This is a genomic window from Lentzea chajnantorensis, assembly GCF_054300775.1.
On the sequence record NZ_JBSDZT010000002.1, the window covers coordinates 1,244,791 to 1,354,967 of the forward strand.

The 110,177-nt window shown below is 70.3% G+C and carries 122 protein-coding genes, 1 tRNA gene, 2 pseudogenes and 1 riboswitch (2 of these 126 only partly in view); of the genes and pseudogenes, 83 read left to right on the plus strand and 42 right to left on the minus strand.

What is annotated here, in order from left to right:
- A protein-coding gene (locus ACVDFE_RS06710; RefSeq protein WP_360394057.1) for an SCP2 sterol-binding domain-containing protein crosses the window boundary here: on the minus strand, positions 1–238 show its beginning. 392 nt of this gene lie to the left of the window's left edge; the window shows 238 of its 630 coding nt (coding positions 1–238); its start codon is at positions 236–238; its stop codon lies beyond the left edge, outside the window.
- A 101-nt stretch (positions 239–339) separates the two neighbouring features.
- On the opposite strand from ACVDFE_RS06710, the gene ACVDFE_RS06715 reads away from it, so the two are divergent.
- Positions 340–975 carry a TetR/AcrR family transcriptional regulator gene (locus ACVDFE_RS06715; protein WP_360394060.1) on the plus strand — a complete coding sequence of 212 codons (636 nt, stop codon included), beginning with the start codon at positions 340–342 and terminating at the stop codon, positions 973–975.
- On the opposite strand, the gene ACVDFE_RS06720 is transcribed toward ACVDFE_RS06715, so the two are convergent.
- Both ACVDFE_RS06720 and ACVDFE_RS06725 read right to left on the minus strand, forming a co-directional pair.
- Positions 964–1,725: a MaoC family dehydratase gene (locus ACVDFE_RS06720; protein ID WP_458434280.1), complete on the minus strand. Its 762-nt coding sequence runs from the start codon at positions 1,723–1,725 to the stop codon at positions 964–966. The two genes, ACVDFE_RS06715 and ACVDFE_RS06720, sit on opposite strands and share 12 nt — an antisense overlap.
- Entirely contained in the window at positions 1,725–2,960 is a 1,236-nt protein-coding gene (locus ACVDFE_RS06725) for a 3-oxoacyl-ACP reductase (protein WP_458429898.1), read from the minus strand. Before ACVDFE_RS06725 ends, ACVDFE_RS06720 begins: the two co-directional genes overlap by 1 nt.
- 53 nt (positions 2,961–3,013) lie before the next feature.
- Between ACVDFE_RS06725 and ACVDFE_RS06730 the strand changes: the two genes are divergently transcribed.
- Together ACVDFE_RS06730 and ACVDFE_RS06735 are read left to right on the plus strand one after the other, a co-directional pair.
- Positions 3,014–4,219 (plus strand): acetyl-CoA C-acetyltransferase, encoded by a 1,206-nt coding sequence (locus tag ACVDFE_RS06730; RefSeq protein WP_458429899.1) that lies wholly within the window; start codon positions 3,014–3,016, stop codon positions 4,217–4,219.
- Positions 4,220–4,277: 58 nt separating this feature from the next.
- On the plus strand, positions 4,278–5,249 hold the full coding sequence (locus ACVDFE_RS06735) for a serine hydrolase domain-containing protein (RefSeq protein WP_458429900.1): 972 nt from the start codon (positions 4,278–4,280) through the stop codon (positions 5,247–5,249).
- A 57-nt stretch (positions 5,250–5,306) separates the two neighbouring features.
- On the opposite strand, the gene ACVDFE_RS06740 is transcribed toward ACVDFE_RS06735, so the two are convergent.
- Positions 5,307–5,915 (minus strand): SIMPL domain-containing protein, encoded by a 609-nt coding sequence (locus ACVDFE_RS06740; RefSeq protein ID WP_458429901.1) that lies wholly within the window; start codon positions 5,913–5,915, stop codon positions 5,307–5,309.
- Positions 5,916–6,274: 359 nt separating this feature from the next.
- Between ACVDFE_RS06740 and ACVDFE_RS06745 the strand changes: the two genes are divergently transcribed.
- Positions 6,275–6,421 carry a hypothetical protein gene (locus tag ACVDFE_RS06745; RefSeq protein WP_167969512.1) on the plus strand — a complete coding sequence of 49 codons (147 nt, stop codon included), beginning with the start codon at positions 6,275–6,277 and terminating at the stop codon, positions 6,419–6,421.
- 229 nt (positions 6,422–6,650) lie between these two features.
- On the plus strand, positions 6,651–7,505 hold the full coding sequence (locus ACVDFE_RS06750; protein ID WP_458429902.1) for an NAD(P)-dependent oxidoreductase: 855 nt from the start codon (positions 6,651–6,653) through the stop codon (positions 7,503–7,505).
- Here ACVDFE_RS06750 and ACVDFE_RS06755 read toward each other — a convergent pair.
- Positions 7,502–8,638, minus strand: a complete 1,137-nt coding sequence (locus ACVDFE_RS06755; RefSeq protein ID WP_458429905.1) for an LGFP repeat-containing protein — start codon at positions 8,636–8,638, stop codon at positions 7,502–7,504. The two genes, ACVDFE_RS06750 and ACVDFE_RS06755, sit on opposite strands and share 4 nt — an antisense overlap.
- Positions 8,639–8,643: 5 nt before the next feature.
- The gene (locus ACVDFE_RS06760; protein ID WP_458429906.1) at positions 8,644–9,825 is read right to left on the minus strand and encodes an LGFP repeat-containing protein; all 1,182 of its coding nucleotides are present in this window, start codon (positions 9,823–9,825) and stop codon (positions 8,644–8,646) included.
- Positions 9,826–9,960: 135 nt separating this feature from the next.
- Here ACVDFE_RS06760 and ACVDFE_RS06765 point away from each other — a divergent pair, with 135 nt between their 5' ends.
- Together ACVDFE_RS06765 and ACVDFE_RS06770 are read left to right on the plus strand one after the other, a co-directional pair.
- On the plus strand, positions 9,961–11,334 hold the full coding sequence (locus tag ACVDFE_RS06765; protein WP_360394081.1) for a S28 family serine protease: 1,374 nt from the start codon (positions 9,961–9,963) through the stop codon (positions 11,332–11,334).
- 15 nt (positions 11,335–11,349) lie between these two features.
- The gene (locus ACVDFE_RS06770) at positions 11,350–11,694 is read left to right on the plus strand and encodes an NTP pyrophosphohydrolase (protein WP_360394084.1); all 345 of its coding nucleotides are present in this window, start codon (positions 11,350–11,352) and stop codon (positions 11,692–11,694) included.
- 3 nt (positions 11,695–11,697) lie between these two features.
- Here ACVDFE_RS06770 and ACVDFE_RS06775 read toward each other — a convergent pair whose 3' ends face one another.
- Positions 11,698–12,471 carry an HAD family hydrolase gene (locus tag ACVDFE_RS06775; protein WP_360394087.1) on the minus strand — a complete coding sequence of 258 codons (774 nt, stop codon included), beginning with the start codon at positions 12,469–12,471 and terminating at the stop codon, positions 11,698–11,700.
- A 97-nt stretch (positions 12,472–12,568) separates the two neighbouring features.
- Here ACVDFE_RS06775 and ACVDFE_RS06780 point away from each other — a divergent pair, with 97 nt between their 5' ends.
- From ACVDFE_RS06780 to ACVDFE_RS06790, 3 genes are all read left to right on the plus strand, one after another.
- Entirely contained in the window at positions 12,569–13,240 is a 672-nt protein-coding gene (locus tag ACVDFE_RS06780) for a dienelactone hydrolase family protein (protein ID WP_360394090.1), read from the plus strand.
- A 166-nt stretch (positions 13,241–13,406) separates the two neighbouring features.
- The gene (locus ACVDFE_RS06785) at positions 13,407–14,480 is read left to right on the plus strand and encodes a helix-turn-helix domain-containing protein (RefSeq protein ID WP_360394093.1); all 1,074 of its coding nucleotides are present in this window, start codon (positions 13,407–13,409) and stop codon (positions 14,478–14,480) included.
- 135 nt (positions 14,481–14,615) lie between these two features.
- Complete coding sequence (locus ACVDFE_RS06790; RefSeq protein ID WP_360394095.1) at positions 14,616–15,209, plus strand: DUF6801 domain-containing protein; 594 nt, start codon at positions 14,616–14,618, stop codon at positions 15,207–15,209.
- Positions 15,210–15,215: 6 nt separating this feature from the next.
- Here ACVDFE_RS06790 and ACVDFE_RS06795 read toward each other — a convergent pair whose 3' ends face one another.
- Positions 15,216–16,259 carry an NAD(P)-binding domain-containing protein gene (locus ACVDFE_RS06795; protein ID WP_360394098.1) on the minus strand — a complete coding sequence of 348 codons (1,044 nt, stop codon included), beginning with the start codon at positions 16,257–16,259 and terminating at the stop codon, positions 15,216–15,218.
- 174 nt (positions 16,260–16,433) lie between these two features.
- Here ACVDFE_RS06795 and ACVDFE_RS06800 point away from each other — a divergent pair, with 174 nt between their 5' ends.
- The 5 genes from ACVDFE_RS06800 (at position 16,434) to ACVDFE_RS06820 (ending at position 21,955) form a co-directional block, all read left to right on the plus strand.
- Positions 16,434–16,835, plus strand: a complete 402-nt coding sequence (locus ACVDFE_RS06800; protein ID WP_458429907.1) for a DUF4259 domain-containing protein — start codon at positions 16,434–16,436, stop codon at positions 16,833–16,835.
- Positions 16,835–18,700 (plus strand): NHL domain-containing thioredoxin family protein, encoded by a 1,866-nt coding sequence (locus ACVDFE_RS06805; RefSeq protein WP_458429908.1) that lies wholly within the window; start codon positions 16,835–16,837, stop codon positions 18,698–18,700. Before ACVDFE_RS06800 ends, ACVDFE_RS06805 begins: the two co-directional genes overlap by 1 nt.
- A gap of 36 nt (positions 18,701–18,736) precedes the next feature.
- Positions 18,737–19,030: a GroES family chaperonin gene (locus ACVDFE_RS06810; protein ID WP_360394817.1), complete on the plus strand. Its 294-nt coding sequence runs from the start codon at positions 18,737–18,739 to the stop codon at positions 19,028–19,030.
- A gap of 289 nt (positions 19,031–19,319) precedes the next feature.
- Complete coding sequence (locus ACVDFE_RS06815; RefSeq protein ID WP_458434281.1) at positions 19,320–21,116, plus strand: VanW family protein; 1,797 nt, start codon at positions 19,320–19,322, stop codon at positions 21,114–21,116.
- A gap of 110 nt (positions 21,117–21,226) precedes the next feature.
- The gene (locus ACVDFE_RS06820) at positions 21,227–21,955 is read left to right on the plus strand and encodes a DUF1206 domain-containing protein (RefSeq protein WP_458434282.1); all 729 of its coding nucleotides are present in this window, start codon (positions 21,227–21,229) and stop codon (positions 21,953–21,955) included.
- 85 nt (positions 21,956–22,040) lie between these two features.
- Here ACVDFE_RS06820 and ACVDFE_RS06825 read toward each other — a convergent pair whose 3' ends face one another.
- Complete coding sequence (locus tag ACVDFE_RS06825; protein ID WP_458429910.1) at positions 22,041–23,876, minus strand: acyl-CoA dehydrogenase; 1,836 nt, start codon at positions 23,874–23,876, stop codon at positions 22,041–22,043.
- A 163-nt stretch (positions 23,877–24,039) separates the two neighbouring features.
- Entirely contained in the window at positions 24,040–24,603 is a 564-nt protein-coding gene (locus ACVDFE_RS06830) for an FAD-dependent oxidoreductase (protein ID WP_458429912.1), read from the minus strand.
- A 72-nt stretch (positions 24,604–24,675) separates the two neighbouring features.
- On the opposite strand from ACVDFE_RS06830, the gene ACVDFE_RS06835 reads away from it, so the two are divergent.
- A complete protein-coding gene (locus ACVDFE_RS06835; protein ID WP_458429913.1) occupies positions 24,676–24,987 on the plus strand; it encodes a hypothetical protein in 312 nt (103 codons plus the stop codon).
- Between the two features lie 13 nt (positions 24,988–25,000).
- Here the strand turns inward: ACVDFE_RS06835 and ACVDFE_RS06840 are convergent.
- A pseudogene (locus ACVDFE_RS06840) lies at positions 25,001–25,075 on the minus strand (hypothetical protein); the annotation flags it as partial.
- A gap of 82 nt (positions 25,076–25,157) precedes the next feature.
- Here ACVDFE_RS06840 and ACVDFE_RS06845 point away from each other — a divergent pair.
- Complete coding sequence (locus ACVDFE_RS06845) at positions 25,158–25,736, plus strand: TetR/AcrR family transcriptional regulator (protein ID WP_458429914.1); 579 nt, start codon at positions 25,158–25,160, stop codon at positions 25,734–25,736.
- Here the strand turns inward: ACVDFE_RS06845 and ACVDFE_RS06850 are convergent.
- Positions 25,698–26,336: a response regulator transcription factor gene (locus ACVDFE_RS06850; protein ID WP_360394112.1), complete on the minus strand. Its 639-nt coding sequence runs from the start codon at positions 26,334–26,336 to the stop codon at positions 25,698–25,700. The two genes, ACVDFE_RS06845 and ACVDFE_RS06850, sit on opposite strands and share 39 nt — an antisense overlap.
- Positions 26,337–26,579: 243 nt before the next feature.
- Between ACVDFE_RS06850 and ACVDFE_RS06855 the strand changes: the two genes are divergently transcribed.
- The 4 genes from ACVDFE_RS06855 (at position 26,580) to ACVDFE_RS06870 (ending at position 30,606) form a co-directional block, all read left to right on the plus strand.
- On the plus strand, positions 26,580–28,082 hold the full coding sequence (locus tag ACVDFE_RS06855; RefSeq protein ID WP_360394115.1) for a sodium:solute symporter family protein: 1,503 nt from the start codon (positions 26,580–26,582) through the stop codon (positions 28,080–28,082).
- 122 nt (positions 28,083–28,204) lie between these two features.
- A complete protein-coding gene (locus ACVDFE_RS06860; protein WP_458429915.1) occupies positions 28,205–28,621 on the plus strand; it encodes a hypothetical protein in 417 nt (138 codons plus the stop codon).
- A 123-nt stretch (positions 28,622–28,744) separates the two neighbouring features.
- Positions 28,745–29,938, plus strand: coding sequence for a helix-turn-helix domain-containing protein (locus ACVDFE_RS06865; protein WP_458429916.1), 1,194 nt, complete (start codon positions 28,745–28,747; stop codon positions 29,936–29,938).
- Between the two features lie 506 nt (positions 29,939–30,444).
- Positions 30,445–30,606 carry a hypothetical protein gene (locus ACVDFE_RS06870; RefSeq protein WP_458429917.1) on the plus strand — a complete coding sequence of 54 codons (162 nt, stop codon included), beginning with the start codon at positions 30,445–30,447 and terminating at the stop codon, positions 30,604–30,606.
- A 50-nt stretch (positions 30,607–30,656) separates the two neighbouring features.
- Here ACVDFE_RS06870 and ACVDFE_RS06875 read toward each other — a convergent pair.
- Positions 30,657–30,730, minus strand: a tRNA-Gly gene (locus tag ACVDFE_RS06875).
- Positions 30,731–30,824: 94 nt separating this feature from the next.
- On the opposite strand from ACVDFE_RS06875, the gene dcd reads away from it, so the two are divergent.
- Positions 30,825–31,406, plus strand: coding sequence for a dCTP deaminase (gene dcd, locus ACVDFE_RS06880; RefSeq protein WP_360394139.1), 582 nt, complete (start codon positions 30,825–30,827; stop codon positions 31,404–31,406).
- Here the strand turns inward: dcd and ACVDFE_RS06885 are convergent.
- A complete protein-coding gene (locus ACVDFE_RS06885) occupies positions 31,403–32,377 on the minus strand; it encodes a cation diffusion facilitator family transporter (RefSeq protein ID WP_360394141.1) in 975 nt (324 codons plus the stop codon). The two genes, dcd and ACVDFE_RS06885, sit on opposite strands and share 4 nt — an antisense overlap.
- A gap of 311 nt (positions 32,378–32,688) precedes the next feature.
- Here ACVDFE_RS06885 and ACVDFE_RS06890 point away from each other — a divergent pair, with 311 nt between their 5' ends.
- Positions 32,689–33,069, plus strand: coding sequence for a phage holin family protein (locus tag ACVDFE_RS06890; RefSeq protein WP_360394144.1), 381 nt, complete (start codon positions 32,689–32,691; stop codon positions 33,067–33,069).
- 59 nt (positions 33,070–33,128) lie between these two features.
- Here ACVDFE_RS06890 and ACVDFE_RS06895 read toward each other — a convergent pair whose 3' ends face one another.
- Positions 33,129–35,390 carry a (Fe-S)-binding protein gene (locus ACVDFE_RS06895; protein WP_458429919.1) on the minus strand — a complete coding sequence of 754 codons (2,262 nt, stop codon included), beginning with the start codon at positions 35,388–35,390 and terminating at the stop codon, positions 33,129–33,131.
- 144 nt (positions 35,391–35,534) lie between these two features.
- On the opposite strand from ACVDFE_RS06895, the gene ACVDFE_RS06900 reads away from it, so the two are divergent.
- From ACVDFE_RS06900 to ACVDFE_RS06935, 8 genes are all read left to right on the plus strand, one after another.
- Entirely contained in the window at positions 35,535–35,858 is a 324-nt protein-coding gene (locus tag ACVDFE_RS06900; RefSeq protein WP_458429921.1) for a DMT family transporter, read from the plus strand.
- Positions 35,855–36,430, plus strand: a complete 576-nt coding sequence (locus tag ACVDFE_RS06905; RefSeq protein WP_360394826.1) for a TetR/AcrR family transcriptional regulator — start codon at positions 35,855–35,857, stop codon at positions 36,428–36,430. The genes ACVDFE_RS06900 and ACVDFE_RS06905 overlap by 4 nt, the downstream gene beginning before the upstream one ends.
- Before the next feature lie 5 nt (positions 36,431–36,435).
- Positions 36,436–36,990 carry a hypothetical protein gene (locus ACVDFE_RS06910; protein ID WP_360394153.1) on the plus strand — a complete coding sequence of 185 codons (555 nt, stop codon included), beginning with the start codon at positions 36,436–36,438 and terminating at the stop codon, positions 36,988–36,990.
- An 83-nt stretch (positions 36,991–37,073) separates the two neighbouring features.
- Positions 37,074–37,910 carry a DUF4097 family beta strand repeat-containing protein gene (locus tag ACVDFE_RS06915; RefSeq protein WP_458429923.1) on the plus strand — a complete coding sequence of 279 codons (837 nt, stop codon included), beginning with the start codon at positions 37,074–37,076 and terminating at the stop codon, positions 37,908–37,910.
- A 188-nt stretch (positions 37,911–38,098) separates the two neighbouring features.
- On the plus strand, positions 38,099–39,967 hold the full coding sequence (gene dnaK / locus ACVDFE_RS06920) for a molecular chaperone DnaK (RefSeq protein WP_360394159.1): 1,869 nt from the start codon (positions 38,099–38,101) through the stop codon (positions 39,965–39,967).
- Entirely contained in the window at positions 39,964–40,590 is a 627-nt protein-coding gene (grpE, locus tag ACVDFE_RS06925) for a nucleotide exchange factor GrpE (RefSeq protein ID WP_360394161.1), read from the plus strand. The genes dnaK and grpE overlap by 4 nt, the downstream gene beginning before the upstream one ends.
- A 17-nt stretch (positions 40,591–40,607) precedes the next feature.
- Positions 40,608–41,774 carry a molecular chaperone DnaJ gene (gene dnaJ / locus ACVDFE_RS06930; RefSeq protein WP_360394164.1) on the plus strand — a complete coding sequence of 389 codons (1,167 nt, stop codon included), beginning with the start codon at positions 40,608–40,610 and terminating at the stop codon, positions 41,772–41,774.
- 6 nt (positions 41,775–41,780) lie between these two features.
- A complete protein-coding gene (locus ACVDFE_RS06935) occupies positions 41,781–42,209 on the plus strand; it encodes a heat shock protein transcriptional repressor HspR (protein WP_360394166.1) in 429 nt (142 codons plus the stop codon).
- Between the two features lies 1 nt (position 42,210).
- Here ACVDFE_RS06935 and ACVDFE_RS06940 read toward each other — a convergent pair whose 3' ends face one another.
- Positions 42,211–43,107, minus strand: a complete 897-nt coding sequence (locus tag ACVDFE_RS06940; protein ID WP_458429926.1) for an SDR family oxidoreductase — start codon at positions 43,105–43,107, stop codon at positions 42,211–42,213.
- 83 nt (positions 43,108–43,190) lie between these two features.
- Between ACVDFE_RS06940 and ACVDFE_RS06945 the strand changes: the two genes are divergently transcribed.
- Entirely contained in the window at positions 43,191–43,757 is a 567-nt protein-coding gene (locus tag ACVDFE_RS06945; protein ID WP_458429928.1) for a TetR/AcrR family transcriptional regulator, read from the plus strand.
- A gap of 4 nt (positions 43,758–43,761) precedes the next feature.
- Here ACVDFE_RS06945 and ACVDFE_RS06950 read toward each other — a convergent pair whose 3' ends face one another.
- Positions 43,762–44,232, minus strand: coding sequence for a pyridoxamine 5'-phosphate oxidase family protein (locus ACVDFE_RS06950; protein ID WP_458429929.1), 471 nt, complete (start codon positions 44,230–44,232; stop codon positions 43,762–43,764).
- 456 nt (positions 44,233–44,688) lie between these two features.
- Between ACVDFE_RS06950 and ACVDFE_RS06955 the strand changes: the two genes are divergently transcribed.
- The 3 genes from ACVDFE_RS06955 to ACVDFE_RS06965 all read left to right on the plus strand — a co-directional run bounded on the left by ACVDFE_RS06955 (position 44,689) and on the right by ACVDFE_RS06965 (position 49,110).
- Positions 44,689–45,792, plus strand: a complete 1,104-nt coding sequence (locus ACVDFE_RS06955; RefSeq protein ID WP_360394178.1) for an FAD-binding oxidoreductase — start codon at positions 44,689–44,691, stop codon at positions 45,790–45,792.
- 6 nt (positions 45,793–45,798) lie between these two features.
- A riboswitch (ZMP/ZTP riboswitch) is annotated at positions 45,799–45,883 on the plus strand.
- Positions 45,884–45,897: 14 nt separating this feature from the next.
- The gene (locus tag ACVDFE_RS06960; RefSeq protein WP_458429930.1) at positions 45,898–47,115 is read left to right on the plus strand and encodes a serine hydroxymethyltransferase; all 1,218 of its coding nucleotides are present in this window, start codon (positions 45,898–45,900) and stop codon (positions 47,113–47,115) included.
- Positions 47,116–47,439: 324 nt separating this feature from the next.
- Entirely contained in the window at positions 47,440–49,110 is a 1,671-nt protein-coding gene (locus tag ACVDFE_RS06965; RefSeq protein ID WP_458429931.1) for an MDR family MFS transporter, read from the plus strand.
- On the opposite strand, the gene ACVDFE_RS06970 is transcribed toward ACVDFE_RS06965, so the two are convergent.
- Positions 49,008–49,391 carry a VOC family protein gene (locus ACVDFE_RS06970; RefSeq protein WP_360394183.1) on the minus strand — a complete coding sequence of 128 codons (384 nt, stop codon included), beginning with the start codon at positions 49,389–49,391 and terminating at the stop codon, positions 49,008–49,010. The genes ACVDFE_RS06965 and ACVDFE_RS06970 overlap by 103 nt on opposite strands.
- A 147-nt stretch (positions 49,392–49,538) precedes the next feature.
- On the opposite strand from ACVDFE_RS06970, the gene clpB reads away from it, so the two are divergent.
- From clpB to ACVDFE_RS07000, 6 genes are all read left to right on the plus strand, one after another.
- A complete protein-coding gene (gene clpB / locus ACVDFE_RS06975; RefSeq protein ID WP_458429932.1) occupies positions 49,539–52,124 on the plus strand; it encodes an ATP-dependent chaperone ClpB in 2,586 nt (861 codons plus the stop codon).
- Between the two features lie 102 nt (positions 52,125–52,226).
- Positions 52,227–52,610: a hypothetical protein gene (locus tag ACVDFE_RS06980; protein ID WP_360394189.1), complete on the plus strand. Its 384-nt coding sequence runs from the start codon at positions 52,227–52,229 to the stop codon at positions 52,608–52,610.
- A gap of 108 nt (positions 52,611–52,718) precedes the next feature.
- A complete protein-coding gene (locus tag ACVDFE_RS06985) occupies positions 52,719–53,435 on the plus strand; it encodes a type III secretion system chaperone family protein (RefSeq protein ID WP_360394832.1) in 717 nt (238 codons plus the stop codon).
- An 88-nt stretch (positions 53,436–53,523) separates the two neighbouring features.
- The gene (locus ACVDFE_RS06990; protein WP_458429933.1) at positions 53,524–54,297 is read left to right on the plus strand and encodes an SDR family NAD(P)-dependent oxidoreductase; all 774 of its coding nucleotides are present in this window, start codon (positions 53,524–53,526) and stop codon (positions 54,295–54,297) included.
- Between the two features lie 37 nt (positions 54,298–54,334).
- Complete coding sequence (locus tag ACVDFE_RS06995; RefSeq protein WP_360394194.1) at positions 54,335–54,685, plus strand: hypothetical protein; 351 nt, start codon at positions 54,335–54,337, stop codon at positions 54,683–54,685.
- The gene (locus tag ACVDFE_RS07000; protein WP_360394196.1) at positions 54,685–55,632 is read left to right on the plus strand and encodes a WXG100 family type VII secretion target; all 948 of its coding nucleotides are present in this window, start codon (positions 54,685–54,687) and stop codon (positions 55,630–55,632) included. Before ACVDFE_RS06995 ends, ACVDFE_RS07000 begins: the two co-directional genes overlap by 1 nt.
- 7 nt (positions 55,633–55,639) lie before the next feature.
- On the opposite strand, the gene ACVDFE_RS07005 is transcribed toward ACVDFE_RS07000, so the two are convergent.
- Complete coding sequence (locus ACVDFE_RS07005; protein WP_458429935.1) at positions 55,640–55,816, minus strand: hypothetical protein; 177 nt, start codon at positions 55,814–55,816, stop codon at positions 55,640–55,642.
- A gap of 77 nt (positions 55,817–55,893) precedes the next feature.
- Between ACVDFE_RS07005 and ACVDFE_RS07010 the strand changes: the two genes are divergently transcribed.
- A complete protein-coding gene (locus tag ACVDFE_RS07010) occupies positions 55,894–56,076 on the plus strand; it encodes a hypothetical protein (RefSeq protein WP_458429936.1) in 183 nt (60 codons plus the stop codon).
- Between the two features lie 4 nt (positions 56,077–56,080).
- Here ACVDFE_RS07010 and ACVDFE_RS07015 read toward each other — a convergent pair whose 3' ends face one another.
- Complete coding sequence (locus tag ACVDFE_RS07015) at positions 56,081–56,656, minus strand: hypothetical protein (RefSeq protein WP_458429937.1); 576 nt, start codon at positions 56,654–56,656, stop codon at positions 56,081–56,083.
- A 71-nt stretch (positions 56,657–56,727) separates the two neighbouring features.
- Here ACVDFE_RS07015 and pyrE point away from each other — a divergent pair, with 71 nt between their 5' ends.
- Genes pyrE through ACVDFE_RS07035 form a run of 4 tightly spaced genes read left to right on the plus strand, consistent with a single transcriptional unit; the run spans position 56,728 to position 59,487 of the window.
- Entirely contained in the window at positions 56,728–57,276 is a 549-nt protein-coding gene (gene pyrE, locus ACVDFE_RS07020; RefSeq protein WP_360394835.1) for an orotate phosphoribosyltransferase, read from the plus strand.
- 58 nt (positions 57,277–57,334) lie between these two features.
- Complete coding sequence (locus ACVDFE_RS07025; protein WP_458429938.1) at positions 57,335–57,703, plus strand: DUF2784 domain-containing protein; 369 nt, start codon at positions 57,335–57,337, stop codon at positions 57,701–57,703.
- A 10-nt stretch (positions 57,704–57,713) separates the two neighbouring features.
- Positions 57,714–58,379: a TrmH family RNA methyltransferase gene (locus tag ACVDFE_RS07030; protein ID WP_458429939.1), complete on the plus strand. Its 666-nt coding sequence runs from the start codon at positions 57,714–57,716 to the stop codon at positions 58,377–58,379.
- A 25-nt stretch (positions 58,380–58,404) separates the two neighbouring features.
- Entirely contained in the window at positions 58,405–59,487 is a 1,083-nt protein-coding gene (locus ACVDFE_RS07035) for a glycoside hydrolase family 76 protein (RefSeq protein ID WP_360394210.1), read from the plus strand.
- On the opposite strand, the gene ACVDFE_RS07040 is transcribed toward ACVDFE_RS07035, so the two are convergent.
- Together ACVDFE_RS07040 and ACVDFE_RS07045 are read right to left on the minus strand one after the other, a co-directional pair.
- Positions 59,469–60,203 carry a sugar phosphate isomerase/epimerase family protein gene (locus ACVDFE_RS07040; RefSeq protein WP_458429940.1) on the minus strand — a complete coding sequence of 245 codons (735 nt, stop codon included), beginning with the start codon at positions 60,201–60,203 and terminating at the stop codon, positions 59,469–59,471. The two genes, ACVDFE_RS07035 and ACVDFE_RS07040, sit on opposite strands and share 19 nt — an antisense overlap.
- Entirely contained in the window at positions 60,197–61,171 is a 975-nt protein-coding gene (locus tag ACVDFE_RS07045) for a LacI family DNA-binding transcriptional regulator (protein WP_360394215.1), read from the minus strand. Before ACVDFE_RS07045 ends, ACVDFE_RS07040 begins: the two co-directional genes overlap by 7 nt.
- 33 nt (positions 61,172–61,204) lie before the next feature.
- On the opposite strand from ACVDFE_RS07045, the gene ACVDFE_RS07050 reads away from it, so the two are divergent.
- Positions 61,205–62,050 (plus strand): PfkB family carbohydrate kinase, encoded by an 846-nt coding sequence (locus ACVDFE_RS07050; RefSeq protein WP_458429941.1) that lies wholly within the window; start codon positions 61,205–61,207, stop codon positions 62,048–62,050.
- A 23-nt stretch (positions 62,051–62,073) separates the two neighbouring features.
- Entirely contained in the window at positions 62,074–62,649 is a 576-nt protein-coding gene (locus tag ACVDFE_RS07055) for a nucleoside/nucleotide kinase family protein (RefSeq protein WP_458434285.1), read from the plus strand.
- A 21-nt stretch (positions 62,650–62,670) separates the two neighbouring features.
- Here ACVDFE_RS07055 and ACVDFE_RS07060 read toward each other — a convergent pair whose 3' ends face one another.
- Positions 62,671–63,330 (minus strand): DedA family protein, encoded by a 660-nt coding sequence (locus tag ACVDFE_RS07060; protein WP_360394220.1) that lies wholly within the window; start codon positions 63,328–63,330, stop codon positions 62,671–62,673.
- Positions 63,331–63,483: 153 nt separating this feature from the next.
- Between ACVDFE_RS07060 and ACVDFE_RS07065 the strand changes: the two genes are divergently transcribed.
- Positions 63,484–64,860 carry an FAD-binding oxidoreductase gene (locus ACVDFE_RS07065; protein ID WP_458429942.1) on the plus strand — a complete coding sequence of 459 codons (1,377 nt, stop codon included), beginning with the start codon at positions 63,484–63,486 and terminating at the stop codon, positions 64,858–64,860.
- Positions 64,861–64,939: 79 nt separating this feature from the next.
- Here the strand turns inward: ACVDFE_RS07065 and ACVDFE_RS07070 are convergent, their stop codons facing one another.
- The 5 genes and pseudogenes from ACVDFE_RS07070 to ACVDFE_RS07090 all read right to left on the minus strand — a co-directional run bounded on the left by ACVDFE_RS07070 (position 64,940) and on the right by ACVDFE_RS07090 (position 68,644).
- Positions 64,940–65,611 carry a DedA family protein gene (locus ACVDFE_RS07070; RefSeq protein ID WP_458434286.1) on the minus strand — a complete coding sequence of 224 codons (672 nt, stop codon included), beginning with the start codon at positions 65,609–65,611 and terminating at the stop codon, positions 64,940–64,942.
- Between the two features lie 68 nt (positions 65,612–65,679).
- Positions 65,680–65,850 carry a hypothetical protein gene (locus tag ACVDFE_RS07075; protein ID WP_458429943.1) on the minus strand — a complete coding sequence of 57 codons (171 nt, stop codon included), beginning with the start codon at positions 65,848–65,850 and terminating at the stop codon, positions 65,680–65,682.
- A 38-nt stretch (positions 65,851–65,888) separates the two neighbouring features.
- Positions 65,889–67,041: pseudogene (nagA, locus tag ACVDFE_RS07080) on the minus strand (N-acetylglucosamine-6-phosphate deacetylase).
- Positions 67,041–67,949, minus strand: a complete 909-nt coding sequence (locus ACVDFE_RS07085) for an ROK family protein (protein WP_458429944.1) — start codon at positions 67,947–67,949, stop codon at positions 67,041–67,043. Before ACVDFE_RS07085 ends, nagA begins: the two are co-directional and overlap by 1 nt.
- Positions 67,950–68,077: 128 nt before the next feature.
- The gene (locus ACVDFE_RS07090) at positions 68,078–68,644 is read right to left on the minus strand and encodes a SigE family RNA polymerase sigma factor (protein WP_065915671.1); all 567 of its coding nucleotides are present in this window, start codon (positions 68,642–68,644) and stop codon (positions 68,078–68,080) included.
- A 63-nt stretch (positions 68,645–68,707) separates the two neighbouring features.
- Between ACVDFE_RS07090 and ACVDFE_RS07095 the strand changes: the two genes are divergently transcribed.
- Positions 68,708–68,968, plus strand: a complete 261-nt coding sequence (locus tag ACVDFE_RS07095; protein WP_458429945.1) for a YciI family protein — start codon at positions 68,708–68,710, stop codon at positions 68,966–68,968.
- On the opposite strand, the gene ACVDFE_RS07100 is transcribed toward ACVDFE_RS07095, so the two are convergent.
- The 3 genes from ACVDFE_RS07100 to ACVDFE_RS07110 all read right to left on the minus strand — a co-directional run bounded on the left by ACVDFE_RS07100 (position 68,958) and on the right by ACVDFE_RS07110 (position 71,137).
- On the minus strand, positions 68,958–69,809 hold the full coding sequence (locus ACVDFE_RS07100) for an SDR family oxidoreductase (RefSeq protein ID WP_458429946.1): 852 nt from the start codon (positions 69,807–69,809) through the stop codon (positions 68,958–68,960). The two genes, ACVDFE_RS07095 and ACVDFE_RS07100, sit on opposite strands and share 11 nt — an antisense overlap.
- Positions 69,810–69,854: 45 nt before the next feature.
- Positions 69,855–70,781 (minus strand): aldo/keto reductase, encoded by a 927-nt coding sequence (locus tag ACVDFE_RS07105; protein WP_458429947.1) that lies wholly within the window; start codon positions 70,779–70,781, stop codon positions 69,855–69,857.
- A 71-nt stretch (positions 70,782–70,852) separates the two neighbouring features.
- Positions 70,853–71,137 carry a DUF427 domain-containing protein gene (locus ACVDFE_RS07110; protein WP_360394242.1) on the minus strand — a complete coding sequence of 95 codons (285 nt, stop codon included), beginning with the start codon at positions 71,135–71,137 and terminating at the stop codon, positions 70,853–70,855.
- Between the two features lie 10 nt (positions 71,138–71,147).
- Here ACVDFE_RS07110 and ACVDFE_RS07115 point away from each other — a divergent pair, with 10 nt between their 5' ends.
- On the plus strand, positions 71,148–71,945 hold the full coding sequence (locus tag ACVDFE_RS07115) for an LLM class F420-dependent oxidoreductase (protein WP_458429948.1): 798 nt from the start codon (positions 71,148–71,150) through the stop codon (positions 71,943–71,945).
- A gap of 57 nt (positions 71,946–72,002) precedes the next feature.
- Positions 72,003–73,037 (plus strand): class II fructose-bisphosphate aldolase, encoded by a 1,035-nt coding sequence (gene fbaA, locus ACVDFE_RS07120; protein WP_360394248.1) that lies wholly within the window; start codon positions 72,003–72,005, stop codon positions 73,035–73,037.
- 68 nt (positions 73,038–73,105) lie between these two features.
- Here the strand turns inward: fbaA and ACVDFE_RS07125 are convergent, their stop codons facing one another.
- Positions 73,106–73,945 carry an SDR family oxidoreductase gene (locus ACVDFE_RS07125; protein ID WP_458429949.1) on the minus strand — a complete coding sequence of 280 codons (840 nt, stop codon included), beginning with the start codon at positions 73,943–73,945 and terminating at the stop codon, positions 73,106–73,108.
- Positions 73,946–74,029: 84 nt separating this feature from the next.
- On the opposite strand from ACVDFE_RS07125, the gene ACVDFE_RS07130 reads away from it, so the two are divergent.
- On the plus strand, positions 74,030–74,419 hold the full coding sequence (locus ACVDFE_RS07130; protein WP_458429950.1) for a winged helix-turn-helix transcriptional regulator: 390 nt from the start codon (positions 74,030–74,032) through the stop codon (positions 74,417–74,419).
- Here the strand turns inward: ACVDFE_RS07130 and ACVDFE_RS07135 are convergent.
- Positions 74,412–75,527: a hypothetical protein gene (locus tag ACVDFE_RS07135; protein ID WP_458429951.1), complete on the minus strand. Its 1,116-nt coding sequence runs from the start codon at positions 75,525–75,527 to the stop codon at positions 74,412–74,414. The genes ACVDFE_RS07130 and ACVDFE_RS07135 overlap by 8 nt on opposite strands.
- A gap of 250 nt (positions 75,528–75,777) precedes the next feature.
- Between ACVDFE_RS07135 and ACVDFE_RS07140 the strand changes: the two genes are divergently transcribed.
- Together ACVDFE_RS07140 and ACVDFE_RS07145 are read left to right on the plus strand one after the other, a co-directional pair.
- Positions 75,778–76,185, plus strand: coding sequence for a DUF3151 domain-containing protein (locus tag ACVDFE_RS07140; protein ID WP_360394259.1), 408 nt, complete (start codon positions 75,778–75,780; stop codon positions 76,183–76,185).
- A 170-nt stretch (positions 76,186–76,355) separates the two neighbouring features.
- A complete protein-coding gene (locus ACVDFE_RS07145) occupies positions 76,356–77,567 on the plus strand; it encodes an FUSC family protein (protein ID WP_458429952.1) in 1,212 nt (403 codons plus the stop codon).
- A 159-nt stretch (positions 77,568–77,726) separates the two neighbouring features.
- Here the strand turns inward: ACVDFE_RS07145 and ACVDFE_RS07150 are convergent, their stop codons facing one another.
- Together ACVDFE_RS07150 and ACVDFE_RS07155 are read right to left on the minus strand one after the other, a co-directional pair.
- Positions 77,727–78,356, minus strand: coding sequence for a GmrSD restriction endonuclease domain-containing protein (locus ACVDFE_RS07150; protein WP_458429953.1), 630 nt, complete (start codon positions 78,354–78,356; stop codon positions 77,727–77,729).
- A 115-nt stretch (positions 78,357–78,471) separates the two neighbouring features.
- Positions 78,472–79,080: a hypothetical protein gene (locus ACVDFE_RS07155; RefSeq protein WP_458429955.1), complete on the minus strand. Its 609-nt coding sequence runs from the start codon at positions 79,078–79,080 to the stop codon at positions 78,472–78,474.
- A gap of 110 nt (positions 79,081–79,190) precedes the next feature.
- Here ACVDFE_RS07155 and ACVDFE_RS07160 point away from each other — a divergent pair, with 110 nt between their 5' ends.
- From ACVDFE_RS07160 to ACVDFE_RS07180, 5 genes are all read left to right on the plus strand, one after another.
- Positions 79,191–80,480, plus strand: coding sequence for an adenylosuccinate synthase (locus ACVDFE_RS07160; RefSeq protein ID WP_360394269.1), 1,290 nt, complete (start codon positions 79,191–79,193; stop codon positions 80,478–80,480).
- Positions 80,481–80,563: 83 nt separating this feature from the next.
- Complete coding sequence (locus ACVDFE_RS07165) at positions 80,564–81,331, plus strand: ABC transporter permease (protein ID WP_360394271.1); 768 nt, start codon at positions 80,564–80,566, stop codon at positions 81,329–81,331.
- A complete protein-coding gene (locus ACVDFE_RS07170) occupies positions 81,316–82,017 on the plus strand; it encodes an ABC transporter ATP-binding protein (protein WP_458429956.1) in 702 nt (233 codons plus the stop codon). The genes ACVDFE_RS07165 and ACVDFE_RS07170 overlap by 16 nt, the downstream gene beginning before the upstream one ends.
- Positions 81,998–82,966, plus strand: a complete 969-nt coding sequence (locus tag ACVDFE_RS07175; protein WP_360394275.1) for an ABC transporter substrate-binding protein — start codon at positions 81,998–82,000, stop codon at positions 82,964–82,966. The genes ACVDFE_RS07170 and ACVDFE_RS07175 overlap by 20 nt, the downstream gene beginning before the upstream one ends.
- Positions 82,963–84,087, plus strand: a complete 1,125-nt coding sequence (locus ACVDFE_RS07180) for an LLM class flavin-dependent oxidoreductase (protein ID WP_360394278.1) — start codon at positions 82,963–82,965, stop codon at positions 84,085–84,087. Before ACVDFE_RS07175 ends, ACVDFE_RS07180 begins: the two co-directional genes overlap by 4 nt.
- Here ACVDFE_RS07180 and ACVDFE_RS07185 read toward each other — a convergent pair.
- Positions 84,077–85,174, minus strand: a complete 1,098-nt coding sequence (locus ACVDFE_RS07185; protein WP_360394281.1) for a glycerophosphodiester phosphodiesterase — start codon at positions 85,172–85,174, stop codon at positions 84,077–84,079. The genes ACVDFE_RS07180 and ACVDFE_RS07185 overlap by 11 nt on opposite strands.
- 66 nt (positions 85,175–85,240) lie before the next feature.
- Positions 85,241–86,788, minus strand: a complete 1,548-nt coding sequence (locus ACVDFE_RS07190; RefSeq protein ID WP_360394284.1) for a Na+/H+ antiporter — start codon at positions 86,786–86,788, stop codon at positions 85,241–85,243.
- 175 nt (positions 86,789–86,963) lie between these two features.
- Between ACVDFE_RS07190 and ACVDFE_RS07195 the strand changes: the two genes are divergently transcribed.
- From ACVDFE_RS07195 to ACVDFE_RS07210, 4 genes are read left to right on the plus strand one after another with little or no spacing between them, the layout of a single operon-like run.
- Complete coding sequence (locus tag ACVDFE_RS07195; RefSeq protein ID WP_360394843.1) at positions 86,964–88,853, plus strand: TRAP transporter permease; 1,890 nt, start codon at positions 86,964–86,966, stop codon at positions 88,851–88,853.
- Entirely contained in the window at positions 88,843–89,820 is a 978-nt protein-coding gene (locus ACVDFE_RS07200) for a TAXI family TRAP transporter solute-binding subunit (protein ID WP_458429957.1), read from the plus strand. Before ACVDFE_RS07195 ends, ACVDFE_RS07200 begins: the two co-directional genes overlap by 11 nt.
- A 16-nt stretch (positions 89,821–89,836) precedes the next feature.
- Positions 89,837–91,093, plus strand: a complete 1,257-nt coding sequence (purD, locus tag ACVDFE_RS07205) for a phosphoribosylamine--glycine ligase (protein WP_458429958.1) — start codon at positions 89,837–89,839, stop codon at positions 91,091–91,093.
- The gene (locus ACVDFE_RS07210; protein ID WP_458429960.1) at positions 91,090–91,998 is read left to right on the plus strand and encodes an ADP-ribosylglycohydrolase family protein; all 909 of its coding nucleotides are present in this window, start codon (positions 91,090–91,092) and stop codon (positions 91,996–91,998) included. Before purD ends, ACVDFE_RS07210 begins: the two co-directional genes overlap by 4 nt.
- On the opposite strand, the gene ACVDFE_RS07215 is transcribed toward ACVDFE_RS07210, so the two are convergent.
- A complete protein-coding gene (locus ACVDFE_RS07215) occupies positions 91,988–92,836 on the minus strand; it encodes an AraC family transcriptional regulator (protein ID WP_360394295.1) in 849 nt (282 codons plus the stop codon). The two genes, ACVDFE_RS07210 and ACVDFE_RS07215, sit on opposite strands and share 11 nt — an antisense overlap.
- Before the next feature lie 218 nt (positions 92,837–93,054).
- Between ACVDFE_RS07215 and ACVDFE_RS07220 the strand changes: the two genes are divergently transcribed.
- From ACVDFE_RS07220 to ACVDFE_RS07265, 10 genes are all read left to right on the plus strand, one after another.
- The gene (locus tag ACVDFE_RS07220; RefSeq protein WP_360394298.1) at positions 93,055–93,510 is read left to right on the plus strand and encodes a hypothetical protein; all 456 of its coding nucleotides are present in this window, start codon (positions 93,055–93,057) and stop codon (positions 93,508–93,510) included.
- Positions 93,507–94,100, plus strand: coding sequence for a DUF3558 domain-containing protein (locus ACVDFE_RS07225; protein WP_360394300.1), 594 nt, complete (start codon positions 93,507–93,509; stop codon positions 94,098–94,100). The genes ACVDFE_RS07220 and ACVDFE_RS07225 overlap by 4 nt, the downstream gene beginning before the upstream one ends.
- Positions 94,101–94,110: 10 nt before the next feature.
- Positions 94,111–95,418: a WXG100 family type VII secretion target gene (locus tag ACVDFE_RS07230; RefSeq protein ID WP_360394301.1), complete on the plus strand. Its 1,308-nt coding sequence runs from the start codon at positions 94,111–94,113 to the stop codon at positions 95,416–95,418.
- A 23-nt stretch (positions 95,419–95,441) separates the two neighbouring features.
- Entirely contained in the window at positions 95,442–96,179 is a 738-nt protein-coding gene (locus ACVDFE_RS07235) for an ESX secretion-associated protein EspG (RefSeq protein WP_360394303.1), read from the plus strand.
- A gap of 93 nt (positions 96,180–96,272) precedes the next feature.
- Positions 96,273–96,734 carry an ESX secretion-associated protein EspG gene (locus ACVDFE_RS07240; RefSeq protein ID WP_360394306.1) on the plus strand — a complete coding sequence of 154 codons (462 nt, stop codon included), beginning with the start codon at positions 96,273–96,275 and terminating at the stop codon, positions 96,732–96,734.
- Positions 96,735–96,755: 21 nt separating this feature from the next.
- Complete coding sequence (locus tag ACVDFE_RS07245) at positions 96,756–97,061, plus strand: hypothetical protein (protein ID WP_458429963.1); 306 nt, start codon at positions 96,756–96,758, stop codon at positions 97,059–97,061.
- A gap of 1 nt (position 97,062) precedes the next feature.
- Positions 97,063–98,235 (plus strand): transglycosylase SLT domain-containing protein, encoded by a 1,173-nt coding sequence (locus tag ACVDFE_RS07250; protein WP_458429964.1) that lies wholly within the window; start codon positions 97,063–97,065, stop codon positions 98,233–98,235.
- Positions 98,236–98,646: 411 nt separating this feature from the next.
- On the plus strand, positions 98,647–99,792 hold the full coding sequence (locus ACVDFE_RS07255) for a pyridoxal phosphate-dependent aminotransferase (protein ID WP_458429966.1): 1,146 nt from the start codon (positions 98,647–98,649) through the stop codon (positions 99,790–99,792).
- 29 nt (positions 99,793–99,821) lie between these two features.
- Positions 99,822–99,971 carry a hypothetical protein gene (locus ACVDFE_RS07260; protein ID WP_360394313.1) on the plus strand — a complete coding sequence of 50 codons (150 nt, stop codon included), beginning with the start codon at positions 99,822–99,824 and terminating at the stop codon, positions 99,969–99,971.
- A gap of 39 nt (positions 99,972–100,010) precedes the next feature.
- Positions 100,011–100,736 (plus strand): potassium channel family protein, encoded by a 726-nt coding sequence (locus ACVDFE_RS07265; protein ID WP_458429968.1) that lies wholly within the window; start codon positions 100,011–100,013, stop codon positions 100,734–100,736.
- On the opposite strand, the gene ACVDFE_RS07270 is transcribed toward ACVDFE_RS07265, so the two are convergent.
- A complete protein-coding gene (locus tag ACVDFE_RS07270) occupies positions 100,680–101,267 on the minus strand; it encodes an HAD family hydrolase (RefSeq protein ID WP_360394319.1) in 588 nt (195 codons plus the stop codon). The genes ACVDFE_RS07265 and ACVDFE_RS07270 overlap by 57 nt on opposite strands.
- Position 101,268: 1 nt before the next feature.
- Positions 101,269–102,210, minus strand: coding sequence for a threonine aldolase family protein (locus ACVDFE_RS07275; RefSeq protein ID WP_458434287.1), 942 nt, complete (start codon positions 102,208–102,210; stop codon positions 101,269–101,271).
- Between the two features lie 183 nt (positions 102,211–102,393).
- Here ACVDFE_RS07275 and ACVDFE_RS07280 point away from each other — a divergent pair, with 183 nt between their 5' ends.
- Genes ACVDFE_RS07280 through ACVDFE_RS07310 form a run of 7 tightly spaced genes read left to right on the plus strand, consistent with a single transcriptional unit; the run spans position 102,394 to position 107,853 of the window.
- Positions 102,394–102,912 carry a SigE family RNA polymerase sigma factor gene (locus tag ACVDFE_RS07280; RefSeq protein ID WP_458429971.1) on the plus strand — a complete coding sequence of 173 codons (519 nt, stop codon included), beginning with the start codon at positions 102,394–102,396 and terminating at the stop codon, positions 102,910–102,912.
- A 26-nt stretch (positions 102,913–102,938) separates the two neighbouring features.
- Complete coding sequence (locus ACVDFE_RS07285) at positions 102,939–103,625, plus strand: hypothetical protein (RefSeq protein WP_360394324.1); 687 nt, start codon at positions 102,939–102,941, stop codon at positions 103,623–103,625.
- 38 nt (positions 103,626–103,663) lie between these two features.
- Complete coding sequence (locus ACVDFE_RS07290) at positions 103,664–104,248, plus strand: TetR/AcrR family transcriptional regulator (protein ID WP_360394327.1); 585 nt, start codon at positions 103,664–103,666, stop codon at positions 104,246–104,248.
- A 57-nt stretch (positions 104,249–104,305) separates the two neighbouring features.
- A complete protein-coding gene (locus ACVDFE_RS07295) occupies positions 104,306–104,839 on the plus strand; it encodes an RNA polymerase sigma factor (protein ID WP_360394330.1) in 534 nt (177 codons plus the stop codon).
- Positions 104,836–105,600, plus strand: coding sequence for a hypothetical protein (locus tag ACVDFE_RS07300; protein ID WP_360394332.1), 765 nt, complete (start codon positions 104,836–104,838; stop codon positions 105,598–105,600). The genes ACVDFE_RS07295 and ACVDFE_RS07300 overlap by 4 nt, the downstream gene beginning before the upstream one ends.
- Before the next feature lie 25 nt (positions 105,601–105,625).
- On the plus strand, positions 105,626–107,044 hold the full coding sequence (gene purB, locus ACVDFE_RS07305; RefSeq protein ID WP_360394335.1) for an adenylosuccinate lyase: 1,419 nt from the start codon (positions 105,626–105,628) through the stop codon (positions 107,042–107,044).
- 2 nt (positions 107,045–107,046) lie between these two features.
- Positions 107,047–107,853, plus strand: coding sequence for an MOSC domain-containing protein (locus ACVDFE_RS07310; RefSeq protein ID WP_458429973.1), 807 nt, complete (start codon positions 107,047–107,049; stop codon positions 107,851–107,853).
- On the opposite strand, the gene ACVDFE_RS07315 is transcribed toward ACVDFE_RS07310, so the two are convergent.
- Complete coding sequence (locus tag ACVDFE_RS07315; RefSeq protein ID WP_360394340.1) at positions 107,850–108,287, minus strand: hypothetical protein; 438 nt, start codon at positions 108,285–108,287, stop codon at positions 107,850–107,852. The genes ACVDFE_RS07310 and ACVDFE_RS07315 overlap by 4 nt on opposite strands.
- 86 nt (positions 108,288–108,373) lie before the next feature.
- On the opposite strand from ACVDFE_RS07315, the gene ACVDFE_RS07320 reads away from it, so the two are divergent.
- Positions 108,374–109,249: a phosphoribosylaminoimidazolesuccinocarboxamide synthase gene (locus ACVDFE_RS07320; RefSeq protein WP_360394343.1), complete on the plus strand. Its 876-nt coding sequence runs from the start codon at positions 108,374–108,376 to the stop codon at positions 109,247–109,249.
- A gap of 50 nt (positions 109,250–109,299) precedes the next feature.
- Complete coding sequence (locus tag ACVDFE_RS07325) at positions 109,300–109,950, plus strand: DUF2334 domain-containing protein (protein WP_458429975.1); 651 nt, start codon at positions 109,300–109,302, stop codon at positions 109,948–109,950.
- Here ACVDFE_RS07325 and ACVDFE_RS07330 read toward each other — a convergent pair.
- Positions 109,913–110,177 carry the end of an MBL fold metallo-hydrolase gene (locus tag ACVDFE_RS07330; protein ID WP_458429976.1) on the minus strand. The gene runs 359 nt beyond the window's last position, so only the last 265 of its 624 coding nucleotides appear in the window; the start codon falls outside the window, past its right edge; its stop codon occupies positions 109,913–109,915. The genes ACVDFE_RS07325 and ACVDFE_RS07330 overlap by 38 nt on opposite strands.

Consider the following 110,177-nt stretch of genomic DNA (forward strand, 5'->3'; position numbering starts at 1 on the left):
TCGACGGGTCCATCTTCGAGAGGTCGAGGTCCGCGCCGCCGTCGGCCAGGGCGCCGAGGGCGTTCAGCAGGGCGGCGAAGTCGTCCTTGCCGAGCTTCTTCGGGTCGATGCCGCGTGCGATGACGTCGATGTCGACGTCCTTCAGCGCGGGGTCGTCCGGCGAGATCTGCTGCAACGTGCTGATCAGCTCGGCGGGGCTGAGCTTCGCGATCGCCTCGGTCGTGAGGTCGTGCGTCATCGAGACACCTCCTGGTACCTACTCGCGAGTAAGACTACTGGCGAGTAGATAGAGCGGCAAGCCGATCGGATAATCTTGCACCTCCGAACCGAGGGGTAGTGATGCGCACAGAAGGTCGAGCCAAGCGCTTGCCGCGCGCCGTGCGGGAGCGGCAGATCATGGATGCCGCCGTCGACGTGTTCTCGCGGCTCGGCTTCCACGCGGCGTCGATGGACGAGATCTCCGACGTCGCGGGCATCTCCAAGCCGATGCTCTACGCCTACCTCGGGTCGAAGGAGGAGCTGTTCGCGACCTGCATCCGGCGCGAGGCCACCAGGATGATCGAGGCCATCGCGACCGGCGTCGAGCCCGACCAGGAACCGGACGTGCAGCTGTGGAGCGGGCTGCGGGCGTTCTTCGGGTTCGTCGGGGAGAACCGGGCGAGCTGGCAGGTGCTGCACCGGCAGGCGTCCTCGCAGGGCGGGCCGTTCGCGGCCGAGCTCGCGGACATGCGCGGGCGCGCGGTGTCGCTGGTCGCGGCGCTGCTCACCCAGTCGACGAAGGCGCCGGCGACCACGCTGGAGGCCGAGTCGCTGGCGGCCGCGCTCGTCGGTGCCGGCGAGTCGCTCGCGGACTGGTGGCTCGACCACCCCGAGGAACCGGCCGGCGTGGTCGCCGCCCGGCTCATGAACCTCGTGTGGATGGGCTTCGGCGACCTCGTCGACGGCAACGTCTGGCACCCACCGTCACGTCGCTGAGCCGAGCAGGTGGGGTCCCTTGCCCCAGACGGCGAACCCCCAGCCGTTCTCGTTCTCACGCGCGGAAAACTCCACGCGGCCGGGAATCAGCAACGGCTTCTTGAACCTCACGTCCACCGTCACGGCCTCGGGCAACCGGCCTTCCAGCGCCGCGAGGCACCGCGCCTTGGTCCACATCCCGTGCGCGATCGCCCGCGGGAACCCGAACAGCTTGGCGCTCAACGGGTGCAGGTGGATCGGGTTGCGGTCGCCGGACACCGCGTTGTAACGCCGCCCGATGTCCGCGGGCACCCGCCACTGCGCCGACCCGGCCGGCCGCCGCAGCTCCTCACCGGAGGACGAGCCGGAACCGGTGCGCCGCAGGTAGGTCGACACCCCTTCCCAGACACCGGACACCGCCGTCACCACGTCGAGCTGGCTGCCCTGCGGGTGCGGGCGCAGGTCGCGCGCCGACACCGTGACCTCCAGCGGTTCGTCCAGGCGCAACGGCCGCGACTGCGTGATCCGGTTCGCGACGTGCACCAGACCGGGCAGCGGGAACGGGAAACCGGCCCCCGTCATCAGCTCCAGCTGCAACGGGAAACCCAGCACGTGCGGATAGGTCAACGGCAACGCGTCGCGCAGCCCGAACCCGCACACCTCGTTGTACGCCGCCAGGTGCTTGAGCGAGACGTCGTAGGTGGCCGAAACCGGTTGTGCGGCAAGGGAGTCACCGCGCCGGAACGCCGTGAGCGCCGCCTTCAGCAACATCACGCCCCCAGCAGCATCTGGCCGCACACCCGCACGACGTTCCCGTTGACACCACCGGATCCGGGCGCGGCGAACCACGCGACGGTCTCCGCGACGTCAGAGGGCAGCCCGCCCTGCGACAGGCTGTTCATCCGCCGCCCGACCTCGCGGGTCAGGAGCGGCACGGCCGCGGTCATCTTCGTCTCGATGAAACCGGGTGCGACGGCGTTGATGGTGGCGCCGCGCTCGGCGAGCACCGGTGCCAGCGACGTGACCATCCCGATCACGCCGGCCTTCGAGGTGGCGTAGTTGGTCTGCCCGACGTTGCCCGCGATCCCGGCGATCGACGACACCCCGACGATCCGCCCGCCGGTCCGCAGCACGTCGCCGTCCAGCAGGGCCGCGTTGATCCGCTCCTGGCAGGCCAGGTTGACCTCCAGCACGGCGTCCCACTTGTCGGAGTCCATGCGCGCCAACGTCTTGTCACGGGTGATGCCCGCGTTGTGCACGACGACGTCCACGCCGCCGTGCCGTTCCATCAGGTACGAGGTCAACCGAGCCGGGTCGCCGGTGATGTCGAGCTGCAACGCCGACCCGCCGACCGCGTTCGCGACCCTCGACAGGTCCTCGCCGGCCGCCGGGACGTCCAGGCACACCACGTGCGCGCCGTCGCGGGCCAGCATCGTGGCGATCGCCTCGCCGATCCCGCGCGAGGCACCCGTGACCAGCGCGACCTTGTCCTCCAGCGTGCCGGTCGACGCGGCTCCCGACACGTGGACGACCTGGCCGGACACGTACGCGGACCGCCCGGACAGCAGGAACCGCAGCGTCGACTCGGCACCGTCCTCGGCGCCGTCGGCCACGTACACCAGGTTCGCCGTGCCGCCGCGGCGCAGCTCCTTGCCGACCGAGCGCACGAACCCTTCGAGGGCCCGCTGCGCCACCGAGTCCGGCGACCGCCCGATGACGACCACCCGCCCGCACGGGCCGAGCTGCGTGATCACCGGGTGGAAGAAGTCGTGCAGCTGCCGCAGGTCGGCCACGGTCTCGATGCCGGAGGCGTCGAACACCAGCGCGCCGTAGGGCGCCGAGCCGGTTTCGAGCGTCTTGAGGAAGGGCAGCCGGGGGGTGCCACCGACCAGGACCGGTGTCGCCAGTGCGGCGTCGCGGCGGAGCGGATGCGGGTTCGGCAGGCCGAGCCTGCGCACGAGCTGGCGGCCGAGTCCCGACGAGGCGAACTTCTGGTACCTGTCCACGTCACACAACCTACTCGCTAGTAAGTCTACCCGCTAGTAGGTAGTATGGCAGCATGCGAGTAGCGATCATCGGCGGCAACCGCATCCCGTTCGCCCGCTCGAACGGCCCGTACGCCACCGCGTCGAACCAGGACATGTTCACGGCGGTGCTGGACGGCCTGGTGAGCCGCTTCGGGTTGCAGGGCGAACGCCTCGGCGAGGTGGTCGCCGGCGCCGTGCTCAAGCACTCGCGCGACTTCAACCTCGTCCGCGAGTCGGTGCTGGGCAGCAGGCTCAGCCCGCAGACACCCGCGTACGACCTCCAGCAGGCGTGCGGCACCGGCCTGCAGGCGATCATCGCGGTGGCCAACAAGATCGCGCTCGGCCAGATCGAGTCCGGCATCGCGGGCGGCGTCGACACCACCAGCGACGCGCCGATCGGCGTGAACGAGGACTTCCGCAAGCTGCTGCTGGAGTTCAACCGCACCCGCAAGGTCGGTCTGCTGGCCAAGCTGCGGCCCGGCCACGTCGTCCCGCACCTGCCGCGCAACGGCGAACCGCGCACCGGCAGGTCGATGGGCGAGCACGCCGCGCTGACCGCCGCCGAGTACGGCATCACCCGCGAGGACCAGGACGAGCTGACCGCGCGCAGCCACCGCAACCTCGCCCGCGCCTACGACGAGGGCTTCTTCGACGACCTCGTCACGCCCTACCTCGGCCTCACCCGCGACCAGAACCTGCGCCCGGACAGCAGCGTCGAGAAGCTCGCCAAGCTCAAGCCGGTCTTCGGCGACACCATGACCGCGGGCAACTCCACCCCGTTGTCCGACGGCGCCTCCGCGGTGCTGCTCGCCACCGAGGAGTGGGCGGCGGCCCGCAACCTCCCGGTGCTCGCGTACCTGACGTTCGCCGAGACCGCCGCCGTCGACTACGTGCACGGCGGCGAAGGCCTGCTCATGGCCCCGGTGCACGCCGCACCGCGGATGCTCGACAAGGCCGGGCTCAAGCTGCAGGAGTTCGACTTCTACGAGGTGCACGAGGCGTTCGCGTCCCAGGTCCTCGCGACGCTGAAGGCCTGGGAGACCGACCTCGGCGAGATCGACCGCGCCAAGCTCAACGTCAACGGCTCGTCGCTCGCCGCGGGGCACCCGTTCGCGGCGACCGGTGCGCGGATCGTGGCGACGCTCGCGAAGCTGCTGCACCAGAAGGGCAGCGGGCGCGGGTTCGTGTCGATCTGCGCGGCCGGCGGCCAGGGGATCACGGCGATCCTGGAGCGATGAGTTCCGCGCGGTCCCGAGGGCAGCACATCCGACCCGTTCACGGAGAAGGATGACGACCATGACCTTGCAGGACGTGCTGGAGAAGCACCGCGGGACCACCCCGAACGCCGTGGCGCTCGTCGCCTGCGGTGACGACGTGGAGGTCGCGGCGGTCGGCGGCGAGACCCGCGACTCGGCGTTCGCGGTCGCGTCGGTGACCAAGCCGGTCGTCGCGTACGCCGCGCAGCTGCTGGTGAACGACGGCCGGATCGCGCCGGACGACCCGGTCGCGCGGTGGCTGCCGGAACTGGCCGAGCCGAAGGTCGTCCGCACGCCGCAGGGGCCTGCCGACGACGTGGTGCCCGCGACGACGCCGATCACCGTCCGGCACCTGCTGACCTCGCGGTCCGGCTGGGGCTTCACGGCGGACTTCTCGTTGCCCGCCACGCGGCTGCTGTTCGAGAAGGCGCACCTGCACAGCGTGCCGGAGCTGCCCACGCCGGACGAGTGGCTGCCGCGCCTCGCCGAGGTGCCGCTGCTGCACCAGCCGGGCACCGGGTGGACCTACAACACCTCCTACGACGTGCTCGGCGTGCTGCTCGACCGCGTCACCGGCTCGTTGCCCGACTTCCTCGCCGAACGCGTCTTCGCGCCGTTCGGCATGACCGCCACGGGCTTCGTGAGCCCCGTCTTCCCGTCCGGCGCCGGTGGCCTGAGCTCCACGGCGGACGACCTGCTGGCGTTCGGCCGCGGTCTGCTCGCGAGCGAGCTGCTGCCGGTGCTCGCGACCGACACGACCTCGGCGGCCGAGCGGGCGGCCGCGCGGATCTTCCTGGAGGGGCAGGGCTGGGGCTGCGGCGGCCGCGTCGACATCGCGGACGTCGACCCGTGGAACGTCCCCGGCCGCTACGGCTGGGTCGGCGGGTCGGGCACGGCGCTGCACGTCGTCCCGGCGCAGCGGAAGGTGACCGTGCTGCTCACGCGCACGGCCATGACGAATCCCGAGCCGGCGCCGGTCATGCGCGACTTCTGGGAACTCGCTGCCGGATAGCACCCTCCGTCGAGCACACTTCCCCACGGCCGCCCTGGAGCACTGGGCGGGCCGGACCTAGTCGAGCAACGCCCAGGCCGCGGTGCAGGTCGCGGTGACCGTGATCTGCTGCGCCTTGAGGTTCAGCTGGTCGACCATCCCGGCCGGGCCGGCCATCTCGAACGACGCGCTGCGCATCATCTTCGGCGAGTAGCCGCCGCCGTCCGTGTCGCCGATGCGCAGCAACGGCCCGAGCCGCCGCCCCAGCGCGTTCGCGTAGCCCTCGGCGCGGCGCAACGCGTCGGCCACGGCCTCCTTCTGCGCCTCGCGGACCGCCTCGGTGTCGTCGACGAGCGTCCACGACGGTCCGTTGACCCACGACGGCTCGGCCTGCACCAGCTCGGCGAGCAGGCCGTCGAGCTTGTCGAGGTCGGACACCCAGATCACGTACTGCTGGGTGGCGCGGCTGCCGATGCGCTGGTTGTTGTCCCAGTTGTCGTGCACGGACAGCTGGCGCGACCGCACCTCGAAGTCCGCCAGCAGCGGTTCCACGGCGGAGATGCGCTGGTTGAGCGTGCTCACCGCCTCGGACCGTTCGGCGCCGAGCGCCTCGAACGTCACGTCCACCTGGGCGCGGTCGGCGGTCCGCTCGACCTCGCCGGTCCCCTTCGTCACCACTTCAGCCACACCACCCACCCAACCGCCACCCCACTCCATCCGCAACCACTACCTCTTGCAGCTCTCCCACCAGCACCCCCAATCCTCACTTCGCGAGTGCACGCGGGGAGCTTTCGTACCCTCCTGGGGCACGCGGGGTCCCCGCGTGCCCCTCGGAGCGGGCCTGGAGCGGGGCGCCGGGGCGTACGTCGGCCGGTCTCTGCCTGGGCGTGAGGGATGACCGGTGTTGTCCGGTCGTTCACGTTGTCCACCGGCGATTCATCGGCGTGTGCCCCACCTCACCGGATAATCGCGTGCTTTCGGCGGGCTCAGGGTGCATACTTGAGTCACCAGCCCAACAGATCTCCGAGAGGGAAGTGCAGACCGAGATGAACTTCGCAGCGAAGCTCCGCGCCCGTCGTGCCGAGGCGCGCAACCGGAAGGCCGTGGCTCGCGCGATCGACATGGCCACCACCCCGGCCATGCGTCACGAGCTGATGGCCATCGCCCAGGCTCAGGTCACCACCCTGCGCTGACACTCGAGAACCCGGCACTCGCACGGCGCCCCGGCGCGAGTGCCTCCCCAACGGGAACCCCTGGAGCACCTCCCGCGCTCCAGGGGTTTCATTCTGTTAAACGTGATCCACGCCACAGTATGCTGGCCGTGTAACAGAGCGCATCGGTCCGCCGATGTCACGGATGACCTCGCGGTGCTGTCGGACCCCCGACCTGGCAGCACCGCGAGGTTTCTTGTTTGCTGGGGGCATGAAGATCGCCGTGCTCGGCACCGGCCTCATGGGTGCCCCGATCGCAGCCAACCTCGCCGCCGCCGGACACGACGTCCGGGTCTGGAACCGCACCCGCGCCAAGGCCGAACCGCTGGCCGCGCAGGGCGTCACCGTCGTGGACACGCCCGCGGGGGCCGTCGACGGCGTCGAGGTCGTGCTGACGATGCTCAACGACGGCCCCGCCGTCACCACGACCATGCAGGACGCGGCCCCCTCGCTGCCGCACGACGCGGTGTGGGTCCAGGCCTCCACGGTCGGCATCGAGTCGACCGAGGACCACATCGCGCTCGCCCGGTCGCTCGGGCTGGAGTTCGTGGACGCCCCGGTCCTCGGCAGCACCAAACCGGCCCAGGACGGCACCCTCGTCGTGCTCGCCGCGGGTGTCGAGGAGCTGCGCGAACGGGTGCAGCCGGTGTTCGACGTGATCGGCGCCCGCACGATGTGGGTCGGCGAGGCGGGTGCGGCGACGCGGTTGAAGCTCGTCGCGAACAGCTGGGTCCTCTCGCTGACCGCCGCGGTCGGTGAGGCCGTGGCGCTGGCCGAGTCCTCCGGCCTCGACCCGAGGCTGTTCCTGGAGGCCGTCTCCGGTGGCCCGCTGGACTGCGCGTACCTGCAGACGAAGGGCAACGCGATCATCGAACGCTCCTTCCCGCCGGCGTTCACCGTGCAGAACGCCCTCAAGGACGCGCTGCTCGTGAACGAGGCAGCCACGCGGGCCGGGGTGCAGCTGGACGTGGCGCAGGCCTCGGGCGCCCGCCTGAACCGCGCGGTCACCCGAGGCCACGGCGACGAGGACCTGGCCGCCGCCTACTACGCCAGCTTCAAGAACTAGTTCCGCACCGACCAGGCACCCTTGGCGGGCGTCCAGTAGAAGGTCGAGCCCTCGAAGACCTGCATCCGGCCGCCTGCCTCGCCGGCCCAGTCCTTCTCGGCCTCCCTCGGGTAGCCGTGGGTGTGCTCGTCCCCGGTGCTCATGAACTTCGAGAGGATGTCGCCGTACACCGGGTACGCGCTGGTGCGCGCGCTCCAGTACCAGATGCCGTTCTGGAACTTCTGGTAGCGGCCGCCGTTCGCCCCCGGTGCCTCCTCCATGAGCGGGTAGCCCCAGCGGTGCTCGTCACCGGCGTTCATGAAGTTGGTGAGGATCTCGCCGTAGACGGGGAACGCCCCGGTGGCCGCGGTCCAGTAGAAGTGCGCGGTCTGGAACTGCTGCCATCGGCCGCCGTGCGCGCCCGGTGACTCGTCGTTGACCGGGTAGCCCCAGCGGTGCTCGTCGCCGGTGTCCATGAACCGGGTCAGGATGTCGCCGTACACGGGGTGGGCGTTGAGCGCGGGCGTCCAGTAGATGTTGCCGCGCTGGAAGCCCTGCCACCGACCGCCGGGAGCGCCGTCCTGCTCGTTGTTCACAGGCGCGCCGACGACGCTGTTCTCCGCGCCCATCGCACGCCACTTGACGCCGATGTCGCCGCCGACCGCGATCCTGACCTCGTCGAGCATCTGCCGCGCCTTGGCCTCGGCCTGGTCGTAGCGGGCGGGACAGCACGAGCGCTGCACCTTGTCCGCGAGCAGACCCGCGGTGAGGTTCGGGTACTTCGGTTCCACCCGCTGCGCCTCGGCGAAGAAGCGGTCGGCGGCGTACGCGACGTTCATGATCTGCTCCGGCGTGCCCCAGCCCTGCGAAGGCCGTTGCTGGAACACGCCGAGCGAGTCGCGGTCGCCGCAGCCCAGGTTGTTCATGTGCGACTCGACCCAGCCCGCCTCGAACCCGGCGAGCATCACCTTCGCCGACACCCCGCGGCGGACGCCGACGTCGTGCACGGTCCGGGTGACGTTGATGTCGCGGTTGGCCGGCACCGCGCACGCCGCCTGCATCTCGGCGTTGGAGATGTGCGCGGGTTCGGCCTGGGCGACACCCGCCAGCGGGAGCAGGGACAGCGTTGCGAGAGCGAGAACTGCCTTCCTCATCGCCGTCACCCGTTCCGGACGGACCAGGCGCCCTTGGCGGGGGTCCAGTAGAAGGTGGAGTTCTCGAACGTCTGCATGCGACCGCCCGTCTCGCCGGCCCAGTCCTTCTCGGCCTCCTTCGGGTAGCCGTGGGTGTGCTCGTCGCCGGTCGACAGGAACTTGGTCAGGATGTCGCCGTAGACGGGGTACGCGCTGGTGCGCGCGCTCCAGTACCAGATGCCGTTCTGGAACTTCTGGTAACGACCGCCGTTGGCGCCGGCCGCCTCCTCCATGAGCGGGTAACCCCAGCGGTGCTCGTCGCCCGCGTTCATGAAGTTGGTCAGGATCTCGCCGTACACGGGGAAGGCGCCGGTCGCCGCGGTCCAGTAGAAGTGCGCGGTCTGGAACTGCTGCCACCGCCCACCGTGCGCGCCGGGCGACTCGTCGTTGACCGGGTAGCCCCAGCGGTGCTCGTCACCGGTGTCCATGAACCGGGTCAGGATGTCGCCGTAGACCGGGTGGGCGTTGAGCGCCGGGGTCCAGTAGATGTTGCCGTGCTGGAAGCCCTGCCAGCGACCGCCGGGAGCGCCGTCCTGCTCGTTGTTGACCGGGGCGCCCACGACGCTGTTCTCCGCGCCCATCGCACGCCACTTCGTGCCGATGTCGCCGGCGACGTTGTACGAGACGATGTTGTTGTAGCGGATCGGCGTGTACTTGGCGGCCGTCGCGGCTGACCAGTTGCGCTCCACCGTGGGCGAGCCGTTCGGACCGGCCTGCTCGCGCACCCGCGGCATCGTCCGCGCGGCGTCGGCCCAGCCGAGGAACAACGCGGTGTGCTGGCCCGGCCAGTTCAGCGCGTCACCCGGCTGCAGGTCGGCCCGGTTGATCGTGTGCGACACCTGGTGCAGCGTCGACGTGGTGTAGGAGTGGGCCAGCCCCCAGATCATCGACAGGTAGCCGCTGCAGTCGGTGCGGTACGAGCCGAACTGGTTGTTGTGGCAGGCGCTCTGGCTGTACGGCACCCGCGCCTGGAGCCACGTCGTCGACCTGGCCAGCGCCTCGTCCCTCGCGGTCTGCTTGCCCGCGGGGTAGTTGCCGCAGTTGAACATCACGCCGATCTCGTCGGCGGTGGCCACGTTCGCGTTCGCCGTCCCCATGACGAGCGCGACGGCCACGGCTGTCGTGCCGAGCAATTCTCGAACCTTCATGTCAGTCCCCCTCTTCGGACGTGGACCCAGGTTCGGGGGCCGGTCTGCAAGGCGTCTCCAAGTCCGCTGCAAGCCACCTGCAGTCCCGCCGATCGGCCGGTCCGCCGCCCGCCCGCCGCTGGCTAGCGTCGGAGCGTGAACAGACTCGTACGCTCCCTGCTGGCGTTCGGCCTGGTATCAGCGCAGGTCACGGCCACAGCGGCGGTCGCGACCGCCGCCACCGACATCAAGGACCGCATCGCCGCCATCCCCGGTGTGCGGATCATCAGCGAGGGCACGTCCGGCACCGCCAGGACGTTCGTGCTCGGCATCCAGCAGCCCGCGGACCACCGCAAGCCGCGCGGCCAGCGGTTCGAGCAGCGGTTCTCGTTGCTGCACAAGGACGTCTCCCGCCCGATGGTGCTGCACACCACGGGTTACAACCTGCCCGGCACGATCGGCGCCTCCGAACCGGCCCGGCTCGTCGACGGCAACCAGCTCAGCGTCGAACAGCGGTTCTTCGCGCCCTCGCGCCCGTCACCGGCCGACTGGGACGACCTGACCATCTGGCAGGCGGCCAACGACCACCACCGGATCGTCACGGCGTTCAAGGAGCTCTACGGCGCGAAGTGGCTGTCGACCGGTGCCAGCAAGGGCGGCATGACGTCGATCTACCACCGGCGGTTCTTCCCGCGCGACGTCGACGCCACCATCGCCTACGTCACGCCGAACGACGTGGTGAACGACCGCGACACCTACGGCGAGTTCATCCGCGAGGTCGGCACCGACCCGTCCTGCAACCGCCGGCTCGAAGGCGTGCAGCGGCAGCTCTTGCAGCACCGCGACGAGATCGTGGCCAGGCTGACCGCGCGGGGCTACACGTTCCAGCAGTTCGGCGGCGGGCACCGGGCGCTGGAGGTGCTGGTGCTCGACACGCCGTTCACGTTCTGGCAGTACGGCACCCAGGAGCAGTGCGCGCTGGTTCCGGGCGCCGGTGCGTCCGTGGACGACCTCTGGACGTTCATCGACAAGACCGTCGGCTGGGACTTCTACAACGACGCGGGCGTCGCGCCCTACGCGGCGTACTACTACCAGGCTGGCACGCAGCTCGGCTGGCCGGAGGCGGACGAGTCGGCGGTGGCGGACCTGCTGCGCCACCCCGGCGTCTCGGTGCCGCGCACGATGGTGTCCCCCGACATCAGGTTCCCGCGCTTCGACCGGCACGCCATGAAGGACGTCGACCGCTGGGTGCGCCACCAGGGCAACCGCCTGCTGTTCGTGTACGGGCAGAACGACCCGTGGAGCGCGGAACCGTTCCGGCTCGGGCCCGGCACCCGTGACTCGCTGTCGTTCGAGGTGCCCGCCGGCAACCACGGCGCGAACATCGCGAAGCTGCCGGAGGACCGGCGCGCGGCGGCCACGGCGGCGGTGCTGCGGTGGGCCGGCGTGTCCTCCCCGGTCTCGGCCGCGCTGTCCGACACCGGCCCCGACCCGGACTCGCTGGACGCGCTGCGGGCCCGCCGCGGCTGAGGCAGGCTGACGGGCGTGAAGCCGTTGCTCGTGGTCGACGCCGCCAACGTCGTGGGTTCGGTGCCCGACGGGTGGTGGCGCGACCGCGCGGGCGCGGCCGAACGCCTGCGCGACGCGTTGCGCGGCCGGGACGAGGAGGTCGTCCTGGTCGTGGAAGGCAAGGCGCGCACCGTGTCCAGCGTCGACGACGTGCGGGTCGTCGCCGCGGAGCACTCCGGTGACGACACCGTCGTCGAGGTCGTGCGCACCGAGGGCGCCGGCCGCGCGGTGACGGTCGTGACCGCTGACCGCGAGCTGCGGCGGCGGGTGGCGGAGCTCGGTGCCGAGGTGGCCGGACCCACCTCGGTGCCGCGCCGTTAGGCCCTAGAGGCGGAAGAGCCGTTCGAGGACCTGTGCGACGCCGTCCTCCGTGTTCGGCGGCGCGTGGTTCGCACAGGCCTGCTTCACGAGCGGGTGCGCGTTGCCCATCGCGTACGCCGTGCCCGCCCAGCCGAGCACCGACAGGTCGTTGGGCATGTCCCCGAACGCGACGACCTCGTGCTGACCGATGCCGCGCGTCGCGCAGAGGGCTTCGAGCGTGGCGGCCTTCGACACCCCCGGCGGGCTGATCTCCAGCAGCCCGAGCCCGCCCGAGTGCGTGACCGAGACGTGCTGGCCGACCGCCTCCCTGGCGATCTCCATCATGTGGTCGGACTCGCTGTCCGGCGCCCACGCGAGCATCTGCACTACCTGGTGCGCCTCGTCGAGGACGTGGTCGAGCAGCTCCAGCGTCCGGTGCGGGTTGTTGGCGCTGAACCCGCGGAAAGCGGGCTCGCACAACACCTCCAGGCCGGTCTCGACCGCGATGCCGACGTTCGGGATGACGTTCGCGAGCGCCTCCGACACCGTCCGCACGACGTCCAGCGGCACCGTCTGCGCGTGCGTGACGCTCTGGCCGGCCAGGTCGTAGACGATCGCCCCGTTGGAGCAGACCGCGGTCCCGGTGAACCCGAGGTCCGCCACGAACCGCGGCGGCCGGGCGGTCACCACGACGACGTCCGCGTCGACGGCCTCCAGCGTGGCGCGCGTGCGGTCGCTGAGCACACCGCCCGGCTGCAGCAGGGTGCCGTCGAGGTCGGTGGCGATCAGCCTGATCATCGGCCGATTATCGGGCACCGGCCGCGCGTGCGGGACGGGTTTTCCCGTCGCACGGGCGGGCGTGGGCGCGAAGTCGACCTTCCGGCAGGATCACCCCATGACTCACCGCGTGAACGACATCCCGCTCCCGGTCTGGTTGCCGGAGAGCGGAACCGGCCCCGGCATCGTGCTGATCCAGGAGATCTTCGGGCTGGACTCCTACCTGCAGGGGGTCGCCGCCGACCTCGCCGCGCGCGGGTACGTCGTGGCGATCCCCGAGCTCTTCCACCGCTTCCAGCCGGGCTGGGTCGGCGAGCACGACGAGGCCGGCGTCGCGCGGTCCATGGAGGTCGTGCAGGGCCTGGACTTCCCGCAGGCCGTGCAGGACGTGGTCGCGTCGGTGCAGTACCTGCGCTCGCTGCCCGAGGTCTCCGGCGGGGTCGGCGTGTTCGGCTTCTGCCTGGGCGGGACGCTCGCGTTCAACGCCGCCGCGGTCTCCGACCCGGACACCGCCGTGTCGTTCTACGGCTCGGGCGTGCCGGACCAGGTCGCGCTGCTGGACCAGGTGTCCTGCCCGATCATCTTCCACTTCGGCACCGAGGACGACTTCATCCCCGGCTACCAGAAGGTGGTCGACGCGTCCGACTCGCACGAGGGCGCCGAGGTGCACCTGCAGCCGGCCGGGCACGCGTTCCACAACCACCTCGGCCACTTCCACGACAAGGCCGCCGCCGACCGCGCGTGGGACCTGACGACGGCGTTCCTGGACCGCACCCTGCCCGTGGCGTAGTGCGGTCGTCCCGACTGCGGCTTCGTCCGGTTGGCTGACGACGTCCTTTCACCTGCCCCGTACGCTCCGGGCAGTGGGAGGGTGAATGAGCCAACCGGACGATCCACGCAGTTCGGTGCCCCGCGAACTCGCGCCACTTCTGCGTCGGGAGATACCGCCGCTCGCCGTGAGCATCTTCGAGGCGATCGAGAAATCGATTCCGGAGTACCAGCATTTCCGGGAAAACGTCATCGAAGGCATTCAGCAGGCGCTGGACAAGTTCGTCGACCACATCGCGGCACCCGATGCGCTGGTCTACCCGCACGACATCCACCGCAAGCTCGGCGCCTGGGAGTTCAAGTCCGGCCGCAGCCTGGACAGCCTGCAGGCGGCCTACCGGATCGGCGCTCGGGTGGCGTGGCGGCACGTGTGCGCGTTCGCGGAGCGGCGGACGCTGTCGCTGCACCTGATGAGCGTGCTCGGCGAGGCGATGATCGCGCACGTCGACGAGCTGGTGAGCCTGTCGGTCGACGGGTACGCCGCGGCTCAGGCCAGTGCCGCCGGCACGCTGGAGCGCAAGCGCCGGCGGCTGACGGAGCTGCTGGTCGGTGACCCGCCGGTGCCGTGGCAGTCGGTCGTCGACGCGGCGGACGTGGCGGCGTGGCCGATGCCGGACTCGCTGTGCGCGGTGGCGCTGGAGCCGTCGTCCGGGCACGTCGACGAGCTGCTGCTGCCGCAGGACGTGCTGGTCAACCTCGAAGACGCCACGCCGTACGTGCTGGTCCCGAACCCGGTCGAGGTGCCGCGCATGGTCCGCGCGGTGGGCTGGCGGGCCGTGGTGGGGCTGGCCGTGCCACCGCGGGAGGCGCGCCGGTCGCTGGCCTGCGCCCGCCGGGTGCTGGCGCTGTCGAACGCCGGGGTGCTGCCCGGTGACCAGGTGCTCGACTGCGCCGACCACCTGGTCGAGCTGACCCTGCTCGCCGACGAGTTCTTGGCCCGTCAGCTGGCCGAACGCGCGTTGGCGCCCCTCGCGCCGTTGACCGCCCGGCAACGCACGAAGCTCGCCGAGACGTTGTTCGCCTGGCTCTCCGCCCGCGGTGGCGCACCGGAGATCGCGGCCAGGCTGGCGGTCCACCCGCAGACCGTGCGATACCGGGTGAACCAGTTGGAGGAACTGTTCGGCGACCGTTTGCAGGACGCCGGCGAACGCTTCACGCTCGAACTCGCACTGCGGGTCCGCGCGTTTTTGGGTCTCGACTGACAAATCGCACCGCGGCAATTATTACGCGGATGACAAAAACGCGCTGATGCTTGCTTTGCATTGTCGGCGTCGCTACCTTACTGACCAGTAGCTCCATTCCCTGCAGTTCGATGCCGCACTCAGGAGAACCCTGCCATGAAACTCGGAATCATCGCACGTGCCGCCGCGGTCGTCCTGTTCGCCGGAGCGACGAGCATTGTCGCGGCGGGCACCAGCCAGGCCGCCGACGTGACCCTGAACATCACGTACTCCTGCACGTTCACCCTGATCGGCCTGCAGGACCAGCCGTCCACGGTCACCGCGACGAACCTGCCGGACTCCGCCACCGTCGGCACGCCCACCGCGGGCGGTCAGACCCAGGTCGTCTCGACCGTCTCCGCCGCGGCCACGGGCGTGCTGAACTGGCTCGGCGCCGCGACCGTCGAGGGCACGCTGAGCACCACGAACACGATCAACAACGCGGGCAGCGTCTCGTCGGTCACGGCGACGCTCGCGATCCCGAAGACGAACGTCGCCTCCTCCGGGACGTTCAACGTGACCGGCACCGGCACGTTCCCGTCGCTGACGCTGACCAAGGCGGGCACCACCACGGTCAACCTCGGCAACGCCTCGCTGACGCTCACCCCGCGCCACGCGGACGGCTCGACGACGTTCCTCGGCACCTTCACCTCGCCGTGCACCGTCAAGGCCGGCCAGAACACCAAGCTGCACGAGTTCCCGGTGGTGTAAGGCCTTTCAGGCGATACAAGGCACCGCGAGCTGCGTGGAGAAGAACCTCTCCAGCGGCTTGCGGTGCAGCCTGCGTTCCACGGCGATCAGCTCGTTGTGCCGGTAGTGCTCGACCTGCGCGTTGGTGACGACGAACCCGGTGCGCCGCCTGGCCGGCATCTCGTCGTAGAGCAGTGCGTTCTGCCCTTGCGGCACAACGACATCCGCCAGCCCCTCCGGGATCTCCCGAGCCCTGGTCGCGATCGCCGCCGCCAGCGCGTCCGGCCGGTTGCGCAGCTTGCGGTGCGGCCACGGCACCCCGTGGTGCTCGGCCTCCAGCGTCCGGTGCAGCGCCCTCGTCGAGTGCCGGATCGCCCTGATCGAGTCACCCGCCGCCAGGTGCACGTGCGGCACGTCGAGCGTGGTGTCCCGCTTGAACCCGGTGCACGCGATGACCCGGTCGTAGTACAGCTCCCCGGTGTCCAGCACCGCCTTGAACCCCTTGCCGTGCCTGGCGATCCGCCGCACGGTCCGCCCCACCGTGTGCGTGACCGCCGCCGTCGACGACACCAGGTCCGCCGTCTCGAACGCGCTGTGCCCCCGCCCGATGATCAGCACCCGCTGCCCCGCGTACACCGTCGGGTCGGTGCTGGCCGTCGCGTACGTCTCCGCGAGCCCGATTCCCTCGATCCGCGGCAGGTGCTCCTTCGCCCGCCCGGTGGCGAGGATGATCCGCTCCGCCTCGATCCGCCCGTGCGCGTGCCGGACCTCGTTGCCCCGGATGCCCTCGACCCGCGTCCGGTACCGCACGTGCAACGGCCGCGCGAAGTCCTCCAGGTACCGCACCAGCTCGTCCGCCGGCGGGAACGCCCGCTTGCTGTACCGCTCGAACGGCGTGCCGAACAACGAGTTGTCGTCCGTCGCCAGCACCCGGTGCCGCGGGAACTCGCGGAAGAACGTGCCCGCCGACGGCCCCGCTTCGAGGATCACGTAGTCGCGCCCGGCCTCGTGCAGGAAGTGCCCCATCTGCAGACCCGCCGGACCGGCGCCGATCACCAGGTACTCCACCATCGCGCACCTCCCGGCGACCTCTACGCCGACGGCACGTAAACGGTTCAGAACCTGTCGACGTCGACAGGTTCGGCGGGCGCGTGGTCAGGGGGCCGCTCGCGGGGGCCGCGCGGTCGCGCATGATCAGCGCCGGACGGCACCACGCCGCCTTTCCACCTGCGCTGGGAGATCGCCTTGGGTACCTGGGACATCGGGTCGTTCGACAACGACGCGGCAGCGGACTTCGCCGGCAGGCTGGACAAGGCGCGGGCCGAGGAGCGCGAGGGCATCGTCCGGGCCGTCCTGGCCGTCGCGGCCGAAGCGGACGACGTCGAGGCCGATGACGGCAGCGAAGCCGTAGCGGCAGCCACGCTGGTCGCCGCGCAGTGTCCCGGTGGGAAGCCGGTCACCACCGCCTACGGCCCCCGCGAGCCCCTCCCCGCGTTCCCTGCGGACCTGCCTCCGCTGGCAGTGAGGGCGCTGGACCGCGTGCTGGCGAACTCCGAGCTCGCCGTGCTCTGGGACGACGCCGGGCACGGACCGCTGTGGCGCCAGGGCGTGGGCGACCTGCGCGCGGTGCTGGCCCAGTCCACATGATGGACGCCGGAACACCGCCACCGTCCACAGTGTTGGATACGGCCGTGACGACTGCCAAGCGCCGTGCCCGTGTCCGTGCCCCCGAGCTGCACGGCCGCGGCTGGCTGAACACCGGTGACGCCGCGGTCAGCCTCAGGGACCTGCGCGGCAAGGTCGTGCTGCTCGACTTCTGGACGTTCTGCTGCATCAACTGCCTGCACGTCCTCGACGAGCTGCGGCCGCTGGAGGCCAAGTACTCCGACGTCCTGGTCACGATCGGCGTGCACTCGCCGAAGTTCGTGCACGAGGCGGACCCGGAGGCGTTGAAGGCCGCCGTCGAGCGCTACGAGGTGCACCACCCGGTGCTCGACGACCCCGAGCTGGAGATGTGGCAGCAGTACGCGGTCAAGGCGTGGCCGACGCTCGCGCTGGTCGACCCGGAGGGGTACGTCGTGCACGTCGCCGCCGGTGAGGGGCACGTCGACGCGCTCGACACGATCATCGGCGAGCTGGTCGCCGAGCACGCGGCGAAGGGCACGTTGCACCGCGGCAGCGGGCCGTACGTCGCGCCGGAGCCGCCGAGCACCACGCTCCGGTTCCCCGCCAAGGCGATCGTCACGCCGCGGAACACGATCCTGGTCAGCGACAGCGCCCACCACAGCCTCGTCGAGCTCGAAGCGGACGGCGAGACGGTCGTCCGGCGCATCGGCACCGGTGAGCGCGGGCGCGCGGACGGGCTGAACCCCACCTTCTCCGAGCCCGCCGGGCTCACGCTGGTGCCGAACACGCACGGCTACGACGTGGTCGTCGCGGACACGGTCAACCACCTCCTCCGCGGCCTCGACCTGGAGACCGGCGAGGTCACGACCATCGCGGGCACCGGTGAGCAGTGGCGGGACGGCCAGACCGACGGACCGGCCGACAAGATCGACCTCACCAGCCCGTGGGACGTGGCGTGGTGGAACGGCGGCGTCGCCATCGCCATGGCCGGCAACCACACGCTCGGGTTCTTCGACCCGGGGACGAACCAGGTCAGCAGGCTCGCCGGCACGACCGTCGAGGGCATCAACGACGGTCCGGCTGAGGGGGCGTTCTTCGCGCAGACCAGCGGGCTGGCCGCGGCCGGCGACCGGCTGTGGATGGTCGACTCGGAGACCTCCGCGCTGCGCTACCTCGAGAACGGCGAGGTGCGCACCGAGGTCGGCAAGGGGCTGTTCGCGTTCGGGCACAGGGACGGCGACGCGGATGAGGCGCTGCTGCAGCACCCGCTCGGCGTCACGGTGCTGCCCGACGGGTCGGTGGCGGTCTCGGACACCTACAACGGCGCGATCCGCCGGTACGACCCGGAGACGCGGACGGTCAGCACCATCGCGACCGACCTCGCCGAGCCGAGTGACGCGCTGGTCGTGGACGGCGAGCTCGTCGTCGTGGCGAGCGCGGCGCACCGGCTCGAGCGGTTCACCGCCGCGGCCGTCAAGGTCGACGGCGAGGCGCACCGGGTGAAGCGGCCGAGCACCGACATCGCGGCCGGTGCGGTCGAGCTCGCCGTCGTCTTCACCCCGCCGACCGGGACGAAACTGGACGAACGGTACGGACCGTCCACCCGCCTGGAGATCACCAGCTCACCCCCGGAGCTGATCCTGGAGGGCGCGGGCGTCGGCACCGAACTGGTACGGGCGTTGCGGATCAACGATCAGGTCACGAACGGCGTTCTGCACGTCGTAGCGCAGGCGGCCAGTTGCAGTGACGATCCTGCCGACGAACACCCGGTCTGCCGCCTGACCAGGCAGGACTGGGGCGTCCCCGTTCGAGTGGTTGCCGATGCACCGACCCGGCTCCCGCTGCTGATGGGCGGCATGGACGAGGCACCTCCGCAGGCCACGTAGACTCTGCGGGTGCCTGATGTCAAGCTCGAGATCCAGATGCTGTACGACCGTGTGATGGTGCGCATCTCGCCGGAGGACGGCGAGCGGCGGTCCAGCGGTGGCATCGTGATCCCCGCGACGGCCCAGATGGCGAAGCGGTTGGCGTGGGGCAGCGTGTTCGGAGTCGGTACCAGCGTGCGGCACGTGAAGGTGGGAGACCGGGTGCTGTTCAACCCGGACGATCAGCTCGAGGTCGAGGTGCAGGGCACCACGTACCTCGTGCTGAGGGAACGCGATCTGCACGCTGTGGCCAGCGAGCTCACCGAGCACGGCACCGGCCTGTACCTGTGAGCCGCCGGTTCGAGATGGTGAACTGCTAGCTGTACACACGTATACGCCGCCTCAGTGGAGAGACAGGGCAACGGGGAGAGCTGTGCCGTACGACGCTGACAAGACGAGGGCGATGCCACCGGTCAACCCGAGAGGCACCGCCTCCGAGGAGACCACCCAGATCGCGCCCGTGAACGTGAACGCGTCCACCGAGGCCTGGCCGTCGGAGGAACCGGACACCGAGCAGCCGACCGTCACGGCCGCCGTGCCCGGTGTCGGCTTTCCCGCCGGCGAGGACGCCACCGAGTACATGCGACCGGTGACCCCGCCGCAGCCCCTGCCGGAGGACTCCGGCGTCTACGGGCCCGTGATGATCGAACCGGGCGACGAGGACGACGGGGCAGAGCCGAAGAACACGAAGAAGAAGGCGTTGATCGTGGCCGCGGCCGTGGTCGGCGCCTTCGGTCTGCTGTACGGCCTCGACATGCTCGTCTCCAGCGGCAACGTGCCCCGCGGCGTCACCGTCGCGGGCGTCGACGTCGGCGGCATGAGCCACTCCGAGGCCGAGGGGAAGCTGCGCGAGGCGATCGAGCCGCGGCTGAGCAAGCCGGTCGCGCTGAAGGCCGGTGACGTCACGGGCGAGCTCGACCCGAAGGCGGCGGGCCTGGAGCTCGACTGGAACGCCACGATCGACCGCGCCGGCAGCCAGCCGCTCTCCCCGATCACCCGCGTGACGTCGTTCTTCACCAGCCGCGAGGTGGGCGTGGCGACGAAGGCGGACGACGAGAAGGTCGCCGGCGCGCTCGAGGCACTGCGCCCCGAGCTCGACCACGAGCCGATCGAGGGCACCATCAGGTTCGAGGGCGCCGCCCCGGTCGCCGTCGAGCCGCACGCCGGTCAGAAGATGCGCACGGAGGACGCGGCGCGCACCGTCGTGGCCAACTGGGCCTCCGGTGACCCGGTCGACGTGCCGATGGACTTCACCCCGGTCAAGACCACCAAGGAGGGCGTCGAGAAGGCGCTCAACGAGGTCGTGAAGACCGCCGTCTCCGCCCCGGTCACGATCAAGGGCGAGGGCAAGGACGCGGTCCTCGCGCCCGAGCAGATCGCCGCCACGCTGAACTTCGTGCCCCTCGACGGGGGCGCGCTCGACGTCGGCGTGAACAAGGACAAGCTCGTCGAGGTGGCCGCTCCGCCGCTGAAGGAGACGGTCAAGGAGGGCAAGGACGCCCAGATCGTGTTCGAGGGCGGCCGGCCGACCGTGAAGCCGTCCGTCGACGGGCTCGACGTCGACTGGGACAAGAACATCCAGCCCTACTTCGACACGCTCAGGAAGACCGACGGGCGCGAGCTGAAGTTCGAGTACAAGCACACGCCCGCGAAGGTCACCACCGAGCAGGCGAACAAGATGGGCATCAAGGAGGTCATCGGCGAGTTCCAGACCGGTGGCTTCGCCGCGACGTCGGGCGTGAACATCCGGGTCGTGGCCGAGAAGGTCAACGGCGCGATCGTGAAGCCCAAGGAGACGTTCAGCCTCAACAAGCACACCGGCCCGCGCGGCACCGCGCAGGGCTACGTCGAGGCGGGCATCATCGAGAACGGCATCCCGGGCAAGGCGGTCGGCGGTGGCATCTCGCAGTTCGCGACCACGCTCTACAACGCGTCCTACTACGCGGGCATGAAGGACGCGGGCCACAAGGAGCACAGCTACTGGATCACGCGGTATCCGAAGGGCCGCGAGGCCACCGTGTTCATGGACGGCGCGGGCAACAGCCTGATCGACATCGCGTTCACGAACCCGGACGACACGGGCGTCGCCATCCAGACGATCTGGACCCCCTCGTCGATCAAGATCGTGCTCTGGGGCACCAAGAACTACGACGTCACCGGCTCCACCAGCGGTGAGTTCGCCCCGACCCAGCCGCAGGAGAAGAAGATCACCAAGGAGGGGTGCACGCCGAGCAACGGCGCCCCCGGCTTCTCCGTGACGGACACCCGCACGATCAAGGACCGCCGCACGGGCCAGACCCGCAGCGAGTCGCGCACCGTCCGCTACGACCCGCAGTTCAAGATCATCTGTGAGGGTCCGCCGCCTGCGGGCGGCTGACCCGAACCCGGGATTTGCCGTGGCCACGAGCGGGTATTCACCCGTTCGTGGCCACTGTTGCGCATGAGGCGCGAAGACACCCCGTCGTCCAGACGCTGGGGCGGGTGGGGATGGTTGTGTACGGAGCGGTGCACGTGCTCATCGCGTGGCTCGCGCTCCAGGTCGCGTTCGGCACGGACGCCGAGCGGACGGACTCCAAGGGAGCGCTGAGCGAGCTCGCGAAGAACGGCGCCTGGTTGCTGTGGGCCGTCGGCATCGGTCTGGTGTTCTTCGCCGTGTGGCAGCTGATCCTGGCCTTCGTCGGCTACACCTACGTGAGCAAGAAGCGCAAGCGGATCTCCAAACGCGTCGGCTCCGCGGCACGTGCCATCACTGCGGGCGGTATCGCGTTCGGTGCGTTCAAGTACGCCACCAGCGGTGCCACCGGTGACTCCACACAACAGCAGCAGGAGCTGACCGCGCAGGTGCTCGCGTGGCCGGGCGGCCAGCTGATCGTGGGTGCGATCGCGATCGGCGTCCTGGTCACCGCCGGCGTGATCGCCTACAAGGGCTTCAAGAAGTCGTTCGAGAAGGACCTCGACATGAGCCGTGCGCCGTCGTGGGTCGAGCCCGTCGGCCGGATCGGCTGGATCGGCAAGGGCGTCGCGTACGGCGTCATCGGCGTCCTCGTCGGACTGGCCGCGATCAACGCGGACCCCGAGCAGTCCGGCGGCATGGACAAGGCGCTGCACACGCTGGCCGCGCAGCCGTTCGGCATGTTCCTGCTGTCGGCGGTCGCGGTGGGCATCGCGGCGTTCGGCGTCTACTGCTTCGTCGCCGCGCGGGCGCTCAAGGAGTGAGCAGGAGCCGGAAAACGGAGACCGACTGAAAACGGGTCCGCGCACCTCGGGCAGAGGTGCGCGGACCCGTCGTCGTGATCGCGTCCTAGAAGGCGCTCTCGTCGATGTCCATCAGCGAGTTGTCGGTCTGCTCGGTGACCTTGCGGCGCGCGGTCAGCTCCGGCAGCACGTTCTTCGCGAAGAACGACGCCACCGCGATCTTGCCCTCGTAGAACGCCTTGTCCTTGGCCGACGGGGTGCCGCCGAGCTTCTCCAGCGCGACCTCGGCCTGGCGCAGCAGCAGCCAGCCGACGAGCACGTCACCCGCGGTCATCAGCAGGCGGACCGAGTTCTGGCCGACCTTGTAGAGGTTGCGGACGTCCTCCTGCGACGAGGTCAGGAAGCCGACGAGGGCGCCGAGCATGCCCTGCAGGTCTTCCAGGCCCTGCTTCAGGAGAGCGCGCTCCTCCTTGAGGCGACCGTTGCCGCCCTCGTTGTCGAGGAAGGACTGGATCTCGCCGTTGATGAACGCGAGCGCCTGGCCCTTGTCGCGGATGATCTTCCGGAAGAAGAAGTCGAGCGACTGGATGGCCGTGGTGCCCTCGTACAGCGAGTCGATCTTCGAGTCCCGGATGTACTGCTCGATCGGGTACTCCTGCAGGAAGCCGGAGCCGCCCAGGGTCTGCAGCGACTGCGCGAGCTGCTCGTAGGCGCGCTCGGAGCCGACGCCCTTGACGATCGGCAGCAGCAGGTCGTTCACCTGGGCCGCGAGCTTGGCGTCGTCGCCGCCGAGCATCACCTTGTCCTGGAACGTCGCGGTGTACAGGTACACGGCGCGCAGGCCCTCGGCGTACGCCTTCTGCAGCATCAGGCTGCGGCGCACGTCCGGGTGGTTGGTGATGGTGACGCGCGGGGCGGTCTTGTCCGTCATCCGCGTGAGGTCGGCGGACTGGACGCGCTCCTTGGCGTAGGACAGCGCGTTCAGGTAGCCGGTCGACAGCGTCGCGATGGCCTTGGTGCCGACCATCATGCGGGCGTACTCGATGACGTCGAACATCTGCGCGATGCCGTCGTGCACCTCGCCGAGCAGCCAGCCCTTGGCCGGGACGCCGTGCTGGCCGAACGTCAGCTCGCACGTCGTGGACGCCTTGATGCCCATCTTGTGCTCGACGTTGGTGACGAAGGCGCCGTTGCGCTCGCCCAGCTCGCCGGACTCCGGGTCGAAGTGGAACTTCGGCACCAGGAACAGCGACAGGCCCTTGGTGCCGGGCTTCGCCTCGATGCCCTCACCCTCGGGACGGGCGAGCACCATGTGCATGATGTTCTCGGTCAGGTCCTGGTCGGCGGACGTGATGAACCGCTTCACACCCTCGATGTGCCAGGTGCCGTCGTCCTGCTTGATCGCCTTGGTGCGGCCGGCGCCGACGTCGGAACCGGCGTCCGGCTCGGTCAGCACCATCGTGGCGCCCCAGCCGCGGTCGATCATCAGCTGCGCCCAGTGCTGGTCGCGCTCGGTGCCGTTGTTGTAGACGACCGTCGCGAAGCTCGGGCCCGCCAGGTACATGTAGATCGGCGGGTTGGCGCCCAGGATCAGCTCGGACGCGGCCCACGCCACCGAGGGCGGGGTGCCGAAGCCGCCCAGCTCCTCCGGCAGGAACATGCGGTACCACTCGCCGTCCCACACGGCCTGGTACGACTTCTTCAGCGACTCCGGCAGGGTCGCCGAGTGCGTCGCCGGGTCGAACTTCGGCGGGTTGCGGTCGGCGTCGGCGAACGAGTCCGCGAGCGGACCCTCCGCCAGGGTCTTCATCTCGGCCAGAACGCCGCGCGCGGTGTCCTCGTCGGACTGCTCGAACGGCCCCTTGCCGAGGTGGTCCTGCACGTTGAAGACCTCGAACAGGTTGAATTCGAGATCCCGGACGTTGCTCTTGTAGTGGCCCATCTCGTCAGCTCACTCCTCAGGGTCGCGGCGGGGTCGCCTACTGACCGGTAACAACAGAGTATTACCCGACAGTAACCCCGGCAAGGGCGACCACCCACCGGTGGCGAAGCAGACAGTCCTCCGCGCGGCCTGAATCGGACATGAGGTCGGACATGAGAGCAGGTCAGACGCGTACGGGGCGTGCGGGAACCATGTCGAGCAGTCCGGCCTCCGTGCGCTCGGCGAAGTCGACCGCACGCGGCACCATGACGGACTCGTAGGCCCGCACGCCCTCGTCGACACCGTCGCGGGCGACCGCGAGCGCCAGTTCGGCGGCGTCCTGCAGTGCGAGGTTCGCGCCGACGCCCAGCGGGGGCATCAGGTGGGCGGCGTCCCCGAGCAGCGTCACGCCCGGCGTCGGGTCCCACCGGTGCGGGACGGGCAGGGCGTACAGCGGCCGGTGGACGGGCTCGCCGCGCAGGAACGCCCGCAGCGACGGGTGCCAGTCGGCGTAGACGTCCAGCAGGTCGGCGGTGGAGGGCTGCCAGTCCTCGGGGGCACGCAGGCACGCGTACGCGCGGATGTGGTCGCCGCTGCTGCGCTGCGACCACAGCATCAGGCCGTCGTGGTCGGCGACCATGGTGCCCTGGCCGGTGAGGTCGAGCAGCGCCTCGTCGCCGTCGTGCCGGACCTCGACGAACAGCACGCCGGTGTACCGCGGCACGGCGGCCGAGACCGCGCCGCGCACCCGTGACCAGGCGCCGTCCGCGCCGATGACCAGGTCGAACGTCGCGGTGGTGCCGTCCGTGAGCGTGACCTCGTGCGGGGCGGCGCCGGTGACGCCGAGGCCCCACGCGACGGTGCCCGGCGCGAGCGAGTCGAGCAGGAGGCCGCGCAGCTGCCCTCGGTCGATCTCCGGCCGGAAGTCGCCCTCGGCCGGTTCGTGCTCGACCAGCGCGGCCGTGGCGTGGTCGACCTTGCGCTGCTCCTGGCCCTCGAACCGGGCGAGCGCGCGCCACTGGTCGTAGAGGCCGGCGGCGCGGATCGCCTGCTGGCCGCTGTCGGCGTGCAGGTCGATCGTGCCGCCCTGCTGGCGGGCGTCCGGGGAGCTTCTCCCGCTCGAAGACGGTGACGTCGGTGAACCCGTGCTGCTGCAGGACGCGGGCGCAGGTGAGGCCGCCGAGACCGGCTCCGGCGATGGCGATGCGTGGTGTGGTCATGCCACCGATGAAAGCGCACTGACTCAAAAAGTGCAATGACTACACTTTTGAAGTGGTTAAACTCGCAGGGTAGGCTGCCGGCGTGACCGAACTCGGCCGCCGTGAGCGCAAGAAGCTGCAGACCCGCCAGTCGATCGCCGACGCGGCGCTGGAGCTGTTCCTGGCGCGTGGGTTCGACGACGTGGGCGTGAAGGAGGTCGCCGACCGCGCCGACGTGTCGGTGACGACGCTGTTCAAGCACTTCCCGAGCAAGGAGGCGCTGCTGTTCGACGAGGACGCCGAGATGGAGTCCTCGCTCATCGGCGCCGTGCGGGACCGCCCGGCCGGGACGTCGATCCCGGCCGCGCTGCGCGACCACTTCGTCGGCGCCGCGGAGGGCCACGTCGACCACCCGCTGTTCGAGTCGTTCGCCCGGCTGGTCGAGAGCACCCCGTCGCTGCGCGCCTACCAGCGCACGATGTGGCTCCGCCACGAGAAGGCGCTGGCCGAGGCCATCGCCGCGGAGATCGGCGCGCCACCCGGCGACGTCCGGTGCGCGGGCCTCGCCCGGTTCGCGCTGGAGGCCCGTGACGTGATCTTCAGCCGGCCGGACCGCGAGCGGGCGGCGGCGGAGCTGTTCGGCCTACTCGAACACGGTTGGCAGGCTCAGCAGCAGGCCTGACCGGTACGCGAGCGACACCGCGTGCGTCCGGTCGCGCGCGCTCAGCTTGCGGAGGATGCCCTTCACGTGGGTCCGCACGGTCTCCACGGACACGATCAACGCGTCGGCGACCTGCCGGTTCTCCATCCCGTCCGCGATGAGCGTGAGCACCTCGTACTCGCGCCGGGTCAGCGCCGGCCGTTCCCGGCAGCGCAGGTCGGGGTGCACGTACCCGCGGATGCGCAGCGTCTCGGAGATCACCCGCACGATCTGCTCCGGCTCCGCCGACCGCGGCACCACACCGCGAACCCCCGCCTCCAGCGCGCTCGTGACGTAGTTCGCGTGCGAGTGCGCGTCCCTGGCCAGCCCGATCACGACGAGCCGGCTGTCGCGTTCGAGGAGCTGCCGCGCGAGCTGCCCCACCGGGTCCAGCATCGAGTCGACCAGCAGCACGTCCGGGTTCAGGTGCTCCTGCAGGCGCGCGGCGGCCTCCGGGTGCCCCGTCGACCCGAGCCAGCGCAGGCCGGCGGTCCGCCTCACCAGCGAGGACAGGCCCTCGCGGTAGAGCGGTACGGGGTCGATCAGCGCGACGCCGGGAGCAGGCCGGCCTGGCGGGAGCATCAGCACCTCCGTTCGTGCTTCCAGAGGAATGACGTCGTTCCCCCGGCCGCATGACGTGGAAAGTGCCGTTCATGTAAGTGAACAAGGGTCACGAATGTGATTCAAGACTGGCCAAGGTCTTCCACCCAGGGGCAACGGTCTCGTAAGACCTACGTCACATATCCCGTGCGGATGTGCCAGGTTCCCGCCGCCATGAGGCCTGGTGCTCTCGCGGGCACACGTGTGTGCACGCAAGGAGGTCACATGGGCACCCTCGATTGGATCGTGGTTGTCGGCTATTTCTTCGTGATGGTCGCGATCGGGCTCTGGTCGCGCGGGCGGGTCCAGAACATCGCCGACTTCTTCACGGCGGGCGGCAAGATGCCGTGGTGGCTGTCCGGCATCTCCCACCACATGTCGGGCTACAGCGCGGTCATGTTCGTGGCGTTCGCGTCCGAGGCGTACCGGCTCGGTCTCACCGTCTACGTGTGGTGGTCGCTGACGATCGGCATCGGCGTCGGCATCGGCGCGTTCCTGTTCGCACCGCGGTGGAACCGGCTGCGCTCCAAGCACGACGTCAAGTCGCCGCTCGAGTACCTGGCCAAGCGCTACAACCTGCCCACCCAGCAGGTCATGGCCTACGCGGGCGCACTGCTCAAGGTCGTCGACATCGCCGCGAAGTGGGCGGCCGTCTCGATCCTGCTCCGCGGCTTCGCGGGCGTCCCGATCACCTGGGGCATCGTGATCATCGGCCTGGTGACGATGGTCTACTCGGTGCTCGGCGGCCTGTGGGCGGACGCGCTCACCGACTTCGGCCAGTTCATCATCCAGGCGGCCGCGGGCTTTGCGATGTTCATCGCCGTCGCGGACACCCTCGGCTGGGGCTTCCCCGTGACGATCTGGGACAGGCTCCCGGACAGCCACAGCGACCCGCTCGCCGGCCCGTACACCTCGACGTTCCTCATGGCGCTCTTCCTGATCAAGACGCTGGAGTACAACGGCGGCATGTGGAACCTGGCGCAGCGCTACATGGCCGCGCCGTCGGGCTTCGCGGCCAAGCGGTCCGCGCTGCTGTCGTCCGCGCTGTGGCTGGTGTGGCCGCTGGTGCTGTTCTTCCCGATGTGGGCAGCGCCGCTGATCGTCCCCGGCCTCGAAGGCGCGCAGGCGGAGAACGCCTACATCGAGATGGGCAAGCAGATGCTGCCCGCCGGCATGATCGGCCTCGTCCTGGCCGGCTTCTTCTCGCACACGATGGCCATGGTGTCCTCGGACGCGAACGTCATCGCCGCCGTGATCAACCGCGACATGCTGCCGCACATCTGGAAGAAGGTGAAGACGTTCTCCGCGGACAACCAGCTCGTCCTGGCCCGCGTCACGACGTTCCTCTTCATCGGCATCAGCATGATCATCGCCATCGCCTCCGGCGGCCAGGGCTTCGTGCTCAAGGTGGTCGTCGACCTGGTCGCCGCCACGATGGGCCCGATCGCGATCCCGCTCATGCTGGGCCTGCTCCCGTGGTTCCGCAAGATCGGCTCGACGGCCGCCATCGCCTCGGTCGTCGGCGGCCTCGGCATGTGGGCGTTCCTCTACGTCGAGCAGATGAGCAAGGCCGCGTGGGTCACCAAGGGCGTGCTCGTCTCGTGGCCCCTGCTGCTCTCGCTGGTGCTGTACCTGTCGATCGGCTTCCTGAAGAAGGAGCCCTCCACCGAGCGCGACGCCCTGCTCGACTCGCTCAACTCCGACGAGCGCGAGCGCGTCAGGGCTTGATTTCCTGCGCGTCTCGCGGCGCCACGCCACGCCGCCGCGAGACGCGCAGATCACCCGTTGGTTGCCGTGGCGTGCGTCATCGTCACGAGACTCCCGCTTCGTCCGCATGCACAGTGGAGGTCATGGGTGCATGGCGTCCGGCGGACGACGCGGAACTGACCGCAGGCTGGCGACTCTGGCTGGAGCTCGCCGACCGCGTCTACCCCGGCCCGTCCTGGGACGGCACCCCGGCCGACGCCATCCGCCAGGTCCGCGACCTGCTGGCCGCCTGCGACTCGATCCGCACCGACTACCTGACCGAGTCACCGTCGCCTTCCGCCGCGCTGCTGCAACTGCTGCAGTCGATGACCTTCGTGGCGTCGTTCCCGGTCGACCTGTGGCACGACGACGTCCATCCCCTGGACGTGGAACGCGCCGAGCTGCTGCACGGGGACCTGGCCTCGTTCGCGGAGCACGTCGCGGGGGTGCGTGCGGCGCTGGCCCGTGGTGGCGGGTGGGTGGACCTGGACCGCCGACCGTGGGGCCTACCGGTCGACTGACAGACCCTCACAGCCGGTCCAGCCGCGGCCGCTGACACGTCCTTTGCCAGGTCGACCGTCCCGCTACCCTCGGACGAGCTTCTCCACTCGCTCCGGCGGCGATCAGGCGAACGAGGTGCTGTCGTGCCCGACGAACCCTCCACCAGCGACATCGGCCGCCGCCTGCGGCAGGTCCGCCACGCCCGCAGGAAGTCGCTCGCCGTCGTCGCCGGTCTCGCCGGCATCTCACCGTCGTACCTGTCGAGGCTGGAGTCCGGTGCGCGAGCACTGGACCGCCGCTCGCTCATCGTGGCCCTGGCCGATGCGCTCGAGGTGGCTCCGAGCGAGATCACCGGCCCCGGGGTGGTGTCACCCGGTGAGCTCGACGAGGACCGCTCGCTGAACGCGGTCCGGCTGGCGCTGCTCGCGGCGGGCATGGGCGAGCCGCGCGGTGAGGCCCTGCCCGTCGAGGTGCTCACCAGGCGCGTGACGGCGTTGTTGAAGGCACAGCAGGAATGCCAGTACGCGCGGGTCGGTGACGCACTGCCGGCACTGGTCCGCGACCTGCACACGACCGTCCAGGCCGGCCGGGACGTCGAACCGGTGCTGCGCCTGCTCGCGTTGACGCACGTCCAAGGCACTCAGGCGTGGCTCACGGACATCGGCGCCAACCTGGACCTCGGCTGGCAAGCCGTCCTGCTCGCGCAGCAAGCCGCGGCCCGCACCGACGACCCGCTCTCCCACGCGGTGAGCGCCTTCGGCACCGCTTTCGGCCTCATGGGCGCCGGTGCGTTCGACCTCGCCGCGCAGGCCCTCGCCGTTCCCGGCCTCGGAACGGGCACGAAGGAAGCCGCGGAGGCAACGGGGATGATCGCCCTGACCGCGTCGCTCACCGCGGCGGCGAGGGGCGACGCCGCCGAGCGTGAAGCGGCGCTCGCGCACGCGGCCGACCTCGCCGCGCACACGGGCGAGGGAAACGCGCTGTGGTTCGGGTTCGGCCCCAGCAACGTCGGCGTCTGGCGCATGTCCGTGGCACTCGAAGCCGGCGACCACGCCGAAGCCGCCCGCATCGCAACCACCGTCGTGCCCGCCGCGCTGCCCTCACCGACCAGACGCGCCGCCTACTGGCGCGAGTGCGGCCGTGCGTTGGCGCACCTGCCCCGGAGGCACGAGGAAGCGGTGCTGGTGCTGCGCCGCGCCGAACAGCTGTCGCCCGCGCGCATCCACCGGCATCCGTTCATGCGGTCGGTGCTCGCGGAACTGCTGACGAAGGTCAAGCGGGACAGCGTGGTCCGGGAACTGCGCGGCATGGCGCACCGCGCGGGTCTTCCGGTGTAACTCGATCAGGCGACCTTGCCACGGGGGCAAAAGAGCAGGCCGACTCGTTCTTACCGTTCGCCGCATGGATGTCGTTGTGCCGTACGTGGCCGCGTGGAGTGCTGAACAGGACCTGTTGTGCCGGGTGGTCGAACGCCCCGGACGGGGCATCGCCTACGCCGAGGAGCCTCCGGCCGACCGCGATCCGCACGGCGTTCTCTGGCGCCAGACCGCGGTCAACCGAGGCGTGGGCCGGCCTGAGTTCGGCCGGGTCCATTCGCACAGGCAGCGGCACGCGATGGAGCACCTGCTGTGCCAGGTGTGCGGTGAGCCCGCGGATCGGACCGGCCTGGGCACGTTGTGGCTGCACCGCGACCACCGCGGCGACTGGGCGTCGTGGCCGGAGGGGATGGGCTCGACAGAACCACCTGTGTGCGCGCCTTGCGCCACGAGGTGCGTGCCAGCTGTGTCCGGCGCTGCGCCGCGGTGCCGTCGCGCTCCGCGTCCGCGAGCACCCCATCGCCGGCGTGCGAGGTGTGCTCTACCGGAAGGGCCTGCTCGCGCCGGTCCCGGCGGGCGCGGTCTCCGTGCCCTACGACGACCCGGCCGTGCGCTGGGTGCTGGCGTCGGCGGTGATCCGTGAACTGCGTGGCTGCACCGTCGTCCCGCTCGCGGAGCTGGCGGCGTGACGTGCCGATGGCCGGAACGACGAAGGCCCTCCGCGAGGAGGGCCTTCGGGTGGAGCGGGTGACGGGAATCGAACCCGCCTCTACAGCTTGGGAAGCTGTCGTTCTACCAATGAACTACACCCGCAGGAGCAAGCTCGCAGCCGATCATACACAGCCCGGCAACGTGACGTCTCACCGTCCTCGTCGGCGAGCCGGACCAACTCGGTTACCCTGCCCAGGTGCTGCTGAGTGACCAGGATCTGCGCAAAGAGGTCGAGTCCGGCCGTCTCCACCTCGACCCCTTCGACGCCGAGATGCTCCAACCGAGCAGCATCGACGTGCGGCTCGACCGGTTCTTCCGGGTCTTCAACAACACGAAGTACACGCACATCGACCCGTCGCAGCAGCAGGACGACCTGACGAGCCTGGTGGAGACGCCGGAGGGTGAGCAGTTCGTGTTGCACCCCGGTGAGTTCGTGCTGGGCAGCACCTACGAGATGGTGACGCTCCCGGACGACCTGGCGGGCCGGCTGGAGGGCAAGTCCAGCCTGGGGCGCCTCGGGTTGCTCACGCACTCCACGGCCGGGTTCATCGACCCGGGGTTCTCCGGCCACATCACGCTGGAGCTGTCGAACGTCGCGAACCTGCCGATCACGCTGCACCCCGGCATGAAGATCGGCCAGCTGTGCCTGTTCAAGCTGTCGAGCCCGGCGGAGCACCCGTACGGCTCGACGCAGGCCGGCAGCCGGTACCAGGGGCAGCGGGGGCCGACGCCGAGCCGCGCGTACCTGAACTTCCACCGGACGGACACGCGCCGCTAGAAGCCGTAGCGCTCCAGCACGCGGCGGCGCAGTTCGGGGTCGGTGCGCGGGACCGGTTCGAGGAAGATCTCGTCCAGGTCCGGGAACTCCGAGTGCAGGTCCGCGGAGATGCGCACGCAGGCCAGTTCCAGTTCGTGGGCGGTCATGGAGTCGTCGAAGTCCAGTCGGGCGCACAGCAGGACGCGGTCGGTGCCGATGAGCATCGTCAGGACGTCCACCACGGCGTCGACCTCGGGCAGGTCGGCGAGCCACTTCCAGATCGCCTTGACCACCACCTGGTCCGCCTGGCGGCCGATCAGCAGGCCGCGGTTGGTGCGGGCCAGGGTGTAGGCGACGAGGGCGAGCAGCACGCCGATCGCCAGTGACGCGAGGCCGTCCCACACCGACGAGCCGGTCAGCTGGTGCAGGCCGAGGCCGGTGAACGCGAGGACCAGGCCGATCAGGGCCGCCGAGTCCTCCAGGAACACGGTCTTCACGGTGGGGTCGTCGGACTCGCGCAGGAACGCCCAGAAGCTCTTGCCGTGCTCGGCGGACTGGGAGCGGACCTGGCGGAACGCCTGCGTCCACGACACGGACTCCAGCAGGAACGCCAGTGCCAGCACGATGTAGCCGACCAGGGGGCGGGTCTGCTCCTCCGGTTCGCCGAAGACGGTGCGGAAGCCCTCGTAGAACGCGAACATCGCGCCGGAGGCGAAGATCGAGACGGCGGCCAGCAGCGACCAGAAGTAGCGCTCCTTGCCGTAGCCGAAGGGGTGGCGGCGGTCGGCCGGGCGGTCGGAGCGGCGCAGGGCCGTGAGCAGCAGGGCCTCGGTGAACGTGTCGGCCACCGAGTGCGCGGCCTCGGAGAGGATCGCGGCCGAACCGGTCAGCACGCCCGCGATGGCCTTGGTGATGGCGATCGCCAGGTTCACCAGCAGGGCGAGTACGACGGTCAGCGTGCTTTCCCCAGAGCCCTGCGGCTTGTCGCTCATGGTGATCAGCGTAGGCCCGGCGGGGCCGCTCCACCGGTTGTGACCTGGCACGATCCGAACCCCGGCAACCGGACAAACCGCCCTGAACCACAGGCGTTCATTGGTTCATTCGAGTGACATTCGGGGAACCGGGCAACATCACCGGGGGCTGTGGTGTCTTAGGGACGGGATCTGCTCCGGGGGGAGACGCTGATCACCAAGGGGGTAAGACGGAACCGCCCGCGTCCAGCGAGAGGACGCGGGCGGTTCTGCGTCCGGCGCACCACGCCGGCGCTCCCGGCCACTTAGGACCGAAGTGGTTAGTCTGCGGCATGGGCATCTTGGTGCATGTGCTGCTGACTGCCGTGGCGGTCTGGGTCTCGACGGCCATTCCCGGCATCGACCTGGGCGAGGGCAGCACCGGGTCGCGGATTCTCACGCTGATCGGCGTGGCGGTGATCTTCGGCCTGGTGAACGCGGTCGTGAAGCCGCTCGTGAAGTTCTTCGGCTGCCTGTTCTACCTGCTGACGCTCGGTCTGATCGGGCTCGTGGTGAACGCGCTGCTGTTCATGCTCACCGGCTGGCTGGCCGAGCAGCTGGACCTGCCGTTCCGCGTCGACGGGTTCTGGCCCGCCTTCTGGGGCGCGATCATCGTGGCGCTCGCGAGCTGGCTGCTGAACGTGGTCTACGACAAGGTCACCGACAACGACTGACGCGCGACGAGAAAGGCCCTCGGTCCATCGGACCGAGGGCCTTTCTCATGCCGTCAGGCTCAGGCCTTCGCCTTGTCCTCGTTCGGCAGCGGCGTGCCGGTCGGGACCTCGTCGGTCGGCGTGTCGGCCTTCTCCGTGCTGCGCTTCACCGACGCCAGCAGCATCTGCGCCACGTCCACGACCTCGACGTGCGCACCGGCCTGGCCGTCGGACTGCCGCGCGGTCACGCCGTCGGTCAGCATCACGCGGCAGAACGGGCAGCCGGTCGCGATCTTCGACGGCGCGGTGCCCAGCGCCTCGTCGACGCGATCGATGTTGATGCGCTTGCCGATCCGCTCCTCCATCCACATGCGGGCGCCACCGGCACCGCAGCACATGGAGCGCTCCTCGTGGCGCGGCATCTCGCGCAGCTTCGCGCCGGACGCGCCGATGAGCTCGCGCGGGGCCTCGTAGACCTTGTTGTGGCGGCCCAGGTAGCACGGGTCGTGGTAGGTCACGTCCTCGGTGACCGGCGCGACCGGCACCAAGCGGCGTTCGCGCACCAGCTTGTTCAGCAGCTGCGTGTGGTGCACGACCTCGTACGTGCCGCCGACCTGCGGGTACTCGTTGGCCAGCGTGTTGAAGCAGTGCGCGCACGTCACGACGATCTTGCGCTGGCCTGCCGGGCGGTCCTCGAACACCGCGTTCAGCACCTCGACGTTCTGCTGCGCCAGCATCTGGAACAGGAACTCGTTGCCGGCGCGGCGGGCCGGGTCACCGGTGCAGGTCTCCTCCGGGCCGAGCACCGCGTACTTGACGCCCGCGGTGTGCAGCAGCTCGGCCACGGCGCGGGTGGTCTTCTTCGCGCGGTCCTCGAACGCACCGGCGCAGCCGACCCAGAACAGGTACTCCGCGTCGCCCAGCTCGCCGTCGAACACCGGCACCTCGAACTCGAGGCCCTCGGTCCAGCTCAGCCGGTCCTTGGCGTTCTGGCCCCACGGGTTGCCCTTGTTCTCCAGGTTCTTGAACATCCCGCCGAGCTCGGTCGGGAAGTTCGACTCGATCAGCACCTGGTAGCGGCGCATGTCGACGATGTGGTCGACGTGCTCGATGTCGACCGGGCACTGCTCGACGCACGCGCCGCAGGTCGTGCACGACCACAGCACCTCGGGGTCGATCACGCCCAGCTCGCCGGGGCCGCCGACCAGCGGGCGCTCCGACTCGGCCATCGCCAACACGTCGATCGACTCGAGGCGCTTCTTGTAGTCCTCGTACTTGTCCTTGGTGAGGCCGACCTCGTCACCGGCCATGTCGCGCGAGCCACCGGCGAGCAGGTACGGCGCCTTGGCGAACGCGTGGTCGCGCAGCTGCGTGATGACCATCTTCGGGGACAACGGCTTGCCGGTGTTCCAGGCGGGGCACTGCGACTGGCAGCGACCGCACTCGGTGCAGGTGGAGAAGTCGAGCCAGCCCTTCCAGCTGAAGTCCTCGACCTTGCCGACGCCGAACACGTCCTTGTCCGGGTCGGCCTCTTCGAGGTCCAGGACCTTGCCGCCGGACATCATCGGCTTCAGCGCGCCCAGCGCGACGCCACCGTCGTCCTCGCGCTTGAAGTAGATGTTGAAGAAGGCCGAGAACCGGTGCCAGGCGATGCCCATCGTCAGGTTCCGGCCGACCACGACCAGCCAGAGCATGCCGCTGAGCAGCTTGACCAGCGCCATCACCGACACCCAGATCGGGGCGGCCGGCAGGATCTGCGCGAGCGGCTGCGTCACGAACGACGTCCACAGCGGCGCGGACTCGAGGCCGCTCGACTGCTTGAACGCCTTCACGAGCAGGATGCCGAGGCCCTCGACGATGACGACGGCCTCGACGAAGTACGCCGACCTGAAGCTGGAGCCCGCGAAGCGCGAGATGCGGTCGGCGCGGCGCGGGTGGTTGCGCTGGCGGATGACCGCGAGGGCCACACCACCGACGACGGTGCCGAGGCCGAGCAGCTCGACGAGCAGCAGCCAGATCGACCACGTGCCGATGACCGGCCAGTGGAAGTGCGGGTCGAACACCTCGCCGTAGGCCTCGAACAGCACCGCGGAGCCGATGAGGAAGCCCCACATCACCATCCAGTGCCACGGGGCGACCGAGCGGAACTTCGCCATCCTGGTGTGCGCGACGAACTCGACGACCATCGTCTTCAGGCGCGGCCAGAACGGTCCCGTGCGGGTGCCGTCCGGCTGGCCGAGCCGGATGATCTTGATCATCTTCCAGACGCCGGCGACGAACACGCCCCAGGCGACGACGCTCACCACTACGGCGACGAGTCCGAGAACCAGCTGGAGGGTCATGGCGGGAGTCTAGGCCAGGTTACCGTTGAGTAACCACTTGGACGTGGCCGGTGTCTCGTCACGTACCGGTCAAGTACCCGGAATGTGATCGAAAACTTGTGGAACACTTGTTCAGATAGTTCTGCGAGGCATCCGGAGGTCGCCGTGTTGTACCTGTACCTGGCCGCGGCGATCGTCGCGGAGATCGCCGCCACCGTCTCCCTGAAGGTCTCCGAGGGATTCACCAAACTGTGGCCTTCGGTGATCGTCGTCGCCGGCTACACGATCGCCTTCACAGCGCTCTCGCGCGCGTTGAAGTTGGGTATGCCCGTGGGCGTCGCCTACGCCGTGTGGTCCGCGATCGGTGTCGCCGCCGTGGCGCTCATCGGCTGGCGGTTCCTCGGCGAGGCGCTCAACCCCACGATGGTCGTCGGGCTGGCCCTGATCATCGGGGGCGTGGTGACCCTGGAGCTCGGGAGGACGCACTGAGCGCGACGGCAGTCGACGGGCGCAAGGCGCGCGGCGAGAAGAAGCGGCGCGCCATCGTCGAAGCCACGTTGCGGGTCATCGAACGCGAGGGCGTCGCCGGGGTGACGCACCGCAGCGTGGCCCGCGAGGCCGGCGTGCCGACCACGGCGCCGACCTACTACTTCGCGACGCTCGACGACCTGCTGACCGCCACGCTGCTGTGGTCGGCCGAGGCGATGTGCGACGAGGTCCTGAAGATCATCGCCGTCGGCACCCCGCGGGAGATCGCGCGCAGCCTGGCCAGGGCGGTCGACGAGCACCGGGCGCGCACGCTCGCCGAGTACGAGCTGTACCTGCTGGCAGGGCGGCGACCGGAGCTCAAGCCCGCCGCGCGCCGCTGGCTCGACCTGGCCGCCGAGGTGGCCGCGCCCGCGGACCCCGTGGCGTTCCGCGCGTTCCTCGCCGCGATCGACGGCCTGCTCATCCAGGGGCTGATCGCCGACGTCGCCCCGGACGTGGACGAGCTGGAGCCAATCGTGTCCTTCTTGATCCGCGGTCGCGACGATCCCACGCCCGCCGCACGGGGAGAATGAGCGGCATGAGGTTCGCGCGAGAGGTGTCCGGCATCAGCCACGGGGTGAGCCTCGGGCTGCTGACCGCGCTCTACGTGCGCGACGGCCTGGCGTTGTCGGTGGACGTCGAACCGCACGTGCCGGGACTGGAACCGTCGCTGCCGGTGCACGTGCCGGCCGGGGTCGACCGCGCCGCCGTGACCGCCGAGTGGCCCGGCTGGTGGGCCGACGCGCTGGACGCGTGCACCCGCGGTGCCGAACCGGCCGTGCCCGAGGACGCGGAGGCGTTGCTGACCCGGCCGGCCAGCCGGACGGCGGTGCTCGCGCTCAAGTCCGGCATCCAGGAGCTGCACCGGGTGCAGAGCCCGGCCGCGCTGCCGATCGGCGACGTGCTGCGCGGCATCGAGTCGCGGATCGGGCGGTGGGCGCAGAGCGTGGAGCTGCACATCGCCGAGGTGCCGGTCGAGGGCCTGCTCTGGGAGCGGATCGCGCCCGCGCACGTGCTGGCGTCGTCGCGGTTCCTCAACGACCCGGCGCGGACCGCACCGGCCCTGCGCGCTGTGCTCGAAGACCTGGTCTAGGCACGGGGTAGGGAGAACCCCACCCCGCCTCCGGGGGCTGACTGCCGTGTGGCCCGACCCCGGCCGCCTCTACTTTTGTGCCCATGATGAGGGCAGCGCTGGTGGCGTTGGTGGCGGGGACGGTGCTCACGGCGCTGACGGGCTGTGGCATCCGCATCGTGAAGTACGAGTTCTCCGATGACTACGTCGTCGCGGAAACGTTCACGTCGGTGCGTGCGCGCAACGGGTCGGGTGACGTGACGATCAGGTACCAGGAGGGCCTGACCGGGACGAAGGTCCACCGCAGGGTGGAGCACGCCAAGAACAACAAGCCGGGGGGCACCACGCACCGGGTCGAGGGCGACACGCTGGTGCTGGACACCTGCGGCGACAACTGCGAGGCCAACTACGAGGTGCTCGTGCCCGCCGCCGGCATCAGGGTCGTCGGCGACGTGGGCTCGGGCGACGCGGTCGTCGAGGGTCTCGCGTCGGTCGAGTACGCGACCGGCTCCGGTGACATCACCACCCTGGACATCTCGGGGGACGTCAAGGTGAACACCGGGTCCGGCAACTTCCGGGCCACCAGGGTCGGCGGCACCGTGACCGCGGACCTCGGGTCCGGGCACATCGAGCTGAACACGGTGAAGGGCAAGCTGCTCGCCGTCACGAGGTCCGGTGACATCGACGGCTCGTCCCTGAGCGGCGAGGTGATCGCCGACGCCAGCTCGGGACGGGTCGAGCTGATCATGGCCGAGCCGCGGTCGGTGCGGGTCAACTCCGGCTCCGGTGACGTGGACGTCCGGGTGCCGGGCGGTCCGTACCGGATCACCGGGGTGTCGGGCAGCGGTGACCGCGACATCCAGGTCGCGACCGCACCGGACGCACCGCTCGAGCTCAACCTCACCACCGGTTCCGGCGAGGTCCGGGTGCTCGCCATCTGAGTCCGTCCGAGGGGGACTGTGTCGAGGGCCACTCCACAAGGGGTGGCCCTCGTGGCGTTCTGAGGGAACAACGGGAGCTTCCCGGCCGTTGTGCCAGTCAGAAAGCTTGAGTCGGGTAGGCTCAAGGTTGGGCAAGGTGGCAAACTTGAGCCAGCAACGCTCAACAAGTACTAGCGGAAGGAACTCCAATGGCGCGTGCAGTCGGCATCGACTTGGGGACGACCAACTCCGTCGTCGCCGTTCTCGAGGGCGGTGAGCCGACGGTCATCGCCAACTCGGAGGGCTCGAGGACGACCCCGTCCATCGTCGCTTTCGCCAAGAACGGCGAGGTCCTCGTGGGTCAGCCCGCGAAGAACCAGGCCGTCACCAACGTCGACCGCACCATCCGCTCGGTCAAGCGCCACATCGGCACCGACTGGAAGACCGACGAGGTCGACGGCAAGAAGTACACCTCGCAGGAGATCAGCGCGCGCGTGCTCATGAAGCTCAAGCGCGACGCCGAGGCGTACCTGGGCGAGGAGATCACCGACGCGGTCATCACCGTCCCGGCCTACTTCGAGGACGCGCAGCGGCAGGCCACCAAGGAGGCCGGCCAGATCGCGGGTCTCAACGTGCTCCGCATCGTCAACGAGCCGACCTCCGCCGCTCTGGCGTACGGCCTCGACAAGGGCGAGAAGGAGCAGACCATCCTGGTCTTCGACCTCGGTGGCGGCACGTTCGACGTCTCGCTGCTCGAGCTCGGCGACGGCGTCGTCGAGGTCCGCGCGACCTCCGGTGACAACCACCTCGGTGGCGACGACTGGGACCAGCGCGTCGTCGACTGGCTGGTCGAGCGCTTCAAGCAGGCCAACGGCATCGACCTGACCAAGGACAAGATGGCCCTGCAGCGGATTCGCGAGGCCGCTGAGAAGGCCAAGATCGAGCTGTCCAGCTCGGCGCAGGCGTCCATCAACCTGCCCTACATCACGGTGGACGCGGACAAGAACCCGCTGTTCCTCGACGAGACGCTGTCGCGCGCCGAGTTCCAGCGCATCACGTCCGACCTGCTCGAGCGCACCCGCGCGCCGTTCAACAACGTGATCAAGGACGCCGGCGTCTCCGTCGGCGACATCGACCACGTCGTGCTCGTCGGCGGCTCGACCCGCATGCCCGCCGTCGCGGAGCTCGTCAAGGAGCTGACCGGCGGCCGTGAGCCCAACAAGGGCGTGAACCCGGACGAGGTCGTCGCCGTCGGCGCCGCCCTGCAGGCCGGTGTCCTCAAGGGCGAGGTCAAGGACGTCCTGCTGCTCGACGTCACCCCGCTGTCCCTCGGCATCGAGACCAAGGGCGGCATCATGACCAAGCTGATCGAGCGCAACACCACGATCCCGACCAAGCGGTCCGAGACCTTCACGACGGCGGACGACAACCAGCCGTCCGTGCAGATCCAGGTCTTCCAGGGCGAGCGCGAGATCGCGTCGCAGAACAAGAAGCTCGGCATGTTCGAGCTGACCGGTCTGCCCCCGGCCCCGCGCGGCGTGCCGCAGATCGAGGTCACCTTCGACATCGACGCGAACGGCATCGTCCACGTGTCGGCGAAGGACCTGGGCACCGGCAAGGAGCAGTCGATGACGATCACCGGTGGCTCCGCGCTGCCGAAGGACGACATCGACCGCATGGTCAAGGACGCGGAGGCCCACGCGGAGGAGGACAAGCGCCGCCGCGAGGAGGTCGAGGTCCGCAACCAGGCCGAGACGCTGGTCTACCAGACGGAGAAGGTCGTCAAGGAGAACGACGACAAGCTCCCGGCGGAGATCAAGGACAAGGTCAACGCCGCCGTCGCCGAGGCGAACGAGGCGCTCAAGGGCACCGACATCAACGCCATCAAGGCCGCGGTGGAGAAGCTCGCGACCGAGTCGCAGGCCATCGGCCAGGCGATCTACGCCAACGCACCGGGCGCGGCGGGTGCCGAGGCCCCCGGTGCGGGCGCCGGTGCGGCCGGTGCCGGCCAGGCCAAGTCCGACAAGGACGACGACGTCGTCGACGCCGAGATCGTGGACGAGGACGAGAAGAAGTGACCGAGCCGAGGCACGCAGCTCCTGACGAGCAGCAGCCTCCCCTCGTCGTGAACGACCGGCGCCGGATCGACCCCGAAACGGGCGAGGTCCGCGCGCCGGCCGCTCCGGCGGAGGAGGGCGCAGCTCAGGAGACCGACGAGACCGTGGTCGCCGCCGAGTTCGTGGACGACGCCGCCGTCGAGCTGAAGGCCCAGCTCGACGAGCGCACCGCGGACCTGCAGCGGCTCACCGCCGAGTACGCGAACTACCGCAAGCGGGTGGAACGCGACCGGGAAGCGGTGATCAACAACGCGAAGGCGTCCGTGGCCGCCGAGCTCCTGCCGCTGCTGGACGACGTCGAACGGGCCGCCGCTCACGGCGACCTGACCGGCGCGTTCAAGGCGGTGGCGGACAAGCTCGTGTCCACGCTGCAGAAGACCGGTCTGGAGCCGTTCGCGCACGAGGGCGAGGCGTTCGACCCGTCGGTGCACGAGGCCGTGCAGCACAGCACGTCCCCGGACGTCGAGGGCCCGACCGTCACCGCCGTGCTGCGGCGCGGCTACCGGTTCGGCGAGAAGCTCGTCCGCCCGGCGCTCGTCGCCGTGACGGACCACGAGCCGGCAGCACCCGCTGAAGAGAGCTGAAGGGAGGGAGACGTCCGGTGAGTGCTAGGGACTGGATCGAGAAGGACTTCTACCGCGAACTGGGCGTCTCCTCCGACGCCTCGGCGGACGAGATCAAGAAGTCGTACCGCAAGCTCGCCCGTGAGCTGCACCCCGACGCCAACCCCGGTGACGCCAAGGCGGAGGCCCGCTTCAAGGCCGTCTCCGAGGCCTACGGGGTGCTGTCCGACGCGGCGAAGCGCAAGCAGTACGACGAGGCTCGTCGCCTGTTCGCGGGCGGAGGGGGCTTCCCCGGCGGCTTCGGCGGTGCCGGCGGCTTCGACGTCAACGACCTGTTCGGCCGGGCGGCGCAGGGCACCGGTGGCGGTGGCGGTGGCCTGGGCGACCTGCTCGGCGGCCTGTTCAACCGGCGCGGTGGCGGCGGTGCGGCCTCGGCCACGCGTCCCCGTCGCGGCGAGGACGTCGAGACCGACGTCCGGCTCGACTTCACCGAGGCGGTGAGGGGCGCGCAGGTGCCACTGCGGCTGTCCTCACCGGCCGCGTGCACGACCTGCGGCGGCTCGGGCGCCAAGCCGGGCACGACGCCGCACACCTGCGCGACCTGCTCGGGTTCCGGCCTGGTCACGCGGTCGCAGGGCGCGTTCGCGTTCAGCGAGCCGTGCCGCGACTGCCGCGGCACCGGCCGGATCATCGACGACCCGTGCGTCGAGTGCGGTGGCGACGGCGTCAGCACCCGCACCCGCACGCTGACCGTCCGGATTCCCTCGGGGGTCGACGACGGCCAGCGGATCCGCCTGGCGGGACAGGGCGAACCGGGGCGCAACGGCGGCCCGTCGGGCGACCTGTTCGTCCGCGTGCACGTCAACCCGCACAGCGTGTTCGGCCGCCAGGGCAACGACCTGACGCTGACCGCGCCGATGACGTTCCCCGAGCTGGCGCTGGGCACGACGTTGACCGTGCCGACGCTGGACGGCAAGGTGACCTTGAAGGTGCCGGCCGGCACCGCTTCCGGGCGCGTGCTGAGGGCGCGCGGCAAGGGCATCACCCGCAAGGACGGCAGCCAGGGCGATCTGCTGATCACGCTGGAGGTCGCCGTCCCGAACAACCTGTCCTCCGAGGCGCGCACGGCCCTGGAGGGCTACGCGGACGTGACCAAGGAGCACGACCCGCGAGGTGAGCTGAACGCGCTGCTGGAAGGGCGGTGAGTTCCGGTGAGTTTTCCGTTCCCGCCGGGGACTGACGAGGACACGCCGTTCTTCGTCATCTCGGTGGCAGCACAGCTCTCCGGCCTGCACGCGCAGACCCTGCGGTCCTACGACCGGATGGGCCTCGTGTCGCCGGGCCGCACCTCCGGCGGCGGCCGCCGCTACTCGATGCGCGACATCGTGCTGCTGCGCGAGGTCCAGCGCCTCTCCCAGGAGGAGGGCGTGAACCTCGCCGGCATCAAGCGCATCATCGACCTGGAGCACCAGGTCGACGCCCTGCGCGCCCGCGTGACCGAGCTGTCCCAGGAGCTGGCCCAGGCACTGGCCGCCGCCGACTCCGCGGCGGCCGCGGTGCACGCCTCCTACCGCAGGGACCTGGTCCCGGTGCGGCAGGAGACGGCGCTCGTGGTGTGGAAGCCCAAGCCGCGCAAGTAGCTCACCGCTCGAAGTAGAACCCGGTCTCCAGGTCCGCCAGGAGGCCGGGTTCCTGCGGTTCCCACCCCAGCAGCGTCCTCGTGCGCGCGCTGGACGTCGGTGCGTCCCGCGTCACCATGAACGCCAACGGCCCGAAGTGCTCCTGCGCTCGTTCCGCGGGAATGCTCTCGACCGGCAGGCCGAGCTTGCGCCCGATCGCCTCGGCGATGGTGCGCATCGGCACGGCCTCCTCGGCCACCGCGTGCAGCACGGAGCCGGCGGGTGCCTTCTCCACCGCCAGCCGGTACAGCCGCGCCGCGTCCAGGGTGTGCGCCGCGGACCAGCGGTTCGTGCCGTCGCCGGGGTAGCCGGACACGCCCTTCTCCCGCGCGGTCCTGACCAGGATCGGGATGAACCCGGCCGTGTCGAGCGGGCTGTGCACGGTGGGCGGCAGCACGACCACCGAACCGCGCACGCCGGCCGCGTCGATGATCGCGTTCCGCGCGGCACCGCGGCTGTCGGTGTCGGTGACCCGGTCCTCCTCCGTCGCGGTGCGGCCCAGGTCGGAGTAGGACAGCGTGCCGCTGGTGCCCACGAGCGGCTTGTCCGTGCCTGCCAGCTCGTCGAGGAACGCCCTGACCACCGCCAGGTCGGCTCCGGCGGCACCCGCGTAGTCGCCGGCGAACATCTCCTCGTGCTTGAACGCCAGGTGGACCACCGCGTCCGCCTCGGCCGCGGCCTTGCGCAGCCCGTCCAGGTCGTCGAGGTCACCGCGCCGGACCCGGGCGCCCCAGGCCTCCAGCCTGGCGGCGGACAGGTCGGACCGGGCCAGGCCGACGACCTCGTGCCCGGCTCCCAGCAGCTCCGGGACCAGCGCCGAACCGACGTGACCGCTGGCGCCCGTGACGAAAACCTTCATTGCACTTCCTCAAGGTGATGGGACTTGGTCTCATCAACCGTAGCAGAGTGATGGGACTTAGTCGCATCACTTAGGATGGGGGCATGGGTCGATGGGAGCCGGACGCGCGGGAGCGGTTGGTGCGCGCCGCACTCGACCTGTTCGGCGAGCAGGGGTACGACAACACCGCGGTCGCGCAGATCGCCGAACGCGCCGGGCTCACCAAGAGCACGTTCTTCCGGCACTTCCGGGACAAGCGCGAGGTGCTCTTCGGCGGTCAGGACCAGCTCGCCGAGGTGCTCACCACCGGCATCGCCTGCGCGCCGGAGCAGGCGGAACCGCTGGCCGCGGTCGAGGCGGCGCTGGTCGCGGTCGGCACCTGGTTCACCGACGAGCACCGGGCGCACGGCCCGCAGCGGCAGGCGGTGATCGAGGACCACCTCGAACTGCGCGAGCGGTCGGCGCTGAAGATGGTCGGTTTCGGCGTGGCCATGAAGGACGCGCTCGAACGCCGCGGCGTCGCCGAGCTGGCGGCAGCGGTGGCCGCCGAGCTCGGCGTGCTCGCCTTCGAACGCGCGTACGGCACGTGGGTGGCGACCACCGGGGACTGGTCCGACGTCGTCCGGCGGTCGGTCGCCGAGGTGCGGACCGCGGCTGCCGACCTCGGCTAGCCGCTCACGACTCCTCGCCAGACCCCTTGTCGGCCTTCACCCCGAAGTAGTCGCCGCCCTTGCGCTTCGCGTCGTCGGTGCCCCAGTCGCGGATGCGGTCCACCGGCACCATGCGGGGGATGTGCTTGCGGCAGTGGACGTAGGCCTCCTGCACCTGCACGACGACCCAGCGCTCCACCTTGCGGTCCTCGGTGGGGAACTCCTCGCGCGGCGCGATGCGGGCCCTGCCGTTGACGTGCAGGCCGATCAGGTCCTCGGTGAAGTCCACCATCAGCATGCCGACGTGCGGGTTCTCCATGATGTTGCCGAGCGAGGCCATGACGCCGTTGCCGCGGTACTCGGGGTACGCGACGGTCCTCGGGTCGACCACCCGGATGAAGCCCGCGGGTCCGGCGCGCAGCGTCGAGTCGCATTCGCCGTCGGCGTCGGAGGTCGAGATGAACGCCATCTCCATCCGGCCGACGAACTCGGCCATCGCGGGGTTGAGGTGGTCCAGTACCTGGTCCGAGTAGAAGCGTGTGGCGCGATCGGAGGTCTCCAGGGCACATTGGAGGAAGTGCTCGCCGCGGGAGCCGGGATGTTCGACACGGTTGGGTGAGGTGGTTCCAGTCAATTCAGGCAAGGACACGCGCCACACCGTTGCACGCAAGCGCGCAACTCGGTACGGAGGGACCCTCAGATTCACACTGTTGCGGTAACAAGCAGTTGCGTACCGTAGTCATGCTTCGCTCGAAGGTGGCATCAAGGAGTCGGAAGGCCAGAACAGAGGTTAGTGTCCACCCCGTCGGGGGACGGATGTTTGACGAGCACGGCGCCTCACCGGTGCCAGGACGAAGAACGTGGAGACTGCGCGCGGACCATGACTGCGAACGCTGTGCTGAGCCCCATCCCTACCCCGCCACACCGTGAACCCCCGCCTGGCGTCACCGCGATGGTGCGGATGATCCGGGAGAGCTTCGCGGTGGTGGAGCCGCATTCCGAAGAAGTGGCGAAGTTCTTCTACGGGATGCTCTTCTCGCTCTCGCCCGCCACACGCGAGATGTTCCCCGCCAACATGGAGGTGCAGCGGAGCCGTCTGCTGCGCGCCCTGGTGCACGTGGTGCAGATGGTCGACCGCCCGGACGACCTGATCCCCTTCCTCCGCCAGCTGGGCCGCGACCACCGCAAGTTCGGTGTCATCAACGTCCACTACGAGGCGGTCGGCACGGCACTGCTGTCGGCGGTGAAGAAGTTCGCCGGTGCCGCCTGGACGCCGAAGGTCGAGATGGCCTGGGCCGAGGCGTACACGCTGATGGCCCGCGCGATGCAGGAGGCGGCCGACGCCGACAACGGGCCCGCGTACTGGCACGCGACGGTGCTGGAGCACCAGCGCGTGTCGTGGGACCTGGCGGTCGTGCGGCTGCAGCCCGACCACCCGGTCAACTACCGCGCCGGGCAGTACGTGTCCGTCGAGACGCCGCAGCGCAAGCGGCTGTGGCGCTACTACACGCCGGCGAACGCGCCGCGCGAGGACGGCATCATCGAGTTCCACATCCGGTCCGTCGACGGCGGCTGGGTGTCGCGCTCGGTGGTCGGCCACACACAGGCCGGCGACACGTGGCGCATCGGACCGCCGATGGGACGCCTCTCGGTCGACCGCACGTCCGGGTCGGACATCCTGATGGTGGCCGGTGGCACGGGCGTCGCGCCGATGCACGCGATCATCGACGAGATGGCGCAGTGGGGCGACAACCCGCGCGTGCACCTGTTCTACGGCGGCCGCACCCGCGAGGACCTCTACGACCTGGACAACCTGCAGCGCATCGCGACCACGAACCCGTGGCTCACGGTCGTGCCGGTGCTGGAGTCGGACCCCGGCGTCCGCGGTGTCGAGCAGGGCACCCTGGCCGACGTGGTCACCCGCTACGGCGCGTGGGAGGAACGCGACGTCCTGGTCTGCGGCAGCCCGGCGATGATCAGGTCGACGGTGTCCCGCATGCTGGTCGCGGGAACTCCGCTCGACCGGATCAAGTACGACCCGTTCACGCTGGACTAGGCTCGGCACGTCGAAAGCGACTGGCGTGCCGAGGGTGGAACCGACCACCGGGAAGCGACTGCCGAGCGCACCGAACGCCTGGGTGCACCGGTGTGGAGCTGAGCCGTGCTCTCCCAGGTCGATCCCGAGATCGCCGCACTGATCGAGGCCGAGTCCGCCCGCCAGTCCCGCAGGCTGCGCATGATCGCGTCGGAGAACGACGTGTCCGCCGCCGTGCTTGAGGCAACGGGCTCGGTGCTGACGAACAAGTACTCCGAGGGGTACCCCGGCAAGCGGTACTACGAGGGCCAGCAGGTCGTCGACCAGGTCGAACAGCTCGCGATCGACCGCGCGAAGGCCCTGTTCGGCGTGGACCACGCCAACGTCCAGCCGCTGTCCGGCGCGCCCGCGAACCTCGCGGTGTACCTCGCGTTCCTGTCGCCGGGCGACACGGTGATGGGCATGTCGCTGCCGATGGGCGGCCACCTGACCCACGGCTGGAACGTGTCCGCGACCGGCAGGTGGTTCCACGCGGTGCAGTACGACGTGCGCAAGGACACCGGCGTCGTCGACCTGGACCAGGTCCGCTGCCTCGCGCTCGCCGAACGCCCGAAGGTGATCTTCTGCGGTGGCACGGCCATCCCGCGCACGATCGACTTCCCGGCGTTCGCCGCCATCGCCGCCGAGGTCGACGCCGTCCTGGTCGCCGACATCGCGCACATCGCGGGTCTCGTCGCGGGCGGCGCCCACCCGTCCCCGGTCGGCCACGCCCCGGTGATCACCACGACCACGCACAAGACGCTCCGCGGCCCGCGTGGCGCCATGATCCTCAGCGACGCCGAGCACGCCAGGGCCGTCGACCGCGCTGTCTTCCCCGGCCTGCAGGGTGGCCCGCACAACCACACGACCGCCGCCATCGCCGTGGCCCTGCACGAGGCGGCGCAGCCGGCGTTCCGCGAGTACGCGCACACCGTCGTGGCCAACGCGCGGGCGCTCGCGGCCGCGTTGCTGGAGCGGGGCTTCGACCTGGTCTCCGGTGGCACCGACAACCACCTGATCCTGATCGACCTGACGTCCAGGGGCATCGGCGGCAAGCCCGCCGCGCGGGCACTGGACCGGGCGGGCATCGAGCTGAACTACAACGCGGTGCCGTACGACTCCCGCACGCCGTTCGACCCGTCCGGCATCCGGCTCGGCACCCCCGCCATCACCACCCGCGGCCTCCGCCCGTCCCACATGCCGCAGATCGCCGACTGGATCGACCGGGCCACCACCGCCGTCGCTGACGAACCCGCACTCGCACGCATCGCCACCGAGGTCGAGGACCTGCTCACCTCCCTCTAACCCCCGCCGTAAGTGCACGCGGGGACCTTTCGTACCCCTGGAGGGCACGCGGGGACCTTTCGTACCCCCGGGAGTGCACGCGGGGACCTTTCGTACCCCCAGAGGGCACGCGGGGAGCTTTCGTAACCCTCGGGAGTGCACGCGGGGAGCTTTCGTAACCCCCTGGGAGGGCACGCGGGGACCCCGCGTTCCCTCTGGGGGCACGCGGGGGCCCCGCGTGCCCTCCACTCCTGGCGGAGTGACGCAAGAGACCGTGGGAAAGTTGTTCTAGCTAACTATTTCCCGATATAGTTGTATGGCATCAACTAACTACTGGAGGTGTGCTTGAACCGGCCCTCGTCGCATCGGGAGATCCTCGAAGCGCTGTCCGGCATCTGGGTGGCGCTGCTCGTCGCGATCCTCAGCTCCACCATCGTCTCGAACGCTCTCCCGACGATCCTGGCCGAGCTCAAGGGCACCCAGACCCAGTACACCTGGGTCATCACGGCGATGCTGCTGGCCTCCACGGCCAGCACGCCGCTGTGGGGCAAGCTCGCGGACCTCTTCGACAAGAAGAAGCTGCTGCAGGCGGGCATCGTGCTGTTCGTCATCGGCAGCGTGCTGTCGGGCCTGAGCCAGAACATGGAGCAGCTCATCGCGTTCCGGGTCGTGCAGGGCCTGGGCATGGGCGGTGTGCAGGCGCTCGGCCAGGTCGTGGTCGGCGCGCTGCTCAGCCCGCGTGAACGCGGCCGTTACAGCGGCTACACCGGCATGGTGATCTCGGCGGGCACCGTCGGCGGACCGCTGGTGGGCGGGTTCCTCGTCGACTGGCCCGGCTGGCGCTGGTGCTTCTTCGTGTGCGTGCCGCTGGCCCTCGTGGCCCTCGCCGTGCTGCACAAGACGCTGCACCTGCCCGTGCAGAAGCAGCACGTGAAGATCGACTACCTGGGCGCCACGCTGATCACCGGCGGGGTGAGCCTGGTGCTGATGTGGGTGTCGTTCGCCGGCAAGGACTTCGCCTGGTTCTCCGGTGAGAGCGCCCTGTACGTCGGCGGTGTGGTGCTCGCGCTGACCGCCGCCTACTTCGTCGAGCGCAGGGCCTCTGCGCCGGTCATCCCGCTGCACCTGTTCCGCAACCGCACGGTCGTGCTGGCGATGCTGGGTGGCATCGCGGTCGGCACGGCGATGTTCGGCGCCTCGGTGTTCATGGGGCAGTACTTCCAGATCGCGCGCGGGTTCTCGCCCACGAAGGCGGGTCTGCTCACGGTGCCGCTGGTGCTCGGGCTGAGCATCTCCTCGACCGTCAGCGGCCAGCTGATCGCGAAGAGCGGCCGGTGGAAGAGCTACCTGGTCTGGGGTGCGTTCTCGCTGGTCATCGGGCTGGCGCTGCTCGGCACGATCGACCACGGCACCAACCTCACGCTGATGGGCGCCTACCTGCTGCTGGTCGGCGTGGGCGTCGGGCTGACCATGCAGAACCTGGTGCTGGCCGTGCAGAACGGCGTGGGCATGGCCGACCTGGGCGCGGCGAGCTCCACGGCGACGTTCCTGCGGTCGCTGGGAGGCACGGCCGGCGTCTCGGTGCTCGGTGCGGTGCTGGCCGCCCACGTGAGCACCACGTCGCTCGACCGCGGCTCCCTCTCCCCGGCCGTGCGCAACTCCTACGGCGACGCGATGGGCGAGCTGTTCCTGATCGCCGCCGGGCTCGCGGTCTTCACCGTCATCGCGGTGCTGCTGATCAAGGAACAGCCGCTGCGGGACTCCGTGGACGTGACGGCGGAGATCACCTCAACGGGTTCTGGCGCACAGACGGTCGCCACCGAACTTGCCTCACCTGTGGATACTGACCAGCGGATTGTGGACAACTCAACCCCTGGTGTGGACAAGCGGTTGATCCGAACGAGTGACGGCGATCATGAGGTCGCGGCACGTTCGGCTGCGCTGCGTTCCACGCAGAACTCGTTGCCCTCGGGATCGCGCATCGTGACCCAGCCGGTGCCGTCCGCCCTGCGCTGATCGTCGTAGACCGTCGCACCGATCCCCAGCAGCCGGTCGACCTCCTCGTCACGGGAGAGGTCGGCCGGCTGCAGGCAGATGTGCACCCGGTTCTTGACCGCCTTGTCCTCGGGAACGGCGACGAACAGGTAGCGGATGCCGTTCGGCAGTTCGATCAGGCACTCGTCGTCGCCGGGGTTGTCGTCGGGGTGCAGCGGCAGCCCGAGCACCTTGCTCCACCACGACGCGATCTCGTAGGAGTCGCGCGCGTCGACGGTGACGTTGTGGATGATTGAGGTCATGGCGCTGATCTTCGCCCATCCCCGCTCCACCGACGTGGGATTTTCGCGACCTCCGTCACGTTCTCGTAGTTGAGCGGAACAGGCTCAACTTTTCTGACGTTGTGCGGGATGATGGTCCGTGCCGCAGGCTGACCACGAGGTGGAGGAATGGACGCTTTCAACCCGACGACCAAGACCCAGCAGGCCGTGTCCGCGGCCGTGCAGGCAGCGACCCTCAACGGGAACCCCGACGTGGGACCCGTGCACCTGCTCGGTGCCCTGCTGGCGCAGGCGGACGGGTTGACCGCGCCGTTGCTCTCCGCGGTGGGCGCCGACCCGACGCTGGTGCGCAAGGAGCTGGAGCAGCTCTCCCGCGCGCTGCCCAGCGCCTCCGGTGCGAGCGTGTCCGCCCCGCAGTTCTCGCGCGACGCCGTGCGGGTGCTCAGCCGGGCGCAGGAGCTCGCCACCGAGATGGGCGACGAGTACGTGTCCACCGAGCACCTGCTCGTGGGCTTGGCGCAGCACGGTGGCCAGGTGGCCGACCTGCTGCGGCGCAACGGCGCGACGCCCGAGGCGCTGACCGAGGCCTTCACGAAGGTGCGCGGCTCGGCGCGGGTCACCTCGGCCGACCCCGAGGGCACCTACAAGGCGCTGGAGAAGTACGGCGTCGACCTCACCGAACGTGCCCGCAAGGGCGAGCTCGACCCGGTGATCGGCCGCGACTCCGAGATCCGCCGCGTCGTGCAGGTGCTGTCCCGGCGCACCAAGAACAACCCGGTGCTGATCGGCGAGCCCGGCGTCGGCAAGACCGCCATCGTCGAGGGCCTGGCCCAGCGCGTGGTGGCCGGCGACGTGCCGGAGTCGTTGCGCGGCAAGCGGGTCGTGTCACTGGACCTCGGCTCGATGGTCGCGGGCGCCAAGTACCGCGGTGAGTTCGAGGAGCGGCTCAAGGCCGTCCTCAAGGAGATCACCGACTCGGCCGGCCAGGTCATCACGTTCATCGACGAGCTGCACACGATCGTCGGCGCCGGCGCGACCGGTGAGTCCGCCATGGACGCCGGCAACATGATCAAGCCGATGCTGGCGCGCGGCGAGCTGCGCATGGTCGGTGCCACGACGCTCGACGAGTACCGCGAGCACATCGAGAAGGACGCCGCACTGGAGCGCCGCTTCCAGCAGGTGCTGGTCGGCGAGCCCTCGGTCGAGGACACCGTCGGCATCCTGCGCGGCCTCAAGGAGCGCTACGAGGTGCACCACGGCGTGCGCATCACCGACGCCGCCCTCGTCGCCGCGGCCACGCTGTCCGACCGGTACATCACCGCGCGCTTCCTGCCGGACAAGGCCATCGACCTCGTCGACGAGGCCGCGTCCCGGCTGCGCATGGAGATCGACTCGCGCCCGGTCGAGATCGACACCGTCGAGCGCTCGGTCCGCCGTCTCGAGATCGAGGAGATGGCGCTGGCCAAGGAGTCCGACCCGGCGTCGCTGGAACGGCTCTCCGCCCTGCGCGCCGAGCTGGCCGAGAAGCGCGAGGAGCTGTCCGCGCTGACCGCCCGCTGGCAGAACGAGAAGGGCTCGATCGACAAGGTCCGCACCCTGAAGGAGCAGCTGGAGTCGCTGCGCGGCGAGTCGGAGCGCGCCGAGCGCGACGGCGACCTCGGCCGGGCCGCCGAGCTGCGCTACGGCCGGATCCCGGCGCTGGAGAAGGAGCTGGCGGTCGCCGCGGAGGCGTCCACCCAGGAGTCCGCCATGCTCAAGGAGGAGGTCGGTTCGGACGACGTCGCCGACGTCGTGTCCGCGTGGACCGGCATCCCCGCCGGCCGGCTGCTGGAGGGCGAGACCGCGAAGCTGCTGCGGATGGAGGACGAGCTCACCCGCCGCGTCGTCGGCCAGGCCGAGGCCGTGCGCGTCGTCTCGGACGCCGTGCGCCGCACCCGTGCCGGCGTCGCCGACCCGGACCGCCCGACCGGCTCGTTCCTGTTCCTCGGCCCCACCGGTGTCGGCAAGACCGAGCTCGCGAAGGCGCTGGCGTCGTTCCTGTTCGACGACGAGCGGGCGATGATCCGCATCGACATGAGCGAGTACTCCGAGAAGCACTCGGTGGCCCGCCTGGTCGGTGCCCCTCCCGGCTACGTCGGCTACGACCAGGGCGGGCAGCTCACCGAGTCGGTCCGCCGCCGCCCGTACTCGGTCGTGCTGCTCGACGAGGTCGAGAAGGCCCACCCGGACGTCTTCGACGTGCTGCTGCAGGTCCTCGACGACGGCCGCCTGACCGACGGCCAGGGCCGCACCGTGGACTTCCGCAACACGATCCTGGTGCTCACCTCGAACCTGGGCTCGCAGGCCATCGCGAACCCGTCGCTCACCGAGGTCGAGCGCAAGGACGCCGTGCTGGCGGTGGTGCAGCGCCACTTCAAGCCGGAGTTCCTGAACCGGCTCGACGACGTGGTGGTGTTCCACGCCCTCGCCACCGAGGAGCTGACGTCCATCGTGGACATCCAGATCGCCCGCTTGGCCGAGCGCCTCGCCGCGCGCAGGCTGACGCTGGAGGTCACGACGGCCGCACGCGACTGGCTGGCGCTCAACGGGTTCGACCCGGTGTACGGCGCCCGGCCGCTGCGCAGGCTGGTGCAGTCGGCGATCGGCGACCAGCTGGCCAAGGAGCTGCTGGCCGGCGAGGTGCGTGACGGTGACGCGGTGAAGGTCGACGTGGTGGACGACCAGTCCGGCCTGATCGTGGGCCGCGGCGTCTAGTCCCACCGAGCTGGGCTGAGGTGTCGTCGCGGGTGTGGCCAACCCACACCCGCGACGCCGTTCCAGCCCGCCTGATCCCCCGCGGTCGATAGGTTGACCGCCATGGGGGATCTTCGCTTCGTGCGGTTCGAAGGGGTCGAGCCGACCGCCCGCGGCACCTGGCCGGGTGTCTTCGGGCTGGTGAACGGCCTGCGCAGGGCCGGTCGGCTGACCGCGGAGCAGGAGTCGTACTGCCGCGTGAACGGTGACTGGTTCAACGCCGCCTACACCGACCCGTCGACGGTCGACCCGGCCGTGTACGACCGCGAGCTCAACCCCGGTGCCGCCGCGTGGTTCAAGGTCGAGGCGACGCACCTGGTCGAGCGCGTGGCCGGCTACCTGGACATCCTCGACGCCCACGGCGTGCGGTGGCGCAGGGTGGAGTCCGACGACCCCGGCCGCGTCGTCTACGAGGACGCGGACCAGGTCGTCGTCGTGCCCCGGTGACCGGTCGCGGGACCCCCGCCGACGTGGAAACACGGCCCCCGGCCCACGACGCGCGGAAGTGATCTTCGTTCTCGGCTGCCGACCCACTACGCTTCAGCTGTGGGTGGCATACCGGCGTGGGTCTGGTTCACCGTCGCCGCGGTGGCGGGCGTGGCGGGGTTCGCCCTGCTCGCGACCGACCGGGCGCAACGAACCGCGCGTAATCGTGAACGGCGCCGTTGGGCTGCCCTGCGCGGCTGGCAGTTCGAAGAGACAGACCACGTGCTGCCGACACGCTGGGAAGCGGGCGCGATCGCCTACTACGGCACCGGGCTCGCCCGTGACGTGGTCGCCGGTTCGACCTTCACCGCGGACGGGCGGCGCCAGGTCTACGTGCTCGACCACGAGACCGGCGGCAAGGTCAACTCGGTGCTGGTCGGCGTGCGGTGCCGCCGCGCGTTGTCCGTGGTCATCGAGCTGTGGCTGTCGACTGTGCCGTTCCAGCGGGACAAGATGCCGGACCTGCTCGGACCGGTCGGGTCGCGCTACGCGTTCGTGACGGACGTGCCCGCGGCGCGCAAGCTCATCACGCCGGACCTGATCGACGCGGCCGAGGAGATCGGTGGCGACGTCACGGTCGTCTGGCTGGAGAACGACTGGGTGCTGGCCTCCGCGCCGCCGAACTCGTCGCCCGCGCGCCTGGAGCGGCTGCTGCGCGACGTCGGCGAGCTCGCGGACGTGATCGACCCGTTCGACGCGGACCCGGCGCGGGACGAGCCCGTCGCGGACGCCGAGGACGAGGGCGGAGAGGTCTACCGGCCGACGTTCGGGCGAAAGCAGACGTAGCTGAGTCGGGTGTGACTCACGTCATACCTCACTCTGCGTGGAACCGCGTGCTTCGGCCTCGGCGGTTTTCCGACTAGCGTGCGGAGCCATGCCAACCGCACTGGTGACCGGAGCAACCGTCGGGATCGGGGCCGCCTTCGCGCGCAGGCTCGCGGCCGAGGGCTACGACCTCGTCCTCGTCGCACGGACGGCGTCCGCTTTGGACGAGCTCGCGAAGCAGCTGCACGACCGCCACGGCGTGCACGTCGACACCCTGCCCGCCGACCTGAGCGACCGCGCTGACCGCCTCGAGGTCGAGGCCCGACTCTCCGAGTCCGCTGTGGACCTCCTCGTGAACAACGCGGGCTTCGCCACCAGCGGCGAGCTCTTCCAGACCGACGTGGAGAAGCTCCAGTCCCAGCTGGACGTCAACGTCGCCACCGTCCTGCGCCTGAGCAGGGCCGCCGTCCCGCCGATGGTCGCGCGTGGCAAGGGCGACGTCATCAACGTGGCCAGCGTCGCCGGCTTCCTGCCCGGCCGCGGCACGAGCTACAGCGCCGACAAGGCGTGGGTCATCGCGTTCTCCGAGGGCATGTCGCTCGCCGTGGCCGGCTCGGGCGTCCGCGTCCTGGCCCTGTGCCCCGGTTTCGTGCGCACCGAGTTCCACAAGCGCGCGAACATCGACATGTCGAAGACGCCGGGCTGGCTGTACGTCGACGCCGACCGCCTGGTCCACGAGGCGCTGCGCGACCTGCGCCGCGGCCGGGTCCTGTCGATCCCCGGCTCCCAGTACAAGGGCATCGTCGGCGCGACGAAGCTGCTCCCCAGGGCGCTGGTCCGCAAGATGGCCTCGCGCTTCGCCGGCGGGCGCGGCCGGACGTGAGCGGAACCATTCAGACCAACCGAGCGTCGGAGCAGCCGTGAGTGAACAGTTCCACGTCGTGCCGGAGGAGCTGCGCGGGTACAGCGAGCTGCTGGACCGCAACGCCCAGCACTTCCTGACCATCAAAGACCACGCGATCTCCAAGGGCGGTGACACCAGCGGGTTCACCGGCCTGCTGTCGTTGCTGCACCCCGTCGTGACCGGGGTGGCGAGCCTGTACGGGGAAACCCTGGACTTCGCCAACAAGATGCTGCTCAAGGACTCGGAGGCGCTGCGCAAGACCGCGGAGCACTACGAGAAGGCCGACGCCATCGGCCTCAAGCTCTTCGACGGTGTCCAGAACAAGCTGGCGAGCGCCCAGAAGGCGCCGCAGGTCGGGGGCAACTGATGACGACGGCGTACGCGGACGTCGAGGACCCCTCGGTCGCGCTGAACAAGGCGGCGGAGGACCGGCCTGGCCGGCAGTCCACCAAGGAGCTGATCGAGAAGGCCGGCTGGAAGATCCAGGGCGTCAACTGGATCTACGAGAAGGTCACCGGCGAGAACCTGGTCGAGTCGCTGATCAACCCGCTGCTCGGCGACTTCGAGAAGATCGACGCCAACGCCAAGGCGTGGGACAACGTCGCGAAGGCGCTGGACTCCGTGCGGCACAACGTCGACGCGGGCGTCGACCAGCTGAACCCGCACTGGAACGGCTCTGCCGCGCAGGCGTTCGAGCGCCGCATGGACACCATGTGGGTCATCGCGATCGAGGCGGACTCGCAGGTCGCCCGCATCATCGGCGACAAGTTCAAGTCGACGGCGAACACCTGCCGCACGCTGACGGGCCTCGCGCTGTCGCTGCTCGACTACCTGTGCCAGAAGCTGATGGAAGCGGTGATCCTCGCGCCGATCCCGGTGGTCGGCTGGGGCAAGGCCGTGTGGGTCGTCTACGACTGCATCCAGATCGTCGACCGCATCCGCAAGATCATCATCGCGGTGCAGACGCTGATCGAGGGCGTGCAGGGCATGATCAACGGCATCAAGGACATGGGCACCGCCCTGATGAAGCTGAAGGACGTCCGCGACGTCAACGACCTGCTCGACGTCGTCGACGGCTACCAGGACGGCAAGGAGAAGTTCGACGACGGCAAGTCCGCGGCCAAGTCCGGGGCGCTGGGCGTCGCGCTCAACGGCTACAAGCTGAACAAGGACATCGGCAAGGCCACCACCCGCTACGACACCAGCAGCGCGTCCAGCGCCGCGTCGAGCAGCTCGTCGGCAGCGGGCAGCAGCTCGTCATCCGCGGCGGGCAGCTCGTCGGCCTCCGGTGGCCAGGGCGGAGGACAGCAGTGACGTTCCCCTACGACCAGGCCCGGTTGCAGGCGCTCGTCGACGGGTTCGACGCCACGACGGCCGCGGTGGAGAAGACCGGCAGGGAAGCCGCCCAGTTCCAGCCGCGTTCGCGTGGGGTGACCGAACAGGACCTCGCCGCGATCGAGCGGTACGCCAAGGGCCCGAACGCGCCCAAGGAGTTCAAGGAGCTTCCAGCGGCGCATCGACTCCGGCGAGTTCAGCTGGCAGGACGTCGCGGCCGGCCGCGTGATGGACGACGGCGTGCAGAAGGCGCTCGCCACCGGCGTGCCCGACCTGCGCCGCGCCTACACGGCCATCCAGGAGGGCCACGACCTCGACGACATCATCGAGTCGGGCAACCCGTCGCGGCCGCCGGCCCGTCCCGCACGCGGTGACGACGGCGACGACGACGGCCCGCCCGTGTTCAAGGAACGAGTGTGGTGAGCCGCTAGCTCGACAGGAAGTCCGGGATGACGTCGCCGGTGCCGAGGTGGTTCGTCCCCACCCCGCGGACGACGTCGAACGCCACCACGGCCGCGACCGCGAGCGACCGGACGGGGTCGGCGGTGCCGGGGCGGAGCTGAGCGACGTCCCGGCGCACCCGCTTGCCGTTGCGCTTCGTGATCTGTCCGATGTGGAGCTTCAGCACGTCGCCGAGCAGGCAGAGGTGCGTGCCATTGGCGTCGAGCAGGGCGTACCGGCCCGGTTGCGGCACGATCGAGCCGACCGGCCGCCCGTCCGGCCACGCCACCTTCGTCGGCCGCCTGCCCACGCCGGCCGACTTGGTGATCACGAGCAGCGGCCGGCCGTCCGGTCCGGTGGCGAGCAGGCGGAACGGCGTCCACCGGGACAGGCTCAGGTTGCGCAGGCGGGCGGTGACGAACCCGCGCCTGGTCTCGTGCACCGACCCCAGCAGGGTGTTGCGTTCGTCATAGGCCTCGACCGAGTACCTCGACCCCAGCATCAGCCGCACCGGCGTCCACGGCTGGTCCACCACCAAGGAGTCCGCGCTCAACAGGTTCACGGTGATGCAGGGTATGCGGCGTCCCGGCGGCGCGTGTGCGAAGCTTGCGACCTGTGCGAACTGAACAGGTCTTGGACGCGAACGCGAAGTCGGAACTCGCCCGCTTGGTGAGCGAATTGGCCGTGGTGCACGGCAAGGTGACCCTCTCGAGCGGCAAGGAAGCCGACTACTACGTCGACCTGCGCCGCGCCACGCTGCACCACGCCGCGGCCCCGCTGATCGGCAAGCTGCTCCGCCAGCTCACCGCCGACTGGGACTTCGTGGCCGTCGGCGGCCTCACCCTCGGCGCCGACCCCGTCGCCTACGCGATGATGCACTCCGCCGCCACCGCCGGCGACGTGCTGGACGTCTTCGTCGTCCGCAAGGCCGCCAAGGCCCACGGCATGCAGCGCCAGATCGAGGGCATCGAGGTCCGCGGCCAGCGCGTCCTGGCCGTCGAGGACACCTCCACCACCGGCGGCTCCGTCCTCACCGCGGTCGAGGCCCTGCGCGCGGCCGGCGCCGAGGTCGTCGGCGTCGCGACCGTCGTGGACCGCGGCACCGGCGCCCGCGAGGCCATCGAGGCAGAAGGCCTGCAGTACCGCTACCTGCTGGACCTCGACGACCTCGGTCTCGCCTGAGTTTCGTCGAGCGCGGTTCGAGCTACCCCGTCCTGGGCTGGAGGACGGGGTGGTGCGAATGGCCGGGTTCCTCGCGGGAGCCGTTGTGCTCCTGCACTTCGCCGTGCTGGCGTTCCTGCTGGCCGGCGGCTTCCTCGCGTGGCACTGGCGCCGCCTGATCTACCCCCACCTCGCCCTCGCCGCGTGGGCCGTGCTGAGCCTCGCGGTGCCCACCGTGTGCCCGCTGACCACCTGGGAGAACGACCTGCGGGCCGCCGCCGGGATGCCGGTGCTGGAGACCGGGTTCATCGACCACTACATCGACGGCGTCTGGTACCCGGAGAGCGCGTCGACGGTGGTGCAGCTGGTGCTCGGGGCGGTCGTGGTCGTGTCCTGGGCCGGGTTCGCGGCGAGTGCCAGGACGGCCCGGCGGGTGGGCGTTCAGTAACGTCTGGTCCGTGCTGCTCGAAGGGTTCCACGCCGTCAAACATGCCCTGCGCTTCGGCGGGAACGTCACGTCGCTGGTCACCACCAGCAGGCCCGTCGCCGTCGGGCTCGCCGAGTCGCACGCACCGGACCTGGTCGAGGCCTTCGGCCGGGCGACCGAGGTGACGAAGGAGGAGTTCGTCCGCCGGGTCGGCCGCACCCACCCGACCGGTGTCGCGGGCTTCGCCGACCGCCCTGATCTCCCGTTCGACCGCGACGCGCCGGTCGTCCTCCTCGACAACCCGCGCAACCTGGGCAACTTCGGCGCCGCGATCCGGGTGGCCGCGGGCCTCGACGCCGGTGGCGTCCTGTCCACCGGTGACGTCGACCCCTGGCACCCGAACGTCCTCAGAGGATCCGCGGGCCTGCACTTCGCCCTCCCCGTCGCCAAGGCCACCACCCTCGACCTCGCGGGCCCGCTGATCGCCTTCGACGCCGACGGCGAACCGCTCAGGGGACCGATCCCCGACAACGCCGTGCTGGCGTTCGGCTCCGAGCGGCACGGCCTGAGCGACGAGGTGAGGCAGCGCGCGGCGAAGGTCGTCCGCCTTCCCATGCGCGCCAAGGTGAGCAGTTACAACCTGACGACCTCTGTCGCCATGGGTCTCTACCACTGGGCGGTTCACCGAGCTTCTTGACCGGTCAAGAACTCACCATTGCAGGGTGGTGATCGCGAAACTGCTGGCCGCGCGGGCGGGTGTTGCGGAGCGTGCCGTGCATTCGAGGCACCTGCGACGGGTGTGGGGTGTGCCGGGCACGAGCCTGGGGGCCTGCGGGTGGCCGCCCAGGTTCAGGGACAAGGTCTTCGCGCCGTTCAACTACTGGTGGCAGGCGCACCTGCTCGACTGCATGGTCGACGGGTACGAGCGCAACCCGCTGGAGGCGCGCAGGCAGGCGATCGTGCGGGTGGTCCGCGGCATCCGGGTGCGCAACGTCAGCGGGTGGACCAACGACTACTACGACGACGTCGCGTGGCTGGGGCTGGCGCTGCAGCGGGCGGAGAAGATCGGGGTCGGGCGGCCCAGGGCGGTGCGGCAGATCGCGGACCAGCTGCGCGACGGGTGGACCGACCACGCCGGTGGCGGGATCTGGTGGAAGCGCGGCGACGACTTCAAGAACGTGCCGGCGAACGGGCCCGCGGCCATCTTCCTCGCCCGGCAGAACGAGGGGACCGACCTCGCCAAGGCGCGGTCCATCGTGGACTGGGTGGAGGAGCACCTGGTCGACCCCTCTGGGCTCGCGTGGGACGGGCTGCACGTGCACCCCGACGGGGAGGTCCGCGAGGTCGAGAAGAACATCTACACGTACTGCCAAGGTGTTCTCATCGGTGCGTGCGTGGAGCTGGCCAAGCACGGGCAGCAGCAGAAGTGGCTGGAGAAGGCCGCGCGCACCATCACCGCCGTGTACGACGACCTCGCCATCGGTGGGGTGGTCAAGGGGCAGGGCGAAGGCGACGGCGGTCTGTTCGCGGGCATCCTCGTGCGCTACCTCGCCCTGGCGGCGGTGGAGATGCCGCGGCTCGACCCCGCGCAGCAGGGGGCCGCCGAGCTCGCCCGTCAGCTGGTGGTGGAGTCGGCGGAGGCGGCGTGGGCCAACCGGACGGTGGCGGTCAGCGGGCCGCTGTTCGGTCCGGAGTGGAGCGTGCCGGCCGAGGAGGCGCAGAGCAGGGACCTGTCGGTGCAGCTGGGCGGGTGGATGTGCCTGGAGGCGGCGGCCCTGCTCGAACGTCACGACGCGGCGAGGTAGCCCAGCAGGGTCCTGGCGTCCTCGCGGAACTGGTCGGCGGAGTCGTCGCGCACGAACTCCAGCAGCACGTTGCGGTCGACGCCGTCGCGTGCGAGCTCGCCGAGGACCGGCTTCCACAGGTCGCGGCGGGCGGACAGGGGCAGGCGGTCGGTGAAGCCGCCGGGGCCCCAGGAGAAGACGTGCGCGGTCACCGGTTCCAGGGTGCGGACCTCGTGCACCGCCGAGAACACGTCCTGGCCGCCGCTCGGCTGCCAGTACGGCACCACGCCGTCGACCTCGTCCAGCAGCCGCACGGCCGAGTCGAGCGTGTCGGTCAGCGTGTTGCGGTGGTACTCCAGCGCGATCCGGGTGCCTGCGGCGTCGGCGTGCTCGACGGCGTGCCGCAGGGCCTCCACCACGGCGCCGCGGTCGGCGCACTCGGCCGAGCCCGCCGTGCCGGCCCACACCCTGACCAGCGGTGCGTCCAGCTCGGCCGCGGTCTCCAGCACGGCGGCGAGCTCCGCGCGGTCCGTCACGCCTGCGCGGTAGTACGAGCCGTAGGCGGCCACCTTCAGGCCCGTGTCCACCGCGCGGCGCGCCGCCGTGAAGTCACCGGGCGGCACGTGCACGTCGGCACCCCACTCGACCGCCTGCAGACCGCAGTCCAGCGCCAGCTCGCCGATCTCGCCGACCGACAGCTGCCGGAACGTCACCGAGACCAGGCCGGGGATCAGCACCCGCAGGACTGCCGGTGCAGCAGCGACGGGGCCAGCCGGATGGTCTCCGCGGGACGGGACGGGTCGGCGATGCGCGACAGCAGCAGCTTCACGGCGGTGCGGCCGATCTCCTCGACCGGCTGGGCCAGCGTCGTCAGCGGCGGGTCGATCAACGTCGCCCACTCCACCTCGTCGTAGGCCACGACGGCCAGGTCCGTGCCGAGCTTCAGGCCGCGGGCGCGGGCCTCGTGCAGCATGCCGACCGTCACCAGGTGGTCGGCCGCGACGACGGCGGTGACCGGGTCGTCCTGGTCGATCAGCGGCGCGAGCCAGCCGCTCTGCGAGACCAGGGACTCGTCCCACTTCAGGCCCGCGCGGCCGAGGCCGAGGCGGTGGCCGAGGACGCGCTCCTCGGTCGTGGCCACGCCGGCCTTGCCGCAGACGATGCCGATGCGGCGGTGGCCGAGCTCGGCCAGGTGCGTGACCAGGCCGGAGGTGGCCTGCACGTTCTCCGGGCCGACCTGGTCGATGTCCTTCGCCACGGTCAGGCGGTCCACCAGCACGGTCGGGATGCCGAGCCGCTTGAGCTCCGGCAGCACCTGGCTGCCCGCACCGGCGGAGGGCGTCAGCAGCAGCCCGTCGACCCGGCGCGACCGCAGCATCCGCACCGCGACCTGCTCCGACTCCGGCGTGTCCCTGGTGTCGATCAGCACGAGCGAGTAGCCCGCTCTCGTCGCCTCCGACTCGATGGCCGCGATCAGCTCGGCGAAGTACGGGTGGGAGACCAGCGACACCGCGAGGCCCAGCGACTTCGTGCCACCCATGACCAGCGACCGCGCGATGGCGTCACCGGTGTACCCGGTTTCGTCGATCGCCTTCTGCACGCGCTCGCGCGTGTCCCCGGCGACCGGCCTGGTCTCGTTGATCACGTGTGACACCGTGGTGATGGAGACCCCCGCGAGAGCCGCGACATCCCGCATGGTGACCATGGCCGGGACCTTACCCGTTTGGAGGAAGGCCAGATGGCAGCCGTGCTGTGTGTCGGGCTCACAACTCTCGACGTCACCCAGCGAGTGGCCGCGTTCCCCGCTCCCGGCGAGAAGGTCAGGTCGGCCGAGGCGCACCTCGCCCCCGGCGGTCCGGCGGCCAACGCGGCACGGGCGGTGGCCGCTCTGGGCGGATCTTCGTCACTTCTCACCGCCCTGGGCGCCGACGCACTGGGTGAATTCGTGCGGGCCGGGTTGGAGCCGGTCCACGTCGTCGCCGTCGAGGGGACGACGCCGGTGAGCATGGTCGTCGTCAGAGATGCTGATGGGGAGCGCACGGTCGTGTCGCGCAACGCCTCGGTGCCGGTCATCGTGCCGGATTTGTCCGATCTCGTGGCCGCTGCGGACGTGGTGCTCTTGGACGGACACCACGACGGACTGGCGTTGCCCGCCGCCCGTGCGGCGAAAGCCGCGGGATTGCCTGTGGTGCTCGACGCCGGGAGCTGGAAACCTGTCCTCGATCACCTGTTGCCGCTGGTCGACGTGGCCGCTTGCGCTTCGGGGTTCGAGCGGTCCGCTGCCGAGGTGCACTCGTACGGGGTCCCGCTGGTGGTTCGCACCAACGGCCCCGCACCCGTGACCTGGTCGTGGAACGGCTCGACCGGGGCGGTGCCCGTGCCGGCGGTGCAGGTGAAGGACACGAATGGTGCCGGTGACGTCTGGCACGGCGCGTACGCCTACGCGCTGGCGTCAGGAGCCGACCCGGTCGCGGCCATAGGCTTCGCGTCGCAGGCCGCCGCCGTTCGGGTCGGTGTGATCGGGGACTGGGTTGAGGAGCTGGCACGGTGGCAGGACAGCAGGTCAGGTTCGAAGAGCTGCTAGAGCGGGCCAAAGCGCTCACCGACATGGGTGAACGCAAGATCCTCGGGATCGGCGGGCTTCCCGGCTCCGGCAAGTCGACACTCGCGCGCAGGCTCGTCGAGGCGCTCGACGGGCAGGCCGTGCTCGTCGAGATGGACGGCTTCCACCTCGCGCAGAGCGAGCTGGAGCGGTTGCGGCTGGTCGAGCGCAAGGGCGCGCCGGACACGTTCGACATCCCCGGCTACGTCGACCTGCTCGGCCGCATCAAGGCGTGCGGGCCGGACATGATCTACGCGCCGGAGTTCCGCAGGGAGGTCGAGGAACCGATCGCGTGCGCGGTGCCGGTGCACCCGGACGTCCCGCTGGTCGTGACCGAGGGCAACTACCTGCTGCTCAACTACGACAAGTGGAAGCGCGTCCGGATCATCCTCGACGAGGCGTGGTTCCTGTTCATCGACGAGGACGTGCGGGTGCAGCGGCTCATCGACCGCCACCTGCGGTACGGGCGCACGTTGTCCGAGGCCGAGGAACGCGTGCTGCACGGCACCGACCACGTCAACGCGCTGATGGTGAACTCGTCCAAGGGCTCGGCGGACCTGCTGATCACCGAGGTGCTCTGACCGGGCCGCGGGCCCCCGCCGTCAGCTCCGGCGGGCGGAGGGCTCCAGCTCGGCCGCCTCGTCGATCGGCTTGCGCATCTCCTGCCGGTAGCGCCAGACGCCCCACCCGGTGCCGACGAGGAAGAACGCGACGCTGACGACCAGTGCCGCCGTCTCCAGCCAGGGCAGCTGCTCCAGGACGCCGGCGCCGTAGTAGCCGGCGAGCACGAGCGTCGGCACCCAGGCGACGGCACCGATGGTCGTGGCCAGCGTGAACCGCTTCACGTCCATGCGGGCCGCTCCGGCGATCATCGGCGCGAGCGTGCGCACCCACGGCAGCCAGCGGGCCAGCACGACGGCCCAGAACCCGCGCTGGTCGAGGAACCGGCGGGCCTTCTCCAGGTTCTGCCGGTTCAGCACCTTCCCGTCCTTGCGGGCCAGCACGCGGGTGCCGGTGTGCTTGCCGATGTGGTACCCGACCTGGTTGCCGACCACGGCCACGACCAGTGCGACCGCCGAAAGCGCCCACGCCGAGACCTCGCTGCCGTGTGCCGCCAGGACCACCCCGGCCGCGAAGAGCAGCGAGTCACCGGGCAAGAACAACCCGAAGATGAATGCGCACTCGATGAAGATGAAGCTCAGGACGATCAGCCACACGGCCACCGGACCTGCGGTCTCCAGCGAGGCGAATGCGTGCGCCACGGTGAACCAGCCTACGTCGTGCCCGCCGGCAGGGCGGCGACATCGGTGCGACGGGCCGGCCAAATCCGGGTTGAGGACGCCCGGTCACCGGGTGAACTCGCCCGTGCTCGTTCACCCTCGAAGGAACCGGCCGGTCCCGCTAGCGTGGCTGACATGGAGACCCTGCTCGGCGAACTCCGCACCGCACTGGGTGACTCGGGCGTGCTCACGGACGCCGACGTCACGGCGGGCTACCAGCGGGACATGATGCCGCTCGCCCCGTTCGGCAGTCCGCTCGCGGTGGTGTTCCCGTCGGACACCGAGCAGGTCCAGGCCGTGGTGCGGGCGTGCGCGCGGCACCGCGTGCCCGTCGTCCCGCGCGGCGCCGGCAGTGGTCTGTCCGGTGCCGCGAACGCGGTCGAGGGCTGCGTGGTGCTCGTGACCACGAAGATGGACGCGATCGTCGAGGTCGACACCGACAACCGGCTCGCCGTCGTGGAACCCGGTGTCGTGAACCTCGACCTGCGCGGCGCGGTGGAGAAGCACGGGCTGTTCTACCCGCCGGACCCGAGCAGCTACGACTGGTGCACGATCGGCGGCAACCTCGCCACCAACGCGGGCGGCCTGTGCTGCGTGAAGTACGGCGTGACCACCGACTCCGTGCTGGGGCTGGAGGTGGTGCTGGCCGACGGCGAGGTGCTGCGGACCGGCCGCCGCACCGTCAAGGGCGTCGCCGGCTACGACCTGACCAAGCTCTTCATCGGCTCCGAGGGCACCCTCGGCGTGATCACGAAGGCCACGCTGGCGCTGAAACCGCTGCCGCAGGCCCCCGCCACGCTCGTCGCCGCGTTCAGCAGCACCGCGACGGCCGGTGCCGCGGTCAGCCGGATCGTCCGCGAGGGCCTGGTGCCGTCGCTGATGGAGATCATGGACCGCACCTCGATCGAGGCCGTCGAGCAGTACCTCAGGACCGAGCTCGGCGCCGGTCCCGGTTGTGCGGCGCTGCTGATCTGCCAGTCGGACGCGGGCGGCGAGCAGGCGCGCCACGAGCTGCGCAAGATCGAGGAGATCTGCCTGGAGGCCGACCTCGTGTACGCCACGCACGACGTGAGCGAGGGCCGTGACCTGCTGACCGCGCGCCGGGCCGTGCTCACGGCGCTGGAGGTCTACGGCTCGTGGCTCACCGACGACGTGTGCGTGCCCCGCACCCGCATCGCCGAGCTCATCCAGGGCTGTGAGGACATCTCCGCGGCGACCGGCCTCAAGATCGCCGTCGTGGGCCACGCCGGTGACGGCAACATGCACCCGACGATCGTCTACGACCCCGCGGACGCCGACCAGTTCGCCCGCGCCCGCAAGGCGTTCGACGACATCCTCGCCCTCGGGCTGGCGCTCGGCGGCACGATCACCGGCGAGCACGGCGTCGGCAAGGTCAAGCGGGAGTGGCTCGCGAAGGAGATCGGCCCGGTCGGCCTCCGCGTCCACCGCGAGATCAAACGCGCACTGGACCCGGAAAACCTGTTCAACCCCGGTTCGATGTTCACCCCCTGACCCCCTTGCAGATGCCGGCAGAGGCAGGGCGCGCAGGCGGTGACCGAGGTCGACCCGGTGGCCGCCGCCCGGCCTGGGCTCAGCGCTCGACGCGGGGGATGATCTGCGTCGAGTCGTCCTGGAGCTGCGCCTCCATGACCTGGGTGATGTCGTCCGCCTCTTCCTCGATGAGCGACTTCTTCTCCCGGCGGGCCTTGACGACCTCGATGATGATCGGGATGAACGAGATCGCCACGATCGCGAGGAGCGTGATCTCCAGGTTGTCCTTGATGAGCGCGATCTGGCCCAGGTAGTACCCCAGGACGGTCAGACCGGCAGCCCACGCCACTCCGCCGATGGCCGAGTAGGTGAAGTACTTCTTCGCGTCCATGCGGCCGATGCCCGCCATCGCGGTGATGAACGTGCGGACGATCGGCACGAACCGCGCGAGGACGATGGCGCGCGGGCCGTACTTGTCGAAGAACTCCTGCGTCTTGTCGACGTACTCCTGCTTGAAGATCTTCGACTCGGGTTTGTTGAACAGCGCTGGACCGGCCTTGCGGCCGATGTAGTAGCCGACGACGTTGCCCACGAAGGCGCACACCGTCAGCAGCACGCAGACCAGCCAGAGCGGCGTCGAGATGTGTCCGGCCGCGACGAAGAGTCCCGCCGTGAACAGCAGCGAGTCGCCCGGCAGGAAGAACCCGATGAGCAGACCGCACTCGGCGAAGACGATCAAGCACAGCCCGACGAGCATCCACGGGCCGAGCATCGTCAGCAGTTTTTCGGGATCCAGCCAGTCAGGGCCCAATGCAATCGTCACGGCGACAACGGTACAGGTCAGCCGAGCGTGATCACTGCGGCCACCGTGCCCGCTGCCAGGCCCAACAGCAGGGCGAGGCCCAGCACCCACCACGTGGACATGGGTGCGGGGCGCTCAGGAGCAACTGGGGCAGATGCGACAAATCCGGCATTCGTGCTGGTCGCCTGCGCGCGCAGTGCGTTGGTCACCAGTCGCTCCGGATCCTCCGCCATGCCCCGCCCTCAGCTCAGTCCTGGACCCACTCGCCCTTGCTCATCACGTCCCTCGGCTTCAATTCTGCATCGAGGACGACGAGGTCGGCGGCGCAGCCCGGTTGCAGCTTGCCGGTCTCCAGGCCGAGCAGCTCGGCGCCGCGGGTCGCGGTGGCGTACGCGGCCTCCATGAGCGACAGCCCGCACGCGTTCACGGCGTTGCGGAACGCCATGTCCATCGTGAGCGTGCTGCCGGCCAGTGCGGCGCCTCCTGCCAACGTTGGAACGCCGTCGACGACGCGCACCTCGAGGCCGCCGACGTCGTACACGCCGTCGCCCACGCCCGCCGCCGCGATGGCGTCGGTGATGAGGACGGTGCGCCGCAGGCCGGCGTGGCGGGCGGCCAGCCGGACGGCGGTCGGGTGCAGGTGCACCAGGTCGCAGATGCAGCTCGACGGTCACGCGCTCGTCGTCCAGCAGCGCGCCGATCGGGCCGGGCTCGCGGTGGTGCAGCGGCCGCATGCCGTTGAACAGGTGCGTGGCCACGCTGGCACCGGCGTCCACGGCCGGGCGGACCTGCGCCTCGGTCGCGTCGGTGTGGCCGATGGCGGCGAGGACACCGTTGTCAACGAGCTGGTGCACGGCCTGGACCGCGCCCTCCAGCTCGGGCGCGACGGTGATCATGCGGACCGTGCCCTTGCCCGCGTCGAGCAGCTTCGTGACCGCGCTCTGCTCCGGCGGGCACAGGATCGCCGGGTCGTGCGCGCCGCAGCGGGCCGCGGACAGGAACGGGCCCTCCAGGTGGATGCCCGCGACCACGCCCTCCTGGACCAGCTCTGCCAGCGCGGAGACCTGGTCGGCCAGCTCCGGCACCGGGCGCGAGACCAGCGACGCGAGCAGCGTCGTGGTGCCGTGCCTGCGGTGCGCGGCCGCGGCCTTGCGGACCTTCACCGGGTCGCTGCTGGTGAACGCGTCACCGCCACCGCCGTGGCAGTGGATGTCGACGAAGCCGGGCACGATCGTGCCGCCGCCCACGTCGGTCGTGGGGCCGTCCGGTACCGCTCCCACACCGACCCCGGCGATACGACCGCCCCGGACGCTCACCCACCCGTTCTCGAGCACCCTGTCCGGCGTGACGACCCGACCACCGGTCAGGGTCACGTCGACCGGTCCACCCCACGTGCTCATCACGCCTCCAGCGTGTCGATGGCCAGCAGCGCCGCGCCGAGGAAGCCCGCCTCGTCGCCGAGCGCCGCGAGCCGAAGCTCCGGTCGGCGCTGGAAGGCGATCAGGCCGTCCAGCCTGTCCTCGAGCGGCTCCACCAGCAGGTTTCCCGCCAGTGCGAGCCCGCCGCCGAGCACCACGGCCTCCGGGCCGAGCAGCGTCGCCAGCACCAGGACTCCCCTGGCGAGCGCGTCCACGGCCTCGTGCCACACGGCGACGGCGTCCTCGTCCCCGGCTCTCACCAGGTCCGCGACCTCGGCGGCACCGTGCACGGCCCGTCCGGTGCGCGCGGTGTAGCGGCGGGCGATGGCGGCGGAGGACGCCACGGTCTCCACGCAGCCGACCTGCCCGCAGGCGCACGGCACGCCGTGGCCGACGTCCACGTGCCCGATCTCGCCCGCGTACCCGCCGCCGCTGAAGATCTGCCCGTCCAGCAGCAGCGCGCCGGCGATCCCGGTGCCGATCGGCATGATCACCGCGTTGCGCAGGCCCTTCGCGGCACCCATCCGGCACTCGGCCAGACCCGCGGCGCGCACGTCGTGGCCGAACGCGACGGGGACGCCGAGCCGTTCGGTCAGGACCTCGCTGAACGGGAACTCGCTCCACGGCAGGTTCGTCGTGTACACGCCGACGCCGTTGGCCTCGTCCACGATGCCCGGCGCCACGATGCCCACGGCGTCGATCTCGTGCTCGGAGGCCCCGCGGAGCTCGTCGACGAGCTCGGTGAGGACGTCCAGCAGCGGCTCCAGCTGTGCCGGAGTCGCCCTGCGCGCGTGCTTCTGGGCCACCACGGCTTCCGAGGTGCCGGTGACCAGCGCCGCCTTGGTTTCGGTGCCACCGATGTCGACGGCGACCACGTGTCTGCGTGCCACGGGGTGTGATCCTGCGGCATCGGAGCCCTATTGGTCTATACCAAGCACCGGATTGGGCGCGTGTTCCTGCGACCGGAAACCGCCTTCATCGGGCAAAAGGGGTGTCCGGTGGGCGGTGCGACGTTGCCTCAGCGGCCGGCCATGAGCTTCTGCAGCGCGTCGAGGGCCCGGGACGCGGTCGACTTGACCGTGCCCTTGGAGATGCCGGTGGCCTCGGCGATCTCGGCCTCCGACAGGTCGCCGTAGTAGCGCAGCACGAGCACCTCGCGCTGGCGCGGCGGCAGCTGCTGGAGCGCCTTGACCACGGCCTGGTGCTCCGCGGTGAGCATCGCGAGCGACTCGGCCGAACGTGCGTTCGCCACGTGCGGAGGGGTGTAGTCGCGGGCGGTCTTGCGGCGGCGCAGCACGCTGCGCGAACCGTTGACCACGGCCGTGCGGAGGTAGCCCACGGCGGCCTGGGCGTCGCGCAGGCCCTTCCAGTTGCGGTGCAGGCCCGTGAAGGCCTCCTGCACCACGTCCTCCGCCGTCGCCGGCTCGTCCACCAGCAGCAGCGCGAGCCTGATGAGGCGCATGCGGTGCTGCTTGTACAGGTCTTCGAGCGTCAGAGGCCCTGCGGGAGGTCCTGCGACGCCGTCCTTGATGCGCAGGTTGGTCAGGGTGTCCTGCACGCTGCGCGGGGTTTCGTCGCCAGCCACGAGGTAGGACGGTACCGGTCACGTCGCTACGGTGGTGCCATGGCCCGCTTTGCAGTCGAATTGGTGTTCGGTTCAAACCGTGACGAGCGTCTCGCGGCGCGCCCGGCGCACCGCGAGTACATCGCCTCCCTCGCCGAGAAGGGCGTGGTGCTCGCCGCCGGCCCGTACTCGGACGACACCGGCGCGTTGATCATCTACGAGGCCGCGGACGAGACGGCCCTCCAGGAGATCATCGCCGCCGACCCGTACACGCCCGCGAACGTCGTCACCAAGTGGGACGTCCGCCCGTGGAACGCCCTGCTCGGCTCCTGGCTCAACGGCTAGCGGTCTGCCCGCCGGGCCCGACCAGACCGGACGTGTCGTTCGCGGCCATCTGCCGGTCGGCCTCGGCCACCTCCGCGACCGCCTGGCGGTCCACGACCACCGGCGTGAACGCGCGGAAGTACTTCAGAGCGCCGACCCAGCCGGGGACGTGGACCGCCTTCGACCGCTTCTCGATGCCCTTGACCACGGCCCTGCCGACGTTGCGGACCGGGTACTTCTTGCTCGCGACCCCCGGCATGCCCTGGCGCAGCTTGCCGAACACCGGGTGCTCGTCGGCGCTGTTGACCATGTCCGTGGAGATCCACGAGAAGTACGCGGTGCCGACGTCCACGCCGAGGTGCCGCACCTCCGCGCGCAGGCTGTCCGCGAACGCCTCGCAGCCCGCCTTCGCCGCCGAGTAGGCCGCGTTGCCGGGGATGTGCACGATCGCCGCCAGTGACGACACGACCATGCAGTAGCCGCGGCTCTCGATGAGGTGCGGCAGCGCCGTGCGCACCGTGCGCCACACCCCGAGCAGGTTGACTTCGATGACCCGTTCGAACGCCTTGGGGTCCATCGAGCGCACGAAACCGGTGGCGGCGATGCCCGCGTTCGCGACCACCACGTCGATGCCGCCGAAGTGCCCGGCGACCTCGCGGAAGGTGCGTTCGAGCGCGTTCCAGTCGGTGACGTCGACCTCCCACGCCCTGCCGCCGGTCTCTCGCGCGACCTCCTCCAGCTGGGCCTTCTCGAGCCCGACGAGCGCGAGCCGAGCCCCGCGCGCGGCCAGCTGCCTCGCCACCTCGGCGCCGATGCCCCTGGCCGCGCCGGTGATCAGTACCACCTTGCCCGTGACGTCCATGACCGCCACGGTAACGCAACCTACTCCCAGTAAGCTACTGGCAAGTTAAATTGCACTCAGACGGTCCACCTCGGCCTGCGACAGCTCCAGCTCCAGCACCGGCGTGAGGTCGCTGAGCTGCTCCAACGTCCTGGCCGACGCGATCGGCGCCGCCACCGTCGGCTGCTGGGCGAGCCACGCCAGCGCCACCGCGGCAACCGTCGTCCGGTGCGTCTCGGCCAGCTCGTCGAGCACCTCCAGCACCTGCAGGCCGTGCTCGTCGAGGTACTTCGACGCGGCACCCGCCCGCTCGCTGCGCACCTCCACGCCGGGCCGGTACTTGCCGGTGAGGAAGCCCTTGGCGAGCGACCAGTACGGCACGGTCGCGAGGCCGTGCTCGGCCACGACCGCCTGCAGCTCGCCCTCGAACCGGTCGCGGCTCACCAGGTTGTACTCGGGCTGCAACGCGACGAACTTCGCGAAGCCCTCGCGCTCCTGGACCTCCAGCGCCGCCGCGAGCCGTTCGGCGGAGAAGTTGGACGCGGCGACGTAGCGGACCTTGCCGTCCCGCACGAGCTGGTCGTAGGCGGCGAGCGTCTCCTCCAGCGGCGTGTCCGGGTCGTCGAGGTGGTTGTAGTAGAGGTCGATGTGGTCGACGCCGAGCCGCTTCAGCGACCGCTCGGCCGCCGTCAGGACCGTGTCGCGCTTCTGGTTCTTGAAACCGGCCAGCATGCCGACCTTGGTGGCGACCACGACGTCGTCGCGGTCGCCGCGCCTGGCGAGCCACCTGCCGATGATCGTCTCCGACTCGCCGCCGGAGTTGCCGTCCGCCCAGGCCGAGTACACGTCGGCGGTGTCGACGAAGTTCCCGCCCGCCGCGACGTAGGCGTCGAGCACGGCGAACGAGGTGTCCTCGTCGGCGGTCCAGCCGAAGACGTTGCCGCCCAGGCAGAGCCGGGACACGTTCAGGTCAGTGGTGCTCAAGATCCCCATGTTCCGACGGTAGTCCGCCGTGGCCGGGGACACGTGACGAGCTCAGCGGGTGGAACACGGGGCCGGCCGGCTCAGGCCGTGATCTCGACGCCCTTCCAGAACGCCACGCGGCCCTTGATCTCCTTCGCGGCGTCCTTCGGCTCGGCGTAGTACCAGGCGGCGTTGGTGTTCTCGGCGCCGTCGACCTGCAGCGAGTAGTAGTTCGCGGTGCCCTTCCAGGGGCACACGGTGGTGTGGTCGGTCGGCGTGAGCACCGCGGGGTCCACGGAGTCCAGCGGGAAGTAGTGGTTGCCCTCGACCACGACCGTGTCGTCGCTCGAAGCGATGATCTTGCCGTTCCACTCAGCGGTTGCCATGGTCTCCACTATGCCTTCGAAAGCGTCGCTCGGAACGTTCGGTGTGTGGGGCTCGCACGTGCAGTGGGCCGACAAGACCGACCGGATCGCCGAGCTCGAACAGCTCGGCTACGGCACCTTCTGGATCGGTGGCTCGCCCGACGTCGGGCTGGTCGGCAGGGCGTTGGCCGCGACCGGGTCGATGACGATCGCCACCGGCATCGTCAACGTCTGGCAGTCGGAGCCGGAGGAGGTCGCCGCCGAGTTCCACCGGCTCGCGAGCGACCGGTTCCTGCTCGGCGTCGGCGTGGGCCACCGGCAGCTGGACCAGGCCTACGAGAAGCCCTACGACAAGCTGGTGGCGTACCTGGACCGCCTGGACGTGCCGACCGAGTCGCTCGTGCTCGCCGCGCTCGGCCCGCGGGTGCTCCAGCTCGCCGCCGACCGCACCGGCGGCGCGCACCCGTACCTCGTCCCGGTCGAGCACACGGCGCACGCGCGCGAGGTGCTCGGCGACAAGGTCCTCGCTCCCGAGGTGACCGTCGTCGTCGAGGCGGACCCGGACCGGGCGCGGGCGATCGCACGCGAGCAGCTCGCGTTCTACTTCACGCTCACCAACTACACGGACAACTGGCTGAGGTGGGGTTTCTCGGCCGAGGACGTCGCCGGCACCGGCTCTGACCACTTGATCGATGCACTCGTGGCGTGGGGAACCCCGGACCAGGTCGCCGCCAAGTTGCGCGCGCACGTCGACGCGGGAGCCGACCACGTCGCCATCCAGTCGCTGAACGGGCACTACGCCGAACTGGCCGCCGCGTTGGGCCTGTGACCCAGCCTCGTAGGATGCCGGTGATACGGCGTTCAGGGCACCTGAGGAGGACGACCGATGCCCATCGCAACTCCCGAGGTCTACGCGGAGATGCTTGACCGGGCCAAGGCGAACGAGTTCGCCTACCCCGCGATCAACGTCACTTCTTCGGAGACTCTCAACGCGGCTCTCCGCGGGTTCGCCGAGGCCGAGAGCGACGGCATCATCCAGGTCTCGACCGGTGGTGCCGAGTTCGCCTCGGGCACCAAGGTCAAGGACATGGTGACCGGCGCTGTCGCACTCGCCGAGTTCGCGCACGTGGTCGCCGCGAAGTACCCGGTGAACATCGCGCTGCACACCGACCACTGCCCGAAGGACAAGCTCGACGGGTACGTGCGTCCGCTCATCGCCATCAGCCAGGAGCGGGTCGACAAGGGCGGCAACCCGCTCTTCCAGTCGCACATGTGGGACGGCTCTGCTGTTCCGCTGGAGGAGAACCTCCAGATCGCGAGCGAGCTGCTCGACCTGTCCGCCAAGGCGAAGATCGTCCTTGAGATCGAGGTCGGCGTCGTGGGCGGCGAGGAGGACGGCGTCGACAACGAGATCAACGACAAGCTCTACACGACGCCCGAGGACTACCTGAAGACGGTCGACGCGCTCGGCGCCGGGGAGAAGGGCCGCTACCTGCTGGCCGCGACCTTCGGCAACGTGCACGGCGTCTACAAGCCGGGCAATGTGAAGCTGCGCCCGGAGATCCTCAAGCAGGGCCAGGACGTCGCGGCGGAGAAGCTGGGCCTCGCGGCCGGCTCGAAGCCGTTCGACCTGGTCTTCCACGGCGGCTCCGGCTCGCTGCTGGAGGAGATCCACGAAGCCGTGTCGTACGGCGTCATCAAGATGAACATCGACACGGACACGCAGTACGCGTTCACCCGTCCGATCGCGGCGCACATGTTCGCGAACTACGACGGCGTGCTGAAGATCGACGGCGAGGTCGGCAACAAGAAGGCCTACGACCCGCGCAGCTACCTCAAGGCAGCTGAGCAGGCCATGGCCGCCCGCATCGCCCAGGCGTGCGAGCACCTCAAGTCGTCGGGCCGCATGATCGCGGGCTGATTTCCGACCGCACGCGGGGACCTTTCGTACTCTCGGAGAGTACGAAAGGTCCCCGCGTGCGTTTGCGGCTAGCGGAACGCGTCGGCGTTGCGCGCGGCCCAGTCGGCGAACGGGCGCGGGGCGCGGCCGAGCACGGCCTCGACGTCCGGGCTGACGCGCAGCTCGGCCTCGGTCGGGGCGCCGATGATGTCGAGGGTGTCATCGGCGAGCTCGCCCGGCATCACCCGCTCCATGCCCGCCTTCGCCTCGGCGCGGGTGAGCTCGTGGAACCGCACCGGTTCGCCCAGCGCGGCGGCGATGGCCGCGGTCTGCTGCCGCGGCGTGACCACCTCCGGGCCGGTCAGCTCGTACACCCCGCCGCTGTGCCGGTCGTCGGTCAGGCAGGCGGCGGCGACCGCCGCGATGTCGGCCGGGTCGACGACGGGCACGCCGACGTCCCCGAACGGTGCCGCGACGAGCCGCTGCGCGCGAACGGACTCCGCCCACCACAGCGCGTTGGACGCGAACCCGCCCGGCCGCAGCAGCGCCCAGTCGGCCCCGGACTCCCGCACCCCGTCCTCCAGTGCCCGCAGCTGGACCCGCGTCGTGCCGAACGGCCTGGTCACCACGCCCAGCGAGGACAGCAGGACGATTCGGCGGACCCCGCTCGCCACCGCCGTGCCGATGACGTCGGCCGGGTTGGCGCCGACCGCGTGCAGGTCGCCCGACAGCAGCAGGAACAACGCCTTCGCGCCCGCCAGGGCGGGTTCCAGACCCGCCGGCTCCGCCAGGTCGGCCACCACGTGCCGCACGCCGTCCGGCACCTCCGCCGAGTGCCGCGACACCGCCGTCACCTGCTCACCGGCCTCGGCCAGCGCCCGCGTCAACGGCCGGCCCACGTTCCCGGTAGCCCCGGTCACCACGATCATGAACAGCTCCTTCGTCGTTGTCGGCACGACGCTAGGAACCGGGCTAACTCCTGGTAAGGACGTACCTGGAGGTAAGCTCAAGACGTGACGGGAGGTGTCCAGGTGGACCAGACCGGGGTCAAGGCGCGGTATGAGGTGTTTCACACCGACTGCCCGGCGCGCGACATGGTCGACCACGTCACCAGCCGGTGGGGCATCTGGGTGCTGATCTCCCTGCGCGGCGGCGACCTGAGGTTCTTCGAGCTGCGCGACAGCATCCGCGGCATTAGCGAGAAGATGCTCTCCCAGACCCTGCGCGGGCTGGTCGAGGACGGTCTCGTGTGGCGGCACGTCGAACCGACGACCCCGCCGCAGGTCACCTACGGGCTGACGGGGTTCGGACGGGACCTCGGCGAACCGCTGGAGGAGCTGTTCGGCCGGATCACGCGGCACCTCACGGCGTCCGGCCTGACCCGGCCGCAGCCGGTCAGCTGAGTTTCAGCCGCGCGGCCAGCTGGTGCGCCTCCGGCCGGTGGATCACCAGGTCGCCCACGGTCCACAGCACCGCCAGCAGCACGGCCGTGACCGCCGCGGACGAGAACGAGATGGGCGGCGCCCACAGGTACTCCTGCTGCGCCCAGATCCCCACGTACCCGATGGTGGTGACCGCGGCCGACCCGAGCACCGCGGCGGCCGGCGTCGGCATCTTCACGACGTGCACCGCGTCGATCGCGAGCCCCACGACGACCAGGAACAGCGGCACGGCGGACTTCGGGAAGTCGATGCCCGCGAGCAACGGCCAGATCAGGCACCGGTAAGCCACGTACCCGCCCGCGACCGCCGTGGCCGCCCAGACCCGGTCGGTGGTGCGGCGCGCGATCACGAGCACGACGGCCGCGGCCACCAGCCCCCACACCGGGTAGACCCAGTCCGCGATGGGCAGCGCGAAGTTGACCACCGCCTCCCGGCCGACCGGGACGCCCAGCTGGTCGGCGGCGAACTGCAGCAGGATCGGCTCGGCCTCCGGCTTGCCGCTGTCGTAGGCCTGCAACGCGCGCACGCCGTACTCCTGGTGCTGGTTGGGGAACCAGACGTTCTCCAGGACGAAGAACCACAGCGCCACCAGCCCGAACGTCCGCCAGTTGCCCGCCGGGAAGTACTTGATCCACCCGCGGATCGCGCCCGCCAGCATCACCGCCGTCCCCAGGTACAGCAGCGCGTGCGAACCGGACCAGCTGGTGATGTCGAGCCCGTTGATCCGGTGGTTGATCACGTCGATCGGCAGCGCGACCAGGAAGATCCCGCACCCGACCTGCATCAGCCGCAGCGCGGCCTTGTCGGCACCGTACCCGGTGAACGTGTGGAACAGCGTGAGGCCGACCACGATCGCCGTGCCGACCGTGTTGATCAGGTGCGGCGGCGCGAAGTCGTCGCGCAGCCACTTGAAGTGCCACGAGACGTCCCACGACGAGCCGATCAGCTTCAGCAGCAGCCCCACGAGCCACAGCTGGTACAGCTGCCTGGTCAGCGCCGCCGGCGTCTCCCTGCCGGGCACACCCCGCTCCCAGTACGTGTCCCGGAACTGCCTAACCCCCTGGATCATCCGCCCATCATGAGGTGACAGTGGGTGATCATGTTGCCGAAACGCCCCTGGTTTTACCCTGATGTTTCCAATTCGTGTGCACGGACGAGTGAGTGTCATTGCTCCGCCTGGTCCAGAACGGCACCATGCACGCCCATGGGCAAGAAGATCGTCGCCGGTGTGCTCGTCACTGCTCTGCTGCTGGCCGTCGTGGCCGCGGTCATGCGGCTGTTCCTCTCCTAGTCGCGCGCCGTGCGGCAGGATGGACCGCATGGTTGAGAACCTCCTGGGCCCCGGTCCGACCCACCTGCCCGACCGTCCGGAAGCGCAGGCCGCGGCCGACGGCGGGACCGACCCCGCCAAGATCGTGCGCGCGTACCCGGACTTCTCCGAGGCGTGGGCCCTGCTCGCGGAACGGGCGCTGCAGGCCGGTGACCCGGTCGCCGCCTACGCCTACGCCCGCACCGGCTACCACCGCGGGCTGGACCAGCTCCGCCGCTCCGGCTGGAAGGGCTTCGGGCCCGTGCCGTGGGACCACCGGCCCAACCAGGGCTTCCTGCGGGCGCTCGCCGCGCTGGCGCTGGCCGCGCGGGAGATCGGGGAGGACGAGGAGTGGGAGCGCTGCTCGAAGTTCCTCGCGGAGTCCGACCCCCAGGCCCCGGCCGCCCTCGGCCTCTGATCCCACCCCTGGCTGTCCAGGCGTCTGCGAGTACCACCAACCCTTGATCGAGACGCCGCTGACTGCACCCAACTCGCGCACGGGGCGGTTCGCCGTCCCGCTGCGCGCGGTGTGAGGCTGCTCGCCATCGCGGATCGAATCCGGGTCCCCGCAGGTTGTGCCTGGTGGCCGTGGGACGAAGACTGACGGCGGCAGGTGCGGCGGAAGACGGGGTGGCAGTGGTGGGCGTGGTCAGGGACGCGGTCGGACGGGGGTTGACGCGGTGGCGCGCGACCGCGTTGCCGATCGTCCAATGTGCCCTGTCGGCCGGGTTGGCGTGGGTGGTGGCGACGCTCGTCATCGGGCACCAGCACCCGTTCTTCGCGCCCATCGCGGCGGTCGTGTGCCTCGGGGTGTCGCTGGGGCAACGGCTGCGCCGGGTCGGTGAGCTCGTCGTCGGCGTGTCGGTCGGGGTCGGGGTGGGCGACGCGCTCATCGGCTGGATCGGCAGCGGACCCTGGCAGATCGCGCTCGTGGTGGCGCTGGCGATGTCGACGGCCGTGCTGCTCGACGGCGGGTCGGTGATCGCCCTGCAGGCCGGGAGCAGCGCGGTGCTGGTGGCCACGCTGCTGCCGCCCAGCGCGGGCGGCGGGTTCGACCGGATGATCGACGCGCTCACCGGCGGGCTGGTGGGGCTGGCGGTCGCCGCGCTGATCCCGGCGAACCCGGTGATGGTCGCCCACCGGCAGGCGAAAGCGCTCACGGGCACCCTCAGCACGGCCCTGCGGAGCATCGCGGAGGCCATCGACCAGCGCGACGCCGTGAAGGCGGCCGGGGTGCTCGCGGAGCTGCGCAACAGCCAGTCGGCGATCGACGACTACAAGTCCGCGCTGCAGACCGGCAGCGAGATCGCGAAGATCGCGCCGATCCGGTGGCGGTCCAAGGACGAGCTCAAGCGCTACCAGACCGCGGCCGGGCCGGTGGACTACGCGATCCGCAACACGCGCGTGCTGGCCCGCAGGACGATGGCGGCGCTGAAGGCCGAGGAACGGATTCCGGACGGCGTGCCCGGTGTGCTGCAGCGCTACGCCGACGCCGTCGACTGCCTCAGGGGTGAGCTGGAGAGGGGCAGGACGCCGCAGCTGACCAGGGAGGCCGTGCGGGACGCCGCACGGCCGTTGACCGCGCGGCGCCTCGGTGGTGACGGGTTCTCGTCCAAGGTGGTGCTGGCGCAGATCCGCAGCATCGCCGTGGACCTGCTGCAGGCGACCGGGCTGAACCGTGCGGAGGCGATGGAGGCGTTGCCGCCGCTCAGCCCTCCGGCCGGTGCAGAAGAGCCAGGAGCAGGGAGTGGACCGGCTCGTGGTCGCGAGGATCGGTCAGGGCGGACGCAGCGCCCGTGACGGCGTACCACTCTTCCGCGCCTTCATAGCGGACCAGCGCCTGGAACTTCCCGTCGTCGGAAAGGTCCGTGCGCAGTTCCAGGTCGCCGGTCACAACGCCGACCTCGTCGGTCATCACGCCGCCGGGACCCGCCACGAACAGCGAGGAGAGTGACGCCATCAGCACCTTCCGAGCATGTCCGACAAAGCCGATTTCTCCGACGAGTTCACGCTGAGGCTCCAGCGGTACTTGGTGTGTACCCACATCTTGGCGTAGGTGCACCAGTAGGACGTCAGCGGAGGCTTCCACGTCGCCGGCGTCTGGTCGCCCTTCGCCTGGTTCACGTTGTCGGTCACCGCGATGAGCTGCGGGCCGGACATGTCGTTGGCGAACGACTGGCGCTGCGCCGTCGTCCAGGAGGCCGCTCCCGACCTCCAGGCGGCCGCCAGCGGCACGACGTGGTCGATGTCCACGTCGGAGGCCGCGGACCAGGTCGCGCCGTCGTACGGGGAGAACCAGCTGCCGGAGGTGGCGGCGCAGGAGGAGTCGGTGACCACGTTGGTGCCGTCCCGCTTCAGCACGGCCTCACGGGTGTTGCAGGTACCCGACTGGGTGATCCAGTGGGGGAACTTGTCGCGGGAGTAGCCCGTTATCGAACCGTCGGCGCGGACGGTCAGCCCGGCGAGTTCGGCGGTCGCCGTGGCGGCGCTGGGGATGTTCGGCGGTGTCGCGAGTGCAGGGGTGACGAAACCGAGGGTGAGCGCCACCGCGGTGACGGAGACACCGATGATTCGGTTAACTGTTGACATCGTCCCGACCTTCCTGGTTGGAAGTGATCGGAACCACCCTCGGTCACATTGTGCAATTAGGCAATGCCTTCGAGTGACACACGAGTGAACGACAAACGCCGAACAAGCCCTGTTTTTAAAGACCGCGAACCAGCCTCAGGTCTTCCGTGTGGCGGTACCAGGTCCACTTGTCGACCGGTCGCGGGTGCCTGTGCCCGTCGAGCACGGCGGTGGTGGGCAGGCAGCCCAGCTGGAACGCCCGCGGCTTGCTCTCCCGCACCCGTGACCCGAACAGGCGCTTGTTCACGATCCGGACGGTGAGGCCCAGGCCACCCTCGGTGTCGGGCGTGCACTCGATCCGCGACGCCTGACCGCGCAGCACGTTCTCCGCATCGCTGTAACCGACGCCACGAACAGGGGAAAGCACGCCCAGACCCATCAGGACACCGCCGACGTCGTCACGCACGAACGGCACGGGATCCACGTCACCGTTCAGGGCGATGTCCAGTGCCCGCGCCGGGTCCGTCGAAAGGTTCCACAGGGCGGCCACCGCCGACGGTCCGACGGGCACGAACCCGAGGGCCACGGACGCGAGCTTCTCCTTGCGCAGCAACCGAACCCCGACGGCGGCGAGGTCGGCGTCGGTGCCCACGACGACCAGCCGTTCCGCGTCCAGGCAGGGGTCGACGTGCTCCTTGCCGGGGCGGGTGGGCACCACCTGCACGTCGTCACGTTCTGTGATCATTGGCAACTGCGCGTTTCCGCAGGCCAACACGATTCCGTGCACGGTCATCTCCTGGTCTACCCTCGCTTACCGGCGTTCGCTCGAACCAGTCCAAGCGCTTGGAGTTTCACATGCCGGCCGTCGTGCTGATCGGTGCCCAGTGGGGCGATGAGGGCAAGGGCAAGGCCACCGACATCCTCGGTGAGCGTGTCCAGTGGATCGTCCGCTACCAGGGCGGCAACAACGCGGGTCACACCGTCGTCCTCCCGGACGGCCAGAAGTTCGCCCTGCACCTCATCCCGTCCGGCATCCTCACGCCCGGCGTGAAGAACGTGATCGGCAACGGTGTCGTGGTCGACCCCGGCGTGCTGCTCACCGAGCTCGCGGGCCTGGAGGAGAAGGGCGTCGACACCAGCGGCCTGCTGATCTCGTCGGACGCGCACTTGATCATGCCGTACCACGTGGCCATCGACAAGGTCACCGAGCGCTACCTGGGCAAGGCGAAGATCGGCACGACCGGTCGCGGCATCGGCCCCGCCTACCAGGACAAGCTCGCCCGCGTCGGCGTGCGCGTGCAGGACCTGCTGGACGAGAAGATCCTCCGGCAGAAGGTCGAGGCCGCGCTGGACTTCAAGAACCAGGTGCTGGTCAAGGTCTACAACCGCAAGGCGCTCGACCCGGAGCAGGTCGTCGACCAGGTGCTGGAGCACGGTCAGCACTTCGTGCACCGCATCGCCGACACCCGCCTGCTGCTGAACCAGGCGCTCGACCGCGACGAGATCGTGGTGCTGGAGGGTTCGCAGGGCACGCTGCTCGACGTCGACCACGGCACCTACCCGTTCGTCACGTCGTCGAACCCGACCTCGGGTGGTGCCACGGTCGGCTCCGGTGTCGGCCCGACCCGCATCAGCACCGTGATCGGCATCCTGAAGGCCTACACGACCCGCGTCGGCTCCGGTCCGTTCCCGACCGAGCTGAACGACGACCAGGGCGAGTACCTGCGCAAGCAGGGCGGCGAGTTCGGCGTCACCACCGGCCGCTCGCGCCGCACCGGCTGGTTCGACGCCGTGATCGCCCGCTACGCCTCGCGCGTCAACGGCATCACCGACTACTTCCTCACCAAGCTGGACGTGTTGTCCGGCCTGGAGAAGGTGCCCGTCTGCGTGGCGTACGAAGTGGACGGTCGCCGGGTCGACGAGATGCCGATGACGCAGACCGACGTGCACCACGCCGTGCCGGTCTACGAGGAGCTGCCGGGCTGGTTCGAGGACATCTCGCACTGCCGCACGTTCGACGAGCTGCCGGCCAACGCCAAGGCGTACGTCGAGCACCTGGAGAGCATCATCGGCGCCCGCGTCTCCGCGATCGGCGTCGGTCCGGGCCGCGACCAGACGATCGTCCGCCACGACGTTCTCGGCTGACACCGACTATCTCGAAGTACGACGCGTTTTCACGATTTGGGCGTCGTTGACGAAGGGCCACGGCTCGCCTGTAATTCAGCGCCGTGGCCCTTTCCGTTGTTCGAAAACCGACGCTGCCGCTGCGCTGGATCAGCCCGGCGGCGCTGGTTCTGCTGTGGCAACTGGCCAGCTCAACGGGTGTGCTCTCGCCAGAGAAACTGGCGTCGCCGCTGACGGTGGCGGAGTCGGCCGGTGAGCTCATCGCCGACGGCCAATTGGTCGACGCATTTCTCGTTTCGCTGGGCCGCGTTTTCTTCGGATTTCTCATCGGCGGCGTGGTCGGTGTCGCGCTGGGGCTCGCGGCGGGTCTTTCCCGGTGGGGCGAGACGCTGGTGGACCCGCCCGTCCAGATGCTGCGAACGCTCCCGCACCTGGGCCTGATCCCGCTCTTCATCCTCTGGTTCGGCATCGGCGAGGAACCCAAGCTCGCGCTGGTCGCGGCCGGTGTCGCGTTCCCGCTGTACCTGAACCTGCACTCCGGCATCCGGCAGACCGACCCCGGTCTCGTCGAGGCCGCCCGCGTCCTGGGCTACACCCGGTTCGAACGCGTCGTGCACGTCGTCCTGCCCTCGGCCGTGCCGCAGACGCTGGTGGGGCTGCGGATCTCGCTCGGCACCGCCTGGCTGTCGCTGATCGTCGGCGAGCAGGTCAACGCCGACGCCGGCCTCGGCCACCTGATCAACAACGCCCGTGAGTTCCTCCGCACCGACGTCGTCGTGGTCGGCCTCGTGGTCTACGCGCTGCTCGGCCTGTCCACCGACGCCCTGGTGCGGTTGCTGGAGAGGAGAGTGCTGCGATGGCGAGCGCGGTGACGGTGCGCGGTCTGCGCAAGGCCTTCGGGCAGCGGACGGTGCTGGACGGGATCGACCTGGAGATCGCGCCGGGTGAGCTGGTGGCGCTGCTGGGCCGCAGCGGCTGCGGTAAGTCCACGCTGCTGCGCATCCTGGCCGGCCTGGACGACGACTTCTCCGGCACGGCCCAGGTGCCCGGCACGGTGTCGGTCGCCTTCCAGCAGCCGCGGCTGCTGCCGTGGCGCAAGGTCTGGCGCAACATCGCGCTCGGCCTGCACCGGCCGGACGGCCGCCCGGTGGCGCTGAAGGCGCTGGAGGAGGTGCGGCTGCCCGACCACGCCGACGCGTGGCCGTTGACGCTCTCCGGCGGTGAGGCGCAACGGGTGTCGCTCGCGCGGGCGTTGGTCCGCGAACCCGACGTGCTGCTGCTGGACGAACCGTTCGGCGCGCTGGACGCGTTGACCCGCCTGGCCATGCACCACCTGGTGGAGGACCTGTGGGCCCGCCACCGCCCCGCCGTGCTGATGGTGACGCACGACGTCGACGAGGCGTTGCTGCTCGCCGACCGGGTCCTCGTGCTCGACGAGGGCCGGATCGTCGCCGAGCACCGCGTCACCGAGTCCCGCCCGCGCCGCCGGGCCTCCGTTGTGGAGCAACGCACCCGCGTGCTCGCCGACCTGGGAGTGGATGTTGAGACAGCTGCCTAGGAAGTTGCTCGGGCTGCTCGCCGCGATCCTGCTGACGACCGGGTGCGCCGCGACCGCGCAGGACACCCCGGCCGGTGAGGTCGTGCTGAAGGTCGGCGACCAGAAGGGCGGGGCGAAGGCGCTGCTGACGGCCGCCGGTCTGCTGAAGGACTTCCCGCACGAGCTGGAGTGGTCGACGTTCACGTCCGGTCCGCCGCTGCTCGAAGCCGCGTCGGCCGGTGCGATCGACATCGGCGGTGTCGGCAACACCCCGCCGATCTTCGCCGCCGCCGCGAACGCCAAGATCGCCGCCATCGGCGCGTCGAAGGGGCAGGTCGAGGCCGACGCCATCCTCGTGCCGGAGAGCTCGCCGCTGCGCAGCGTCAGCGAGCTGAAGGGCAGGAACATCGCGGTCGCCAAGGGCAGCTCCGCCCACGGCCAGGTGCTGCTCACGTTGCGCGCCAACGGGTTGACGACCAAGGACGTGACGCTGAACTTCCTGCAGCCCTCCGACGCCTACAGCGCGTTCACCCAGGGCAAGGTAGACGCGTGGGCGGTGTGGGACCCCTACACGGCGCAGGCGCAGCAGGAGGCCAAGGCCCGCGTGCTCACCACCGGTGAGGGCAGGTCCAACGGGTACGGGTTCCAGGTCGCCGGCCGGAAAGCCCTGGACGACAAGGGGAAGGCCCCGGCGCTCAAGGAGTACCTGATCCGCTACTACAAGGCCCAGAAGTGGGCCGACACGCACCGCGAGGAGTGGGCGAAGGCGTGGGCCGCGGAGACCGGGCTCAAGCACGAGGTCGCGCTCGCTGCGGTCAACCGCAACGGCGACCTGCCGGTGAAGATCGACGACACGCTCATCAGGTCGGAGCAGGAACTCGCCGACGCGTTCACCGAGGACGGGACGCTGCCCGGCAAGGTCGACTTCGCGAAGTTCGTCGACACGAGGTTCCAGGGAGATCTCACATGAGCATCACGCTGCACTGGTTCCTGCCGACATCGGGCGACGGCCGCACCGTCGTGGAGCACTTCCACGCGCAGCGCGCCCCCGCCGCCGGCGCCCGCCGTGAACCGGACATCGACTACCTGGCGCAGATCGCGCGGACGGCCGAGCAGGTCGGGTTCACCGGGGTGCTCACGCCCACCGGCACGTGGTGCGAGGACGCGTGGCTGACCACGGCCGCGTTGATCAGCCAGACCTCGACGCTCAAGTTCCTGGTGGCGTTCCGGCCGGGCGTGCTGTCGCCGACGCTGGCCGCGCAGATGGCCGCGACCTACCAGCGGATCTCCCGCGGCCGGTTGCTGCTCAACGTCGTCACCGGCGGCGACTCCGTCGAGCAGCAGCGGTTCGGCGACTGGCTCGACCACGACGAGCGCTACTCGCGCACCGACGAGTTCCTGGAGGTCGTGCGCGGCGTGTGGAGCGGGCAGCCCTACTCGTTCCACGGCAGGCACTACCAGGTCGAGGGCGCGACCGTGCTGCGCGCACCGGACCCGGTGCCGCCGATCTACTTCGGCGGCTCCTCCGACGCCGCGCTGCCGGTGGCCGCCGCCAGGGCCGACGTGTACCTGACCTGGGGCGAGCCGCCCGCCGACGTCGCGGCGAAGATCGCACGGGTGCGGGCGCTGACGGACCGGCCGATCCGGTTCGGCATCCGGCTGCACACGATCAGCCGCGACACCTCGGCCGAGGCGTGGGCGGCCGCGGCGCGGTTGCTCGACGCGCTGGACCCGGCTGCCGTCGCACAGGCGCAGGCGCAGCTGGGCAAGTCGGAGTCCGTTGGCCAGCAACGGATGGTGGCCCTGCACGGCGGCGACCTCAGCCGCGGTGTGCGGGGTCTGGAGATCCACCCGAACCTGTGGGCCGGGGTCGGACTGGTGCGCGGCGGCGCAGGGACGGCGCTGGTGGGCTCGCACGCGGAGGTAGCGGATCTCGTGGAGGAGTACCACTCCATCGGGATCAGCGAGTTCATCCTCTCCGGCTACCCGCACCTGGAAGAGGCCTACTGGTTCGGGGAGGGCGTGCGGCCCCTGTTGGAGCAACGCGGGTTGCTCGACGGGGACCGCACGCTCTCACTCGCTAGCGCTTGACCTTGGCCTCGACGGCCGTGTCGGGGTTGTCCGCGAACACGCCGTCGATGCCCTGCTTGAAGAACAGGTCGTACTCCTCGAAGGCCCGGCCGTACGCGGCCGGGTCGGTCGAGGAACGGAAGTCCGCCGGCAGGAACGAGTTCTCGTTGCGGAACGTCCACGAGTGCACGGCCAGCCCGAGCCTGTGCGCGTCCTTGACGACGGTCGTCGGCGCCTTGAGGAACCCGTTGGCGTCCCTGGGGATGATGATGTCCTTGGTCAGGCCCACGCCGTCGGCGTACGAGCGGACCTCGCGCAGACCGGCCGGCGTGACCAGGTCGGCGTAGGTGCGCTTGTCCCCGGCCACGACGAAGTCGTACGGCGCGCCGGACCCGTTGACCAGCTGCACGATCGGCACGCGCAGCGACCGGTTGAGCTCCTTGAGGTTCGCCACCTCGAACGACTGGACGAACACCTTGGCGCCGCGGCGGTTGAGGCCGTTGCGGTTGAGCACGTCGACGAGCTTCGGCTCCAGCGCGAGCCCGATCGACTGGAAGTACGTCGGGTGCTTGGTCTCGGGGTAGATGCCGATCTCGCGGTGCAGCTCGCGGGACAGGCGCTGGGAGAGGTCGATGACCTCCTGCAGCGTCGGCACCTCGAAGCGGCCGTCGTAGAGCGTGTTGCGGGGGCGGATCGCGGGGATGCGTTCCTTGGCGCGCAACGTCTTCAGCTCGGCGAGCGTGAAGTCCTCGGTGAACCAGCCGGTGACCGCGACGCCGTCGATCGTCTTGGTCTTCCTGCGGTCGGCGAACTGCGGCTTGGCGGAGACGTCGGTGGTGCCGCCGATCTCGTTCTCGTGCCGCGCGACCAGCTTGCCGTCCTTGGTGGGCACCAGGTCCGGCTCGATGTAGTCGGCCCCCATGCGCGCGGCGAGCTCGTACGCCGCGAGCGTGTGCTCCGGCCGGTACGCCGACGCACCGCGGTGCCCGATGACGATCGGCCCCTTGTCGTCGTGTGCGGACGCGGAGGGCAGTGACGCCACCACCGCACCCGCGAACACGAGGACCACGGCGGCCAGGCCACGGCCGCGACCCCTCTTGGGATCCATCGTTCGACCTCCCATTTCGTGTTGAGAGCGCACCCAAGCATCGCAACACGAAAAGCAGGTGAACGGTTACTCACGGGACAGTGCCGCCTCCTCCAGGTCGAGCTCGCGCAGCACCCGGAACAGCACCTCGTCGTCGATCTCGCCGGAGTCCCTGGCCTTGATGAACTCGTCGCGCTCGGCCTTCAGCATCACCCGGCGCAACCGCCGGTACGCCGCGGCCGGGCTCTCCTCGTCCTGGCGCCCCAGGCGTTCCCACGCGGCGTTGCCCCGGTGCTCGGCGAGCGACCGCAGCTGGTCGCGCACGTGGTCGGGCACCTCGTCGACCTCCTGGTCCAGCCGGTCGACCGCGGCCCGCGCCGCCCGGTGCTGCACCTGGGCCTCCGCCAGCGCGTCCTGCCGCGCGTCGTCGCCCTCGAAGCCGATCTTGCCGATCAGCCACGGCAGCGTCGTGCCCTGCAGCAGCAGCGTGGCGACCGTCACGACGAACGCGCAGAACACGATGATGTCGCGGCCAGGCACGTCCGGCGGGATCGCGGCCGCCGCGGCGAGCGTGACCACACCGCGCATGCCGGCCCACGAGATCACCGTGAGCTGACCGGTGTGCGGCGGCCGTTCCCGTTCCCGCAGCTTCTTCGACAGCCGGTACGGGATCCACGCGGCCGGGTACATCCAGGCGAACCGGGCCAGCACCGTCGCCAGCAGCACCGCAGCGGCACCGAGCAGCAGGCTCGCGTTGAGGTCGGCGGCACCGATGATCGAGGACAGCTGCAGGCCGATCAGCGCGAAGACGAACGACTCCAGCAGCACGTCCAGGGCCCGCCACACCGCCGCGTCCTGCAACCGGGTGGTGTAGGTGCCGCGCGGCGAGTGGTGACCGACGTACAGGCCGGCCACGACGACCGCGAGCACACCGGAGACGTGCGCGACCTCCTCCGCGAGCAGGTAGGCGCCGAACGGCACCAGCAGGCCCAGCGCGCTCTCCAGCACACCCTCGCAGAGCCGCTTGCGCAGGAACCTGACCACCACGCCCACGGCCAGGCCGACCGCGATGCCGCCCGCCGTGACCAGCAAGAACAACCCGACGCCCTCGACCGGGTGCATGGCGGCGCCGGCCGCGGCGGCCACCGCCACCTTGAACGCGGTCAGCGCAGTGGCGTCGTTGATCAGGCTCTCGCCGACCAGCAACGTCATCGCGCGGCGCTGGAGGCCCAGCTTGCGCCCGATGGCGACCGCGGCCACGGCGTCCGGCGGTGCCACGACGGCACCGAGGACCAGCGCGGCGGCGAACGGCAGGTCGGGGAACACCAGCTTCGCCGTCAGCCCCACCACGAGCGTCGTGAACAGCACCAGGCCGATCGCGAGCAGGCCGATCGGCCGCAGGTTCGCGCGGATGTTGAGGTAGGAGCTGTCCAGCGCGGCGCTGTAGAGCAGCGGCGGCAGCACGACCAGCAGGATCAGGTGCGGGTCGATCTCGAACTCCGGCACGCCGGGTATGAACGACACCACGAGCCCGACGGCGACCAGCACCAGCGGTGCCGACCAGTTGAGCCGACGGGCGATGGACGTGACGACCAACGCCCCGAGCAGCAGCAGCAAGACTTCAGGCCCGACCATGCGCTCATTCTGCGCAATGGCGGGAGCGCTGTCCTGCGCGTGCCGTGTGGACGGTCGCGGTGACTCTTTGCAGTTCCTTTGGATTGATCCCCTGGGGCTGTGATCGGCCCCACAGTACGGTCGGTCCGTGGCCAACCCCGACCTCGCCCGCATCGTCGCGGAGCACGACGAGGAGATGCCGTCGCGCTCGCTCTCACCCCGGTGGGAGCGGGCGCTGTGGATCGCCGGCCTGCTGATCGCACTGCTGGTGCTCAAGCAGGTGTTCTTCCCGTTCGCCAAGGGAAGCCAGTACTACCTGATCATCTTCCTCGCGGTGACGCTGCCGCTGGTGTTCCTGTCCTACGGCCGCGGGCACCAGCCGCCGTGGTGGGACTGGGTGCTGGCGGCCCTGGCGTTCGTCGTCGGCGCCTACCCGCTGTTCGGGGGCTTCGACGCGTTCCTCGACCGGCAGGGGCAGCTCACCGCGCTCGACGTCGCCGCGGGCGCCGTGCTGCTCGTGCTGGTCCTGGAGGCCTGCCGGCGCACGACCGGCTGGGTGCTCCCCGTGGTGTGCCTGGCGTTCATCGCCTACGCCTACTACGGCGGGTTCCTGCCGCCGTCGTGGTCGATCGCGCACTCCGGTGTCGACTTCTCCCAGATCATCAACGGTTTCTTCAACGACGCCAGCGGGTTCTACGGCACACCGCTCGACGTCGCCGCGACCTACATCGTGCTGTTCACGATCTACGGCGCGGTGCTGAACGCGTCCGGCGCGGGCAGGTTCTTCGTCGACATCAGCTTCGCCGCGTTCCGCAAGTCCCGCACGGCACCGGGCCGCACCGCCGCGACCGCCGGGTTCCTGCTCGGCACGGTGTCCGGCTCGGGCACCGCGACGACGGTGTCGCTGGGCGCCGTCACGTGGCCGATGCTGCAGAAGGCCGGGTACCCCAGGGAGAACGCGGGCGGGCTGCTCGCGGCGTCCGGCATCGGCGCGATCCTGTCGCCGCCGACGCTGGGGGCGGCGGCGTTCATCATCGCCGAGTACCTCCAGGTGTCGTACCTGTCGGTGCTGATCTGGGCGATCATCCCGACCCTGCTGTACTACCTGGGCATCGCGCTGGCCGTCGAGGCCGACGCCCGCCGGTTCGGCGCGCGGCCGGTCGACGTGGACGCGCCGCGGTTCCTCGACGTGCTGAAGCTCGGCTGGTACCACTTCCTGTCGCTCGGGATCATCATCGTGTTCCTGGCGCTGGACATCCCCGTCTACAGGGCGGTCGTGTACGCGACGGGCGTGGCCGCGCTGTTCGCGCTGGTCAACCACCGGCGCGACTGGCCGCGGATGGTCGCCGACTCGCTGTCGGCCGGCGTGCGCTCGGCGTTCCCGGTGATCGCGGTCTGCGCGGCAGCGGGTGTGATCACCTCGACGATCACCAAGACCGGCCTGGGGCAAGCGCTTGCGGGCTCGCTGGTGGACCTGGCGTCGGCGCTGACCTCGGAACCCGCGGTCGTGCTTATGCTCACCGCGGTGCTCGCGGCCGTCGCCGTGTCCGTGCTCGGGCTCGCGGTGCCGGTCACGGCGTCGTTCATCATCTCGTGGGTCGTCATCGGGCCGGCGCTGATCACGCTGGGCGTGGAACCGGCCGAGACCGCGATGTTCATCTTCTACTACGCGGTGCTGTCGGAGGTGACGCCGCCGACCGCGCTCGCCGCCGTCGCCGCGGCCGCGCTGACCGGCGGTGACGTCATGAAGACGATGTGGCAGACGTGGAAGTACACGCTGCCCGCGTTCCTGGTGCCGCTCGCGTTCGTGCTGACCGACGAGGGCGCCGGGCTGCTGCTGCGCGGCTCGTTGCTGGACTCGGTGTGGACGTTCGCCGCGTCCGCGCTGGGGGTCGCCGCCCTCGCCGTGCTGACGGGCGGCTGGCTGTTCGGCCCGGCGCGCTGGCCGGAGCGCCTGCTGTGCGTGCCGGCCGCGTTGTTCCTGCTCTACCTGCAACCGCTGACGATCGCCATCGGGGCCGGGTTCCTCGTGGTGGCCGTGGCGGTCCACCTGGTCACTCGTAGGAGGGTTCCTGATGCTGCGTAGGTACGCGATCGGCGCGATCGCACTGGCGCTCGTGGTTTCCGGGTGCGGCGGCAAGCGCACGCCCACGACACCGGACGCGGGCAGCGGCTCGCAGGCGTCGTGCGAGGCGTCGGACGGGCGGATCACGATCGCGACCGGCAACTCCGGCGGCGTCTACTTCGTCGTCGGCGGCGGTCTCGCGAAGCTGATCAGCGACAACTCGAAGCTCAAGGCGTCAGCGGCCGAGACCGGCGCGTCCGTGCAGAACGTCCAGCAGCTCGTCGGCGGCACGTACGACATCGCGTTCTCGCTCGCCGACACCGCCGCGGACGCCGTCAACGGCACCGGCGCGTTCACGACCAAGCAGAAGGTCTCCGCGCTGGCCCGGATCTACCCGAACTACACGCAGGTGCTCGTCAGGGCCGACTCCGGGATCAACTCGATCGCGGACATGAAGGGCAAGCGGATCTCCACCGGCTCGCCCAAGTCGGGCACCGAGGTGATCGCGGGCCGGCTGCTGAAGTCCGCGGGGCTCAACATCGACTCCGACGTCTCCGCCCAGCGCCTCGACCTGACCAAGACCGCGGACGGGATGAAGGACGGCAGCATCGACGGCCTGATCTGGTCCGGTGGCCTGCCGACGCCGCAGATCACCGACATCACCACCTCCATGAAGGACCGGGTGAAGTTCATCGACATCACCCCGCTGCTGCCGGAGATGAAGAAGATCAGCCCGGTGTACGACACGGCCAAGATCCCCGCCGCGACCTACGGCGTGGCCGAGGTGTCCACGATCGTGGTGCCGAACCTGCTCCTCGTCCGGGACGACTTCGCCGCGAACAACGCGTGCGCCGTGACCAAGCTGATCTTCGACAAGAAGGCCGACCTGGAGAAGGTGCACCCGGCCGTGAAGGACATCGACAGGGCCAAGGCGTCGGCGTCCGACCCCGTCCCGCTGCACCCTGGAGCGAAGCAGGCCCTCGGCTGAACTACGCTCAGGCACCGTGCGCGTCCTGGTCATCGGGTCTGGAGCCCGTGAGCATGCCCTTGTCCTCGCGTTGTCGCGCGACCCGCAGCTGACTGCCCTGGCGTGCGCGCCGGGCAACGCAGGCATCGCGGGACACGCCGAGATCTACGGCGTGGACGTCGCAGATGCCTCGGCGGTCGCCGGCCTCGCCCGTGAGTGGAAGGCCGACCTCGTCGTCATCGGCCCCGAACAACCGCTGGTCGTCGGGGCCGCCGACGCGGTCCGCGAGCTCGGCATCCCGTGCTTCGGGCCCTCGAAGGCGGCAGCCTGCATCGAAGGCTCGAAGGCGTTCGCCAAGGACGTCATGAACGCCGCGGGCGTGCCGACGGCCCACAGCGAGGTCGTGGACAACCCCGCCCGCCTCGACGCCGCCCTCGGGCGCTTCGGGCCGACGTGGGTCGTGAAGGACGACGGTCTCGCGGCCGGCAAGGGCGTGGTCGTCACGCCCGACCTGGCCGCGGCCCGCGCGCACGCGATGACGTTGCTCGACGGCGGCCACCCGGTGCTGCTGGAGTCCTTCCTGGACGGTCCGGAGGTGTCGCTGTTCTGCGTCACCGACGGCGTCTCCGTGGTGCCGCTGATCCCGGCGCAGGACTTCAAGCGCGTCGGCGACGGCGACGCCGGCCCCAACACCGGCGGCATGGGCGCCTACGCGCCGCTGCCGTGGGCCCCGGAAGGCCTGGTCGACGAGATCGTCGCCCGGTGCGTGCAGCCGGTGGTCGACGAGCTGCGCGCGCGGGAGACGCCGTTCGTCGGCCTGCTGTACGCGGGACTGGCGCTGACGTCGAACGGCGTGCAGGTGATCGAGTTCAACTGCCGCTTCGGCGACCCGGAGACCCAGTCGGTGCTGGCGCTGCTGAAGTCGCCGATCTCCGCGCTGTTCCTGGCCGCGGCCACCGGCACCCTGGGGTCCCTGGAGCCGTTGGAGTGGGAGAACGGCTACGCCGTGACCGTCGTGGTCGCCGCGGAGGGCTACCCCGGCCGCCCGCGCACCGGTGACGTGATCACCGGCTCCGACGCCGACGGCGTGCTGCACGCGGGCACCCGCCGCCGCGAGGACGGCGCCGTGGTGTCCGCAGGCGGCCGCGTGCTGTCCGTCGTGGGCACCGGCAAGTCGTTGGCGAAGGCCCGTGAGCGCGCCTACAAGAGGGTGGCCGACATCCACCTGACCGGCTCGCACCACCGCACCGACATCGCGCTGAAGGCCGTCGATGACCAGATCACGGTGCCGTGAGCCTGCTCGGGTGCGTCCTGGGAGGCGCCGTCGGTGACGGTCTCGGTGCGCCGATCGAGTTCTCCTCGATCGACGTGATCCGCCGCCGGCACGGCCCGGACGGTGTCGTCGACCTGCCGTCGCTGGAGATCACCGACGACACCCAGATGGTGCTGTTCACGCTGGAAGGCCTGCTGCTGGCCCGCCAGCACGGCGTGGACCCGCTGCTGACGGTGCGCGCCGCCTACGGCCGGTGGCTGCACACCCAGGGCGGCCCGCCGGTGGCCGACGACGGCTGGCTGATGTCCGACCGGCGCCTGCACTCACGCCGCGCACCCGGTCACACGTGCATCACCGCGTTGAAGCACGGCGAGAAGAACGACTCGAAGGGCTGCGGCGGCGTCATGCGCGCCGCCCCCGTCGCCGTGTGGTCCCCGGACGTGCGCGAGGTGTTCACCCTGGCGGTGGGGACGGCGCGGATGACCCACCACCACCCGAGCGGCTACCTGTCCGCGGGCGTGCTGGCGGCGGTCGTGCGTTCCCTGCTGGACGGCGCCGACCTCCTGTCGGCCGTGGCCGTGGCCCGCGCGGAACTGGTCCGCTGGGACGGCCACGAGGAGCAGACCACGTTGCTGGACAAGGTGGTCGGCCTCGGCCCCCTGACACCGGAGCAGGTCGAGTCCGAGCTCGGCGGCGGCTGGGTCGGCGAGGAGGCCCTCGCCATCGGCCTGCACGCGGCCCTCGTGGCCCCCGACTTCGCCACGGCCGTGCGCCTGGCCGTGAACCACTCCGGCGACAGCGACTCGACCGGTTCCATCTGCGGCAACCTCCTCGGCGCCCGCGACGGCGCCGAGGCGGTGCCCGACCAGTGGCTCGCCGTCCTGGAACTGCGGGACGTCATCGAACGCCTCTGCCTCAGCTGGTGACCGGAACCCACAGCTCGGCCTTCGCCGTGTCCCCGTGGATCTCGGTCCGCAGCATCGTCGGCCCCTCGGCGCTCTCGTAGCTGTTCGACGGGAACCACTGCGTGTAGACGTCCCGCCACATGTATTGGATGCTCTCCGGGTACGGCCCCTCGGTCGTGAACACCGCCCACGTGCCCTTCGGCACCGTGACGGTCTCCATGTCCTCCGGCGCCTCCGCGGTCGTCACCACACCGTGGAAGTAGTCGAGGTGGTCACCCTCCTCGTTGCCCTCCTGGTTGCTGGTCAACGCCACGAGCCCACGCGGTTCGCTGTCGCTGAGCTCCTTCATCCGCTCCAGCACCGGCATCCCGATGCCCTTGACGAACTCCACGATCGCCGGGTTCATCCCCAGGTGCACCAACGGCACCCGCGTCCCCCGCCCGACCACCCGGAACCCGTCCCTCTCGACGACCCGGTACTCCATGCTCGCACTCCCCTCCACGATCAACTTGAATGTCAGCACCTGCTGCGACTGCAACGGCTTCCTGGTGCTGCGCGCCTCCTGCGGCCCAACCCCGTGCATGGCCCTGAACGCCCGCGCAAAAGCCTCGTTGGACCCGTAACCCCACCTGACGGCCACGTCGAGCAACGACATCTGTCCACTGAGGACCTCACTCGCCGCCCTGGTGAGCCGCCTGCGCCTGATGTACTCGCTCAGCGGAATCCCGGCGAGCGCCGAGAACATCCGCCGGAAGTGGTACTCCGAACTGCCCGCGATCCGCGCGAGCTGCTTCACGTCCACCTCGCGGTCGAGGCTGTCCTCGATGTGGGCCATGGCCTGGTTGAGTCGTTCCAGCACGCGACCAACGCTATGGGCTCCCCCGGTAGCGCACCCGACTTCCTGTGCCCGGTTCGGTCGCCCCGGTTCTTGGCACGTTCTGCCAGCGCAAACGAACGCTGAGTGACGTGGAACCAACTGGGGGTGGTCTTCGTCGAACTACAGGTGCGTCTTACGCGGGCGTTGGTAGCCTGCGAAGCGAGACCGAACCGTCACCAACCGTACGGGGGTAGGACGTCGTGACACAGGAGAACGCGGGGGCGGATGCCGTTCTCGGTGCCGCTGCGGCAATGGGTGGCGCTATCGGGGCCGCGGTGGGCGCCTTCCAGGTCGCCTCTGCCGCGTTGGACAAGATGTCCGCAGGTCCCGCGACACAGCACTTCAAGGTCAACGAGAAGAACGTCCTGAAGGCCGGCGCGCTCATCCACGACCAGGCCAAGGTGCTCGAGACCAAGCTCGGGCTCGTGCAGAGCGATCTCAAGATCCCCGCCGACGCGGGCACCGGCGGGCGAGTGGGCGCCGACATCGCCAAGGCGTGGAACAGCCGGCTGGTCGGAGGCTCCGACACCTATGCGGGACGGGTCGAAGCATATGTGAAGAGCCTGAAAGCTCTGTCGGACCAGCTGCGAGACGCGGCCACGCAGTACAACATCAGCGAGGAAGACATCACCGCGACGTTCGGACCGAAGGCGTGAGCAAGAAGTACATCGGACCAGTCGTCGCGGCCCTGCTGCTGGTGACGGCCTCGGCGTGCACCGGCACCGGGGAAGCGGGCAAGCCCAACCCGGAGCCGCCCACGACGACGGCGACTTCGCAGGCGACGAAGAAGCTCCCCGCACGCCCCGCTGACCTCAAGGTGACCGGCGTCGAGCCCTGCAAGCTCCTGACCGCTGATCAGATGAAGCAGGTCAAGATCGCGGAGGGCTCCTCCCAGCAGTCGAAGATGGTCGACAGCACGCCCATGCCCGCCTGCTTCTTCAGCAACAACCTCACCTACTCGTACCTCGCCGTCCTCGCCACCAACAAGGGCGTCGACTACTGGCTGACCGAAGGTGGGAACGTGACCGCCGACGTGATCGACGTCGCCGGGTACGGCGCTGCTGAGATCAAGCTCGTCGGTGTCGACGCCGTGGACTGCGCGGTCGCCGTGGACGTGGCCGAGGGCCAGCAGCTCATCGTGGACTACAAGCCGGACAGCGCTGTCAAGGAGACCCAGCAGCAGCTGTGTGACAAGGCGAAGAAGGCCGCCGGCCTCGCGCTGGACACGCTCAAGACGCTGAAGTGAGGGGGAGGCAATGTCTGGATATCACGATCTGACCGACTGGAACTTCGACGGCTGGTCGAACGGTGAGCTGGCCGCAGAGGTCAACCGCCTCAACAACGGTGATCTCGGCCGGAAGTTCTCGACGGCCTCCGATGCGCTTCGCGACCTGGCCGGCACGCTGAAGTCGGTCGACGACGAGCTGCAGCTGCAGCTCAAGGAGCTCGGCATCAACTGGGACGGCGCGGCCGGCCAGCACGCCCAGGACAAGACCCAGGCCTCCACCAAGGTCGTCGCCGAGGCAGGTGAGGCGACGACGCAGAACTCCGACGCGATGGCGCGGCAGCAGGAGAGCACGAGCCAGGCCCGCTACCGGTCGCCGGAGGAGGAGAAGCTGCACGGTGACACCGAGCGGAACCTCGGCGACAAGCTCGGCGGTCTCGTCGGCTATGAAACCGACCACGCCGCCGAGGTGGCAGCGACCAACAAGGCGCGCCAGCAGGCCATCGACGCGCTGAACGGGTACGTCGGCGGCAGCCAGGGCTCCCTGAACGACTTCCGGCCGCCGCCTCAGGCACCGGAGATCGTGGTGAGCAGCGCCCCGTCCTCCACCTCCGTCGGCCACGCGGTCGGCATGCCCCACTCCACCCCGCCCGGAGTCACCGGCGGTCCCGGCTTCACCGGCACCCCCGGCTCACCGGGCTCCCCCGGCGTCCCCGTCGGCCCCACCCCGAACATCCCCGGCAGCACCACCGGCATCCTCCCCGGCACCTCCACGCCGGGCACGATCGCCGCAGGCCCCGGCCTCCCCAAGCCCTTCGGCTCCCCGCTCCCGGTCGCGGCCACCGCCGCCACCGCAGCGGCCGCCGGCCTGGCGGGTGCCGCGGGCAACGCGCGCGGGCCGCAGGTCGTCGGCGGTGGGCGCGGGCCCAGCCAGGCGCCCAAGACGCCGATCGCCTCGACCGGACCGAAGGGTGCTCCGAGCACCATCGGCGGCGGTGGCAAGGGTGGTCCCGGCGCGGGCGGCGGCCCCGGTGGCGCGGGTGCCGGCGCGAGCGGCACGGGTGCGGCCGGCAAGGGCGTGCCGGGCAGCATGACGCCGGGTGGCTCCACGGGTGTCGGCCCCGACGCGAACCGGCCCGGTGCGGCCGCCGGGAAGGGTGGCGCCGTCGCCGGCAAGGGGTCCGGCTCGCTCATGTCCCCCGCGGCCGGTGCCGCCAAGGGCGAGGGCGACGAGGACAGCGAGCACGTGCGCAAGTACGGCGTCGACTCCGACGACGTGTTCGGCGACGAGCGCATGGTGGTGCAGTCGGTGATCGGCGAAGAACCGAAGGACAAGTAGATCCCTTGAGCTCACCAGGTTCCGTGGTTCTGTCCACAGTGGAGTTCGCCGTGGTCTGGGAGGCGCAACGCCTCCCGGCCGCCCACGTCGCGCTCGACACGCGGATTCCCTCCATCACCCACACCGAGAAGGCCGAGGTGGTGAAACGGGCCTGGGAGTCGCTCGAAGCGCGCGGCCTGGCCGGCAACGGCCGGGTCGTGCCCGAGCTCGCCGACGGGTTCGCGTTGCTCGCGAACGCGCCGATGTCGATCGACCTGTGGGTCTGGGCCGACCGGCAGATCAGCGGGCTCGCCGCTGCCGTGGGCGACGAGGCCATCCTCGCCGTGCAGGACCGCGACGAGATGTGGCTGATCGAGGCACGCGGCACGGCGCTGGCCGAGGCCGCCGTGTCCGTGGCCGGTGAGATGCCGGCCGGGTACGGGCGTTCGATCAGCCTGCCGTACGACGACCTCGTGGCCGCGGCCAAGGACGTCGGGCAGGACGCCCAGCGCATGATCACCACTTTGGAACGCCAGGGCATGCGCCTCGGCGACGCGCAGGAGCTCGCCGCCATGCTCGACGGCACCTCCACCCGCGGGCAGTTCGGTGCGCAGCGCAACGGACAGCGCGCGGGACGCGTGGTCTCGTTCCACGACACGCACAACGGCCGCTACCTGCGGCAGCTCAAGCCCAGCAGCGACGGCCGCAAGTGGTGCACCATCACGCCGGTCGACAACCACCGGCTCGCCGCCGCCGTTTGGGAGCTCCTCCAGGAAGTGTGACCACGGAACCCCCGCGCTCGCCCGTGCGTCGTAACGCACGCGGGCCTGGGGGGCCAGGGGACGTCGCCCGCGACATGCCGGGAGAGTTCCGCCGTGAGAGCAGCACTCACCCCGTCCGCGTTCCGCGCGGCGTGGGACCACCTCGACCTGGGCGCGATGCCGATCGTGCTGCACGCGCCAGAGTCCACTGTGGAGTCTGACGAGCTGGACCCGTGGCTCGCCAAGGCCTTCCACCAGCTCGCGACCCCCGCACTCGCCCTCGACCTCCGCCTCGGCATCGGCAGCACGTCGACGCGCGCCATGGTCGTCGCCGGCGGGGTCAGGGCAGTGCTCACCCGCGACGAGGTCGTGGTCGACGAGGTGGCCGACATGGCGGCCGCACTCGTCGAACTCGTTCCGGAGCAAGGTGTTCGCGCCTGGATCGGTGCCATCGCCACACATGGCGGGCGCCGGTGCCGGCTCGACGTGATCGTGGACGAGGACATCACCCGACCGGCGTTGAAAGGGCGAATCGACGCCCTGCTCGACTCAATTCGTTCTAAGGTCTCCGAGTAGACATCGAGGGGGTACGTGCGCATGGCTGTGGCGAAGTTCAACAGCGAAGCCATGGAACAGTGCCGAACAACCGTGAGCAGTCAGGCCGGACAATTCGGCGCGATCGGTGACGGCTTTTCCAATCAACACGGCAATTCGGACATCTTCGGAAAGTTCGGCGCCTCCGCGGCGATCTTCAGTGCGGTCAGTGCAATGGACCAGGCGGGCGCGCAGGAGTTCGCAGCGGCGGAGAAGGTGCTGCGCAAGGTGGAGAGCGCACTCGACGCGATCCAGTCCAACGTGGCCGCCGTCGAGGACGCCAACCGGAACTCCTTCAGGGCGGTGTGACGTGAGCGCGATGGACGAGGTCGCGGGCCTGCCCGGCGGCGCACCGCTGGCCGAGTTCGCTGACAAGGTCGAGAACGCCCAACCGCAGGCCGTGCGCGACATCGCCACCCGCTGGAAGCAGGCGGCCGGCAAGTGCGGCGACCAGTCGAACGTGCTGCAGCGGTCCGTCTCCCAGCTCGACGGCGCCTGGGAGGGCAAGTCGGCCGACGGTTTCGTGGCCTACATGGGCAACGTCACCAGGTGCGGCACCGCAATGACGGACGTGCTCAACGGCGCCGCGGCCGACCTGGAGGCGGCCGCGAACGCGTTGGAGACGGCGAAGAGCGCCATGAGCCGCATCTGCGAGAACCTGCTGAGCCGCGCCCGCCAGGTCCGCCGGCAACTGCACGGCCAGCCGCAGGAAGACGTCGACAGCATCATCCGCAGCTACTGCGCCGAAGCCGTCGCCGACGCACAACCCGTTGTCGCACAAGCAGAAAGCTCCTTGAGTGCAGCCGCCGGCGCCCTCAAGGGCCGCCCCGGCGCGCTGGCACCGAAGTTCTCGGCCGTCGAGGACCCGAACACCCAGACCTTCACACCCGCGCCCGGCAAGCCCGTGGAGTGGACCGCGACCCCGCCGCCGGACGACAGCACGACCACGTCCAGCTCGGACGCGAAACCGGCGCCCGTCGAGGACCGCGGCGGTGGCGGGGGTGGTGCTTCCGGTGCTTCCGGTGGAGGTGGCGGTGGTGCTTCCGGTGGAGGTGGCGGTGGTGGCGGCGGAGGTGTTGGTGGCATGGGTCCCAGCGGTGGTCCGCCGTCGGGCAGCCCGCCGCCCGGCAACGTCGAGGAGTGGATCCGCGAGGCCATCAAGATCCTGCAGGCCAACGGCATCCCCGTCACCGAGGACAACATCGACGAGATCTGGAAGATCATCGAGAAGGAGTCCAGCGGCAACCCGCACGCCATCAACCTCTGGGACTCGAACGCGCAGAAGGGCACCCCGTCCAAGGGCCTCATGCAGTGCATCGACTCGACGTTCAACGCCCACAAGCTGCCCGGCCACGACGACATCTGGAACCCGGTCGACAACATCATCGCCGGCGTCCGCTACACGTTCTCGCGCTACGGCGGCTTCGAAGGCCACCCCGGCCTGAAGGCGATGTCCCAGGGCGGCGGGTACCAGGGCTACTGATTCATCACTCGAACGAGTGAGCTTTGTCCGGAACCCGGCGCATTTCCGTCTGTGTTTGCATGACGGAAATGCGCCGGGTTCGTTCGTGCTCACCCGATCGAGTGGGCTTTGTCCTGATTCGCCCGCTCGCTCGCCCCGCAAAGGGGAAACGCGGGGAGGGCGGCCGGGAGGCGAATGGGAGGAATGGTCGGTCGGATGCGGCTCGCGGCGAGCGGCCGATAGAACGGTCTGCGGTGCGACTTCGAGGGAAACGGTTCGAGTGGAGGCGGCGCGGAGGTCCGGTGCCGGTGGGTCTGGTTAGCGCAGGTGGTGGCGTTTGGACCCGGTGGTGGATGTGCGTGTGTGCAGATGTGTGGGTGTGCGCCCGAGGTCTCAGGCCCCACCGGCCCGCAGGCGAGTTAGCCTGGCGCCATGCTGACCGTGGCTGCTCGCGCTGACGTCCCGCCGTTCCACGTCATGGACGTGCTGTCCGCCGCCGCGCAACGGCAGCGCACCCACGGGGACGTGGTGTCGCTGGCCGCTGGGCAGCCGTCGAGTCCGGCGCCGCGGCCGGTGCGGGATGCCGCGGTGCGTGTGCTGGGAGAGCAGGCGCTGGGGTACACCGAGCAGTTGGGGGTGCTGGAGTTGCGGGCCGCCATCGCCGGGCACTACCGGCGGCAGTACGACCTGGCGGTCGGGGCTGAGGACGTGGTGGTGACGACCGGGTCGTCGGGGGCGTTCACATTGGCGTTCCTGGCGGCGTTCGACGTCGGGGACCGGGTGGCGTTGGCGCGGCCGGGGTACCCGGCTTACCGGAACATCCTGAAGGCGTTGGGGTGTTCGGTGGTGGAGTTGGCGTGCGGGCCGGCGACGCGGTTCCAGCCGACGGTGGAGATGCTTGCCGCGGAGCACGCTGTCGCGGCGCTCAAAGGGGTCATCGTCGCCAGCCCCGCGAATCCCACCGGGACGGTGGCCGACATCGCGCCGATCGCGCGGTGGTGTGCGGACAGCGGTGTGCAGTTGATCAGTGACGAGATCTACCACGGGATCAGCTACGGGGAGCCGTTGGCGTGTGCGTGGGAGACGTCGCGGGACGCGGTGGTCGTGAACTCGTTCTCGAAGGCCTTCGCGATGACCGGGTGGCGGCTGGGGTGGATGTTGCTGCCGGAGCGGCTCAGGCGGGCGGTGGACTGCCTGACCGGCAACTTCACGCTGTGTCCGCCCGCTTTGTCACAGTTTGCGGCGATTGAGGCGTTTCACCCGGATTCGTACGCGGAAACCGCAGGGCACCTGGAGCGGTACCGGGTCAACCGGGACCTGCTGGTCGACGGCCTCACCAGCCTCGGGATCGGGGAGCTCGCGCCGGCCGACGGGGCGTTCTACGTGTACGCGGACGTGCGGCACCTGACCGACGACTCGATGGGGTTCTGCCGCAGGCTGCTGGACGACACGGGGGTCGCGATCGTGCCGGGCATCGACTTCGACCCGGTCGACGGGCACCACTTCGTGCGGATGTCGTTCGCGGGTTCAACGAACGACGTCGAGGAAGCGTTGAGGCGGTTGAAGGCCTGGCTGTAGAGCAACCAGAAGAACAGGGGAGACACCACATGTGGGCGATCATCGGCTGGCTCGTCGCGATCTGGGTCGTCCTCGCCGTCGTCGGCGCCGTCGTGAAGGGCCTTTTCTGGCTCGCCGTGATCGGAGTGCTACTCCTCGTGGGCACGGTGGCTTATGGCGCGGTGAAATCGCGGCGCTAGCCCCTGGAACAATGCCGCCGCAACATTCACCATGGAGCGGTGTTGCAGTCCAGCGAGGCCCGCCTGGAACGGTGGGAGCGCAAGGCGGAGTGGCCGTTGACGGCGCTCGCCGTGCTGTTCCTCGTCGTTTACGCGTTCCAGGTGCTCGACGACCACGTGTTCCTGCACGTTCCGGTCGAGGTCGTGTTGTGGCTGATCTGGGCGGTGTTCGCGGTCGAGTTCGCGGTCAGGTTCACGCTCGCCGTCGACAAACCGCGGTTCCTGAAAACGCACCTGTTCGACCTCGCCGCGGTGTTGCTGCCGATGATCAGGCAGTTGCGCGTGCTGCGGTTGATCACCGTCATCACGCTGTTGAACAAGAAGTTCCAGCACAAGATCCGCCGGCGCGTCAGCATTTACGTCGCGGGGGTCACGGCCATCGTCGCTTTTTGCGCGAGCCTTGCCGTGCTCGACGCGGAAAGGCACGCCGAGAACGCGAGCATCACGACGTTCGGTGACGCGTTGTGGTGGACGCTCACCACGATGTCGACGGTCGGGTACGGCGACCGCTACCCGGTCACGACCGAGGGGCGGCTCGTCGCCGGGCTGCTCATGGTCGGCGGCATCGCGTTGCTCGGTGTCATCACCGGGACGATCGCCAGCTGGCTGGTCGAGAAGCTGCGCGGCGTCGAGGAGGCGGAGCTGGAGACGGTGCGGGAGCTCAGGAACCTACGCGCCGAGATCGCCGAGCTCCGCGCGGAGCTCAACGCGCGCAGCGGCGGCTGACGTCCACAGCCGCGCGTCGATGCCCGCGGCCAGGGCGCCGTCGACGTTGACCTGGCGGTCGTCGTAGAACACCAGGTCCGAGCTGCCCACGACGTCCTTCAGCCGCTGCCAGATCACCGCGTCCGGCTTGGCGCACCCGAGGTCGCCGGAGAAGACCAGGTGCCGGAAGTGCTCGGTCCACGGTTCCTCCTCCGCGAGGCGCGCGAACGTCACCGGCGCGTTCGACAGCAACGCGAGCGGCACCCCCGCGGCGGCCAGGTCCGCGATCAGGGCGACGGTGTCCGGCACCGGGTCGGCCAGCCAGCCCGCGTTGTCGAGGGCCGTCAGCTCCTCCACGTCCACCGGCACGCCCAGCCGCGACCCGATCCGGCCCCAGTAGTCCGCGTCGGAGCCGCCGCGGTCGTAGGCGTCGCGGTCCCAGTACACGGCCTCGAACGCCTCCACGGACACCCCGAGCCGCGCGGCCATGCCGGGAATCCCGGGGTTGCGCTGGCTGATGACCTCACCGAAGTCGAACACGACCCAGCGCATCTCAGGCACCTTCCCGAACCCGGCGGAGCACCTCGGTGATGTCCGCTGCGGTCACGTCGCCGTGCGTCACGAACCGCACCTTGCCCGACATCGGGCTCGCGAGCACGCCGGCCTCCCGCAACGACAGCAGCGTCTTGTCCAGGTCCGGCACCGCCGCCAGCACGATGTTCGTCGCGGGTTCCGCGACCTCCCAGCCGATCGACCGCAGCCCGGAGGCCAGCGCAGCGGCGTTCGCGTGGTCGTCGGCCAGCCGGGCGATCCGGTCCAGCGCCACCAGCCCGGCCGCGGCCAGCACACCGCCCTGCCGGACCCCGCCGCCGAGCATCTTCCGCACCCGCCGCGCCTCGACGATGAACGACGCCGACCCGGCCACGACCGACCCGACCGGCGCGCCCAGCCCCTTCGACAGGCACACCTGCACCGTGTCCACCCCGGCGGTCAGCGCCGTCAACGGCACCCCGAGCGCCACCGACGCGTTCCACAGCCGCGCCCCGTCCAGGTGCACGGCCAGCCCGACCGACCGCGCCGCCGCCACCAGGGCGGCATGACCGGCGACCGGGGTGAGCGCGCCACCGGCGGCGTTGTGGGTGTTCTCCAGGCACAGCAGGGTCGACCGCAGCCCGTAGTACGGCGACTCGCCGCCGCCCGCCGCGACCACGGCCTCCGGGGTCATCGAGTGCAACGCGTGCGGCATGCCGCCGGCCAGCCACGCCGCCGTGCCCAGCTCCGCGTCCAGCACGTGCGCGCCGAGCGGGGCCAGGAACCGGTCACCGCGGTCCAGGTGCAGGAACAACGCGATCAGGTTGCCCATCGAGCCCGACGGCACCCACAGCGCGGCCTCGACGCCGAGCAGCCCGGCGACGCGCTCCTCCAGTGCGGCCATCGTCGGGTCGTGGTCGAGCACGTCGTCGCCGACCTCGGCCGCGGCCATCGCGCGACGCATCTCCTCGTCCGGGCGGGTGACGGTGTCCGAGCGCAGGTCAATGGGTGTCACGACCCCGATCACATCACATCCGGCTCACGACCGAGGGGGTGATGTGGCTCTCCCCCTGGGTTCGTGCAACCGTGGGGCCCCCGGATTCCGTCCGGTCAGTGCAACTCGAGGAACGAGCGGAGAGCAGTCCGCGTGGATCAGCGCGACGAGCAGGAGTTCGCGGAGTACTTCGTGGCTCGCCGTGAGGCCGTGCGCCGAACGGCATACCTGCTGTGCGGCGACTGGCACCGCGCTGACGACTTCGCGCAGACCGCGTTCGTGGCACTGCACAGGAGGTGGCGGAAGATCCGGGACAAGCAGGCCCTCGACGCCTACGTCCGGCGCAGCGTCGTGCGCGCGGTGATCGACGAGTCACGGCGTCCGTGGCGGCGCGAGAAGTTCACCGACGAGCTGCCGGAGACGCCGGCCCTCGACCACGAGGTCGGCGACACGGTCGCGACGCGCGAGGCGCTGATGAAGGGCCTGCGCAGGGTTCCGCCGCGGCAACGGGCGGTGCTCGTGCTGCGGTTCCTCGAAGGGCTCGACGTGACGGCCACCGCCGAGGTGCTGAAGTGCTCGGAAGGAACTGTGAAGAGTCAGACCGCCCGCGGGCTGACCGCACTGCGGGAAGCGCTCGGCAGCGCGATCGACGACCTGCGACCGGCGTCATGACGGCGACCAGCGGAAGGAGGCTGTAGGTGGACGAGAACAAGCTCGCGGACCTGTTCCGCGACGCCGCGCACGACGCACCACCGGCGGCCTTCGACGTGTCGGACGTCCGCACCGCGTCGCGCAGGGCCACCCAGCGCAGGCGCAGCGCGATCGCCGGCGGCACCGCGCTGGTCGTGGTGCTCGGCTTCGGCGGCGTCCTGGCCGGGACGAACTGGGTGAACCAGGACAAAGGCGCCGAGTCCGTCGCCGGTGCTGGCCAGGCGGGGGACAACTCGGCACAATCGCCGCTGTCCGCTCCGGTCGACCCGCCGAACATGCAGACGAAGAACTTCCCTGGTGACGTGTCCACGCAGGGGGACACGGCCACGCCGGGAAGCGCCGACCCCAGTGTCGGCGAACGCGCGGTGCAGGGCTGCGCGGAGGTGGACCGGGAGCTCGCCGTCGCCCTCGCCGGAGAGCTTTCGGTCCCACCCGCTGACGCCGTCCCGCCGACCGTCAGCTGCGCGCCGTCGTCGCGCTCGGCCGCGTTCAAGGTCGACGGGCTGACGATCACGGCCATCGTCACCCCGAGCGAGTTCACGGCACCCGACCGCGCCGACACCGCGGTGGTCAAGACCGGCAAGGGCCAGGACCTCTACGTCTTCACGCAGGGCGACGGCGAGCTGAAGGGGCAGGCAACGCGGGTCGCGGACGCACTCGCGTCCCGGTTCTGACCAGGCCGCGCCCGCTCGCCCAGTACTCTGGCCCGACTATGACCGCAGCAACTCCCAAGGGGGAGCGCCGCAGGCAGGCGCTTGTGGAGGCCGCGGCCGAACTGCTCGTGGAGGGCGGGTTCGACGCGGTCCGGCACCGCGCGGTCGCCGAACGCGCAGGTCTGCCGCTCGCGTCCACCACGTACTACTTCGACTCGCTCGACGAGCTCGTGACCGCGGCGGTCGAGCTGCACGGCCGCGCCGAGCTCGCGAGCAGCAGGGAGAAGCTGGCCGCGCTGCCGCACGGGACCGTCGACGACGACGCGTTGATCCAGCTGGTCCTCGACCTGCTGGTCGGCCCGGACGTCACCGACACCGAGACGATGCTGCTGCGCTACGAACGCCTTGTCGCGACCGGCCGCCGCCCCTACCTGCGGCCGTTGATGCGGGTCATGGGCTCCGAGCTGCAGGACCTGATCTCCGCGATCTTCGCCCGCTCCGGCCGCGCACTGCCCGCCGACCGGGTCGAGGAGCTGATCGCGCTCGTGGACGGCACGATGGTGAACGCGTTCATCGAGCTGAAGTCCGATCCACGCGGTGTCGCGGCGAGAATGCTCCGAAAGGCCCTTTCGCGTCACGAGTGATGCAACCCCGCGTTACCCCGGTGCGTTCCCCTGGATGAGGACGCGAGAGGGGATCGCATGCGCAAGGCCGATGAACAGGGCTTCCGCGAGTTCGCGGCAGCCAATGCCGCGAGCTTGCGCCGCACCGCGTACCTGTTCTGCGGGGACTGGCACACCGCAGAGGACCTCATGCAGTCCAGCCTCATGAAGATGTACCTGGCCTGGAAGCGCATCAAGGGCCTGGACAACCTGATCGCCTACGCCCGCAAGGTGCTGCTGCGCACCTGGCTGGACGAGAAGCGCAGGCCGTGGCGCAGGGCCGAGCAGCGCGACGGGGAGCTGCCCGACGCCGCCGACGAGCGGGTCGACCCCGACCACACCAGCGCGAAGCTGTGGGCGCGTGAGCTGGTGCACACCGCGTTGCTCCAGGTCCCGCCACGGCAACGGGCGGTGCTCGTGCTGCGTTACTTCGAGGACCTCTCGGTCGCCGAGGTGGCGGTGGCCATGGGGTGCTCGGAGGGAACGGTCAAGAGCCAGACGGCGCGTGGCCTCGCGACGCTGCGCACCATCGTGGAGAAGCTCGACAGCAGTTCGGGGAGGGTCGCGTCGTGAGTGAGCAGGAGATCCGCGAGGGGATGCTGCTGGCCGTCTGGGACGAGCCGCCCCTCGACTTCGACCCGGACGCCCTGATGAGGCGGGCCGAGCAGAAAAAAAGTCGCAGGCGAGCACTGGTCAGCGTGGGAGTGGCCACCGCCCTGATCGTCGTGTCCGCCTTCGCACTGCCGGGGCTGCTGCCCAAGACCGGTGACGACGACCAGATCGCGGCGCGGCGCACCGAGAGCAGCGCGCCCACGTCGACCGAGTCGCCGAACGCCCGCAGCGTGCGCATCGGCGACGCCCTCGCGGCGAAGCTGCAGACCGTGCGCCGGGAGCTGCGCGACGTCTCCGCCTACGTCCAGCCGGGCATGCAGGTGGTCCAGGGCACCTCGACGACGAAGCCGCCCTCGCCCGGCTCCGCGCCGGACCCGTCCCTGAGCGGTTACGTGTACCTGACCGACGACATCGGGCCGACCGCGTTGCTGCTCACGACCACGAGCACCCCGAAGAGCTCGCGGCTGGAGTGCATCGGCGCGGTCACGTGCAAGGAGATGCCCGTCGACGACGGGTCGAAGATCATCGAGGCCGAGTACCTCGACGGGACCTCGACGGTCGTCAGGGCCGTGTCCACCCGCGTCTTCGAGAGCGGTTACACCGTGAAGCTGTCGGCGTTCACCACGAACCCGGCGACGGGCAGCGGTCTGCGGGCGCAGCTGCCGGTGTCTGTGGACGTGCTCACAACGATGCTCACCGACGGCCGCATCCGCTGGGAGTGAGTCCGACGTGCACTAACCTGGCGGCGTGACCAAGCCGCGCATCGCCAACGTCCTCGCAGGTCGCTACGCCTCCACGTCGCTCGCGACGCTCTGGTCGGCCGAGCACAAGATCGTGCTGGAGCGCCAGCTGTGGCTCGCGGTCCTGCGCGCGCAGGCGGCCGCCGGCATCGACGTGCCGGACGGCGCGGTGGCCGACTACGAACGCGTGCTGGAGCAGGTCGACCTGGAGTCGATCGCGGCCCGCGAGCGGGTGACGCGGCACGACGTGAAGGCGCGCATCGAGGAGTTCAACGCCCTCGCCGGTCACGAGCACGTGCACAAGGGCATGACCTCGCGCGACCTCACCGAGAACGTCGAGCAGCTGCAGGTGCTGCGGTCGCTGGAGCTCGTCCGCGGCAAGACCGCGGCGGTGCTGGGCCGGCTGGCGCGCCTGGCCGCCGAGCACACCGACCTGGTGATGGCCGGCCGTTCGCACAACGTCGCCGCGCAGGCCACGACGCTGGGCAAGCGGTTCGCCACGGCCGCCGACGAGCTGCTGGTGGCGTTCTCCCGGCTCGACGAGCTGATCTCGCGGTACCCGTTGCGCGGCATCAAGGGCCCGGTCGGCACCGCGCAGGACATGCTCGACCTGCTCGGCTCCGGCGAGAAGCTGGCCGAGCTGGAACGCACGATCGCGGGCCACCTCGGCTTCGAGCGCGTGCTGACCTCGGTCGGCCAGGTGTACCCGCGCTCCCTGGACTTCGACGTGGTGTCGACGCTGGTGCAGCTCGCGGCGGCGCCGTCGTCGCTCGCGAAGACCATCCGGCTGATGGCGGGCCACGAGCTGGTGACCGAGGGCTTCAAACCCGGCCAGGTCGGGTCCAGCGCCATGCCGCACAAGATGAACACCCGGTCGTGCGAACGCGTGAACGGCTTCGCGGTGATCCTGCGCGGCTACCTGTCAATGGTCGGCGAGCTCGCGGGCGACCAGTGGAACGAGGGCGACGTCTCCTGCTCGGTCGTGCGCCGGGTGGCGCTGCCCGACGCGTTCTTCGCGTTCGACGGGCTGCTGGAGACGTTCCTGACCGTGCTGGACGAGTTCGGCGCGTACCCGGCCGTCGTCGCCCGTGAGCTGGACCGCTACCTGCCGTTCCTCGGCACGACGAAGGTGCTGATGGCGGCCGTGCGCGCGGGTGTCGGCCGGGAGACCGCGCACGAGGCCATCAAGGAGAACGCCGTCGCCGTGGCGCTCGCGATGCGCGAGGAGGGCCTGGCGCAGAACGACCTGCTGGACCGCCTCGCCGCCGACGAGCGCCTGCCGCTCGACCGCGCGGCCCTGGACGCGCTGCTCGCGGATCGGCTGTCGTTCACCGGCGTGGCGTCGGCGCAGGTCGCCGCGGTCGTCGAGCAGGTGGCCGCGGTCGTCGAGAAGTACCCGGCGTACGAGCCGGAGCCGATCCTGTGATCGTGTCCGGGCTGTTCGCCTACCCGGTCAAGGGGTGCGGCGGCGTCGCCGTCACGTCGTCCGCCGTGGACCTCACCGGGCTGCGCGACGACCGGATGATGATGCTGGTGTCGGCCGAGGACGGCGTGTTCCTGTCGCAGCGGAACACGCCCGCGCTCGCCGCACTGCGACCGTCCCTCGTGGACTCGGCGCTGCGGGTCGGCGGCGAGTCGTTCCCGGTGGTCGCCGACGGGCCGCGCATCCCGGTCGTGGTGCACAAGTGGGACGGCTTCGGCGTCGACCAGGGCGACGACGCCGCCGCGTACTTCTCCGACGTGCTCGGTCAGGCGGTCCGGCTGGTGCGGATGCCACAGGACGTGCGCAGGGAGTCGGGCGGGCAGACCGAGGGCCTGGTGGGCTACGCGGACGCGCACCCGCTGCTGGTGCTGTCGCTGTCCTCTTTGGACGGCCTGAACGAACGCGTCCTGGACCGCGGCGGCGAACCGGTGCCGATGGACCGCTTCCGCCCCAACGTGGTGATCTCCGGCTGGCCGGAGCCGCACACCGAGGACCGGGTGCGGCGCGCGGTCATCGGCGACGTGGAGCTGGGCTACGCCAAGGACTGCGTGCGCTGCTCGGTGCCGCTGGTCGACCAGGACACCGGTCTGCGCGCGGGCCCGGAGCCGATCCGCACGCTCGCCTCCTACCGGCGCGACCCGGACGGCGGCGTGACCTTCGGGATGAAGGCGGCCGTCGTCCGCGCGGGATCGCTCGCCGTCGGCGACGAGGTCGACGTCCTGGAGTGGGCCCCTCCGGCTTCCCCGGCCTAGGCCTGCTGCCAGCGGAGGCGGTCGGCCCGCCGGTCGTCCTTGCGGCACACGAGCGCCTGCCCGCGCAGGTCGACACCGCCGGCACCCTCGGGAGCACAGCGCGCGCCTTCGTTCACGAGGAGACCCCGCTGCGGCGGCTCCGTCGTGGTGACCACCGGCGCGGGTGGCGGCGGCTGCACGGGCGGCGGCGCCGGCCTGCGCGTGGTGGTCGTGGTCGTCGTGGTGGTGGTCGTCGTGGTCGTGGTCTTGACCGTGATCTCGGCGAGCTCGGGCGTCGGCACGAGGCTGACCTGCTGGGTCGTGCTCGCGCCCAGACCGGGGGCCGGTGCGGACGACTGCGGACCGGAGTCGCCGCCCCACCCCGCGACGGCGAGCACGACGAGCAGTCCCGCACTGGCGGTTGCCGGGATCAACAGGGCCTTTCGGGTGAGCACGGGGTGCACCTTAAATGGCCGGACGCCCGATCTGTAGTGGTGCGGTGGCCGGAAGCCGGCCGACCCGCCCGGCTAGGCTGACCGGCGTGCCAACGCTCGCTGACTACCAGCACGTCGCCAGGGGCAAGGTCCGCGACCTGTACGACGTCGACGACGAGCTGCTGCTGTTCGTCGCGTCCGACCGGATCTCGGCCTACGACCACGTCCTGAGCACCGCGATCCCGGACAAGGGCCGCGTGCTCACCGCGATGAGCGTGTTCTGGTTCGAGCGGCTCGGCCCGAACCACCTGGTCGCCGCCGACGACCCGCGGATTCCCGCCGAGGTGCGCGGACGGGCGTTGCTGGTGCGCAAGCTGGCCATGGTCGACGTCGAGTGCGTGGCGCGCGGGTACCTCACCGGCTCCGGCATGGCCGACTACCGGCAGACCGGCGCGGTGTGCGGGATCGAGCTGCCGGAGGGCCTGGTCGAGGCCGACGAGCTGGACCCGCCGATCTTCACGCCGGCGTCCAAGGCGGAGATCGGGCAGCACGACGAGAACGTGTCGTTCGACGTCATCGCCGCCAAGCACGGCGTCGAGCTGGCCACGAAGCTGCGTGACCGCACCATCGAGCTGTACAGCGAAGCGCGCGCGTACGCCAAGACGCGCGGCCTGATCCTCGCCGACACCAAGTTCGAGTTCGGGCTGGACAAGCAGGGCGAGCTGATCCTCGCCGACGAGGTCTTCACGCCCGACTCGTCGCGCTACTGGCCCGCCGAGGGCTACGCGCCGGGCCGGGTGCAGCCGTCGTTCGACAAGCAGTACGTGCGCGACTGGCTGACCTCGGACGCGTCCGGCTGGGACCGGCGCTCGGACACCCCGCCGCCCCCGCTGCCCGACGAGGTCGTCGAAGCCACCCGCGAGCGCTACGTCGAGGCCTACGAGCTGCTGACCGGCCGGTCCTTCGCCGACTGGCTCGCGTGAGTTAGCTCCGGTTTCACGCGGACGTCACCACGGCATGGCGCACTCGTCGGGTGCACTCACAGCTCGTGGTCTCACTGTCCGGCATCGGTCCGCAGACCCTCGACCGGTGCGCTGATCTGGCCGCGGCCCTCCAGCCGCGGCGGGTGCCGTTGTCGCTGCTCGTGGTCCCCCGCGAGCTCGCCACGGCGCAGGACTGGGTGCGGCAGCGCGCCGCGCTCGGCGACGCCGTCGTGCTGCACGGCCTCGGTCAACGCAGGCTCCCCGCGTACGAGGCGGGGCTTCTGCTGACGGGCGCCCGTGTGCAGATGGACGCCATCGGGTTGAACGTCGACACGTTCGCGCCACGGCGCTGTGTGGCGTCGCCCGGGACGTTGATCGCGCTGGCCAAGCACAAGTTCAAGCTCTGCGCCGACGCCCACGCCGTGCGGGACGTCGGCACCGGGCTCGCGACGCTCGGGCGGCTGCACGCGCTGACCGAGCGCAGCAACTTCGGTGAGCTGCGGTCGCTGGCGCTGGTCTACGCGGCGGCCAGGTCCGCGCGGCGCGGTGGGCTCACGCGGATCACCGTGGACGCGCGCGACCTGCACCGTGCGGGGGCGCGGCAGGCCGTGCTCGACGCCGTGGACGTGGCCCTCGCCCACGACGCCGTGCCGACCACCTACGTCAGACTTCCGACTCCTCGCCCCGCTGCAGTGGCCTGACCTCGGTTCCGGCCGGCTTGAGGTTCTCGAAGTGGTGGTAGGCCATCTGCGGCATGGCCAGCACCGCCTCGTGGATCGGCACGGCCACGCGCGGCTTCACGGCGCGCATGAAGTCGATGGCCTCACCGGTGCGCATCCAGGGCGCGCCGGAGGGGAGGCCGAGCACGTCGACGTCCTCGTCGGGCACGAACAGGGCGTCGCCGGGGTGGTAGAACGCACCGTCGCCG

Bases quoted from the DNA above. Each gene is read 5' to 3' on its own strand.
- ACVDFE_RS06715 (WP_360394060.1), top strand. From the start codon at position 340: ATGCGCACAGAAGGTCGAGCCAAGCGCTTGCCGCGCGCCGTGCGGGAG.
- ACVDFE_RS06720 (WP_458434280.1), bottom strand. From the start codon at position 1,725: ATGTTGCTGAAGGCGGCGCTCACGGCGTTCCGGCGCGGTGACTCCCTT.
- ACVDFE_RS06730 (WP_458429899.1), top strand. From the start codon at position 3,014: ATGCGAGTAGCGATCATCGGCGGCAACCGCATCCCGTTCGCCCGCTCG.
- ACVDFE_RS06735 (WP_458429900.1), top strand. From the start codon at position 4,278: ATGACCTTGCAGGACGTGCTGGAGAAGCACCGCGGGACCACCCCGAAC.
- ACVDFE_RS06745 (WP_167969512.1), top strand. From the start codon at position 6,275: ATGAACTTCGCAGCGAAGCTCCGCGCCCGTCGTGCCGAGGCGCGCAAC.
- ACVDFE_RS06750 (WP_458429902.1), top strand. From the start codon at position 6,651: ATGAAGATCGCCGTGCTCGGCACCGGCCTCATGGGTGCCCCGATCGCA.
- ACVDFE_RS06755 (WP_458429905.1), bottom strand. From the start codon at position 8,638: ATGAGGAAGGCAGTTCTCGCTCTCGCAACGCTGTCCCTGCTCCCGCTG.
- ACVDFE_RS06760 (WP_458429906.1), bottom strand. From the start codon at position 9,825: ATGAAGGTTCGAGAATTGCTCGGCACGACAGCCGTGGCCGTCGCGCTC.
- ACVDFE_RS06775 (WP_360394087.1), bottom strand. From the start codon at position 12,471: ATGATCAGGCTGATCGCCACCGACCTCGACGGCACCCTGCTGCAGCCG.
- ACVDFE_RS06780 (WP_360394090.1), top strand. From the start codon at position 12,569: ATGACTCACCGCGTGAACGACATCCCGCTCCCGGTCTGGTTGCCGGAG.
- ACVDFE_RS06790 (WP_360394095.1), top strand. From the start codon at position 14,616: ATGAAACTCGGAATCATCGCACGTGCCGCCGCGGTCGTCCTGTTCGCC.
- ACVDFE_RS06795 (WP_360394098.1), bottom strand. From the start codon at position 16,259: ATGGTGGAGTACCTGGTGATCGGCGCCGGTCCGGCGGGTCTGCAGATG.
- ACVDFE_RS06805 (WP_458429908.1), top strand. From the start codon at position 16,835: ATGGACGCCGGAACACCGCCACCGTCCACAGTGTTGGATACGGCCGTG.
- ACVDFE_RS06810 (WP_360394817.1), top strand. From the start codon at position 18,737: ATGCTGTACGACCGTGTGATGGTGCGCATCTCGCCGGAGGACGGCGAG.
- ACVDFE_RS06815 (WP_458434281.1), top strand. From the start codon at position 19,320: ATGCGACCGGTGACCCCGCCGCAGCCCCTGCCGGAGGACTCCGGCGTC.
- ACVDFE_RS06820 (WP_458434282.1), top strand. From the start codon at position 21,227: ATGGTTGTGTACGGAGCGGTGCACGTGCTCATCGCGTGGCTCGCGCTC.
- ACVDFE_RS06825 (WP_458429910.1), bottom strand. From the start codon at position 23,876: ATGGGCCACTACAAGAGCAACGTCCGGGATCTCGAATTCAACCTGTTC.
- ACVDFE_RS06850 (WP_360394112.1), bottom strand. From the start codon at position 26,336: ATGCTCCCGCCAGGCCGGCCTGCTCCCGGCGTCGCGCTGATCGACCCC.
- ACVDFE_RS06855 (WP_360394115.1), top strand. From the start codon at position 26,580: ATGGGCACCCTCGATTGGATCGTGGTTGTCGGCTATTTCTTCGTGATG.
- ACVDFE_RS06860 (WP_458429915.1), top strand. From the start codon at position 28,205: ATGGGTGCATGGCGTCCGGCGGACGACGCGGAACTGACCGCAGGCTGG.
- ACVDFE_RS06885 (WP_360394141.1), bottom strand. From the start codon at position 32,377: ATGAGCGACAAGCCGCAGGGCTCTGGGGAAAGCACGCTGACCGTCGTA.
- ACVDFE_RS06890 (WP_360394144.1), top strand. From the start codon at position 32,689: ATGGGCATCTTGGTGCATGTGCTGCTGACTGCCGTGGCGGTCTGGGTC.
- ACVDFE_RS06895 (WP_458429919.1), bottom strand. From the start codon at position 35,390: ATGACCCTCCAGCTGGTTCTCGGACTCGTCGCCGTAGTGGTGAGCGTC.
- ACVDFE_RS06910 (WP_360394153.1), top strand. From the start codon at position 36,436: ATGAGGTTCGCGCGAGAGGTGTCCGGCATCAGCCACGGGGTGAGCCTC.
- ACVDFE_RS06915 (WP_458429923.1), top strand. From the start codon at position 37,074: ATGATGAGGGCAGCGCTGGTGGCGTTGGTGGCGGGGACGGTGCTCACG.
- dnaK (WP_360394159.1), top strand. From the start codon at position 38,099: ATGGCGCGTGCAGTCGGCATCGACTTGGGGACGACCAACTCCGTCGTC.
- ACVDFE_RS06940 (WP_458429926.1), bottom strand. From the start codon at position 43,107: ATGAAGGTTTTCGTCACGGGCGCCAGCGGTCACGTCGGTTCGGCGCTG.
- ACVDFE_RS06945 (WP_458429928.1), top strand. From the start codon at position 43,191: ATGGGTCGATGGGAGCCGGACGCGCGGGAGCGGTTGGTGCGCGCCGCA.
- ACVDFE_RS06950 (WP_458429929.1), bottom strand. From the start codon at position 44,232: ATGGCCGAGTTCGTCGGCCGGATGGAGATGGCGTTCATCTCGACCTCC.
- ACVDFE_RS06955 (WP_360394178.1), top strand. From the start codon at position 44,689: ATGGTGCGGATGATCCGGGAGAGCTTCGCGGTGGTGGAGCCGCATTCC.
- ACVDFE_RS06970 (WP_360394183.1), bottom strand. From the start codon at position 49,391: ATGACCTCAATCATCCACAACGTCACCGTCGACGCGCGCGACTCCTAC.
- clpB (WP_458429932.1), top strand. From the start codon at position 49,539: ATGGACGCTTTCAACCCGACGACCAAGACCCAGCAGGCCGTGTCCGCG.
- ACVDFE_RS06980 (WP_360394189.1), top strand. From the start codon at position 52,227: ATGGGGGATCTTCGCTTCGTGCGGTTCGAAGGGGTCGAGCCGACCGCC.
- ACVDFE_RS06990 (WP_458429933.1), top strand. From the start codon at position 53,524: ATGCCAACCGCACTGGTGACCGGAGCAACCGTCGGGATCGGGGCCGCC.
- ACVDFE_RS07000 (WP_360394196.1), top strand. From the start codon at position 54,685: ATGACGACGGCGTACGCGGACGTCGAGGACCCCTCGGTCGCGCTGAAC.
- ACVDFE_RS07025 (WP_458429938.1), top strand. From the start codon at position 57,335: ATGGCCGGGTTCCTCGCGGGAGCCGTTGTGCTCCTGCACTTCGCCGTG.
- ACVDFE_RS07045 (WP_360394215.1), bottom strand. From the start codon at position 61,171: ATGGTCACCATGCGGGATGTCGCGGCTCTCGCGGGGGTCTCCATCACC.
- ACVDFE_RS07050 (WP_458429941.1), top strand. From the start codon at position 61,205: ATGGCAGCCGTGCTGTGTGTCGGGCTCACAACTCTCGACGTCACCCAG.
- ACVDFE_RS07055 (WP_458434285.1), top strand. From the start codon at position 62,074: ATGGGTGAACGCAAGATCCTCGGGATCGGCGGGCTTCCCGGCTCCGGC.
- ACVDFE_RS07065 (WP_458429942.1), top strand. From the start codon at position 63,484: ATGGAGACCCTGCTCGGCGAACTCCGCACCGCACTGGGTGACTCGGGC.
- ACVDFE_RS07070 (WP_458434286.1), bottom strand. From the start codon at position 65,611: ATGCTCGGCCCGTGGATGCTCGTCGGGCTGTGCTTGATCGTCTTCGCC.
- ACVDFE_RS07100 (WP_458429946.1), bottom strand. From the start codon at position 69,809: ATGGACGTCACGGGCAAGGTGGTACTGATCACCGGCGCGGCCAGGGGC.
- ACVDFE_RS07105 (WP_458429947.1), bottom strand. From the start codon at position 70,781: ATGGGGATCTTGAGCACCACTGACCTGAACGTGTCCCGGCTCTGCCTG.
- ACVDFE_RS07110 (WP_360394242.1), bottom strand. From the start codon at position 71,137: ATGGCAACCGCTGAGTGGAACGGCAAGATCATCGCTTCGAGCGACGAC.
- ACVDFE_RS07115 (WP_458429948.1), top strand. From the start codon at position 71,148: ATGCCTTCGAAAGCGTCGCTCGGAACGTTCGGTGTGTGGGGCTCGCAC.
- fbaA (WP_360394248.1), top strand. From the start codon at position 72,003: ATGCCCATCGCAACTCCCGAGGTCTACGCGGAGATGCTTGACCGGGCC.
- ACVDFE_RS07125 (WP_458429949.1), bottom strand. From the start codon at position 73,945: ATGATCGTGGTGACCGGGGCTACCGGGAACGTGGGCCGGCCGTTGACG.
- ACVDFE_RS07135 (WP_458429951.1), bottom strand. From the start codon at position 75,527: ATGATCCAGGGGGTTAGGCAGTTCCGGGACACGTACTGGGAGCGGGGT.
- ACVDFE_RS07140 (WP_360394259.1), top strand. From the start codon at position 75,778: ATGGTTGAGAACCTCCTGGGCCCCGGTCCGACCCACCTGCCCGACCGT.
- ACVDFE_RS07150 (WP_458429953.1), bottom strand. From the start codon at position 78,356: ATGTCAACAGTTAACCGAATCATCGGTGTCTCCGTCACCGCGGTGGCG.
- ACVDFE_RS07155 (WP_458429955.1), bottom strand. From the start codon at position 79,080: ATGATCACAGAACGTGACGACGTGCAGGTGGTGCCCACCCGCCCCGGC.
- ACVDFE_RS07160 (WP_360394269.1), top strand. From the start codon at position 79,191: ATGCCGGCCGTCGTGCTGATCGGTGCCCAGTGGGGCGATGAGGGCAAG.
- ACVDFE_RS07170 (WP_458429956.1), top strand. From the start codon at position 81,316: ATGGCGAGCGCGGTGACGGTGCGCGGTCTGCGCAAGGCCTTCGGGCAG.
- ACVDFE_RS07175 (WP_360394275.1), top strand. From the start codon at position 81,998: ATGTTGAGACAGCTGCCTAGGAAGTTGCTCGGGCTGCTCGCCGCGATC.
- ACVDFE_RS07180 (WP_360394278.1), top strand. From the start codon at position 82,963: ATGAGCATCACGCTGCACTGGTTCCTGCCGACATCGGGCGACGGCCGC.
- ACVDFE_RS07185 (WP_360394281.1), bottom strand. From the start codon at position 85,174: ATGGATCCCAAGAGGGGTCGCGGCCGTGGCCTGGCCGCCGTGGTCCTC.
- ACVDFE_RS07190 (WP_360394284.1), bottom strand. From the start codon at position 86,788: ATGGTCGGGCCTGAAGTCTTGCTGCTGCTGCTCGGGGCGTTGGTCGTC.
- ACVDFE_RS07195 (WP_360394843.1), top strand. From the start codon at position 86,964: ATGCCGTCGCGCTCGCTCTCACCCCGGTGGGAGCGGGCGCTGTGGATC.
- ACVDFE_RS07200 (WP_458429957.1), top strand. From the start codon at position 88,843: ATGCTGCGTAGGTACGCGATCGGCGCGATCGCACTGGCGCTCGTGGTT.
- ACVDFE_RS07230 (WP_360394301.1), top strand. From the start codon at position 94,111: ATGTCTGGATATCACGATCTGACCGACTGGAACTTCGACGGCTGGTCG.
- ACVDFE_RS07245 (WP_458429963.1), top strand. From the start codon at position 96,756: ATGGCTGTGGCGAAGTTCAACAGCGAAGCCATGGAACAGTGCCGAACA.
- ACVDFE_RS07255 (WP_458429966.1), top strand. From the start codon at position 98,647: ATGCTGACCGTGGCTGCTCGCGCTGACGTCCCGCCGTTCCACGTCATG.
- ACVDFE_RS07260 (WP_360394313.1), top strand. From the start codon at position 99,822: ATGTGGGCGATCATCGGCTGGCTCGTCGCGATCTGGGTCGTCCTCGCC.
- ACVDFE_RS07270 (WP_360394319.1), bottom strand. From the start codon at position 101,267: ATGCGCTGGGTCGTGTTCGACTTCGGTGAGGTCATCAGCCAGCGCAAC.
- ACVDFE_RS07275 (WP_458434287.1), bottom strand. From the start codon at position 102,210: ATGCGTCGCGCGATGGCCGCGGCCGAGGTCGGCGACGACGTGCTCGAC.
- ACVDFE_RS07290 (WP_360394327.1), top strand. From the start codon at position 103,664: ATGACCGCAGCAACTCCCAAGGGGGAGCGCCGCAGGCAGGCGCTTGTG.
- ACVDFE_RS07295 (WP_360394330.1), top strand. From the start codon at position 104,306: ATGCGCAAGGCCGATGAACAGGGCTTCCGCGAGTTCGCGGCAGCCAAT.